At 46.2% G+C, this 115,343-nt stretch carries 98 protein-coding genes (2 of these 98 cut by a window edge); 76 read left to right on the top strand and 22 right to left on the bottom strand.

Annotation, left to right across the window (positions count from 1 at the left end):
• The 20 genes from bshA to AC3ITG_RS20445 all read left to right on the top strand — a co-directional run.
• A protein-coding gene (bshA, locus tag AC3ITG_RS20540; protein ID WP_413372314.1) for an N-acetyl-alpha-D-glucosaminyl L-malate synthase BshA crosses the window boundary here: on the top strand, positions 1–138 show its final stretch. It extends 1,023 nt beyond the left edge of the window; the window shows 138 of its 1,161 coding nt (coding positions 1,024–1,161); its start codon lies off the left edge, out of view; it ends in the stop codon at positions 136–138.
• 81 nt (positions 139–219) lie between these two features.
• Positions 220–1,518, top strand: coding sequence for a CCA tRNA nucleotidyltransferase (locus tag AC3ITG_RS20535; RefSeq protein WP_489251206.1), 1,299 nt, complete (start codon positions 220–222; stop codon positions 1,516–1,518).
• Entirely contained in the window at positions 1,505–2,482 is a 978-nt protein-coding gene (locus AC3ITG_RS20530; protein ID WP_413372312.1) for a biotin--[acetyl-CoA-carboxylase] ligase, read from the top strand. Before AC3ITG_RS20535 ends, AC3ITG_RS20530 begins: the two co-directional genes overlap by 14 nt.
• A gap of 331 nt (positions 2,483–2,813) precedes the next feature.
• Positions 2,814–3,689, top strand: coding sequence for a 3-methyl-2-oxobutanoate hydroxymethyltransferase (gene panB, locus AC3ITG_RS20525; protein WP_489251205.1), 876 nt, complete (start codon positions 2,814–2,816; stop codon positions 3,687–3,689).
• Positions 3,686–4,582 carry a pantoate--beta-alanine ligase gene (gene panC, locus AC3ITG_RS20520; protein ID WP_489251204.1) on the top strand — a complete coding sequence of 299 codons (897 nt, stop codon included), beginning with the start codon at positions 3,686–3,688 and terminating at the stop codon, positions 4,580–4,582. Before panB ends, panC begins: the two co-directional genes overlap by 4 nt.
• A complete protein-coding gene (panD, locus tag AC3ITG_RS20515) occupies positions 4,575–4,958 on the top strand; it encodes an aspartate 1-decarboxylase (protein ID WP_062327492.1) in 384 nt (127 codons plus the stop codon). The genes panC and panD overlap by 8 nt, the downstream gene beginning before the upstream one ends.
• A gap of 93 nt (positions 4,959–5,051) precedes the next feature.
• Positions 5,052–5,699: a tetratricopeptide repeat protein gene (locus tag AC3ITG_RS20510; protein ID WP_413372309.1), complete on the top strand. Its 648-nt coding sequence runs from the start codon at positions 5,052–5,054 to the stop codon at positions 5,697–5,699.
• A 142-nt stretch (positions 5,700–5,841) separates the two neighbouring features.
• On the top strand, positions 5,842–8,703 hold the full coding sequence (gene dinG / locus AC3ITG_RS20505; RefSeq protein WP_413372308.1) for an ATP-dependent DNA helicase DinG: 2,862 nt from the start codon (positions 5,842–5,844) through the stop codon (positions 8,701–8,703).
• A gap of 238 nt (positions 8,704–8,941) precedes the next feature.
• Positions 8,942–9,595, top strand: coding sequence for a redox-sensing transcriptional repressor Rex (locus tag AC3ITG_RS20500; protein ID WP_053780717.1), 654 nt, complete (start codon positions 8,942–8,944; stop codon positions 9,593–9,595).
• Positions 9,582–10,886: an amidohydrolase gene (locus tag AC3ITG_RS20495; protein WP_489251203.1), complete on the top strand. Its 1,305-nt coding sequence runs from the start codon at positions 9,582–9,584 to the stop codon at positions 10,884–10,886. The genes AC3ITG_RS20500 and AC3ITG_RS20495 overlap by 14 nt, the downstream gene beginning before the upstream one ends.
• Positions 10,887–10,927: 41 nt before the next feature.
• The gene (locus AC3ITG_RS20490) at positions 10,928–11,458 is read left to right on the top strand and encodes a cell wall elongation regulator TseB-like domain-containing protein (RefSeq protein WP_413372306.1); all 531 of its coding nucleotides are present in this window, start codon (positions 10,928–10,930) and stop codon (positions 11,456–11,458) included.
• A gap of 292 nt (positions 11,459–11,750) precedes the next feature.
• Positions 11,751–12,278, top strand: coding sequence for a hypothetical protein (locus tag AC3ITG_RS20485; protein ID WP_063566800.1), 528 nt, complete (start codon positions 11,751–11,753; stop codon positions 12,276–12,278).
• Complete coding sequence (locus AC3ITG_RS20480) at positions 12,271–13,773, top strand: AAA family ATPase (RefSeq protein ID WP_413372304.1); 1,503 nt, start codon at positions 12,271–12,273, stop codon at positions 13,771–13,773. Before AC3ITG_RS20485 ends, AC3ITG_RS20480 begins: the two co-directional genes overlap by 8 nt.
• A 132-nt stretch (positions 13,774–13,905) precedes the next feature.
• Entirely contained in the window at positions 13,906–14,778 is an 873-nt protein-coding gene (locus tag AC3ITG_RS20475; RefSeq protein WP_413372303.1) for a 3-hydroxyacyl-CoA dehydrogenase family protein, read from the top strand.
• The gene (locus tag AC3ITG_RS20470) at positions 14,775–15,980 is read left to right on the top strand and encodes an acetate/propionate family kinase (protein ID WP_413372302.1); all 1,206 of its coding nucleotides are present in this window, start codon (positions 14,775–14,777) and stop codon (positions 15,978–15,980) included. Before AC3ITG_RS20475 ends, AC3ITG_RS20470 begins: the two co-directional genes overlap by 4 nt.
• Before the next feature lie 102 nt (positions 15,981–16,082).
• Positions 16,083–17,378, top strand: a complete 1,296-nt coding sequence (gene asnS / locus AC3ITG_RS20465) for an asparagine--tRNA ligase (RefSeq protein WP_489251202.1) — start codon at positions 16,083–16,085, stop codon at positions 17,376–17,378.
• Between the two features lie 17 nt (positions 17,379–17,395).
• Entirely contained in the window at positions 17,396–18,100 is a 705-nt protein-coding gene (locus AC3ITG_RS20460; RefSeq protein WP_489251201.1) for a DnaD domain protein, read from the top strand.
• A gap of 280 nt (positions 18,101–18,380) precedes the next feature.
• Positions 18,381–18,884, top strand: coding sequence for an RNA polymerase sigma factor (locus AC3ITG_RS20455; RefSeq protein WP_489251200.1), 504 nt, complete (start codon positions 18,381–18,383; stop codon positions 18,882–18,884).
• The gene (locus AC3ITG_RS20450; RefSeq protein ID WP_489251199.1) at positions 18,874–19,326 is read left to right on the top strand and encodes a hypothetical protein; all 453 of its coding nucleotides are present in this window, start codon (positions 18,874–18,876) and stop codon (positions 19,324–19,326) included. Before AC3ITG_RS20455 ends, AC3ITG_RS20450 begins: the two co-directional genes overlap by 11 nt.
• A gap of 37 nt (positions 19,327–19,363) precedes the next feature.
• Complete coding sequence (locus AC3ITG_RS20445; RefSeq protein WP_413372298.1) at positions 19,364–20,644, top strand: multi-tm2 domain protein; 1,281 nt, start codon at positions 19,364–19,366, stop codon at positions 20,642–20,644.
• Positions 20,645–20,787: 143 nt separating this feature from the next.
• Here AC3ITG_RS20445 and AC3ITG_RS20440 read toward each other — a convergent pair whose 3' ends face one another.
• The 7 genes from AC3ITG_RS20440 to AC3ITG_RS20410 all read right to left on the bottom strand — a co-directional run bounded on the left by AC3ITG_RS20440 (position 20,788) and on the right by AC3ITG_RS20410 (position 28,253).
• Entirely contained in the window at positions 20,788–21,441 is a 654-nt protein-coding gene (locus AC3ITG_RS20440) for a methylthioribulose 1-phosphate dehydratase (RefSeq protein ID WP_413372297.1), read from the bottom strand.
• A 2-nt stretch (positions 21,442–21,443) separates the two neighbouring features.
• Entirely contained in the window at positions 21,444–22,121 is a 678-nt protein-coding gene (locus AC3ITG_RS20435) for a 2-hydroxy-3-keto-5-methylthiopentenyl-1-phosphate phosphatase (RefSeq protein WP_489251198.1), read from the bottom strand.
• On the bottom strand, positions 22,118–23,341 hold the full coding sequence (locus AC3ITG_RS20430; protein ID WP_489251197.1) for a 2,3-diketo-5-methylthiopentyl-1-phosphate enolase: 1,224 nt from the start codon (positions 23,339–23,341) through the stop codon (positions 22,118–22,120). The genes AC3ITG_RS20435 and AC3ITG_RS20430 overlap by 4 nt, the downstream gene beginning before the upstream one ends.
• Positions 23,338–24,198, bottom strand: a complete 861-nt coding sequence (gene proC / locus AC3ITG_RS20425) for a pyrroline-5-carboxylate reductase (RefSeq protein WP_076288972.1) — start codon at positions 24,196–24,198, stop codon at positions 23,338–23,340. Before proC ends, AC3ITG_RS20430 begins: the two co-directional genes overlap by 4 nt.
• A gap of 36 nt (positions 24,199–24,234) precedes the next feature.
• Entirely contained in the window at positions 24,235–25,482 is a 1,248-nt protein-coding gene (locus AC3ITG_RS20420; RefSeq protein ID WP_489254506.1) for a glutamate-5-semialdehyde dehydrogenase, read from the bottom strand.
• A 97-nt stretch (positions 25,483–25,579) separates the two neighbouring features.
• The gene (gene proB / locus AC3ITG_RS20415; protein WP_076288974.1) at positions 25,580–26,683 is read right to left on the bottom strand and encodes a glutamate 5-kinase; all 1,104 of its coding nucleotides are present in this window, start codon (positions 26,681–26,683) and stop codon (positions 25,580–25,582) included.
• A 361-nt stretch (positions 26,684–27,044) separates the two neighbouring features.
• Positions 27,045–28,253, bottom strand: a complete 1,209-nt coding sequence (locus AC3ITG_RS20410; RefSeq protein WP_489251196.1) for a pyridoxal phosphate-dependent aminotransferase — start codon at positions 28,251–28,253, stop codon at positions 27,045–27,047.
• 260 nt (positions 28,254–28,513) lie between these two features.
• On the opposite strand from AC3ITG_RS20410, the gene AC3ITG_RS20405 reads away from it, so the two are divergent.
• From AC3ITG_RS20405 to AC3ITG_RS20395, 3 genes are all read left to right on the top strand, one after another.
• Positions 28,514–29,530 (top strand): ABC transporter substrate-binding protein, encoded by a 1,017-nt coding sequence (locus tag AC3ITG_RS20405; protein WP_489251195.1) that lies wholly within the window; start codon positions 28,514–28,516, stop codon positions 29,528–29,530.
• Positions 29,531–29,730: 200 nt separating this feature from the next.
• A complete protein-coding gene (locus AC3ITG_RS20400) occupies positions 29,731–31,377 on the top strand; it encodes an AraC family transcriptional regulator (protein WP_489251194.1) in 1,647 nt (548 codons plus the stop codon).
• A 48-nt stretch (positions 31,378–31,425) separates the two neighbouring features.
• The gene (locus tag AC3ITG_RS20395; protein ID WP_489251193.1) at positions 31,426–32,247 is read left to right on the top strand and encodes a carbon-nitrogen family hydrolase; all 822 of its coding nucleotides are present in this window, start codon (positions 31,426–31,428) and stop codon (positions 32,245–32,247) included.
• A gap of 490 nt (positions 32,248–32,737) precedes the next feature.
• Here the strand turns inward: AC3ITG_RS20395 and AC3ITG_RS20390 are convergent, their stop codons facing one another.
• The gene (locus tag AC3ITG_RS20390; protein ID WP_064636917.1) at positions 32,738–33,658 is read right to left on the bottom strand and encodes a LysR family transcriptional regulator; all 921 of its coding nucleotides are present in this window, start codon (positions 33,656–33,658) and stop codon (positions 32,738–32,740) included.
• Positions 33,659–33,877: 219 nt separating this feature from the next.
• Positions 33,878–34,714: a helix-turn-helix domain-containing protein gene (locus AC3ITG_RS20385; RefSeq protein WP_489251192.1), complete on the bottom strand. Its 837-nt coding sequence runs from the start codon at positions 34,712–34,714 to the stop codon at positions 33,878–33,880.
• Between the two features lie 275 nt (positions 34,715–34,989).
• Here AC3ITG_RS20385 and AC3ITG_RS20380 point away from each other — a divergent pair, with 275 nt between their 5' ends.
• The 25 genes from AC3ITG_RS20380 (at position 34,990) to AC3ITG_RS20260 (ending at position 71,435) form a co-directional block, all read left to right on the top strand.
• Positions 34,990–35,862, top strand: a complete 873-nt coding sequence (locus tag AC3ITG_RS20380; protein WP_413379733.1) for a chitosanase — start codon at positions 34,990–34,992, stop codon at positions 35,860–35,862.
• 19 nt (positions 35,863–35,881) lie between these two features.
• Positions 35,882–38,470, top strand: coding sequence for a metallophosphoesterase (locus tag AC3ITG_RS20375; protein WP_489251191.1), 2,589 nt, complete (start codon positions 35,882–35,884; stop codon positions 38,468–38,470).
• A gap of 485 nt (positions 38,471–38,955) precedes the next feature.
• Entirely contained in the window at positions 38,956–40,377 is a 1,422-nt protein-coding gene (gene leuC, locus AC3ITG_RS20370) for a 3-isopropylmalate dehydratase large subunit (protein WP_489254505.1), read from the top strand.
• Between the two features lie 31 nt (positions 40,378–40,408).
• Positions 40,409–41,026 carry a 3-isopropylmalate dehydratase small subunit gene (gene leuD, locus AC3ITG_RS20365; RefSeq protein WP_489251190.1) on the top strand — a complete coding sequence of 206 codons (618 nt, stop codon included), beginning with the start codon at positions 40,409–40,411 and terminating at the stop codon, positions 41,024–41,026.
• Positions 41,027–41,300: 274 nt separating this feature from the next.
• Positions 41,301–42,707, top strand: coding sequence for an N-acetylmuramoyl-L-alanine amidase family protein (locus AC3ITG_RS20360; protein WP_489251189.1), 1,407 nt, complete (start codon positions 41,301–41,303; stop codon positions 42,705–42,707).
• A gap of 258 nt (positions 42,708–42,965) precedes the next feature.
• Positions 42,966–44,378: an N-acetylmuramoyl-L-alanine amidase family protein gene (locus tag AC3ITG_RS20355; protein ID WP_489251188.1), complete on the top strand. Its 1,413-nt coding sequence runs from the start codon at positions 42,966–42,968 to the stop codon at positions 44,376–44,378.
• A 34-nt stretch (positions 44,379–44,412) separates the two neighbouring features.
• Positions 44,413–45,096, top strand: a complete 684-nt coding sequence (locus AC3ITG_RS20350; protein WP_413372285.1) for a GerMN domain-containing protein — start codon at positions 44,413–44,415, stop codon at positions 45,094–45,096.
• A gap of 72 nt (positions 45,097–45,168) precedes the next feature.
• A complete protein-coding gene (locus tag AC3ITG_RS20345) occupies positions 45,169–47,907 on the top strand; it encodes an S-layer homology domain-containing protein (RefSeq protein WP_489251187.1) in 2,739 nt (912 codons plus the stop codon).
• Between the two features lie 163 nt (positions 47,908–48,070).
• A complete protein-coding gene (gene nth, locus AC3ITG_RS20340) occupies positions 48,071–48,766 on the top strand; it encodes an endonuclease III (RefSeq protein WP_489251186.1) in 696 nt (231 codons plus the stop codon).
• A gap of 23 nt (positions 48,767–48,789) precedes the next feature.
• Positions 48,790–49,062 (top strand): hypothetical protein, encoded by a 273-nt coding sequence (locus tag AC3ITG_RS20335; RefSeq protein ID WP_024630585.1) that lies wholly within the window; start codon positions 48,790–48,792, stop codon positions 49,060–49,062.
• A 295-nt stretch (positions 49,063–49,357) separates the two neighbouring features.
• Positions 49,358–53,029, top strand: coding sequence for a dynamin family protein (locus AC3ITG_RS20330; RefSeq protein ID WP_489251185.1), 3,672 nt, complete (start codon positions 49,358–49,360; stop codon positions 53,027–53,029).
• Positions 53,030–53,349: 320 nt separating this feature from the next.
• Complete coding sequence (locus AC3ITG_RS20325; protein WP_413372281.1) at positions 53,350–55,122, top strand: ABC transporter ATP-binding protein; 1,773 nt, start codon at positions 53,350–53,352, stop codon at positions 55,120–55,122.
• A complete protein-coding gene (locus AC3ITG_RS20320) occupies positions 55,119–56,969 on the top strand; it encodes an ABC transporter ATP-binding protein (RefSeq protein WP_489251184.1) in 1,851 nt (616 codons plus the stop codon). The genes AC3ITG_RS20325 and AC3ITG_RS20320 overlap by 4 nt, the downstream gene beginning before the upstream one ends.
• Before the next feature lie 136 nt (positions 56,970–57,105).
• A complete protein-coding gene (purT, locus tag AC3ITG_RS20315) occupies positions 57,106–58,293 on the top strand; it encodes a formate-dependent phosphoribosylglycinamide formyltransferase (protein WP_413372278.1) in 1,188 nt (395 codons plus the stop codon).
• Entirely contained in the window at positions 58,283–58,741 is a 459-nt protein-coding gene (locus tag AC3ITG_RS20310; RefSeq protein WP_062328403.1) for a GNAT family N-acetyltransferase, read from the top strand. Before purT ends, AC3ITG_RS20310 begins: the two co-directional genes overlap by 11 nt.
• Before the next feature lie 346 nt (positions 58,742–59,087).
• On the top strand, positions 59,088–59,897 hold the full coding sequence (locus AC3ITG_RS20305; protein WP_489251183.1) for a CAP domain-containing protein: 810 nt from the start codon (positions 59,088–59,090) through the stop codon (positions 59,895–59,897).
• A 247-nt stretch (positions 59,898–60,144) separates the two neighbouring features.
• Positions 60,145–61,011, top strand: a complete 867-nt coding sequence (locus AC3ITG_RS20300) for a GDSL-type esterase/lipase family protein (RefSeq protein ID WP_489251182.1) — start codon at positions 60,145–60,147, stop codon at positions 61,009–61,011.
• Positions 61,012–61,977 carry an ABC transporter ATP-binding protein gene (locus tag AC3ITG_RS20295; RefSeq protein ID WP_489251181.1) on the top strand — a complete coding sequence of 322 codons (966 nt, stop codon included), beginning with the start codon at positions 61,012–61,014 and terminating at the stop codon, positions 61,975–61,977.
• Positions 61,970–62,959 (top strand): ABC transporter permease, encoded by a 990-nt coding sequence (locus tag AC3ITG_RS20290; protein ID WP_063563174.1) that lies wholly within the window; start codon positions 61,970–61,972, stop codon positions 62,957–62,959. The genes AC3ITG_RS20295 and AC3ITG_RS20290 overlap by 8 nt, the downstream gene beginning before the upstream one ends.
• Before the next feature lie 76 nt (positions 62,960–63,035).
• Complete coding sequence (parE, locus tag AC3ITG_RS20285) at positions 63,036–65,015, top strand: DNA topoisomerase IV subunit B (RefSeq protein ID WP_489251180.1); 1,980 nt, start codon at positions 63,036–63,038, stop codon at positions 65,013–65,015.
• A 12-nt stretch (positions 65,016–65,027) separates the two neighbouring features.
• On the top strand, positions 65,028–67,490 hold the full coding sequence (gene gyrA, locus AC3ITG_RS20280; RefSeq protein ID WP_489251179.1) for a DNA gyrase subunit A: 2,463 nt from the start codon (positions 65,028–65,030) through the stop codon (positions 67,488–67,490).
• Positions 67,491–67,719: 229 nt separating this feature from the next.
• Positions 67,720–68,157, top strand: a complete 438-nt coding sequence (locus AC3ITG_RS20275; protein ID WP_413372270.1) for a MarR family winged helix-turn-helix transcriptional regulator — start codon at positions 67,720–67,722, stop codon at positions 68,155–68,157.
• Positions 68,158–68,408: 251 nt separating this feature from the next.
• On the top strand, positions 68,409–69,365 hold the full coding sequence (locus AC3ITG_RS20270; protein WP_413372728.1) for an IS30 family transposase: 957 nt from the start codon (positions 68,409–68,411) through the stop codon (positions 69,363–69,365).
• 115 nt (positions 69,366–69,480) lie between these two features.
• Entirely contained in the window at positions 69,481–69,927 is a 447-nt protein-coding gene (locus AC3ITG_RS20265; RefSeq protein ID WP_413372269.1) for a MarR family winged helix-turn-helix transcriptional regulator, read from the top strand.
• On the top strand, positions 69,924–71,435 hold the full coding sequence (locus AC3ITG_RS20260) for a DHA2 family efflux MFS transporter permease subunit (RefSeq protein ID WP_489251178.1): 1,512 nt from the start codon (positions 69,924–69,926) through the stop codon (positions 71,433–71,435). Before AC3ITG_RS20265 ends, AC3ITG_RS20260 begins: the two co-directional genes overlap by 4 nt.
• Before the next feature lie 113 nt (positions 71,436–71,548).
• Here the strand turns inward: AC3ITG_RS20260 and AC3ITG_RS20255 are convergent, their stop codons facing one another.
• The 3 genes from AC3ITG_RS20255 to AC3ITG_RS20245 all read right to left on the bottom strand — a co-directional run bounded on the left by AC3ITG_RS20255 (position 71,549) and on the right by AC3ITG_RS20245 (position 73,691).
• Entirely contained in the window at positions 71,549–71,893 is a 345-nt protein-coding gene (locus tag AC3ITG_RS20255) for an MGMT family protein (protein WP_489251177.1), read from the bottom strand.
• Positions 71,894–72,093: 200 nt separating this feature from the next.
• The gene (locus AC3ITG_RS20250; RefSeq protein WP_489251176.1) at positions 72,094–72,825 is read right to left on the bottom strand and encodes an RluA family pseudouridine synthase; all 732 of its coding nucleotides are present in this window, start codon (positions 72,823–72,825) and stop codon (positions 72,094–72,096) included.
• A 2-nt stretch (positions 72,826–72,827) separates the two neighbouring features.
• A complete protein-coding gene (locus tag AC3ITG_RS20245; RefSeq protein ID WP_024630567.1) occupies positions 72,828–73,691 on the bottom strand; it encodes a class I SAM-dependent methyltransferase in 864 nt (287 codons plus the stop codon).
• Between the two features lie 262 nt (positions 73,692–73,953).
• On the opposite strand from AC3ITG_RS20245, the gene AC3ITG_RS20240 reads away from it, so the two are divergent.
• From AC3ITG_RS20240 to AC3ITG_RS20230, 3 genes are read left to right on the top strand one after another with little or no spacing between them, the layout of a single operon-like run.
• Complete coding sequence (locus AC3ITG_RS20240) at positions 73,954–74,406, top strand: flavodoxin (RefSeq protein ID WP_064636952.1); 453 nt, start codon at positions 73,954–73,956, stop codon at positions 74,404–74,406.
• Positions 74,407–74,412: 6 nt separating this feature from the next.
• Positions 74,413–75,216, top strand: coding sequence for a hypothetical protein (locus AC3ITG_RS20235; protein ID WP_489251175.1), 804 nt, complete (start codon positions 74,413–74,415; stop codon positions 75,214–75,216).
• A gap of 52 nt (positions 75,217–75,268) precedes the next feature.
• Positions 75,269–75,835 carry a nitroreductase family protein gene (locus tag AC3ITG_RS20230; RefSeq protein WP_489251174.1) on the top strand — a complete coding sequence of 189 codons (567 nt, stop codon included), beginning with the start codon at positions 75,269–75,271 and terminating at the stop codon, positions 75,833–75,835.
• A 22-nt stretch (positions 75,836–75,857) separates the two neighbouring features.
• Here AC3ITG_RS20230 and AC3ITG_RS20225 read toward each other — a convergent pair whose 3' ends face one another.
• Complete coding sequence (locus AC3ITG_RS20225) at positions 75,858–77,315, bottom strand: 4-hydroxyphenylacetate 3-hydroxylase family protein (protein ID WP_489251173.1); 1,458 nt, start codon at positions 77,313–77,315, stop codon at positions 75,858–75,860.
• Positions 77,316–77,516: 201 nt separating this feature from the next.
• The gene (locus AC3ITG_RS20220) at positions 77,517–77,669 is read right to left on the bottom strand and encodes a DUF1540 domain-containing protein (RefSeq protein ID WP_072733378.1); all 153 of its coding nucleotides are present in this window, start codon (positions 77,667–77,669) and stop codon (positions 77,517–77,519) included.
• 365 nt (positions 77,670–78,034) lie between these two features.
• Here AC3ITG_RS20220 and AC3ITG_RS20215 point away from each other — a divergent pair, with 365 nt between their 5' ends.
• Positions 78,035–78,847, top strand: coding sequence for an AAA family ATPase (locus AC3ITG_RS20215; RefSeq protein ID WP_489251172.1), 813 nt, complete (start codon positions 78,035–78,037; stop codon positions 78,845–78,847).
• A 163-nt stretch (positions 78,848–79,010) separates the two neighbouring features.
• On the opposite strand, the gene AC3ITG_RS20210 is transcribed toward AC3ITG_RS20215, so the two are convergent.
• Entirely contained in the window at positions 79,011–80,474 is a 1,464-nt protein-coding gene (locus AC3ITG_RS20210) for a HAMP domain-containing sensor histidine kinase (protein ID WP_489251171.1), read from the bottom strand.
• Complete coding sequence (locus AC3ITG_RS20205) at positions 80,459–81,145, bottom strand: response regulator transcription factor (protein WP_091000319.1); 687 nt, start codon at positions 81,143–81,145, stop codon at positions 80,459–80,461. Before AC3ITG_RS20205 ends, AC3ITG_RS20210 begins: the two co-directional genes overlap by 16 nt.
• Positions 81,146–81,336: 191 nt before the next feature.
• Here AC3ITG_RS20205 and AC3ITG_RS20200 point away from each other — a divergent pair, with 191 nt between their 5' ends.
• From AC3ITG_RS20200 to AC3ITG_RS20160, 9 genes are all read left to right on the top strand, one after another.
• On the top strand, positions 81,337–82,056 hold the full coding sequence (locus AC3ITG_RS20200; protein WP_489251170.1) for a YceI family protein: 720 nt from the start codon (positions 81,337–81,339) through the stop codon (positions 82,054–82,056).
• A gap of 242 nt (positions 82,057–82,298) precedes the next feature.
• Positions 82,299–86,660, top strand: a complete 4,362-nt coding sequence (locus AC3ITG_RS20195) for a glycosyl hydrolase 53 family protein (protein ID WP_489251169.1) — start codon at positions 82,299–82,301, stop codon at positions 86,658–86,660.
• Between the two features lie 160 nt (positions 86,661–86,820).
• The gene (locus AC3ITG_RS20190) at positions 86,821–87,837 is read left to right on the top strand and encodes an iron-hydroxamate ABC transporter substrate-binding protein (RefSeq protein WP_489251168.1); all 1,017 of its coding nucleotides are present in this window, start codon (positions 86,821–86,823) and stop codon (positions 87,835–87,837) included.
• Positions 87,838–88,090: 253 nt separating this feature from the next.
• Positions 88,091–89,131 (top strand): SPFH domain-containing protein, encoded by a 1,041-nt coding sequence (locus tag AC3ITG_RS20185; RefSeq protein ID WP_489251167.1) that lies wholly within the window; start codon positions 88,091–88,093, stop codon positions 89,129–89,131.
• Complete coding sequence (locus AC3ITG_RS20180) at positions 89,128–90,231, top strand: diacylglycerol kinase catalytic domain-containing protein (protein ID WP_489251166.1); 1,104 nt, start codon at positions 89,128–89,130, stop codon at positions 90,229–90,231. The genes AC3ITG_RS20185 and AC3ITG_RS20180 overlap by 4 nt, the downstream gene beginning before the upstream one ends.
• An 81-nt stretch (positions 90,232–90,312) precedes the next feature.
• Complete coding sequence (locus AC3ITG_RS20175) at positions 90,313–91,026, top strand: response regulator transcription factor (protein ID WP_163757451.1); 714 nt, start codon at positions 90,313–90,315, stop codon at positions 91,024–91,026.
• 98 nt (positions 91,027–91,124) lie between these two features.
• A complete protein-coding gene (locus AC3ITG_RS20170; protein ID WP_489251165.1) occupies positions 91,125–92,015 on the top strand; it encodes a sensor histidine kinase in 891 nt (296 codons plus the stop codon).
• A gap of 171 nt (positions 92,016–92,186) precedes the next feature.
• The gene (locus AC3ITG_RS20165) at positions 92,187–92,957 is read left to right on the top strand and encodes an ABC transporter ATP-binding protein (protein WP_163757455.1); all 771 of its coding nucleotides are present in this window, start codon (positions 92,187–92,189) and stop codon (positions 92,955–92,957) included.
• The gene (locus AC3ITG_RS20160; RefSeq protein WP_163757457.1) at positions 92,932–94,881 is read left to right on the top strand and encodes an FtsX-like permease family protein; all 1,950 of its coding nucleotides are present in this window, start codon (positions 92,932–92,934) and stop codon (positions 94,879–94,881) included. The genes AC3ITG_RS20165 and AC3ITG_RS20160 overlap by 26 nt, the downstream gene beginning before the upstream one ends.
• A gap of 226 nt (positions 94,882–95,107) precedes the next feature.
• On the opposite strand, the gene catA is transcribed toward AC3ITG_RS20160, so the two are convergent.
• Complete coding sequence (catA, locus tag AC3ITG_RS20155; RefSeq protein WP_489251164.1) at positions 95,108–95,758, bottom strand: type A chloramphenicol O-acetyltransferase; 651 nt, start codon at positions 95,756–95,758, stop codon at positions 95,108–95,110.
• A 459-nt stretch (positions 95,759–96,217) separates the two neighbouring features.
• On the opposite strand from catA, the gene AC3ITG_RS20150 reads away from it, so the two are divergent.
• From AC3ITG_RS20150 to AC3ITG_RS20130, 5 genes are all read left to right on the top strand, one after another.
• Positions 96,218–96,871: a hypothetical protein gene (locus AC3ITG_RS20150; protein ID WP_413024957.1), complete on the top strand. Its 654-nt coding sequence runs from the start codon at positions 96,218–96,220 to the stop codon at positions 96,869–96,871.
• On the top strand, positions 96,868–97,425 hold the full coding sequence (locus AC3ITG_RS20145) for a hypothetical protein (RefSeq protein WP_489251163.1): 558 nt from the start codon (positions 96,868–96,870) through the stop codon (positions 97,423–97,425). The genes AC3ITG_RS20150 and AC3ITG_RS20145 overlap by 4 nt, the downstream gene beginning before the upstream one ends.
• 78 nt (positions 97,426–97,503) lie before the next feature.
• Complete coding sequence (locus AC3ITG_RS20140) at positions 97,504–98,256, top strand: SMI1/KNR4 family protein (protein ID WP_489251162.1); 753 nt, start codon at positions 97,504–97,506, stop codon at positions 98,254–98,256.
• Positions 98,257–98,259: 3 nt separating this feature from the next.
• Entirely contained in the window at positions 98,260–99,561 is a 1,302-nt protein-coding gene (locus tag AC3ITG_RS20135; protein ID WP_489251161.1) for a hypothetical protein, read from the top strand.
• A gap of 148 nt (positions 99,562–99,709) precedes the next feature.
• On the top strand, positions 99,710–100,321 hold the full coding sequence (locus AC3ITG_RS20130) for an SMI1/KNR4 family protein (protein ID WP_489251160.1): 612 nt from the start codon (positions 99,710–99,712) through the stop codon (positions 100,319–100,321).
• A 99-nt stretch (positions 100,322–100,420) separates the two neighbouring features.
• Here the strand turns inward: AC3ITG_RS20130 and AC3ITG_RS20125 are convergent, their stop codons facing one another.
• Complete coding sequence (locus AC3ITG_RS20125) at positions 100,421–100,738, bottom strand: hypothetical protein (protein WP_489251159.1); 318 nt, start codon at positions 100,736–100,738, stop codon at positions 100,421–100,423.
• Between the two features lie 219 nt (positions 100,739–100,957).
• On the opposite strand from AC3ITG_RS20125, the gene AC3ITG_RS20120 reads away from it, so the two are divergent.
• On the top strand, positions 100,958–101,227 hold the full coding sequence (locus AC3ITG_RS20120; protein ID WP_489251158.1) for a hypothetical protein: 270 nt from the start codon (positions 100,958–100,960) through the stop codon (positions 101,225–101,227).
• A gap of 147 nt (positions 101,228–101,374) precedes the next feature.
• Positions 101,375–102,079 (top strand): cupin domain-containing protein, encoded by a 705-nt coding sequence (locus AC3ITG_RS20115; RefSeq protein WP_489251157.1) that lies wholly within the window; start codon positions 101,375–101,377, stop codon positions 102,077–102,079.
• 125 nt (positions 102,080–102,204) lie between these two features.
• On the opposite strand, the gene AC3ITG_RS20110 is transcribed toward AC3ITG_RS20115, so the two are convergent.
• The gene (locus tag AC3ITG_RS20110; protein WP_489251156.1) at positions 102,205–103,251 is read right to left on the bottom strand and encodes a Rieske 2Fe-2S domain-containing protein; all 1,047 of its coding nucleotides are present in this window, start codon (positions 103,249–103,251) and stop codon (positions 102,205–102,207) included.
• Between the two features lie 358 nt (positions 103,252–103,609).
• Between AC3ITG_RS20110 and AC3ITG_RS20105 the strand changes: the two genes are divergently transcribed.
• Positions 103,610–104,056, top strand: coding sequence for a carboxymuconolactone decarboxylase family protein (locus AC3ITG_RS20105; RefSeq protein ID WP_489251155.1), 447 nt, complete (start codon positions 103,610–103,612; stop codon positions 104,054–104,056).
• A 37-nt stretch (positions 104,057–104,093) separates the two neighbouring features.
• Complete coding sequence (locus AC3ITG_RS20100; protein ID WP_489251154.1) at positions 104,094–105,023, top strand: sigma-70 family RNA polymerase sigma factor; 930 nt, start codon at positions 104,094–104,096, stop codon at positions 105,021–105,023.
• Between the two features lie 103 nt (positions 105,024–105,126).
• Here AC3ITG_RS20100 and AC3ITG_RS20095 read toward each other — a convergent pair whose 3' ends face one another.
• Both AC3ITG_RS20095 and AC3ITG_RS20090 read right to left on the bottom strand, forming a co-directional pair.
• Complete coding sequence (locus AC3ITG_RS20095) at positions 105,127–106,083, bottom strand: hypothetical protein (protein WP_489251153.1); 957 nt, start codon at positions 106,081–106,083, stop codon at positions 105,127–105,129.
• Between the two features lie 220 nt (positions 106,084–106,303).
• Positions 106,304–106,948: a spore coat protein gene (locus AC3ITG_RS20090; protein ID WP_489254504.1), complete on the bottom strand. Its 645-nt coding sequence runs from the start codon at positions 106,946–106,948 to the stop codon at positions 106,304–106,306.
• Positions 106,949–107,079: 131 nt separating this feature from the next.
• Here AC3ITG_RS20090 and AC3ITG_RS20085 point away from each other — a divergent pair, with 131 nt between their 5' ends.
• The 3 genes from AC3ITG_RS20085 to AC3ITG_RS20075 all read left to right on the top strand — a co-directional run bounded on the left by AC3ITG_RS20085 (position 107,080) and on the right by AC3ITG_RS20075 (position 109,490).
• Positions 107,080–107,613 carry a hypothetical protein gene (locus AC3ITG_RS20085; RefSeq protein ID WP_413372236.1) on the top strand — a complete coding sequence of 178 codons (534 nt, stop codon included), beginning with the start codon at positions 107,080–107,082 and terminating at the stop codon, positions 107,611–107,613.
• Positions 107,614–107,647: 34 nt separating this feature from the next.
• The gene (locus tag AC3ITG_RS20080) at positions 107,648–108,379 is read left to right on the top strand and encodes a DUF1361 domain-containing protein (RefSeq protein WP_489251152.1); all 732 of its coding nucleotides are present in this window, start codon (positions 107,648–107,650) and stop codon (positions 108,377–108,379) included.
• An 85-nt stretch (positions 108,380–108,464) separates the two neighbouring features.
• Positions 108,465–109,490: a serine hydrolase domain-containing protein gene (locus tag AC3ITG_RS20075; RefSeq protein ID WP_489251151.1), complete on the top strand. Its 1,026-nt coding sequence runs from the start codon at positions 108,465–108,467 to the stop codon at positions 109,488–109,490.
• A 111-nt stretch (positions 109,491–109,601) separates the two neighbouring features.
• Here the strand turns inward: AC3ITG_RS20075 and AC3ITG_RS20070 are convergent, their stop codons facing one another.
• Entirely contained in the window at positions 109,602–110,582 is a 981-nt protein-coding gene (locus AC3ITG_RS20070; protein ID WP_489251150.1) for a serine hydrolase domain-containing protein, read from the bottom strand.
• 348 nt (positions 110,583–110,930) lie between these two features.
• Here AC3ITG_RS20070 and AC3ITG_RS20065 point away from each other — a divergent pair, with 348 nt between their 5' ends.
• The 3 genes in view from AC3ITG_RS20065 to AC3ITG_RS20055 are tightly spaced (at most 28 nt apart) and all read left to right on the top strand, a layout consistent with a single transcriptional unit that may run on beyond the window.
• A complete protein-coding gene (locus AC3ITG_RS20065) occupies positions 110,931–113,237 on the top strand; it encodes an ABC transporter permease (RefSeq protein WP_489251149.1) in 2,307 nt (768 codons plus the stop codon).
• Between the two features lie 10 nt (positions 113,238–113,247).
• A complete protein-coding gene (locus tag AC3ITG_RS20060) occupies positions 113,248–114,012 on the top strand; it encodes an ABC transporter ATP-binding protein (RefSeq protein ID WP_489251148.1) in 765 nt (254 codons plus the stop codon).
• A 28-nt stretch (positions 114,013–114,040) separates the two neighbouring features.
• Positions 114,041–115,343, top strand: the 5' portion of a protein-coding gene (locus AC3ITG_RS20055) for an MFS transporter (RefSeq protein WP_489251147.1). 23 nt of this gene lie beyond the right edge of the window; the window shows 1,303 of its 1,326 coding nt (coding positions 1–1,303); it begins with the start codon at positions 114,041–114,043; the stop codon falls past the right edge of the window.

The following is a 115,343-nucleotide window of genomic DNA, read 5'->3' as shown; positions in this document are numbered from 1 at the left end:
ACAGCAGACTTCAGAGAGGCATGTTTGAGACGGGCCCATCATGATTTCTGTAATGATGCCATTCGGCATGAATATGAACAAATATACTACCGGGTGCTGGGACGTGAAGTTCCGAATCTGAAGCCGGTTTGTGGCTGATTGTCAGATAGGATTGTTCCATTACGGAAATATATCTGTGTAAGCCACACCAAGCAACACGTAGTTATGGGGTGAGAGTAAGTGGTTCAATGGACACAGGTAGATCATGAAATGGCAAGACAAAGTGAACAGGTGCTGCGAACATTAAATGAAAAAGGGTACGAAGCTTATTGGGTCGGTGGTTGTGTGCGTGATGAACTGCTGGAACGTGGCGTGGATGATATGGATATCACCACGTCCGCTTCCCCTGAGCAAGTCATGGAACTGTTCGCGGATTGCATCCCTACGGGCCTCCAACATGGAACGGTTACTGTTCGTTCAGGAGGCTTTTACTTTGAAGTTACGACTTTTCGAACTGAATCTGAATATAAGGATAATCGAAGACCCACTGCTGTTCAATTTGTGCAGGATGTCAAAGAAGATTTGCAGCGGCGTGACTTCACAATGAATGCTCTCGCTATGGATCGTGACGGAAATATCGTTGATCCTTTTGGTGGACAATCGGATATTCAGGATGGACGGGTCAGATGTGTGGGTTCGGCTGGAGAACGCTTTGGTGAAGATGCGCTGCGGATGCTTCGCTGTGTTCGCTTTGCTTCGGTATTTGATTTCAAAATTGCCTACAACACCTGGAAGGGGTTAGTTCTGCAAAAGGATCTGCTTCAACATATCGCCATGGAAAGAGTACGTACCGAAATGGTGAAAATGATGGCAGGCCCTCATCCACTGCGCGGCCTGGAATTGCTGTTTCGAAGCCAGGCACTGGAGCATGTGAAGGCACCAATCTCCATGGAGCGATTCAATAAAGCCCTCATGTCCAATATGGAACAATTGAAGGAGGAAAACGTTTTATTGCGCTGGTCCATGATGCTGATTGCAGGTCATTATACCAGGGATGAAGCAGATGCTTTACTTCGAAAATGGACGTTTTCTAATGACGATCGTTCCCGCATTAATGGAGTTCTCCAGGTCGAACAGTTGATCCAGACTGTCGTACAAGAGCAGAAGGATGAAGAGACACTTCGATCAGAGTGGATCGTAACTGTGCTGTCTTGTGGACGTCAGGCAACAGAGGACTGGCTCATCATTCAACGACTGCTTCCAACAGGTTGGAGAGATCAAGAGGTTCTGCACGAAGAACAGATGGTGGTAATAGAATCCCAAGGTGCTGGATGGAGTCAATCCATGAAGGTGCATGAACTGAAAGATTTGCATATTACGGGTGAGAACGTATTGCAGCTTCTTGGGCGCAAGGGTGGACCATGGCTGGGACAACTGATGAAATATCTTTTAAGAGAGACTGCGATCGGAAATTTAGCGAATCAGCATGACATGCTGACCAACGAAGTAAAGCGGGTGGCTGCAGATGACAAAGCATGAGGAACTGTTACATATGTTGCTGAATGCCGAAGGAGAGTTTGTGTCTGGTGAAGAGATTAGTCGCAACCTTTCCATTAGCCGAACGGCCGTGTGGAAGCACGTAAACAAACTGCGTGACATGGGTTATGAGTTTGAAGCCGTATCTCGCAAAGGGTATCGCTTGGTCACGAAACCGGACAGTATCGATGCCACAGCGCTTCAGCTGGCACTAGAAACGACGGTATTTGGTCGGAAGGCGGTCATTCTGAATTCCACATTGTCCACCCAAGGTGATGTACAGCACATGGCTGAACAGGGGCAGGGCGAAGGGGCTGTGGTTTTGGCGGAAGAACAGACGGGTGGACGAGGCCGCTTTGGACGTAAATGGTTCTCACCACCGGGAAGAGGCATCTGGATGAGTGTTCTAATGCGTCCGGAGCTTGCACTGCAAAATACACCACAGCTTACCTTATTAACGGGTGTGGCCGTGTGTCGTGCCATTCGGTCATATACAGGTGCTGATGCTGGAATCAAATGGCCTAATGATCTTTTGATTGATGGTCGCAAGGTATGCGGGATTCTGCTTGAATCAACCGTTGAAGACCACGAATTACGTTACTGTATCGCAGGCATAGGCGTAGATGTGAACTTCGATCCCAAGGATTATCCCGAGGATCTGATAACAATCGCAACTTCACTTAAGATGGAGACCGGACAAACCATAGACCGAACAAAACTTGCAGCGGCCATTCTCTCGGAATTGGAGCGTTTGTATTTTTTGTATCAAAAAGAAGGTTTCGGCGTGATCTCTTCGCTCTGGGAAGCTTTGTCCGTATCCATGAATCGCGAAATTAAGGTGGCTAATCCGCAGGGGATCATCGAAGGTACAGCCGTAGGCATTGATCCTTCTGGGGCATTGATTGTGGTGAAGAAAAACGGTGAGCGTGTATCGGTTTATTCCGGTGAAGTTTCATTGGTGAATTAAACAATTTGTCGAATTTACACCGTTAAAATGAACATAAGACGTGAACTTTGGGCAGAACTTTGGTATACTGTGTTCGTGAGGCGATATCGGCTAATGCAGACCGAATTGCACTCCGGCAATAGTATGCTTTGTTCTGCTTTTAAAATGTTGTAGTGACAAGGCAGGAATGGTAGTAAAGTGAGTTGTTGGATTCTGCTCTGAGCCGAAGAGGACCGAGACAGAAGGGACGATCGCAAGTGACTCTTTTTTGACTTTTCGGGACTTTTTAGTGGAAACTAAAAGGTTTTTTTGTTGCGTTTAAATTGAAAAGGTGAGAGGAGCCATGACAAAAATGGCAAACAAACAAGCATTGAATATTGTGAAAATGAAAAAATATAAGCAGGACGGCGTGCCGCTTAGCATGATTACAGCTTACGATTATCCGACAGCCCAATTGGCCGAGGAAGCGGGTATCGATCTAATTTTGGTTGGTGATTCACTGGGAAACGTGGTATTGGGTTATAACTCGACCTTGCCCGTTACGATCGACGATATGGTGTACCATACACGCTCTGTCGTACGTGGAGCGGGAAATACGTTTATCGTGGCTGATATGCCCTTCATGACGTACCATGGCAGCTTGGACGAGACGCTTAAAGGTGTCCGTCGCCTGATGCAGGAAGGTCATGCACAAGCGGTCAAAATGGAGGGCGGTCTTGAAATCGCGGATACGGTAAAAGCGGTTGTGCAAGCCGGTGTACCTGTACTTGGACATATCGGGCTTACACCACAATCCGTGAATCAAATTGGCGGTTATCGTATTCAGGGCAAGGATGCTGCAGATGCCAAACGGCTGATGGACGAAGCCAAGGCGCTTGAAGCAGCTGGAGCTTTCGGCATTGTACTCGAACTGGTTACGGAAGAAGTGGCAAGAGCGATCTCGGAAGAACTTTCTATTCCCACGATTGGTATTGGTGCAGGTAGAGGGTGTGATGGTCAGGTACTGGTATTCCATGATGTGGTTCAGTATGCTTCCCCATACACGCCAAAACGCTTTGTTAAATCGTATGGAGACGTAGGTACATTGATTCGCAATAGCATTGAGTCCTATGTGAAAGAAGTCAAGGATCGCTCATTCCCGGCAGAAGAGCATGTATTTACCGCCGCTGACGGCGTTCTAGATCAATTGTACGGACATCGCAAAGAAAAGGTGGAGACCAACGCATGAAAGTGATACGGACAATCGCAGAATTAAGACAAGAACTTAGCTTGAAACGTCAGTCGATTCAGTCCAGAGAGTCCGTTGTAGGACTCGTGCCTACGATGGGATTTCTTCATGAAGGCCATGCAAGTTTGATGCATGCGGCCAAACAACAAAGTGATATCGTGGTTTTGAGTATATTTGTAAATCCAATTCAATTCGGTCCGAATGAAGACTTCGACAGTTACCCTAGGGATGAAGCCAGAGATGTGGAAACAGCACGAGCAAAAGGGGTGGATATCGTATTTATTCCCTCTGTTGAAGAGATGTATCCACAGCCTACACAAACGACCGTATCGGTTTCTCGTCTAACGGATCGCTTATGCGGTGCATCACGTCCAGGGCATTTTGACGGAGTGACTACGGTCGTGTCGAAGCTGTTTAACATTGTACAACCGCAACGTGCATTTTTTGGCATGAAGGACGCACAGCAGGTAGCTGTGATCCAGCAGATGGTTAACGATTTGAACATGGCAGTTGAGGTTGTACCTTGTCCTATCGTTCGTGAAAGTGATGGCTTGGCGCTTAGTTCGCGCAACGTGTACCTCAGCGCAGAACAGCGTCAGGAAGCTCTTGTTCTGTCCAAGGCACTGCGTGAGGCTCAGGAAGCTGTAGATGCAGGTAAGGCGATGACAGCAGCGGATATTCGCTGTATATTGCGTCAGAACATTGAACGTTCACCAATGGCCGTGATTGATTATGCTGAAATTCAGGCGTTTCCAAGCCTGGAACCTCTTGCGGATCAGGAAATAGTTCATGGTCGTGACGATCTGTTGATCGCACTTGCAGTAAAATTCGGCAAAACAAGATTGATTGACAATATAAGGCTGCAAAAATCGGAGGTGCTGTCCCATGTTTAGAACACTAATGAAATCCAAAATTCACCGGGCAACCGTTACGGAAGCAAACCTGAACTATGTGGGTAGCATTACCATTGATGAAGATCTAATGGAAACTTCCGATCTGATGGAAAATGAAAAAGTGCAAATTGTGAATAACAACAATGGTGCACGTCTGGAAACCTATGTCATTCCAGGTCCACGTGGAAGTGGAGTGATCTGCTTGAACGGAGCAGCAGCTCGTCTGGTACAGCCTGGGGATACCGTCATTATCATTTCATATGCGATGATGTCTCAAGAAGAGGCAAATAATCACAAGCCTACCGTTGTATTTGTGGATGGACAGAATAAACCTGTGCAAACGATGAAGCAAGAAGTTCATGCGACGATTATGTAATCGACTGGTAAGGGGAATGAAATCGACCCATTCTACAAAAAATGAGTACAGGTCACTGCACTAATCCATTTTTTCAAGGGTGGGGATGCATCGATGTTCCAGCATGTTTTCGCAGAAATGAACGACATGTTAGATGAAATTATCAAGCGCTACCCTTCTGCTGAAGGCCTAAGCAAACAGGAATTGCTGCAAAAGTGGAATTTGCTGAAGCGGATGAGTGACGGGATGATTGACGAGTGGCTGATGTTTGAAGAAAAAATGAGCCAGGTGAGGGAAAGGGATATGGATAAGCCTGCTTCCCTCGAACCTGAACAGGAAGCTGTTACCGCATTGCCAGAACTGCATCTGGAGTGTTTCAGTCGCGGTCAGGGATATTTCAAACTGCAAATGTACCCGCAGGCGATTATGCAATTTTCTAGGGTTGTGACCGACTATCCGGAAAGTGCATTGACTCGTTTTTACCTGGCTCTTGCTCATCTTAACCTGGAACAAACCGAGGAAGCAGGAATACACTTGCAGCGGATTATGCATTTGAATGGTTCGCCGAGATTGAAAGGACTGGTATGTAACGTCCTGGGCTGTATCGAGGCCAAGCTTGCGAACCCTGATGGAGCATGTTCACTATTTGCACAGGCGCTTCAGTATGACCCAACGTTGACCGAACCGCTGTATAACATGGAAGCCTGTCGTTTAAACAGCGGAAAATTGCAATATGCAAATCAGCTGACTGCCTTAAATTAAGGGCTATTCGGCGGCATAAAGACGGTGTTCCCTCCTCTGGCATAGCGGCGGGGACACCGCCTTTTTTGTCAGTTAATTTTCAAATGCCCTTTTTTTTGCTATGCTGTAACATAGACTGGAATGGAAGGGACCGTACATTGCAATGAAATTTGCCGTATTGGATTTCGAAACAACCGGCACGCAGTCCGACGGTGAGATAATACAGGCCGGACTTGCCATCATAGATCATGACTACAGCATAACTCAAATATATAGTTCTTATGTGAACCCAGGTGTACCGATTCCTCCGTTTATTACGGGGTTAACCGGTATTACTGATGAAGATGTGGCGGATGCTCCCTCATTGGAAGAGATGATGATGGAGATGGTTCCGCTGCTTGACGATGTGGTTCTTGTTGGACACAACGTTGCTTTTGATTTCCATTTTCTTCAAAATGCACTCGATCGCTGCGGCTATCTACCGTTTACCGGACGGATTCTGGATACGATTGATTTCCTGAAGATCACGTTCCCGTCACTGGGTTCTTATCAACTCGGTTATGTGTCTTCAGAATTCGGATTTCAGCATGACCGCCCTCATCAGGCAGACAGTGATGCCCTTGCAACAGCTTTTGTATTACTGAAGTGTCTCGATGAGCTGCGTGCATTGCCTCTGATCACGATTCAGCGCCTCAGTGACCTGTTTGCACCCGAAGACAGTGACTTGGGTTGGTTCTTTGATGGAATGCGTACTGAGAAGGAAGCAGAGCCGATTCAGGATCTGGATGGTCATACGTATTACCGCCAGCTTGCCCTGAACGTGAGTGACTGGACCGATATAGGCTCACCACGTGAGGAGCGAGAGGGTAATCCGCTGGAAGGCGTAAGTTTTGAGCAGTTTATGGATCAGGTTAGAGATAACCTGAAGGAGACGCTGGACCATTATGAGGAGCGTGAGGCGCAAACTCAGATGTTCAGCAGTGTACGACAAGCTTTGGATGAAGAGAAACATCTATTGATTGAAGCTGGAACAGGTACAGGTAAATCACTTGGTTATTTGTTGCCTGCCATCTATGAAAGTGTAAAACAGGAACAGAAAGTCATGGTCAGCACACATACCATCAACTTGCAGGAGCAATTGAGAGAGCGGGATATTCCTATGCTGACCCAAGTGGTTCCGTTCCCGTTCAAGGCAGCGGTGTTCAAAGGACGTGGGCACTATCTGTGTCTGCGTAAGTTTGAGCATAAAATCAATAAACGTGAATTTGCTACACCGAAAGAGGATTATTTTACAGCGGCTCAGATGATTGTCTGGCTTACTCAGACGGAGACTGGAGACGACGAGGAGCTTAATCTAAGCGGGCGCGGAGGAGACTTCTGGGAGACGGTACAGAGTGAGTCTGAATCCTGTCTTGGACGTTCCTGTCCTTGGTTCCGCAAATGTTTCTATCACCGGGCCAAACATGAAGCGGGGCTGTCCGATATCGTTATTACGAATCATTCGAAATTGTTTACGGATGTCAAAGCAGCGCATCAGTTGCTGCCAGCCTACGAAAGTCTCGTCATCGATGAAGCACATCATCTGGAGGATGTAGCGGGTAAACACCTTGGTCTTCATATGAAATATTTCACGTTGGTTCATACACTGACCCGACTGTTTAAAGATAGCCGTAATGGCCAACTGCCTATGCTTCGTTCTCAATTGTCGGGTCATGAAAATTCGGTACAGTGGGGCTCCATGATTGATCAGATGTTCCCGCTTGCCGTCGAAGTCAAGGAGACATGGGATCGACTAAGTGATACACTATTCAGCCTGTTGCCTGAACGTAGCGATGCTTCTCCAGGCGAGACAGGACAATTCTCTCTTAGACTGAAACCTTCACAAAAACCAGCTAAATGGCAGGAATTGCAGGATGTTGAAAACCAAATCTATGTAACTCTAGGCGATTTGATTCGTAAAGGAGACAAGCTGCTGCTTGAAGTGAAAGAAGATCAGGACGATTACCAGTCCGATAGTCTGATTACGGATATCTCAGGTCTGCTCAAGGACTTGGCAACGATCAAGGATAATCTGCGTTTCTTCATGCGGATGGATGATGCCAATACCGTGTACTGGATGGAGGCCAGCGGCCAGTTCCGCAGTAAATCACTGCAACTCTATGCTGTTCCTGTCGATGTCAGTGCACAATTGAAGGATATGTTCTTTGATAAAAAGAAAAGCGTTGTGCTTACATCGGCTACGCTCTCCGTTGACAAGTCATTCCAATTCATGATCGAACAGCTGGGCTTGCAGGAAGCTGCCGAGAATAACCGCTTGTTAACGTCCATGCTGCCGTCACCGTTCAACTATCGCGAACAGGCTCTGCTTGTCATTCCACGTGATTTCCCAAGCGTGAAGGGCAGTGTAGGCGATGCCCACTTTGTGGATATGCTCGTGCACTCGCTCGCGGAAACGGCTATCGCGACTCGTGGACGCATGATGGTGTTGTTCACCTCCTACCGCATGCTGCGTCAGGTTTATGACCCGCTTAAGGAGGCCTTGTCAGGCAATGATATCTCTTTACTTGGGCAAGGGGTGGACAGCGGCAGTCGTTCTAAGCTTACACGCCGCTTCCAAGATGCGAAAGCAACGGTGCTTCTTGGCACAAGCAGTTTCTGGGAAGGAGTGGACATTCCGGGAGAGGCTCTGACCTGTCTTGCGATTGTCAGACTGCCGTTCCAGCCACCGAATCATCCATTAGTCGAAGCGAAGAGCGAGCTTTTGCAACAGCAGAAGAAAAACCCGTTTATGAAGCTGTCAGTGCCACAAGCAGTCATTCGTTTCAAGCAGGGATTTGGCAGACTGGTTCGTACAGGTAAAGACAGAGGCATAGTGATTGTATACGATACACGCGTCATTGAAGCGTATTATGGCAAGTACTTTTTATATTCATTACCTGGTCCCAAAATGGAGCACATGCTCACCGAGCAGATGGTTCCACGCATTTCGGAATGGCTCGAGAGACCAACCGATGAACAACAATAACAGATATGCTCTGTACCTTGCATTATTGCATGACGCCACTGATTGGCGGTAAAATTGAGTAATATCATTTATTCGTTCATGGATATGCGAGTAAAATGATTAAAGGAATAATTTAAGCAATTATCCATTATATAACAAGGAGCATCCTGTTTAATTCAGTAATCATTTTTGCATCGTTTTAGACAGGGTGCTCATCTTTTGATCTATCTATCGTGGCCTTGGTAAGGGGGAGCAATGAATGAAATCAGATAAAATTTCGGAAGCCGTGGTGCGTAGATTGCCTGTTTACTTGCGTTATTTGAATGAACTGCATCAGCGCGAAGTCAATACGGTTTCTTCACAAGAACTTGGACTGAGGCTGGATTTGAATCCTGCCCAGATTCGTAAAGACCTGGCTTACTTCGGTGACTTTGGTCGTAAAGGGATCGGGTATGACGTTTCATATCTCATCGAGAAAATCCGCCATATTTTAAAAATAGACCAGCAGATCAATGTGGCTCTTGTTGGAGCAGGTAATTTGGGACATGCTTTGTCCAATTACAATGCCTACCTCAAAGACAACATGAAGATCGTCGCTGTATTTGATGCCTACGGTCCGAAGATTGGGAGTCAAATCAACAGTCTGACGGTGCAGCCGATGAATGAATTAACGGATTCGGTCAAAAAAGATAACATTCGTATAGGTATTATCACGGTTCCGGATACGGAAGCTCAAAATGTTGCAGATCAGCTGATTGAGTCAGGAATTGAAGCGATCCTGAATTTTGCGCCAACGATCCTAAAGACCCCGCCGCATATTCGCATTCATCATGCCGATTTTACGACGGATCTGCTAAGCCTTGCTTATTACTTGGAGAATGGAAAGGACGACGAGGAAGATGACGACAAATAGATGGGTAATTCACAACGGCAAATTTGCCGTGAGTGAGGGTACGAATTGGAAAGTGGTTCAAGGTTTTATGGTTGTCGAGAATGACAAGATTGTGCATATTGGTGAGACATTGCCGGAAGGAGACGAAAGTCTGACAAAGGTGGACGGAAAAGGACTGTTCTTCTTGCCGGGTCTGATCAATACGCATGGTCACGCGGCCATGTCGCTTCTGAGAGGTCATGGAGACGATCTGGCGTTACAAGTATGGTTGCAGGAGAAAATGTGGCCAATGGAAGCCAAAATGACGTCTGAAGACGTATATTGGGGCACATCACTTTCCGTGCTTGAAATGTTGAAGGGCGGAACAACAGCGTTCCTGGATATGTATGATCATATGGATCAGGTGGCGAAAGTGGTGGAACAATCTGGCGTTCGGGCTGCTCTGGCACGTGGGGTAATCGGACTTTGCTCAGAAGAAGAACAACTACGCAAGCTGGAAGAATCCGCAGCATTTGCCCGTCAATGGAATGGACAAGCAGACGGAAGAATTACAACCGTAATCTCTCCACACGCCCCTTACACTTGCCCTTCGGATTACATAGAGAAGCTGGTACAGGTTGCTCATGACCTGAATCTGCCTTTGCATACGCATATGTCTGAAACGCTTCGCGAAGTGGAGCAGAACGTGGCTGATTACGGACTGCGTCCGGTCGCACATCTGGAGAAGCTAGGATTTTTCTCCCGTCCATCTCTGGTTGCGCATGCGGTACATCTGAATGATGAGGAGATCGAGATTCTCGCACGGCATGATGTAGCAGTTTCCCACAATCCAGGCAGTAACCTGAAATTGGCTTCGGGTGTTGCACGTGTACCTGATCTGCTGAAAGCAGGCGTGACCGTGTCCCTGGGAACAGACGGACCAGCAAGTAACAATAATCTGGATATGTTTGAAGAAATGAGACTGGCTGCGTTGATTCACAAAGGGGTATCCGGTGATCCTACTGCAGTGCCGGCAGGGGAAGCGCTTATGCTTGGAACTTCGTATGGTGCCAAATCCATATTCCTGAACAATACAGGAGCTCTGCAAGTTGGCATGAAGGCCGACTTCATCGCGTTGAACATCGAACAAGCCCATTTCTATCCTCATACCGATCTGATTTCCCATACGGTCTACTCGGCATCGGCCAAAGATGTGGAGCATGTGTGGGTGGATGGTAAACAAGTGGTTAAACATGGCGAATGTCTTTCGATGGATGAAGAGCGCATTCTGCGTGAGTCTCAACTGGCATTTGACAGTCTTCTGGCCCGTTAATTACAAGGACAGGAGCGTCATAGGGAAAGGAAGTTCGGCTTTTGAAGAAAAAAAAGAAGTGGATATGGATATCGCTGCTGCTCCTGGTTCTGATTCTGTTTGGACTTCAGCGTTATTATGTCTATGTTACCCAGGATCAGCGCAAGGAAGAGGCGTTGGCCATACAGGCGGCCCAGGAACAGCTGGGGATTACGTCCCACGAAGAGCTGCGTAAGTATGTCTGGGGGCAGAAAGACGGCGGAGACAACATATACTGGACCCTGATCGGCAAAAATAAGGATAACCAGGATGTCATGGTGTGGATCAAGTTTGATGAGAATAACAAACCTGTGACGGGAACCAATGCGGTGCACGGTGAACTGTTGAAGAACGGCATGTCTGAAGCTCAGATACGAAATCGGTTCAGCTCTGAAGTTCCCGGTGGAGAGATCAAGCGAATCATGCCAGGCGTTGTGAATGGAATCTATGTATGGCAAGTGTATTATAACGATGATACTCATAACTATTATCGGTTTTACCGCTTCAGTAACGGGGAACAGGTGGACTTGGTCTATACGATTCCAAACAGCTAGAATTAGCAGAGGTACTACCGTTTGAAAAGAATACATTAAAGAACCGGCAGACGGAAACCCGACTGGACCGGTTCTTTGACGTACTTTCCTGATCATTTTGGATTTGAATAGTTAAAATTCATATTTTCGCCTTAGATATTGTATATACGATGTGATATACTCAGATATGTATTCAAGGATACATCATACACAAATAAATCCTGTTAGGCACATCACGGGATATTACGTACACATATTCATATTCTTGCCTACAAGCTATAGGATGGGCCAAAATTTAGGAGGGGTAACTCACTTGAAGATAAAAGTATTGCCTATTGCTCTGACTGCCGTCATTTCAGCCGTTGTGTTGTTTGGAGGTTGGTTTGTGTATCGTCATGTGGCTGTGCAAAGCCCAATTGAAAAGATGGTTACCCAGTACGATGGAGTCAATGATGTTCAATTAACTATTAACCGCAATGATGTACAGTTGAAACTTGATCTGCAGCCGGATGTTGATCTGGGCAGGTTGGTACAATATATTCACAAAGAAGGACAGACCTTGATTGGCACTCGTTCGTTGAAGCTGGATGTCGTGGATCATTCCAACGAAGCGCTAGAGAGCTGGTGGGGAAGCGCGATGTTTACCGTAGCTCAAGCGATGGAGAACAAGCAATACACCGAGATTACACCGACTTTGTCTAAAATGGCTACGAATGGGATCAAGGTAAACACAGCCATGGATGACAATAATGTATATGTCAGTCTCAGAGATGGAGATGCCAGCAAGTTTATTATTCTGCCGCGTGTGCCCGGTCAGATAGGAGTGTGGCCTAATGCCTAAATGGACGAAAGAAATTGCCATTGGATTTGTACCCGTATTGATTATCTTTCTCGCTTTTATCGGTGTAAACATGATTCCCATTCTGATCGCTGCAATGCTTGTGGGTGCTCTGCTGCTCATGATGCAAATGCGTGGTGGGATTACGGTGGGGGCAGGTCAGGAACGTAAACGCAAGAAAAAAGGACCTTCCAAGCTGACTTTTGAAGAAATCGGTGGTCAGGAGAGTGCCAAGCAGGAACTGCGGGAAGCACTTGATTTTCTCATTCGACATGAAGAAATTCAGAAGTTTGGTATTCGTCCTTTGAAAGGTATCCTGCTTACTGGCCCTCCAGGAACAGGTAAAACCTTGATGGCCAAAGCTGCTGCTCATTATACCGACTCTGTTTTTGTAGCTGCTTCAGGCAGTGAGTTTGTTGAGATGTATGTTGGTGTAGGCGCAGGCAGAATACGGGATTTGTTCCGTGATGCAAGAACACGTGCCGCTAAAGAAAATAAGGAAAATGCTATTATATTTATCGATGAAATTGATGTGATCGGTGGAAAACGCGAAGGTGGACAACAGCGTGAATATGATCAGACGCTGAATCAGCTGTTGACGGAAATGGATGGCATTTACTCTTCCGAAACACCACGTATACTCGTGATCGCCGCTACGAACCGAAAAGAAATGCTGGATAGCGCGCTGACACGTCCAGGTCGTTTTGACCGTCATATTCAGGTGGATTTGCCGGATAAGAAAGGCAGAAAACACATACTGGAGCTGCATGCAGTCAATAAACCTCTTTTGGAAGGGGTGAGCCTTGAGAAGACAGCAGAAGAATCCTATGGTTTCTCTGGAGCACAGCTGGAAAGCGTGATGAACGAAGCTGCAATTTACGCGATGAGAGACGCGCTGCCCAACATTGAACAGCGCCATCTGTCCCTTGCGATTGATAAAGTAATGATGGGTGAGAAGACAGACCGCGAATCCAGCGTGGAAGAGAAGAAAAGAGTGGCTATTCATGAATTGGGACATGCCATCATGGCTGAACTGGTTCGTCCTGGCAGTGTGAGTCAGGTTGCACTCAGCCCTCGTGGACAGGCCTTGGGTTATGTACGTCATAACCCGCAACAAGAGCAATTTCTGTACACGAAGCGTTTCCTTGAAGAGCAAATCATGATTGCTCTCGGAGGTGCAGCAGCGGAGGAAATGTATTACGGTGGACGCAGTACAGGATCACGCAATGACTTTGAACAAGCAACGAATGTGGTACAAACGATGATGGCTTCCGGGCTCACGACGTTGGGTATTGTTAACATGGATATGGTAACTACGGAAGAATTAATGCGGGAGAACAAATTGATCCTGCAAGACCTGATGGAACAGACCAAACGATTGCTTGAAGAACAGCGGACAATTTTCGACAATTCCCTCGACACGTTGCTCAGGGAAGAAGTATTGTCTGGCGATCAATTTCGTTGTCAATTTCGTGACAGCGCCCTTCTACCGGCATAATTTATTTATGTCGGTTATTTTTTTTTACATTTCACTCGTGCTAAGATATTATTATATGTTGGGTCGAAATTTGTAATTTTCGGCGAACAGGGTACAATAGAGAATAGAGAACCGAAAGGATGGAGCAGAACCATGTTTTTCAAAAAGATAGGAGTTGTCGGCGGCGGCACGATGGGGCAAGGTATTTCCCAGATGCTTGCAGCCAAAGGACTTGATGTGCTTCTGGTGGAACACACAACGGAGAAGCTTGATCATGCATATAACATGATTGAGACTAACCTCGATAAACAACTGGAGAAATGGGCTATAACGAAGGCTGAGAAGAAATTGATTCTCTCCCGTATTACCAAAGTTGCTCATTTGGCTGAACTCGGAACTTGCGATATGGTTATAGAGACTATTTCTGAAGATCTGGACGCGAAAAAAGCGGTATTTAGTCAACTTGACCAAGTTTGCCCAAGCAACGTAATTCTTGCAAGTAATACATCCACGCTGAGTTTGACTGAGCTTGCAAGCTCAACCAAATACCCAGAGCGTGTTATTGGTATGCACTTTATTCACCCGGTTTCCCGGGTTGATCTTGTAGAGATTATTCGTGGTCTTAAAACATCCGATAGCACTTTTGCAGAAACTAGACGTTTTGTGGAAGAAGTAGCGGACAAAAAAGGCGTTATGATCTATGAATCGCCTGGATTTGTTACGTCCAGACTGATCTGTCTTCTGATCAACGAAGCGCTACATGTACTGCAGGAAGGTGTCGCTTCCGCTGAAGATATTGATGACGCTATGCGTATCGGATACAATTTCCAGCACGGACCGCTTGAGATGGCAGACCGTTTCGGATTGGATTCAGTAGAAGCTGCACTCGAAAGAATGTTCCGTGAATTCGGTGAATTGAAATATCGTCCTTCCACAGTCCTGAAGAAAATGGTGCGTGCAGGACACCTGGGTGTTAAAACAGGCGAAGGATTCTTCAAGTACGACAAGGATGGTGACCGGCTGTGAAAGTACTCGTAATTAATGCGGGGAGTTCCTCGCTCAAATATCAATTGTATAACATGACGGATGAATCCGTATTGGCAAAAGGTCTGGTAGAGCGGATCGGCATGGACTCTTCCATTCTGACTCATAAACCAACGGGCCGCGAGGATGTTACGGAAGTTAGCGAAATTCTCGAACATACTACAGCGATTCGTAAAGTTATTGACATCCTGACAGACAAAGAAAACGGTGTGCTTGGTTCCGTTGATGAAATTCAGGCTGTTGGACATCGTGTAGTTCACGGTGGTGAAGCATTTAAGGAATCGACATTGGTTGATGATGCTGCCAAAGCAGAAATCCGCCGTCTGTTCGATCTGGCTCCACTGCATAACCCTGCAGCAATGATGGGTATTCGTGCGGCTGAATCTAATATGCCAGGGGTACCACAGGTAATGGTCTTTGATACGGCTTTCCATCAAACGATGCCGGAAAAAGCATATCTGTATGCCATTCCACGTGTGCTTTACAAAAAGTATAAAGTGCGTCGTTATGGAGCACATGGTACTTCCCATGATTACGTAAGCAAGGCAGCAGCTGAATATCTGGATCGTCCATTGGAAGATCTGAAGGTCATCACATGTCATGTTGGTAATGGTGGTAGCGTAACGGCTGTACAAGGCGGCGTATCCGTGGACACGTCCATGGGCATGACTCCACTCGAAGGATTGATGATGGGAACACGTAGTGGTGACCTGGATCCGGCAATTGTACCTTATGTTATGAACAAGGAAGAACTGAGCGTGAGCGAAGTAAACTCCATGTTGAATAAACATAGTGGACTTCTTGCAATCTCCGGCATCAGCAGCGACATGCGTGAAATCACGGAAGGTATGGAGGCTGGCGATGCTAACTCCACGCTTGCATTCGAGATGTACGAATATCGTTTGCGTAAATACATCGGTTCTTATGCAGCAGCAATGAACGGTGTAGACGTGATTGTATTTACGGCTGGTGTAGGTGAGAACTCCGTTGTTCTTCGCCAAAAAGTATGTGAGCAACTCACGTACCTGGGTGTTGAACTGGATGAAGCGCTGAATGCAATTCGCTCTGGAGAACCACGCCGCATCACAACAGCGAATTCCAAAGTGGACGTTCTCGTAGTTCCTACGAACGAAGAATTGGTGATTGCAAGAGATACACACCGAATCGTATTGAATTCTCTGTAATCTAATTGTAAAGTGAATATAGCATGACAAGGAAGTGCAGGGGACAGGCATATGCCTGCCCGCTGCATTTTCAAATTCAGGATTCCAAGGAGAGATATGGGCATGAGTACGGATTGTGTAATTCGTAATGTGAGTGAGCATGTGGGCGAGACTGTTAAAATCGGCGCCTGGATTAACAACAAACGTTCCAGCGGCAAAATTCAATTTTTGCAACTGCGTGATGGAACCGGATATATTCAAGGGGTAGTGGTTAAGAGTGAAGTCAGCGAAGATATCTGGAATGCTGCGAAGAGCTTGACTCAAGAAAGTTCATTGTATGTAACAGGTATTATCCGCGAAGAACCACGTAGTGCATCCGGTTATGAGATGACGGTTACTGGCGTGGAAATTATCCATCTGACTGAAAACTATCCAATTACTCCGAAAGAGCATGGGGTAGACTTCCTGATGGATCATCGCCATCTGTGGCTGCGTTCGACAAAACAACGTGCGATTATGGTCATTCGTGCTGAGATCATCCGCGCTGTTCAGCAGTTCTTTGATGGTAACGGATTCACACAGGTTGATCCTCCGATTCTTACACCTTCATCTGCTGAAGGAACGACGAACTTGTTCCACATCAAATACTTTGATGAAGATGCCTATCTGACACAAAGTGGACAGTTGTATATGGAAGCTGCAGCAATGGCGCTGGGCAAAGTGTACTCCTTCGGTCCTACGTTCCGTGCCGAGAAATCCAAAACACGTCGTCACCTGATCGAGTTCTGGATGATTGAGCCGGAAATGGCGTTTGTGGATCACGAGGAAAGCCTTCGAGTGCAAGAGAAGTTTATTGCTCACGTGGTTCAAACAGTTCTGAAAAATTGCCGTGCTGAACTGGAGTCCATCGGACGTGATGTATCGAAGCTTGAAAACATTATAGCTCCATTCCCTCGCATTACGTATGATGAAGCGATTGAATTCCTGAATGGACAAGGCTTCGATATTCCTTGGGGAGAAGACTTTGGTGCTCCACACGAAACGGCAATTGCCGAGAAATACGAAACACCGGTGTTTATTACCCATTATCCGGCTGGAATCAAGGCATTCTACATGAAACCTGATCCAAATCGTCCTGAAGTTGTCCTCTGTGCAGATATGATCGCACCAGAAGGATACGGAGAGATCATTGGCGGTTCCCAGCGTATTGATGATCCGGAACTGATGCAGCAGCGCTTTGATGAGCATCATTTGTCGGAAGAGGCATATCAGTGGTATCTGGACTTGCGTAAATACGGATCGGTTCCTCACTCCGGCTTCGGTCTGGGATTGGAGCGGACGGTAGCATGGATCTGTGGATTGGATCACGTACGTGAGACGATTGCATTCCCACGTATGCTCTATCGTCTGTACCCTTAATGCTTAACCGCGAGTCCATGGAAGAAACCGGCTCCAAAGCCTGGTTGAATGGAGCAGCTTACGGTATGGCATCAGGGACAGCGCAGCTCCCATATGCTTTATTGCGCTATTATCATCAGCTGGGGTTAAGTGACGCAGAGGTGCTTCTGCTGATTCAATTGTTTGGTTTCCGGCAAGTCGAATTCAATGAGTTCCCAACGCTTGAAGAGCTTGCTACCCGTATGGGTCTTGCTCCTGAAGGCATCGCCAGAATGCTGCAACGTCTTATGAGAGACGGGTACATTCAGATTGACGAGCATCGGGATGAAGAGCGTGACATTCAGTATGAACGTTATGATTTGCATGGATTATATGCGAAGCTGGCAGGATGTACAGCAGAGGAATTGGCCGTTGCTCGTAAGCAGCAGCAGGACAGTAATGCATTGCGCCCGGATTCGAACAGTGTTCAAAAAGAAGAGGAAGAACGAAATATGTTCTCTATTTTTGAAAAAGAATTTGGCCGCCCGCTTTCCCCGATGGAATGCGAGACTATATCCAGCTGGTTGGATCAGGATCGCTATCAGGAGGAACTGATTCTCATGGCATTGAAGGAAGCGGTGTTTGCTGGTAAAGTGCACTTCCGGTATATCGACCGGATTCTGCTTGAATGGAGCCGTAACCGCGTGAAGAATGTGCAGGACGCCAAGGCATATACGCAGCGGTTTCGTAACGGAGGACGTTAACACCAATGTTAGATTAGGCAACAACTTCATTCAGAATAAACCAAAAACAGGCCAGAAGATATTCTGAGCCTGTTTTTTTAGATTATAAAGACCGTTAAGTTAGACACGTTAAGTTCCCGGTGGAACTGACTTTTCAGGCAATGTGTAACCTTTTTATAAAAAAACGAACGAATACGCAGGGTTCAACAAACAAGTTGTCGTCTATTGTAGTGGAGAGGAGGGGAGAGTCATTGATGAAGCGCGCTTAATCGAACAAATCCGTCAAGGCGATACATCCCAGATGCGCTTGTTGATCGAAAAGTACAGCCAGCATGTATATCATGTGGCCTACTCCGTATTGCGGAACGATCAGGATGCACAGGATGCAGCTCAGGAGGCGTTCATTCAGATGGTTAAATCTCTCCCCGATTACCGATCCGAAGGTTTCAAAACGTGGTTAACCCGAATTGCCTTTCACAAAGCAATTGATGCCAAACGCAAGCTGGGCAGACGAAGCGCTGAGGATCTGGGCGGAGAAGAAAAAATAATGAACATGCCCGGTCGTGAAGAAGATGTTCTTGCCCGCCTCGTGCGTGAAGAGCGTCAGGAGAAGTTGCGCGAGCGAATCAATCAGCTGCCTGCCCAGCATAGGGACATTATTACTGCGTATTACTTAAGTGAAAAAAATTATGAGCAGATTGCCCGTGATGCACAGGTGGCAGTGAAAACCGTGGAGTCCCGTCTGTATCGTGCCCGGCAGTGGATTCGAAATCATTGGAAGGAGGATGAGTGGCGTGAGGATTAAAAGGATGTATACCGTCCAGGAATGGACTGATTATATTGAAGGCCGAATGACTGCAAACCAGGCAAGTATGATGGAACAGATGCTTATGGACATTCCGGAAGCGATGGACAACTATCTCGAAGCACTCGGCATTCATCGGGAGTTGCCACAACTGAAGGACCCGGTAGGCTTCGCCGATTCGGTCATGAACCAAATTACGGAAATGCAATCCTCCAAGCCAAAGCGCAAATCGCGTTCCGGACGAAGACGTCTCTGGCTGGATCACAAAGTGTTTCATTATGCAGTAGCGGCTTGTCTGACGTTAATCTTCCTCTCCTCAGGACTGTTTGACAAGGTAGCGCCTTATCATAAGTTCCAGGAAGGTGATCACAGGGGGTCATTTACGGAAAAATGGACGGAGGCAGCCACTTCATGGCTGGATCACTTCAAGCCTGGACCATAAATTTATTCGCATTGCCTGAAAAGAAAGGATGAAGACTGTGCAATCAGATCGTAACAAATTACTTGCATTCTTATTAAACCTGATTCCGGGTCTGGGTTTTCTCTATTGGGGTCGGCCTGCCAGAGCTGTAATCTATCCATTACTCTTTTTTGGGACAGTTGTTGGTTCGTTTATGCTGGCAATTCTGGTGAGTGAGAGGGAATTAATGATTCTTGGAGCCTTGGGGGCCATATTCTTCTGGTGTGTCAGCATGCTGGATATGATTATCGTTCTGCTGCGTGCCCCATCTCCTAATGATGCCCGATACCATGGATATGGCGCACATTACAGTGGACAGCATCAGGGAGCATACGCTGGTCAGGAAGGTCATCTGGGACAGATGGAGATGGACCAGGAGGGAATACATCAGCATCAGGGTGGTGAGTATGGTAACCCCGAAGGGGCTTACGGTCAACCGATCTATCGGAAAGGTAGTGAAAGCGAACGATTTTTTACAATTTTGCTTTCCTTTGTTCCAGGTCTGGGACATCTTCATCTCGGACTGTTACATCGCGGTTTATCATTCCTGATCGCGTTCTTCGGTTCATTTGCCATGATGGTTTTTGTAGCTTCCATTACGAATGAATCCGTATTTCTGATGTTCTTGCTCATTCTGCCTGTCATTTGGGTATACTGCATGTTTGATGCCGTCCAGCACGTGCATCGCAAGCAGGCCGGTGAGGTATTGCAGGATCGGACCTTGTTCGAGGAACTGGAGATGGGCAGGGCTTCTGGACGGCGAAGCAAAGTGCTGGCAACCTTGTTATCAGCCTTTCCGGGGGCGGGACATCTGTATCTGGGACTGCAAAAAAGAGGCATGCAACTCATGTTCCTGTTCCTAGGCAGCATCTACATTCTGGACCTGCTTCATTTATCGGTGTTCCTGTTCATGATTCCGTTGATCTGGTTCTACAGCTTCTTTGACGGACTTCAGTGTTCAAGCCGGTATGGCCGAGAACCGTTAACAGATCAACCCATTTTCAAGGATTGGGCTCGTCACCAGCGCCTGATTGGATTCGGAATTGCTGCATTGGGATTGTACTATCTGTTTATCCGCTTGGTCATTCCGCAGCTGAATGAGATGTTCCCGGATGCATTTATGACGTACGAGATTCGTTCGTATGTGAACACCGTCATTGTGTCCTTGCTGCTCATTTTTGGCGGTCTAAAGCTGCTGTTTGGCAAGCAGAGGGGGACGGGGGTCCATAGTGCGGTTCATCGAAATGATGAGGGAGCAGACAGTCTCTTTTTATTCAAGGATCGGGATGATCGACTGTAGAACTTTACAGATTTTTTCCGAATGGGAACAAAGAAATCATAGAAAACAAGAAATTCCCCAAACATAAAAAACACGCCGAGGACTATGTATATTAGCCTTGGCGTGTTTTTGGTTTTGCAGCTTTGATTTCGAATAAATGATTGCTATTTCGTAGCACCCTTCAGCAGAAGTTGACGGTACATCACTTCGAACAGGAACTCGAACGCTTCCAGGTGACGTTTCGCTTCAAAAGCATCCTTGCCCCATGCATAAATACCGTGATTACGCAGCAAAATTCCCGGTACTTTGGCGTCAAGTACACCTGGTACCAATTCAGCAATGGATGGAATATCCGCGAAGTTAGGCAGAACCGGTACACGAATCTCCGCATTTTCTTCCCAGATGTTGAAAGCCTTGATCAACTCGATGCCTTGAATCGGTACGTGTCCATCTGCTCCAAAAAACTCGCTGATCAGGTTGTTAAATACGGTATGCACATGGAACACGGCGCCACAGCCGGTTAAACGATAGATCTCGCAGTGAATCAACGTTTCAGCGCTCGGTTTCAAGGTCGTAGTCTCAATGGCCGTACCATGCTTGTCCACAAACAGAAAGTCTTCCGGTGTACGGAGAGATTTGTCTTTGCCTGATGCAGTAACTGCAAAGTAGAATTGCTCCGGATCGAAGTCGCCCACACGCATCGACAGGTTGCCACTTGTACCAGGGAACCAGTTACGGCTGGCAAACAGCGCTTTGATATCAGCCAGTTCTTCAAGCACCTGGCGTTTATGTTCTAATGTAATCTTTTCAAAACCCATCTTTACAGCACTCCTTGTGTTTGCTTCTGTTTCATATCTTCCATAATATCGTAGAAGGTTGTGAATGGGACATGATCCACACCCAGCTCTATACACTTATCCGTCAGGATGGAACGGGAGTAGACAAGATCAGCGATTTTGGCACCTTCAAAATCCGTTAGACTGTCTCCAATGAGGATACGATTATATTGTTCTTCCGGGAATGTACGAATAACCGTCGTTTTACACATGCCGCAGCCGTTCTCACAAGGAGGCTGACATGGATTAGGCCATTCAATACGTATGAATTCATCTGTGAAATCTGCCCCGTTGCAATAAACATGATCCTGTGGAATATCGAATGGAGCGAGCAAAGGCTCGATAAAAAAGTCCATTCCGCCACTGGTGACATTGAATTCAATGCCCTCGTCCCGAACGTATGCAAGAAATTCGCTGAACCCTTCTCGGATGCCAGCCTGTCCAAGTACAAATTCCACAATTTCATCTTTCTGCGAAGAAGGCAACAGAGCGAACATCGCTCCAACACCTTCGCGGAGCGAGATTCGCCGTTCAATCGTGTCTTTCATAATCACTTCAATACCTTCGGGTTTAAAATGTTTCATAATCGCTACGATATTGTCCGAAAGGGTGATCGTGCCATCAAAATCACAGAAAATGACCGTTTTTTTATTACTTCTCATCGTTCGCCACCCCATAGATCCAGTGCACTTTTCAGCTCAGGATGTTCAACTGCATATTCTGCCAGTGGAATGGAACGCTGGGCTGCCTCAATTGCCTGCAAGAATGCCCGTCCGCCTGCCTCAGTGCCCATGGGATGTCCATGGATACCTCCGCCGGCATTAACGATGACATCGGTGCCGAAGTCACGCAGAATAAGTGGTACAAGCCCAGGGTGTATACCTGCTGAAGGCACAGGCATGCTGGTTCTGACCGGAAGTTCAGGTGACAGCAATTGTTCTGTAATGGCCATATTTTCCTCCTTCGGCATCGTTACCGATCCGTAAGGGGAAGGGAAGAGCACCAGATCCGCTCCGGCAAGTCGCATTAGCTGACCCAGCAGAACGGATGCCGAGATACCATAATGTGGTGAAGGATACACTGCACCTGCAAGCGCAGGGTGAGCCATGATTGGCACGTTGATGTCCGGATCACTGCTAAGTTCGTGCAGCACGTCATATCCGTAGGACAAGACATTGAACAACAGCGCATTTGCTCCTGCATCTATCGCGCGTTCAGCCTGTTGTTTCAGGCGTGAAGTAGGTCCAGTCAAATTCGCGGCATAAAGAAGTTTCTTACCCGTCTCCTTGCGTGCCTGTTCTGCAGCTTTCATGCAGACCTCGACTCTTTTCTCAATCGGAGTCAGTTTGTTCTCAAACAGAATTTCATCGTCCTTAATTAAGTCCACTCCACCAAGAGCCTGGCGAATAAACTGTTCCCTCAATTCGTCTGCATCCAGTCCAATGACTGATTTAAAGATACTCATTAACAATGGACGATCATGTACACCTAGCAGATCACGAACACCGTTCAGTCCAAACTTGGGACCGGGGAATGCGCTGAGGAAGCCGTCCGAGAATCCAAGCCGTGTTAGTTTGATGCGTCCATCCATTGAGATCTTGCCAAAGACCGTCACGAGCAGTGCAGGAATATCACGGCTGAAATTTACATCCGGATAACCGATGGTAATATCGGCGTAACGCTCACCTGGGGCCATGCCCTCAGCTTCATGCACCTCAACGCTGATGACCTCACCCAGATGTTTCTGCATAGCCTCACGCTTGGCCTGAGGTAATTCAGTCCAACTGCCAACAGTCATGCCGACAGCAATGGACTCAGCCTTCTTGCGGAAGTCTGCACGATCATCATGCAGACGATATGTGGCTGTGCACATATTATTCATTTTAAATCTCCTTCCAAAGCAGCTCCCATCTCCCGTGAGCGCTCTGCACAGCGGTTGACGGCTGCGATTACATTTTCAAAGAAATCTCCCTCATCCAGCGTTTTTAGTGCTGCCTGAGTTGCGCCTCCCGGGGAGGTCACATCACTACGGAGCTTCATTGGCTCTAAGCCAGTCTGTTGTACCATGCGTGAAGCACCCAGCACGGTCTGAACAGTCAGATCGCGGGATTGTTGGCTGGACAAGCCGCCACGAATACCTGCGGCAATCATGGCCTCCATCAAATAGTATACATAAGCCGGACCACTTCCGGAAATACCTGTGAGCACTTCGAGTTTATCTTCAGGTACGATGGTCACGATTCCAACAGCTTCGAACATCGTCATGACTGTACTGCGCTGTTCATCGGTAATTTCTTCAGAGAAGGCAAGTCCGGTTGCGCCGAGCCCGATTGTACTGGACGTATTCGGCATGGTGCGGGCGATCGGTTGCTTGCGTCCCAGTAGGGATTGCATCGTACGGATCGATAATCCGGCGATAACGGAGACGATTAATTGATCGGGGGACAGGAGCGGCCCAAGTTCACGCAGCGCTGCGGCAGCATCCTTCGGTTTCATGCAGAGTACAATAACCGGAGAAGCGGCGAGATGATCCAGCGATTGTGCAGCAGTTCCGGTATGTACGGCATAACGGGTACTGAGCTCCTCCTGACGTTTCTGGTTGCTGCGGTTCAGCATCGTAATATCCTGAGGACGAACGACAAGGCGGGAAATTAATCCGCGCACGATGGCTTCAGCCATCGCACCTGCTCCGTGAAAAGTAATCTTTTGTTGTAATAACGTCTGTTGTTCTTGACTCATATTTATCGTTCCTCCTATATAACTGTAGCTGCGATATTATTGCCGGATTTGTCCATTTCCAGTGATACGGTATTTGGTTGATGTCAATGCAGGCAGACCCATAGGTCCACGAGCATGCAGCTTCTGGGTACTGATCCCAATTTCGGCTCCATAACCGAATTCAAACCCGTCTGTGAAACGAGTAGAAGCATTATGGTATACAGCGGCTGCATCTACATCATGTAAAAAACGTTCTGCATTGCTGGTATCCTTGGTGACGATACACTCTGAATGCTTCGTGCCATAACATGCGATATGCTCCATCGCTTCATCCAGGTTCTGAACTACACGGATGTTTAAAATATAATCATTGTACTCTGTAGCATAATCTTCTTCCGTCACAGGAAGGGCAGAGGGAACCAGACGGCGAACCGTGTCACACCCCTTCAACAGGACATTCGCCTCACGGAGTTGTTCGGCCAGAGTCTGCAGATTCTCCTCCGCGTAAACGGCGTGCAGCAACAAGGTTTCCATGGAGTTGCAAACGGATGGACGTTGTGCCTTGGCATTAACAGCAATCTCCGCTGCCATGACCGGATCGGCAGATGCATCCACATAGGTATGACAGATACCTGCGCCAGTTTCGATCACAGGCACTGTTGCATTGGCAACCACATTGCGAATCAGTGAGGCTCCGCCGCGTGGGATGATGACATCGAGCAGTCCATTTAACTTGAGCATTTCGTCCACGGAGGAACGGTCTGCATCCTCAACAAGCTGCAAGGCATCAGCTGGCATGTCTGTTGTTGCCAGTGCCTGATGGAGTACCTCCACAATTTTGCGATTGGAGGAGAGGGCAGAGGAGCCGCCTCGCAGCAGTACAGCGTTGCCTGTTTTGAGGCATAGTCCGGCTGCGTCTACTGTAACATTAGGACGGGCCTCATAGATAATGCCGATCAGACCGATGGGCACTCTCAATTTTTCAACATGCAATCCGTTCGGACGAGTGAATGTCTCCAGCACTTCGCCCACAGGGTCCTGTAACTCCACGATCTGACGCAGTCCTTCAGCGATGCCGGCGATACGCTCCTTATTCAAAGCGAGGCGATCCAGCATCGATTCCGGAGTGCCTTGCTGTCTGCCACGTTCCAGATCCTCAGCGTTTGCTGCTATAATGGAATCCGCTTGGGCAATCAATGCGTCCGCCAGGACCAGCAAGGCGTTATTTTTTTGTTCTGTGCTCAGTCGATTCAGTTGTGGAACCACGGCTTGGGCCTTGCTCGCTTTTTCCCTGACTTCACTCATCATAAATTCCTCCCATATATAAAAGTGGAAACGTAAGATTATTTAATGGCTATATCATATGATCCTGAGCAGTACACTCGGTAGGATTATAGGTTTTCTATTTTAAAGTAATCCACTCGTCCCGATGAATAACCTCAAGTCGATGGATGCTGTTCAACTGCTTCATCACTTCGCCACTTGGCAGTCCTGCGATGAGCCGTAGCTGGTCATCATCATAATTGACGATACCACGACCGAGCAAGGTATCATCCATACCCAGTACCTCTACAACATCTCCGGCGTGGAAAGTACCCAACACGCGTTTGACGCCTACAGGCAAGAGACTATGACCACCATGGACCAGTGCTTCTTCGGCACCATTATCCACAACGACGGTACCGAGCGGGGTAGACATGAAGCCAAGCCATTGCTTTTTACGAGAGAGAGCGGCAAGGCGAGTCTCGAAATACGTTCCTTTTCCGGTGCCATCAACCGCTCTTTGCATATCTCCAGGTTCCTTCACACTTCCCACAAAAACAGGCACGCCTCCACGCGTTGCCACTTTGGCTGCATCCACCTTGGAGCGCATGCCACCCGTACCTACGGATGATCCAGAACCGCCAGCATAGGCGTAAATTTCTGCTGTAATTTCGGGGATGCGGTCATAACGAAACGCAGACGGATCTTTTCGTGGATCGGCCGTGTACAGACCGTTGGTATCTGTAAGAATGACCAAATGCTGTGCCTTGACCAGATTCGCTACCAGAGCAGACAGGAGATCGTTATCTCCGAACTTCAATTCATCGACAGATACGGTATCATTCTCGTTAAAAATCGGAATGACGCGCTGTTTGAGCAGTTCTTCCACGGTCATGCCCGCATTGCCCATACGTTTCCGGCTGTGAAAGTCGGTACGGGTGAGCAGAATTTGTGCTGTAGTAACGCGGTGCGCTGCAAAAGCCTGTTGATATGCCTGCATCAGCAAAGCTTGCCCAACAGCCGCTGCGGCTTGTTTTTCATGCAACTGCTTGGGACGCTGGGGGTAACCGATCTCTCGGAATCCGGCAGCTACTGCTCCCGAAGTGACCAGAAGAACCTCATGGCCTTGTTCGGCCAAGGCAGCAATTTCTCCAGCAAAAAAAGTAATGGCACTTCGATCAAGCCCGCCTTCTTCCGTAGTAAGCGAACTGCTTCCGATCTTAACTACAATACGTGAGGTCATGTTTTCACTTCCTTAAACAATATTAATGATTGACCCTGGAGCAGACCGTTGGGTACAAAAAAAACTCCCGCCCTTTTGGTTAAAAAGGACGAAAGTTCGTTACTTCCGCGGTACCACCTTTATTGATGATTGGATCATCCGGCTTCATGCCCTGTAACAGAAGGCACTGTCCTGTGCATCACAGGCCGCTCAGGGGTAGGTTTCGGAGAGAAGCCGCGGTAAATTCTTGCAGCCCGATGGAATTTACTCTCTGGGCGCGGCTGATCCTCTCGTACTGGTCCCGTCATCACGTTTCGTTCAATATTTCCTTATAACATACCATGGAAACTTGGCAGATGCAAAGGGGTTATGCACCTGTAAATTACTTGAATAAATTCAACTTGCCAATCCGCTCCGCAGCTTCCCTTAATCGTTCTTCATCACTTAGCAGTCCTGCGCGCACGTAACCCTCACCATGTGAACCGAAACCAATACCTGGTGCTACCGCGACCTTTGCTTCACGCAGTAACACGTCAGCAAAGGAAGCAGAAGTAAATCCTGCAGGTACAGGCAGCCAGCTAAAGAAGGAACCTCCCGGTTTAGATGCCTGCCAGCCGATGGATGAAAGTGCGTCATAGAAAGCGTCGCGACGTGATTCATAGCGTGCAACTAGTGAAGTGACACATTCTTGGGAAGATGTCAGTGCGGCCGCAGCAGCGGCCTGAATGCCTCCGAAGAGGCTCACGTAGATATGATCCTGCAGCAGATTGATTTTGGAGATGATGTCTACATTGCCCAGGGCAAATCCGACACGCCAACCCGCCATATTGTAGGTTTTGGATAATGTGTAGAACTCAATGCCCACTTCTTTGGCACCTGGTGCCTGCAAAAAGCTCACTGGACGATGTCCATCGAATCCGATTGCACCATAGGCGAAGTCACTGGCTACGACGATTTTATTTTGAATGGCGAACTCTACCGTATCTTCATAGAAGGAAAGCGGGGCGATTGCCGATGTTGGATTGTTAGGATAGTTCAGGAACATCAGCTTGGCCTTTTCCCGATCCTCGGTAGAGATTGCTTCATAGTCAGGCAGGAATGCATTGGACTCCAGCAGTGGCATAAAAGACATGCGCGCTTTCGCCAGTGCCACTCCGGACCAATAATCGGGATAACCTGGATCAGGGACGAGACATACGTCGCCAGGATTGAGCAATACCTGAGGTAACTGGACCAAGCCCGTTTTTCCGCCAAACAAAATCGCAACTTCCGTTTCGGGGTCCAGGTCCACGTTGTAATCTTCCTTGTAACGTTTTGCAACGGCTTCCTTCAGGAAAGCATGCCCGCTAAAAGGCGAATATTTGTGATAGAGCGGGTTCTCTGCCGACTCTTGCAATGTTTTAACAATGTGGGGCGGTGTAGGTGTATCCGGGTTACCCTGCCCTAGGTTAATCACGTCGTGACCACTTGCGATTTCCCGGTTTACATTTTGAACTAGGGTAGCAAAAAATTGCGTTGGAAGCTGTGTCATTACATCGGATGTAGGTATGGTAAAGGCTGAACGACCCGATGCTTTAGGCTGATTAGTCATGCTATACATCACTCCGGTTATTAAAGATGGCAATATAGTACTCATTAATTTATCATGTCAATCCCGAGCTGTATAGGGGGAAAACACTTCATGAATACTTGAATGGAACCATTATTTGAGTTTTTGTACAAAACTGAAATGAGGTATTTCGTTTTGTCCATTGAGATTAGGGGAAAGCATGTTTTATGATAATATCCGATAATGATAATCAATATCATTGATAAATAGGAACGAAGCACTTATTAGGGGGAGAAATAGAAATGAAAAAGGGTATACGAAATACGGCAGTATTATTGACGGTTACATGGTTGTCCATTCTTCTGCTGGCTTGCGGAAATCAGGCTTCAACTCCATCTGCCGGAACGGATGATTCCAAAACGGTCAATGAAACACAGACAGATGGGGATCAGTCCAATCAGGAACAGACGGCATCCGCGGATAACAGTGAGGGTGAAACCCGGATGTTCAAGGACTGGACAGGCCATGAAGTTGAGGTTCCGGTTACGCCAAAGCGTGTGATTTATCATGGTGAAGTTACAGGAGATCTGCTAGCGCTGGACGTTGTACCTGTAGGTATTCTTCGCCAGGATGGAACAGTATATGATGATCAGGTGGCCCAAGCGGAAGATGTGGGTTTCCCGATGAGTGTTGAAAAGGCGCTTACCTTGAATCCTGATTTGATCATTTTCTCGAATAGCGATGAGGCACAATATGATCAAATCTCAAAGGTGGCGCCAACGGTTACCTTTGACTCGTTTGCCTCACTGGAAGACCGCATGCGTACTCTTGGCGATCTGTTGAACAAAAAGCCAGAAGCGGAAGCTTGGATCACAGCCCATCAAAAAGCAACGGAAGAGATGTGGAAGCAGCTTCATGAGAATGGACTGAAAGAAGGGGAAACGGCTTCGGTATTCACCATGTATCCTGGTAATCGACTGTTTGTAATGGCCGGAGCAGGATTGCCACAGTTGTTATATGGAGCCAATGGGATGAAGCCAACCGCGGAAATTCAGAAAGTATTAGATGAAGGAATGGGCTTTGCAGAGATTTCTACTGAAAAGCTTCCTGAAATTGCAGGTGACCGCGTATTTATACTTGATCCAGTAACGGATGATGCGAAGCAGTCTACCAAAGAATTGCTGGATAGCCCGATTTGGAAGAACTTGCCCGCTGTAAAAGAAGGAAAAGTATATCGTTTTGATCTGGTCAAGGCTTCAAGTGATGCAACTTCAAGAGAATGGCTTTTGAAAGAGTTGCCGAAACAGATGATTCAATAGTCGTTGATGGATTATAAGTCATAATATTTTACTGGAATAGAACGAAAATGCCGACTAAAAAAGAGCCTTCAACATTTCGTTGAAAGCTCTTTTTTTGTGCTGAGTACAGCCAGATCTGGATTAATGACAAAAGCTCGCTTATAATCAGTTCATAGGATTAATTGATAATAATTCTCATTTAAAAAACGAGGTGAACCATCATGCAGGCTTTGAATGCCGGTGCGGGAGGGTTATATTTTTCAACATTCATGTTTCGGCTGGATCATCTGGAACAACGAGTTGAACAACCTGAACAGGTGATGCTGGAAGTAACATGCGACAAACATACATTCTTGATCTGCGAAGAAGGGGAAGGTCGCTTATATATAGGGTATGAACAGTTTCCCTTTACCACCGGATGTGTGTACCCGCTTTCTCCGGGTGAGGGGTACCAGATTGAACATGGGAACCGATTGGAATTGAAATATATGGTGATATCTTTTGATGTTATTCATGTGTTGACGGGAGATCCGGAACAGTATACGCGCCCTGTATTTGAACCTAAAAATCAATTGAACGGCTATCCTTATGCCCCATTAAGTGGGCTGCTGGAGCAATTGTATGCCATTCGGGATTATCAAACAGATGCCGAATATAGCCATTTGAATGCACAGTTTCAGAGATGGATGGAGATGATCATCACCCGGTACTCTTCACCAAAAACGGAGCAGAGCATAGAATCCAGACTACACAGTACGATTCAATATGTAGAAGACCATTACACTGAAGAAATCACGGTACAGAAACTGGCACGTCTTGCAGATATCCGCCCCGTGCAATATACAACCTTGTTCAGACAATTAACAGGCCACAGGCCGCTTGATTATGTGAACCATGTACGAATTAAACATGCCAAGGATTGGCTGCGCAAATCCGATGAGCCGCTTCGGGATATAGCAACCCGGGTGGGCTTTAAGGATGAGTATTATTTTAGCAGGCGTTTTCGTCAAATGACCGGATTATCACCTCGTCAATATGACCGATCTGTTCAGCAACAAACACTGGTTCAGGATTGGTTAGGTCATGATGTGAATATTCCGGCACAGCCTGAGCGAATTATGTATTATGGTGATTCCGGTGGAGATCTGCAAGTGTTAGGCATTGGTTTATTAGGAGATCAGGCATATGATGCGGTTGCCCCGGTTAATGTGGAAGAGGCAGTCCGGATGAGACCAGACCTGATCATTTTCGATAGCACTAACGAACAACAATATGAACAATTTTCCCGAATAGCACCCACACTGGCATATAACTCTCATGCAACGCTGGAAGATCGGATTTGCAGGGTGGGAAGCTGGTTTGGCAAGCAATCAGAGGCTGGACAATGGCTCTCCTCCTATCAGCAACGTATGGAAAAGATGTGGATGAAGATTCATGCTTCAATTGAACCGGGGGAAACGGCATCCGTATTCACATACCATCGGGGTGCCCGATTATTTGTCATGGGCAATATTGGTCTGGCCGCGCTCTTGTATCATCCGATGGGATTCAGACCCGTTACGAAAGTGAAGGAGGCGCTTGTCGCGGGCAGAGCGTATAAGGAAATTTCGTCAGAAGCGATTCGTCAGTATGCGGGTGACCATATATTTGTCTTGCTTACTGAAGAGGTTATTGCAAGACAGGCCACAGAGAAGTTGATGCAGAGTCCAAGCTGGCGAGCACTTCCAGCCGTGCAGAAGGGACAGGTGTACGGAGTGGAGGAAACAACATGGAATTTGGGCGATGCACTGACTAGCAACCGTTTGTTAACTTTGCTGCCCGAGTTATTATGTAGGAGTTCAGAACGAAAACAGGTTGCAGATGTTTGAATGATCAAGCTATGATTACAGGTATTACGGTTCAGAGGAGTGCTTGTCATGACAGAAAAACAACAAGGGGAAATGCGTGTGGCCCTGATTCAGGGCAATATTCAGCTCGGAGACCCTGAGGCCAACCATAAACATATGCAGTCTTTGCTCGAACAAGCGGTAGAACAGTATCCCGATCTGGGATTGGCTGTGCTGCCCGAGATGTGGAATACGGGCTATGCGTTGGAACAAATTCATGAGCTTGCTGACCCGGAGGGCCAGAAATCAAGAGAGTGGCTCGCGGCTTTTGCCCAAAAACATCGAATTTCCATCGTTGGCGGTTCCATTGCGGAGAAACGTGACGGCCAAATCTACAATACAATGTACGCCTATAATAGTGAAGGAACTCAGGTGACACGTTACGATAAATTACATTTGTTCCGCCTGATGGATGAAGAAAAGTATTTGCAACCTGGTGCAGTACCAGAAATATTCGAACTGGAGAACGGCCTTACCGCTGGAGCTTCGATCTGTTATGATATCCGTTTTCCTGAGCTTGCTCGCACGCTTGCTTTGAACGGGGCCAAAGCATTAATCGTCCCCGCTGAATGGCCGAACCCGCGCTTGCACCATTGGCGCACACTGCTTACAGCAAGGGCCATCGAGAATCAGATGTACGTTATTGCCTGCAACCGCGTAGGGAAAGGCGGAGATACCGAATTTTTCGGACATTCCCTCATTATTGATCCTTGGGGTGAAATAGTGGCTGAAGGCGGAGAAGCAGAAGAGATCGTGACCGGAGTTATCCGTCCTTCGCTTGTGGATGAGGTTCGTGGCCGTATTCCAGTATTCGAAGACCGCAGACCTGGCATTTATTTTGGCAGCAAATAAAAATATGTAATTTCCCAGTAAAGTGTTTATTCTTCCGGGAGGCGGGTAATGATAACTATCCCGTCACCAAGGAGGATGATCAATCAATGGACAACCATGTGAAAGATACGCTCAGGAGACTGGAACAGGAAAACACTAGGGTAGATCACTTGAGGCCATTCTTAGAGAATGGGGCAGGAGGGCTATCACCCCCTGAACAATCTGTTCAGGACGAAGGCCGCCTTGTGAATCAGCAGAACAGGCTGACAAGTGAACGTAATTTGCGAAAATAAACCGCCAAACTTGAAATTCTCATATGTACGTTTCTACGTTAACAATTCAATGATGATATCAGCAACATTGTACTGTAACGATGTACTGCTAATACCATGTAAGAACTTTATCCTGCGGATGCGGGAGACGAGTATAGAACAAAGGCTTGGCCCTTATGGGTCAAGCCTTTGTTTATTTTATTACCATGTATGGCGGGGCTAATACGCTGATCGTCCGATTATTCTCCTTGAGAGAGCTCTGCAACGGTTTGTTGAAACGTATGGATGAATGCCTCCGCGGCTTTGGAGAGAACCCGTCCTTGGCGGTATGCAACTACAAGGGTACGACTGGGGGTTGGCTCGGCCAGCGGTACATAAACAGGAACAAATTCACTGCGGGGCGCGCGGGCAATAAAGCGCGGAACCAGCGTAATCCCCATACCTGTAGCTACCAGTGACTGCACCGTCTCGATGTTCGTACTCTCAAACACCACATTGGGGTCAAATCCGGCTTCCTCACACAGATCAAATGTAAGTTTGCGGAAGCCCTGTCCTTTCTTCAGTACAACAAAGGGTTCATCGCGAAGCTCTTCCATCCGTACTGGAACCGGATGTTCCGGATCTCCTCTGCGTGCCAGAGGGTGATTTGGGGGAACAGCCAGATCAATTCGCTCTTCACCAATCGTTACATAAGATAGGCTTGGCTCCTGCAATGGGAGGGAGAGCAGGCTTAAGTCAGCCTTTCCACTGGCCGTCAACTTTTCAAGCGTCAGCCCGGAGTCTTCCAGCAAGGTTACTTCAATCTCGGGATAAGCCTGCTGAAATGCGGGAAGCACATGCGGAAGCAGGTGCGAGCCAGTAATCGGCATGCTGCCTACAACGACTTTACCTTTACGAAGCTGGGAAATGTCCGACATTTCTTGTCTGAGCAGCTCGACCGCATCAATAATTTTCTGAGCTTGCTCTACAAAAGTCACCCCTGCATGAGTCAACTCCACGGTGCTGGTATTACGCTGGAATAACAGTACACCCAGTTCCTTTTCGAGTTTGGATAGCTGCTGACTTAAAGAAGGCTGGGCAATGTGCAGCTTCTCGGCTGCCCGGGAGAAGTTCCGCTCTGCCGCGATTTGCAGCGTATATTGAAGTTGTCTGAATTCCATATCCACACGTCATTCCTTTCGTTATGCCATCATTATATCACTACAAATAAGAAATGATTAGTTTAACTGAAACGCTTAAACTGCTTAAAAGAGTTGATACACTGTTTGTGATAACGTTTAATGATTGACGAATGAGTATATGAGGTGATCTCACTAACCGGAATGTTAATATTCTATCGTTATCTGACTCTAATGATGAGTATTTCAGTGATTTTGCTATTAAGACTTAAATTGTTTGCGGAAGCAGAGCGGCGAGATGCCCATCATTATTTTGAAGGTTCTTCCAAAATGGGAGGTGTTATCAAACCCAACCATTCCCGCAATTTCAGTAACATTAAAAGAAGAGCCAACCAGCAAATCACGCGCTTCTTTAATACGGATGTTATTGATATATTCAACGAAGCTGAACCCGGTGGATTCTTTAAAAGTTCGGCAAAGGTAGGAAGAGCTTATGTCGAATTGCCGCGAAATCTCACAGAGCTTAAGCGGTTCCATATAATGTTGATTTACATAATTAACGATGTCCAGGACTTTCTTGTGTGTACGATTGGATTCCAATGGAGCTACAAGGCTGTCAAATAGTTTACGATTAAGATAGAGGAGCAACTCTACCAATAATATTTGTTGGTACTGTTCATATCCGCGGGCTTGCTTTTTCCCTTCCTGGATCATCTTCTGAAAAAGCTGTTCGATGAAATGCTGATCCTTTCCGGTCATCTTCAAAGCACGGTAATCACTTTTGAACAATTCGAGCAGTTCCTCACATTGACCGCGAGTGCAGAAATGCTGCAGGAATTCTTTCTTAAATAGCAGTGTAACTCGTTCATACATATTGCAGCCGGAATTAACCAGTTTGTGCCTTTCGTGAATATCCATAAATAGCAGTGTTCCGCCCGCAACCTGGTAGGTTCTGTCCCCTATATAATAATAAAAATCCCCGGATATTAAATACAGAATCTCATATGCATCATGATAGTGTCTTGAAGGCATGCTGGTGTATACCTGTTTCTTGCGGCTAATGTCAAAAAGAGTAGACTCATAAAATACCGGCTTCATTCAGCACCTCCTAAGAGGATTGTAGACTTGATCTAAGGTTGATAGCAATATATGTATTAAAATTTAATAATTACAAGAAAATACGTGCTGTATAGATAAATTTTTTGAGATAAGCTTGAATGGAATTTACCAATCGTTGAAAAAAAAGGAGGGGTGTCATGCTTGGATAGGTTTGGGTATAGAGTTTCTGCTGCTAAAAGTTAAAGCGCTTATACTATTTAACTAAGGGAGAGATTGCGGTGCTTAATTCAACGAACAGTAAGGTTTTCAAGAAGATGAAATTTTCATTGATGATCCTGCTCAGTTTTTCAATGATTTTTTCTTATGGCTCTCTGTCCAATGCGTCTCAACAGAAAAGTTATGCGGCAGGGAACCCTAATTCTAATTTCTCACCGGCAACACTTCAATTCTTGCGTGTCAACACAGGTCTGGATGGTGAGCAGTGGAACAATATTATGATGCTTGTCAACAAACCGGAGCAGGACGATCTGAACTGGACCAAGTTTTACGGATATTGTGAAGATATTGATGATAACCGCGGGTACACGATTGGAATATTCGGTGCGACTACAGGCGGCTCCAATGATACTGGTCCCGACGGTCCGGATCTGTTCAAGGAATATGACGCTGCCAAAGGCGCGAGTAATCCTTCGGTTAAGGGAGCATTGGCCCGGATCGGTGTCAAGGGTTCGATGAAAGGGAAGATCCTCGAAATCAATGAAAGCGAAAAGAGTTTCTGCAAAAAGATCGGCAATTTGCAAAATGATCCCGAGTGGAGAGAGGCTATGTGGAAAACGTTCTACAATGTCTATATTAAGTACAGTGTGGATCAGGCCCGCAAACGCGGCTTTAACTCGGCATTAACGATTGGTTCCTTCGTGGACGCAGCGCTGAACCATGGAGCTACCGGCGGCTCTGAGACCCTTCAAGGGCTTTTGGGTAAATCAGGAAGCAGCACGGATGAGAAGACTTTCATGACCAAATTCTATAAAGAACGGACCAAGATTGTGGATACTAATGACTACAACTCTCCGCCTAACGGGAAGAATCGTGTGAAGCAGTGGAGCAATTTGCTGAACATGGGAGAGACAGACCTGAAAAGCGCAGATTCGGCAGTACTTCAAGTCACCAACTGGGAACTTAAATAACAGGAGGGAGATGGGCCGAATGGACAACAACCAATCTTATCTCAAGAGCAGATTTTCCAAGGTAATCAGTCTAATGGCTATAGGTTTGCTGCTTGCCATGGAGTTGACCGGTTTTGTCTCAGCAGGAAGGGAAGGAAATGAGGAAGATCTTGCAAGTGAAGCAACTGCAGTTCAGGAAACGATTGCCCAGTGGATTTTTAAAGACAAAGGTGAGAACGGAGTATTCCCGGCTACCGGCGGGGTATATCAAACGGCTTCATCCATTCGTGATGTAGGAACAAATACGGATGCATACACCTATGAGTCAGGTGAGAACAGCGTACGCAACCAGGGCTGGCATGAAGGAACGGGCATTAAATACTGGTTTGCCACGCTTTCGACCAAAGGCTTCCAAGGTATCGTCCTCTCTTCGCAGCAAACTTCTTCAAGCACAGGACCTAGGGATTTTAAGGTGCAATACAGTACAAATCAGCAGGAATGGACAGATATTTCGGGCGGCAAAATTGTTCTCGCCCAGAACAGTTTTAATTGTTCCAATAATTCCTGCAAATTAACGAACCTCGCATTGCCTGCGGAAACAAAAAATCAAGATGTACTCTATATCCGCTGGGTGGTAAACTCTGCGAAAAGCGTAAGCGGGGGAACGGTGTCCAGCTCAGGCTCAAGCAGAATCAAAGATGTGGTAATTAAAGGAACACGCATCAGCGGCGAACCAGGGAACACTCCCACACTTGAGGTAAATAAAACTCCCGCTTCAGGGGCGGCAGATGTTTCCCTTAACGCAGAGATTACAGTGAAGTTTAATAAAGCCATTAGTCTCGTTAGTGGTCATCAAGTTGTAATCACGGAAAACAATGTCCCTCTTACCAACATCTCTGCCTCGCTCCTCGGTCAAGACACGGTTAAAGTCAGCCATCCTAATTTTACTGCCGGCAAAACTTACAAGGTGACCATCCCTAAAGAACTTGTTAAGGGGACTGGGGACGGCCGGACACCGGACAACGATATTACTTGGAGCTTTAAGACGAAGTCTCCAGATACCGGCAACAAAACACCAACGCTGCTGAATATGACTTTTAATGGGGATCCAAAGACAAGTATCGCCTTTGACTGGTATACGGCCGAAACCGTAAGAAGTACAGTAGTGCAAGTAGTGGAGGCCTCGAATGCTGGAGGAATCGAGTTCCCGGAACAACTGGCAACTTCGTATGAGGGTAGTTCAACAGTTATTGAAACCTTAATGACGTCAGGAGACAGAAGTTCCAAGAAGTATAAGAAGTTCGCCAGCCACAAGGTTATTGCAACCGGTCTTATGCCTGGAACCAAGTATATGTATCGCGCCGGTAACGGTGATGCGGACGGCTGGAGCGAGACGGGTTCTTTTACCACAGACAAGGCGGATAATCAGGATTTCCATTTCCTCTATGTAACAGATACCCAAGGCTCAAGTAAATCCAATTTCGATCTGTGGCAGGATACTTTTAAGAGAGCTATTGAGAAAACGGTAGATCCCAAGTTTGTTCTTCTTACAGGGGATCTAACGGATGACGGTGATCTGGAGCAGCTGTGGCAGTGGTTCTTGGGTGTGCCGAAAAAAGAATTTGCCAATGTGCCATTTGCCCCGATAATCGGCAACCATGAGATCGAGGATTATCCGAATAATAATTTTTATAACCATTTTAATCTTCCAAAAGATGTGGGGACTGGTGCTCATGACGGGTCGGTGTATGCTTTCGAATACGGCGATGCCCTGTTTATGCAAATCAATTCCCAGTACGAAGGAGAGGTCAAGCCGTACAAAGCAGATATTCAGTTCACGAAGCAATTGGAATGGATGCGGAATCAGGTGGCAAAGACCGACAAGAAGTGGAAATTCGTCTCTATGCATAAGGGAGCTTATTCTTCAGGGGATAATGCTTCGGCAGAAAGCGAACGGGTAGAATTTTACCGGAAATATCTGATTCCTGTATTTGATGAGCTGGGTGTGGATATGGTGTTTGAGGGACATGACCATATGTATATGAGATCTTTTCAAATGCTGAATAACGTTCCGATTAAGAATGTCATTACCGATGAGCAAGGAAATGTACTGAATCCCAAAGGGACCGTATATCTAATGGGCAACTCGGCCGCTTCGAAATTCTATGCTCTTAATCCAGACGCAGACATGTTTTTTGCAGCAAAAAACGATCAGCCCAACAAGAAAATGTTCTTGGATGTTTCCATTACAAGCGATGTGCTAAAAGTTACATCCTACACAGCAGTTAAAGATAAACCCCTTGCCGTCTATGATGCTTACAGTATTAAACGGACTGATGTCAAACCCGGCACAGTCGAAAATCCAAGCGCAGTCAGACAGTCAGCGAACCGTGCAGTTCTTTCGTGGAAAGCGCCAGCAACTAGCTCTGAGCCGGTGCGAGGTTACCGAATTTACGAGAAGAATGATAAAGTCAGCACGAATTGGAGCGTGTATGTGCCGGCGGTAAGCGGTCAGACGAGTTACAGCTATACATTAAACGGCATAGATTCTTCAAAAGTCTACAATTTCGTTATTAAAGCAGTGGGGATAAGAAGTAATTCACTTCCAGCAGAGGCAGGAATGCAATGAATGGATAGATGTGGGGAATACCGGAGGTAGCTAGTTATTGATTCACACATACCTTTCATTAATGGGATGTTAGGGCAGGGATCAATCCGCTGATTTGGTTGTCTCATTTGTTTCATTAAGTTATTTATATGTCGTTTGTACTGAGTGTGGACGGGGATTGTTTTGAGCAGATGAGATTTAGTCATAGCAGTTCTGAATTCAGGACTGCTTTTTTCTATTTTATATAAAAAGCATTGACAGCGAAGAAGCTGGAACGTAGTATAAGACTTATATGATAATGATAATTGTTATCAATTTAAACCTCTGCATATAGCAGTGGTTTATTTTGCTTTTCTCTCATTATAGGTTAAACCTATTACATCTATAGATATTATATCTTGGAACAATGAAGGACAGGGTGATATATTTATGTCATTCAAGAGCTTCACTTTTAGAGGAACGTATGAGGCTCTTCCAAGGACCGAACTTATGATGAGGTGAAAATGATGAGTAAAAAAACGATGTTTGAGAAAATTTGGGAAAACCACGTGATTCATCAGGAAGAAGGCAAACCAAGCATTTTGTATATCGATCTGCATCTGGTGCATGAAGTAACATCCCCACAGGCGTTTGAAGGTCTGCGTCTGAGCGGCCGTAAAGTCCGTCGCCCTGAGCTGACGTTCGCAACAATGGATCACAACGTTCCAACGAAGGATCGTTTCAACATTACGGATCCAATCTCCAAACAACAAATCGACACACTTTCACAAAACTGCCGTGAATTCGGCGTAAAACTGTATGACCTGGATACAATCGATCAAGGTGTCGTACACGTTATGGGCCCTGAGCTCGGTTTGACTCATCCAGGTAAAACGATTGTATGTGGTGACAGCCACACGTCCACACACGGTGCATTTGGCGCACTCGCATTCGGGATCGGAACGAGTGAAGTAGAGCATGTTATGGCAACCCAATGTTTGCAGCAGGCCAAAGCCAAAACAATGGAAGTTCGTTTTGTCGGCAAACGTAACCCGGGTGTAACGGCGAAGGATATGATTCTCGCAGTTATCGCCAAATACGGTACAGACTTTGCTACTGGATATGTTATTGAATATACAGGTGAATCGATCCGTGAACTGAGCATGGAAGAGCGTATGACTGTGTGCAACATGTCCATCGAGGGTGGAGCAAGAGCGGGCATGATTGCTCCGGATGAAACGACATTTGAATATCTGCGTGGACGTGAATACGTACCTGCCGATGGCAAATTCGATGAAGCGGTTGCTGCCTGGAAAGAGCTTGTAACCGACGAAGGTGCTGAATTCGACCATGTGGTTGAAATCGATGTGGAAACATTGATTCCGCAAGTGACTTGGGGTACTAGCCCAGGTATGGGAACCGACATTTCTTCGAAAGTTCCTGTTCCGGCTGAACTGCCAACTGAAAACGAACGTAAAGCAGCTGAAAAAGCGCTTGAATATATGGGCTTGGAACCTGGAACACCGATCTCCGAAATTCCGGTTGATTATGTATTTATCGGTTCATGCACCAATGGACGGATTGAAGATTTGCGTGCTGCTGCACAGGTAGCCAAAGGTCACACCGTATCCAGTAATGTTACAGCGATCGTTGTTCCAGGCTCGGGACGTGTTAAAATTCAGGCGGAAAAAGAAGGTCTGGATAAAGTCTTTACTGAGGCTGGATTTGAATGGCGTGATGCAGGATGCAGTATGTGTCTGGCAATGAACCCGGATGTATTGCAACCAGGACAACGTTGTGCTTCGACATCCAACCGTAATTTCGAAGGACGTCAGGGACGCGGAGGACGTACTCACCTCGTATCTCCTGCAATGGCGGCTGCAGCAGCAGTTAAGGGACACTTCGTTGACGTACGTGACTGGAATTTCAAAACGGGAGCAGCTATCTAACAACGAACGGATTGAAGGGAGAACGAATGATATGGAAGAATTCAAAACACTGCAAGGCATCGTTGCACCGGTAGACCGGGTCAATGTAGATACAGATGCAATCATTCCGAAACAATTTTTGAAACGGATTGAACGGACCGGATTTGGACAATTTTTGTTCTACGAATGGCGTTTTGACGAAGAGGGTAACAACAATCCTACTTTTGAAATGAATAAACCTCGCTACGAAGGGGCATCCATTCTGATCTCACGCGCAAACTTTGGTTGTGGATCTTCTCGTGAGCACGCACCATGGGCGATAATGGACTACGGATTCCGTTGTGTAATTGCACCATCGTATGCAGATATCTTCTATAATAACTGTTTCAAGAACGGGATCTTGCCGATCAAACTGTCGGAAGAGCAGGTTGAAGATCTGTTCCAGCGTACAGCGACACATGAAGGTTATGAGATGAATGTGAATCTGGAAAACAAAACGATTACAGATGCATACGGACTGCATATCGATTTTGATCTGGATGAACACCGTCGTCAGTTCCTGTTGCAGGGACTGGATGATATCGGCCTGACACTCCAGCATGATGATGAAATTACAGCTTATGAAGAGCGCCACTCGGCTAAATTGTTTGGACAAACGGCCTCAGTCTAATCTTTCATCTGTAGTTCGTATATCAAACCTCCAATCGTGCAGGGAACTTCACCGTTCCTTGTTCGAATTGGAGGTTTTTTTGCATTTGGCAATGATGCAATTATGTCTTCGAATTGCAGGGTATTCCGACTAAATATGACAACGTTGTAACCGGATGAAGTGACAATATCTGATAAACTGATTAGTAGATTATGGAAGAGTAGATAGAGTCGAGTGTTGCATCACAGCGAATCAGGTCGAAGGTTCAAAAGACAAACAGAATGGTGGTTGATGTATGAAGAAATGGTCGGCAGCAGTCTTTGTTTTTCTGTTCCTGTGTTTATTTCCTGTCATGGCAAATGCCGATTCGTCTCCCTCGATTGTGCTGGACGGTGTGACCATTAATCAGCAGTCGGGGGCTCCGGCCGAAAATACTGGCAAAACCGTGATGGTGCCCATTCGGATTGTCTCTGAAAACCTCGGTTATCAGGTGAAATGGGAGAAAGCCACTCAGACTGTTCGTATTCTCAAAGGTAACAGCAGTATCCAGATGACGGCAGGCGAAGATGCGGCCACCGTGAATGGAAATCGGGTGAGTCTCGATTCTCCGCCTCTAATTAAACAGGGGACTACCCTGGTTCCGTTACGTTTTGTCGGTGAAGGCATGGGTCTTCGTGTGGGATGGGACAATGGAACCAAGACAGTAAGCCTATTTAGCATTCCTCCTGTAGCAGGTACCGAAAATGAAAATGACCCGGTGGAAGCTCCTGAACCGGAAGGTTTGTCTGAGCTTCAAAGTATCAGCTTCGGTGGGGATCGTCTGATCTTGGCGACGAACGGGAAAATCACACCGAAGGTTTCCAGTCTCAGCGGACCTGATCGTATCATCGTAGATCTGCCCGGCACCACATTTGCCAAGGAGTTCATCCAGGGACAGGCCTCCAATCCGGATGGCAGCGGAACTATTCTGGTTACGGATTCATCGCTGGTTTCCAAGGTGCGATATGCAATGTTCAGCCAAACGCCTTCAACAGTGCGTGTGGTCCTTGATCTGAGTCAGTTGGCGACTGCCAAATGGTCACTGGGCGAGAACAACGTGTTGCTTGTTGACCTTGCGGCGAGTAATGGAGAACCAACAAGTCAGCCTGCTGTGCCAACCAATGATGGCAAAAAGGTTGTCATTATTGATCCAGGACATGGTGGACGACAGTCGGGGGCCGTCAGTGTGACAGGCGCCTATGAGAAGGACTTTAATTTGGCTGTGGGGCTCAAAGTTCAGGCACTTCTGCAACAACATACGGAGATTCAGACGGTGATTACAAGACAGGATGATACGGAATTATCCCTGCAACAGCGTGTAGATATTGCACAACTGAATCAGGCGGATATTTTTGTGTCGATCCATGGAAACAAGTTTACAACTCCTGTTCCTAATGGAATTGAAACGTTGTACAGTCGTAAAGATAGCAAGGATTTAGCCGACATTTTGCACAAGCATGTGTTGCAGATTACGGGATTTAAGGATCGGGGAGTCAAAACGGCAAGTCTGCATGTAACCCGTGAAACAACGATGCCCGCAGTTCTGCTTGAACTCGGATTTCTAAGTAATCCAGCTGATGAAGCAATGATGCTGACTGAAGATTATCAGAACAAATGTGCACAGGCCATCGTAGACGGAATTGTAGAATATTTGGGTCTTTAATGTGGGTTGTGCGCAAATATGAAGGTCAGGGTAGTGCGTTGTTTCGAGATGCATAATTGATAATTAAGGAAAAATACAGACAATAAAATGTAGAAAAAGCTTGATTTGACAACGTTTTTTTTCTGTTATGTTGGAATATATTCGCAACTTTTGAGAGTACGAGGCGTCTAATAGGTGTCTGGTAATGCCTCAGTGGTCAGTCGAAGCTGAAGGTTCACAACATGCGGCAAAAAAATATGAGAATGGTAGGGGTGAAGGATGAAGAAGTTCGGTTTTTTGGTACTGTTATTTGTCTTTGGGCTCGTTTTCCCGGGCTATAGTCATGCAGCAGCAGATACGCACATTATCCTAGATGGGAAAGAAATTGTGCAGCCTTCGGATGCCAAAGCGGAAATCATCAATAGCAAAGTGATGGTTCCGATTCGGGTTATTTCGGAGAGCCTGGGATATGGTGTGGATTGGAAACAGGCAACAAGCACCGTGACTATTAGCAAAGACAACACTGCCATGCAGATGATTGTTGGACAGAAGACGGCAACGGTGAACGGCAGTAACGTGAACCTGGATGCCCCGCCACTCGTGAAAAATGGAACCACACTTGTGCCTTTAAGGTTTATTAGTGAGCAAATGGGTCTTAAGGTGGGTTGGAACAATACAACGAAGACGGTAACATTAGTTACCCAGAATTCAGGTTCCGGAAACGGGACAACCACTCCTCCGAACTCTGGTAATGAAGGTGGAGGATCGGATCAGGATGGTCTTGTACTGGTGAACGGCATCAGCTTCAGTGACAACCGCTTTTTGATTGCAACAAGCGGAAATACGAAGCCGAACGTCTTCACGATGACAGGACCGGATCGAATCGTTATAGACTTGCCAAATACCGCATTTGCTGACTCTTTTAGTGAAGGACAAGCTTTGGACAGCAACCAGAATGGACAGCTTGTAGTGAGTGGATATCCGGATGTGTCGAAGATTCGTTATTCCTTGTACAGCAATAATCCTTCTACTCTTCGTTTTGTCATTGATCTGAGCAATGCCAAAGGTTATGACGTGCAAAGTGACTCCGGTCTGGTTATGATTGATCTGAACAAAGAAGGCACTACAACACCGCAGCCTCCTGTTGGAAACAACGGCAAAAAAGTTGTTGTTGTAGACGCTGGTCATGGTAATCAGGACCCGGGAGCCATCGGTGTAACCGGCAAGAAGGAAAAAGACTTCAATCTGGCAATGGCTCTGAAAGTGGAAGCATTGCTGAAAAAAGAATCTAACATTGACGTTGTGCTGACGCGCAGCGATGATACATTTTTGGCTTTGAGTGAACGAGTAAAGATCGCTGAAAAATTGAAGGCGGATATCTTTATTTCCATTCATGCGAACAGCGGGTCTGCAGCGGCAAACGGTGTGGAGACGTATTACACCCGTTCGAATAGCAAGGCATTGGCTACGGTGATGCACAAGTATCTCTTGCAATCATCTGGCCTGAAGGACCGCGGAGTAAAAACGGCAAGTCTCCACGTAACCCGTGAAACAACGATGCCGGCTGTTTTGCTGGAAGCCGGTTTCCTGAGCAACAAGAGCGATGAAGCCGCATTGTTCACTGAAAGTTTCCAGAACAGTGTAGCCAAAGGGATTGTTGCGGGGATCAAGGAGTATCTGGGAATTAAATAAGGGTTAACCCTTATGATCAGGAGGCGGAGTTAGAATGAACAAAAAATTATGGATTGCAGCGCTGCTGGTAACGGTTATGACAGTTGCTGCTGGATGTGGAAGCAAGCCAACAGCTGCTCCAGCTCCAAATCAGACTCAAGGTGCGGGAACGGAGAATAATGCGTCTGAGGATCAGAATGAGACGGATATTACTGAACCTGTAACCGTGGATCCGGAGGATACAACGACAACGACACCGGGTACCACAGAAGGCAGTACGGAGGGTACAACGACTCCATCGGGTGGAACTACTTCGGAGAAGCCTGGAACTTCCGAAAGCAATGAGAAGAAGACCATTGATGTGTACTACACAGATCTGGAAGAGTTGGAATTGCACAAAGCATCGGCAGATATTTCTTACGCTACAGATGATGCCAAATACAAGGCAGCATTTGCAGCGCTGCAACAAAGCAAGGACGACAAACTCGTTCCGCTTTGGGCGAAAGAAATTGAATTAAAATCTGTTCAGTTCAAAGACGGTGCGCTTACCCTGGATATCCACATGCCGGATACAGCACGTCTTGGTGCAGGTGGCGAAGTGTTTGCCATTGATGCTTTGAAGCAAACATTTTTCCAGTTTGATGAAGTCAAATCACTTGATCTGCTGGTAGATGGCCAGCAATCCGAGAGTTTGATGGGCCATGTGGATCTGGAGCATCCAATGACACGATCCGAATAGGTTGTACAGCATGTTGTTTTACCGTGAATCTGCGGAATATCGGCCGTTTTACATGAGAGAGGGGAATCACAGGTGACTTTTAAATATAACAATCCATCACACTCTAAAAAAGTAGTTTCAGCCGTGCTTGCAGGCATGATGGCCCTTAGCACCGGCGGAGCTGCCATGGCAGCAGAATCAACAGATACGGGGCAAGGCCAGACTGCAACTGTAAGCAATACAGCTGCACCAACCGGTTTGTTCAGTGATATCAAGGTCGGATATTGGGCTGAGAAACATGTGTACAAACTGGCCTATCAAGGCATTCTTCTCGGTAACAACGGCTTGTTCCGTCCGGGAGACGCGGTAACGCAGCAGGAAGCTGTGACGATGGCGATCCGTTTTATGAACAAGGAGAACCAGTTGAACGACAGCACGGCTACGGCATTACCGACAAATATGGAAGTGGGAAACTATTTCAAGCCATATGTCGCTTTGGCGCTTCAACTGGGACTGATTGATAAAACGGAAGAATCTACAGTGGATGTGTCCAAAACATCCTGGGGGCAGAAACAGGCATCACGTGAATGGATTACAAAATTGTTGATCCGTTCGTTGAACAAAGATGCTGAAGCGAAGGCACAAAATAATCAATCTACCGGATTTGCTGATAATGATAGCATTTCCGAAAGTGGCAAAGGGTACATCAATCTGGCTGTAAGTTTGGATCTGGCCAAAGGTGTAGAAGGCAACAAGTTTAATCCAACGGGCTCTGTAACTCGTGCCCAACTTGCTACATTCTTTAGCCGTGGCGAAACGTTAACGGATACGAAGTATGCGAACACATCCACAGGTTATGTAACAGGATTAAAAGATGGGCAGATTACACTTGTTGTGGACGGAAAAGCTGTTAACTTCGCAGTGAATAGCAGTACGCCTTACTTTACAAAAGACAGTGAATCCCGTGCATCGTCTGCGGATGTGAAGCTGTATACAAAAGTTCAGGTTGTAGGTACTACCGGTACGGCTTCCTATGTAGAAGTGGTTGATGCTACACCGCAGGTAGAAAGCGTTGAAGGTACTTTTGCTCGTTCATTATCAGGTAATAAAATTGGCTTGTTTGTAGGCGAGAATTATGAAACGTACGGCTATGATGAGGCAACAGCATTTATCGATCAAAACGGAAATGCAATCAAACTGTCTGATATTACAGCAGACAGCACCATTGAAGTACAACGTGAGACGTTCTCGGCTGACAAAAAGACTGTTGTTATTCGTGTGAAGTCCGGTATTGTCAATAAAAGTGATAGTGGTGTCGTTGCTGAAGTAACGAATTCTGCCAAAACGATTAAGCTTACCAATGCAGCCGGAACTACAGAGCAATACACCTATAATGATAATCTAATCATTCGTTACCAGGACCGAATCCTTTCCCTGGCTGAGCTCAAAGCGGGAAGTGCAGTGAAGTATACGGTGAAAGACAGCATCCTGCAAACGATTGAATTATCGCAAGGTGTAGAGCAGTCTTTACGCGGTACACTAGTGGAGATCGGTGGTAACCAATCCACACTGACGTTTAAACGTGAAGGTGGATCGCTGGAAGCGAAGCTGCTTGCAGAAAAGCCGGAAGTTGTCATTAACGGAATCCAGGATGCAACGCTGAATGATCTGATTACGGACGCAACCAATGGAGATCAGGTTGAGCTTACGCTAAACTCTGAAGATCGCGTGACACGCATTCAAGTGGTAGGACGTCAAATGGAGCCGATGAACGGCGTATCTGTTGTATCTTACAACAGTAAAACAAAAGTATTGACGGTTCTGGACAGCAATAAAAAACCGTTTGTGTTCACGCTGGATGACAAAACGAAGCTGGACTACAACACAACGAAGCCTACACTTGCTGGATTGGAGTCTTTGTTAAATGATGGTCGCAAATTGGATCTGACGTATGTGGGAACTCGTGCGTTATCCGTTAAAGTGATCTACAAATACGAAGGCACAATCAGCAGCATTGATACTTCGGGCAGAAAAATCAGTTTGTTGTCTGGAAACCAAACGATTACGGTGCCGTACTCTACGGTTCCAACAATCGAGATCTACAACAAATCTGGGGCAAGTCTGAGTGATCTGAAGATCGGTGATAGTGTCACAGTTACACTGGGTTCGAATCAGGACTATGTGCAGAAAGTGGCTTTGAACACCGTGGCTCAATTTGAAGTAGTCTCTGTAGAGACCAATGGACGTGTTCGTGTGAAATCGGATTCGCTGACAAGTCAGTTTTATGTCGATCAAGCGGTTTTGACAGGAGAAAGTGGTCAGACTATTACGGCGTCACAATTGACAGCGGGCAACCTGATTAATGTTACATTTGAGGGAACTACGCCTAAAGCGGTTCAAGTCGTTAAACGTACGCTTGCGGAGGTTACATCTGTTGACGCTTCGTCAGTTACACTGAAACTGTTCAATGGTCAAAGTGAGACGGTTCCTGTTAGTGGTTCTGTAAAAGTGGTCAAATCGGGATCTACGTTAACCACTCTTGGCAGTCTTACTGTAGGTGATCGTGTTGAAATGACGAAGGATACGGATAATTCCACCCGTTTCAGAGTGTTGACGGTCATGAGCAAACAGTTCTGGTCTTATGATGGAGTAGGTAACCAAATTTTGGTTAAACGTGAGTCCACATCTGACACGAATTATCGTTTTGCACTGGGTACAGGCGCATTTGTTCACCAGGGTGACAACACTTTAAGCGTGCAATCTCTCAAAGATAATGATAATATTGTATTGTATCTCCTGAACAACGTTGTACTGGAGATCCAAAAACAGTAATCGTTTCTTTTCGAGGATCAAAAGAATGACCGTCTTGATGCGGGATCTTTCCCGTATCAGGACGTTTTTTTTGCAAGATTTTTGGGGTCCCCGCAAAGTACTCGAAAGAAGCTTCGAAGTAAGGCTCCACGGCGTGGAGTCATTTTGTGGGAGGTAGCTCTTCATGAATGCAGCCACTGATAGGCATATACTCGATACAATGGAAGCGATGTTTCCTGATGCACATTGCGAATTAAATCACAGCAATGCGTTTGAATTGACTGTAGCCGTCCTATTGTCTGCCCAGTGCACCGACGAAACGGTAAACAAGGTAACCGCAGACTTGTTCAAAAAGTACACCAGTCCTGCCGATTATCTGTCTGTTCCGCTCGAAGAACTGGAACAGGATATCCGGCGTATCGGTTTGTACCGAAACAAGGCCAAGCATATTCAGAACATGTGCCGAATTTTAATAGAGCAGTATGGCGGTGATGTACCGCAGGAACATGATCAGCTTGTGACGCTCCCTGGTGTCGGGCGGAAAACTGCAAATGTCGTTGTATCCAATGCATTTGGAGTCCCGGCAATTGCGGTGGATACGCATGTTGAACGTGTATCCAAAAGGCTGGCACTAGCAGGTTGGGATGACTCCGTACTTGAAGTCGAGAAAAAACTGATGAAGCGCGTACCCCGGGATGAGTGGACTTTAACTCATCATCGGTTCATATTTTTTGGACGCTACCATTGCAAGGCACAAAACCCTCAATGTCATGTCTGTCCATTGCTGGACATATGCAGAGAAGGTAAAAAGCGTATGAAAACGTCCCAAATCAGGAAAGATAAGGAACGTGCCACAACCCCAAAACGAAAAATAAATTAATGAGTAGAAGAGGATGAGTAATCATGAAATGCATTTCCGTGTACACTGACAATTTTGAGGCCTTCTCCGATATTTTCGAACAAATCGTTGAACAGGAAATGGCTGAAAACGAAGAAAAAGAAGTAGAAGGCATCACTGTAAGCCATTCTGGCGATGTGCCTGAACATTATTTGGAGCGTATGTCCACGAAACCAGAAGTGGTTGTCATGAGAGACAAAGGTCGTGACATTACGATTCTGCAGCATGGACAAGTATTTGAAATTTTGCTGCCTTCGATGGAGAACGCCGTTTCTTAAGAGATTTGGAATAATAAGATATGCTGCTTCTATGTCACTGGGTTATCCTTTTGAAGGTGATCCCATTGGGCATGGACGCAGCATGCTTCTTATGGAATACAATCGTTTCACAGATAAAACCGACAGGATCGGTTTTATTTTTTTATGTGGAGAATTGCGATGTGAAAATTTCTTTGTCAGTCATCTTGCATTCAAACCGTTCAATTTCAAACTTGATAATGGTAAAATAAATGAATTATAAGATAAAGACATCGGACCAGATGTCAAATTAGAGGAGCCAGGGGGAAGGCCAGTCATGTCCAGAACAGATTACCCAGTAGAGATGGCCAAACCTCTGCTTCCACTGCGAGAAGCGATGGAGCAGACAGGGGACCATACAGCTGTACAGGCTTTAACGGATTTGATCAGTAAGGCGGAAATGAAACAGTTAACGATTGCGTTTTGTGGACACTTCTCGGCAGGCAAATCGAGTCTAATCAATAGTTTATGTGGCAAGCGGGTTTTGCCTTCGAGTCCTGTACCTACAAGTGCGAATGTTGTATCCATCCGTAACGGTGAGCCGAGAGCACTTATTTATACGTCGTCGAACGTAAGCGCTGACAATTCAGCGGGAGTTCTTGAGGTTTCTCCAGAACAATTGGAAGAGTATTGCAAGAATGGTGGGGCATACACCTCCATTGAAGTATGGGATGACATTCTCCTACTGAAAGATGATGCCGTATTACTTGATACGCCAGGCGTGGATTCGACCGATCAGGGGCACAGCCTAGCAACACATTCAGCACTTCATCTTGCCGATGTGGTGTTCTATGTGATGGATTATAACCATGTGCAATCGGAAAGCAATCTTTCTTTTGCCAAAAGTCTATCCGATTGGGGCAAACCGTTGTTTCTTATCGTAAACCAGATTGATAAACATCGGGAACAGGAGCTTTCGTTTGACCAATATGTTGAAGGTGTAGAAGCTATTTTTGCAGCTTGGGAAGTCCGGTATGATGGTCTGCTGTTTACTTCGCTTCGGGACAAGGAGCATCGTTACAGCCAGTGGAAGCAGCTTCCTCAACTGATTGAACATATGATGAATGAGAAGGAAGGGTTAATCAAGCACAGCCTTGCAAGCTCAGCGAGCCATGTGACTGAACAGCACCTGACTAGACGTGCCGAAGAACGCGAAGAGGAAGAGACAGCGCTCCTGGAGGAAGTTGGGGGCAAGGAAGGTATTGAACGTCTGGAACGGGAGTTGGGTCTCCTGGATCAAAAGGAAGCTGAACTTCGTTCCAAACCATCACGTGAACGGGAGAAGTTTCGGGCGGAGTTGGAACCCCTTCTGGCAAATGCGAACCTGACCCCTGCGGATATTCGTACCTCTGCCGCGGCCTATTTGGAGAGCCGTAAACCCGGTTTCCGGGTAGGCTTATTGTTCTCTGGTGGTAAGACCGAGCAGGAGAAACTGCGTCGTGCCGCTGAGCTTGTAAGACTTTTGCAAGATCAGGCCTCGGGGCAAGTAGAGGTGCATATCCGTACCATGCTTAGACAGTTGGGTGAAGTTCATCAGCTGTGGGGCGCTGAGTGGGAGCAGGCGCTGAACGCGGAGCTGCCTGCGGTAGATGAAGCACTGCTGGAGATGAAACGGAGCGCCAGTGCAGAGGTATCTCCCGAGTATGTGCTTCAATTCAGCAAAGATATACGGGGCGAGATTGAGGCCCGTTACCGCAGGTCGGCCATGATGCTGGCCGACCGCTTGCTTGAAGCGCTGGGCGCGCAGGGCGAAGCCGCGCTCCAGGCGTTGGACGCCAGCCGCACAGCGCTGCTGGCGCAATCCGCGTCGGCGGCGCGCTACACGGCGCTACAGCGCGCCGCCGACGCCGAGGCAGCAGGGCTGCGCAGCCTGCTGCCGCCTGCGGGCCCCCTCACCTCCGGGCTGTTGCCGGAGGTGCAGGGCCCGCCCGTGGCCGCGCACGAGCCGGGTGAAGCACCCGGCCCGCACACGGGCACGGCAGAGTCTGTGGCTGCGCAGCCACAGACTCCAGGGACACCGCCGCCACGCAAAGCGGCGGTGCACGGGCAGCCGGCGGCTGGCGCACAGCGTCGCCGGCGCCTGGACGCAGCGGCGGCACGGCTGGAAGCCGCCGCTGCGCTGGTAGAGCCGTACCCCGCCATGGGGTCGGCGGTACGGGATCTGCGTGCACGCGCGGCTTCGCTTGCGGGCGGCACGTTTACGCTGGCGCTGTTCGGAGCGTTCAGCGCCGGCAAGTCCTCCTTCGCCAACGCGTTGCTGGGCGAAGCCGTGTTACCGGTCTCGCCGCATCCAACGACAGCGGCAATTAACCGGATCATGGCTCCGTCCGGTGGCGCGGAGCATGGAACAGCCCGGGTCCGGATGAAGACCCCGGACGCCTTCCAGGAGGATCTCGCGTATTCCTTCCGTTTGCTTGGACTGGGCGAGCCTGGGGCAGACTGGCAAAAACGGGTCAAAGCCCTTTCGCCACAGGATGTGCATCCGGCGGGACGTCCGCATTACAGCTTTCTGCAGGCAGCCGCAGCAGGCTGGGAGGATACCGCAGATCAACTCGGCCAGGATGTGCTGGTGGATCTGAACGGATATCGTAACTTTGTCGCTAATGAGAAGAAGTCTTGCTTTGTCGACAGTATTGACTTGTACTACAGTTGTGATGTGACAGAACAAGGGATTGTCCTTGTAGATACGCCAGGGGCTGACTCCGTGAATGCCCGTCATACGGGCGTCACATTCAATTATATGAAGAATGCGGATGCACTCATTTTCGTAACGTACTACAATCATGCCTTCTCTCAAGGAGACCGACAGTTCCTGAATCAATTGGGACGAGTCAAAGACAGCTCGGCGATGGATCAAATGTTCTTTGTGGTTAATGCGAGTGATTTGTCTTCCTCAGAAGAGGAGTTGGAGCAGGTTCTTGACCATGTGAGCACACAGCTGCGCAGTAATGGCATTCGGGCACCACGTCTCTTTCCTGTATCCAGCATGTTAGCAATGGAAGGCAAGACAGCCAACGATGCGAAGTTACTGGAGCAATCCGGCTTCATTCAGTTCGAGGAAGAATTTAACCGGTTTGCAGGAAGAGAACTTGCGGATCTTGCGGTCGGTGGGGCTTCTGAAGAGATCGCACGGGTTATAAAACGACTGAAGACACGTGCCGAGGATGCGACCCAGGGGGAAGAGGTTCTACAGCGACGTCGGGATGAGCTTGGCTCAATCCAGGAACAGTCACTTCAGAGTGTACATTTGCTCGCGGAACGGTCCATGAAGGCAGAACTGGCTCAGGAAACGGCTGAACTTCTGTTCCATGTGCGGCAGCGCCTGGGTTACCGTTTTGGTCTGTTCATGGCAGAAGCGTTCCATCCTTCAGTCCTTCGCGAGGATCGCGGGAATCTGAAAGCAGCCTTCGCAGCCTGCGGTCGCGAACTGCTGCGCATGATTGCCATCGAACTGGAACAGGAACTGCTCGCAACCACACTCAGACTCGAACAGGCGGGTCAGACTTGGCTGCACAAGCAAGTGACCGAATGTGTAGATGAACTGAAACGATTGTCCGGGGGCATGGATCTGTCGTTGCCACTGAACGAACGCTGGAGCACGCCTGTTCTGGAAGAGGTGCGTTTGGAAGAACCTTCGGGTTGGAAAGCATATCTGAGTTATTTCCGTAATCCGAAACAGTTCTTCGAAGGAGATGGACGACAACGGCTGCAGGAGGCACTTGATCCTGTTATTAAACAAATGGTGATTGATGTTCTGCCTGCTGCGGAGAATAAGCTGGTTCAATTCTATGACAACCAGCTTGAGCAGTCTTTGCAGCATCAATCCCGTCAATTGGAAGAGAGACTTGAGGAGGCCGTTGGTGCCCTTCATGAGACACTGACCAGTGGAATTCCTGCCGAAGAATGGGAGAGTCTGTCTGTACAACTGGGGCAGATTGAACGTGAATAAAAGGTATTCAAATCCATGTCTGTATGGAAACGGTTTTAAAACAAAATGAGTTATACAGCGATATGTTGAAATTTGTCGTTGTACCAAAAAAGGCCCCTGCCTCTAAAGGTATACAGGGAGCCTTTTTTGGTACGAACAACCTGAAAGGAAGAGAATATTCAAACATTTGATTGATAGGAGGGTATCTACCTCCCTTAATGCCGCATTAAGGTGAAAGTAGCCTGAATATGGTCGCTTATTCGCTTTGCCGCGAAGGGGGGACGGTGATAAACTTCATAAATGTTCATACTGTTTTTGAACGATATAAGAGGAGGAGAGACATGGATGTTCTCAGGCAATTGCAGATCTTTTTCTGGGAGAAGCGCACGTATTTATTTTTATCGATCTTATGCCTCGCCATAGCGACCGCGCTTGGACTGGTGTATCCGAACCTGCTAAGGATACTGATTGATGACGTCATCACTCCGCGCAATTTTGAAGACGTTCCCAAACTTGCTTTAACGGTATTAGGTGTCGTTATTTTGAAAGCGGGAATGCAATTTTTACACGGTCTTTTTGGAGGGCGTCTCGGAAACTTCTTGGCGTACCGACTTCGTAACGCTTGTTACGAAAAGCTTCAATTTTTATCCTTCCGGTATTACGATACGGCCAAAACGGGAGACTTGATGTCCCGCCTCACGGGAGATCTCGAAGCGATCCGCAACTTTATCGGATTTGGCTTCGCTCAAATTCTCAACATGGTTCTGATGGTCATATTCGGCGCAATCATGATGATGACCATGAGTTGGAAGCTTACCTTGCTAACGCTCATATGTATTCCTCTGCTTGCCTTCGTGGCGCTGAGATTCGAATCCCGAATTCACCCTGCGTTCCAAGAAATGCGGCTGGCACTCAGCTCTTTGACTACAGCAGTACAGGAGAATATTACAGGTGTGCGTACTGTAAAGTCATTTGCACGTGAGCCTCACGAAGTGGAGAAGTTTTCCGTTCGCAACGAGCGTTACAAAACAAATCAGATTCATGCAGCAACATTGTGGAGCCACTATTTTCCGATCATGGAGATTCTCGCTTCTGTCAGCGTAGTCCTGCTGCTCCTGGTTGGTGGAAACATGGTTATTCAAAAATCGTTAACACTCGGTCAACTCGTTGCCTTTTTCAGTTTGATCTGGTACATAATTGGTCCAATGTGGAACCTTGGTTTCCATATCAACAACTATACGCAATCCAAAGCATCGGGTGAACGGGTGTTAGAACTGTTGAATACGCCGGTAGATGTGCAAGAGACAGAAGATCCAGTCATTGTGGAGGCTGATCAAGTTAATGGGCATGTGACCTTTGAATCGGTTACCTTTGCCTACGGCAATAAAATGCCGGCAGTAACCGATATTAATTTTGATGCGCCACCTGGTTCCGTGATTGGCTTCCTGGGAGGAACAGGTTCGGGTAAATCAACCATTATTCAGCTTCTGATGCGGGCGTACAATGTGAACTCGGGTACCATTAAGCTGGATGGAAAAAATATTAAGGATATTGGAATTCGCAGCCTTCGGAGCCAGATAGCTTCTGTGTTCCAGGAAACGTTCCTGTTCTCTTCCAGCATTCGCAACAACATTTCTTATGGACTTAAGAATGTCACGATGGATGAAATTATCCGCGCAGCCAAACTGGCCAAAGCCCATGAGTTCATCATGGAATTCCCTGAAGGATACGATACGGTCGTAGGGGAGCGGGGAATGGGGTTGTCGGGAGGACAAAAACAGCGGATTGCAATTGCTAGAGCTCTGCTGAAAAACCCGAAAATTCTCGTTTTGGATGATGCAACCAGTGCAGTCGACATGGAGACCGAACATGAAATTCAATCCGGATTCCAGGAAGTCATGCGTGGAAGAACGACGTTTATCATTGCGCATCGGATCTCTTCCTTGCGTCACGCAGATGAGATTTTGGTACTGGATGAAGGACGTGTCGTTCAACGTGGCACACACAAACGTCTCATTGAAGAGCCTGGGCCTTACCGGGACGTATATGAGATTCAATACGCAGATTATATTGCCCGCGGTAAGCGGGAGGCTGGGGAGCAGGTGAATTCATGAGTGCCGAAACGGTAGCCGATAGGCGCGAGGTCAAAGAGACCTCTGACAAGAAAATGAATGAACGTTTTGTATATCAGGACGACGAAATAATTGAAAAACCGTTTAACTGGCGTGAGTTCGGACGTTTGTTCTCTTACATGAAACCTTATGCAAGACAACTCTTGCCACTCATTATTCTAATGATGATTTTGGGTACCATTACGAAATTGTCCGTTCCATTTTTGATCAGTTTGGCGATTGATAAAGCAATTGCACCTGCAACGGGTTTGCCAAGCTTGACGATGCTTTATATTATTGCTGGTTCTGTGCTTGTGTTGTATCTGATTCAATGGGCGGCTAATACGTACCGAATCAAATTGACGAACATTATCGGACAACGGGTCATTTATGATCTTCGCGCGGATCTGTTCAAACATATCCAGAAGCTGTCCTTTAACTTTTTTGACAAAAGACCTGCGGGTTCGGTACTGGTGCGTGTCACCAATGATATCAACTCCCTGCAGGATCTGTTCACTAACGGTGCGGTCAACGTCATGATTGACTGTGTGCAGCTGTTGGGAATTATCGTCATATTGCTGCTGATCAATTGGAAACTCGGTCTTGCGGTCATTATTACGGTTCCACTCATGTTTATCATTTCGACCAAACTGCGCGTGTTGATCCGCCGTGCCTGGCAGGATGTACGTATGAAGAACTCACGTATCAACTCCCATTTGAATGAATCCATTCAGGGGATTCGTGTGACTCAGGCCTATACGCAGGAAAAAGAAAACATGAAGTATTTTGACAACATGAATCTGTCGAGCAAAAAATCATGGGATAGAGCATCGGCCATGAACCAAGGATTTGGTCCTCTGATTGAAATTACAGGCGGCTTCGGAACGTTAATCCTGTTCTGGTTTGGTGCTTATTTGATTCAAGAGGGGCAGCTGACAATCGGATTACTCGTAGCTTTTGCCAACTATGTCGGCAACTTCTGGGATCCGATTAACCGTCTGGGACAGATGTACAATCAGTTGCTCGTTGCCATGGCTTCCTCCGAACGGATCTTCGAGTTTATGGATGAGGAGCCGAGTATTGCAGATAAACCTGGAGCCAAGCCGCTTGCTTCTATTAAAGGAGATATTGTATTCGACAATGTGGTGTTTGAATATGAGAAGGGCAGACAGGCGCTGAAGGGAATCAGTTTCTCTGCAGATGCCGGACAATCGATTGCACTTGTAGGTCATACGGGTTCAGGTAAAAGTACCATTATCAATCTCATCAGCCGATTCTATGACATATCAGGCGGACGTCTCACTATTGATGGTCAGGATGTAAGGGATGTAACGGTTGAAAGTCTGCGCAGCCAGATCAGTATTGTGTTGCAGGACACGTTTATCTTCTCTGGCACCATTCGCGATAATATTCGTTTTGGACGGCTTGATGCAACCAATGAAGAAGTGGAAGAAGCTGCGAAGGCAGTTAATGCCCATGAATTTATTATGAAGCTGCCGGGTGGATACGATACGGAAGTCGAAGAACGCGGGAATGTATTATCCATGGGACAACGGCAATTGTTATCCTTTGCCCGTGCCCTGCTGGCTGACCCTCGAATCTTGATTTTGGATGAAGCGACTGCCAGCATCGACACCGAAACGGAGCTCAAAATTCAGGAGGCTTTGAAAGTGCTGCTGAAAGGAAGAACTTCCTTTATGGTGGCCCACCGTCTCTCGACGATCCGAAATGCGGATAACATTATCGTGCTGGATCATGGTGAAATCAAGGAAGAAGGAAACCATGAGCAACTTATCCAGAAACAAGGAGTTTATAATGGATTAATAGAAGCTCAATACAGATTTTTGTAAAAATTGATCGAAAAAACACAAAAAATCTTGTAAAATTCACAAGAAAAATAGGGAGCACTCTTGCATTCTTTAACCAAAACCCCGAAAATAGAGAGATAGATATAGAAGATTTCTCTTTGGGAGGATTGGAAAGAACATGTGGGGTGCTCCATTTTCGGCTCAAGCCAAAAAAATGCTGCTATTGGGCAGCGGAGAATTGGGAAAAGAGGTCGTTATTGAGGCTCAACGACTGGGAGTAGAGACGATCGCTGTTGATCGTTACGAAAACGCACCTGCTATGCAGGTTGCGCATCGGTCTTACTGCATCGACATGTTAAATGCCGAAGCTCTGAAACAATTGATCCGAAAGGAACAACCTCATTACATCGTACCTGAGATTGAAGCAATCGCAACAGAAGCTTTACTCGAGCTTGAGGAAGAAGGATTTTGTGTCGTTCCTACGGCCCGTGCTGCCCGTTTAACGATGGATCGCGAAGGCATCCGCCGTCTGGCAGCCGAACAATTGAACCTTCCGACAGCGGCCTATCTTTTTGCGGACAACCTGGAACAACTGCAGGAAGCTGTTCGTGAATTGGGTACACCATGCGTCATCAAACCACTAATGAGTTCTTCCGGTAAAGGGCAGAGTGTATGCCGTACATCGGATGACGTAGAGGATTGCTGGAACATTGCTCTTTCGGGAGCACGTGGCAAATCCGTACGAGTCATTGTGGAAAGCTTTGTGAAGTTTGACAGCGAAATTACGCTGCTCACTGTTAGATCTGTCTCAGGGACTGTATTTTGTCCTCCGATCGGCCATATTCAGAAAGATGGGGATTATGTCGAATCGTGGCAGCCTCATGCGATGACACCGGAGCAATGGGAACAAGCTTGTCATATTGCCAAGTCTGTTACGGATGAACTCGGTGGTTATGGACTGTTCGGGGTCGAATTATTCCTGACATCAGATGGAGTTGTGTTCAGCGAGGTATCGCCTCGTCCGCATGATACAGGCATGGTTACTATGGTAACGCAAGATAGTTCCGAGTTTGCGCTGCATGTGCGTGCAATTCTTGGTTTTCCGGTCACAGGTGTACATTTACTGACACCGGGAGCTTCAGCAACGCTGAAGGCTAATGATGAATCATCTGACTTTACTGTAGGCGGGATTGAAGAAGCACTGGCGCTTCCTCGTACTCAGGTTCGTGTATTTGGCAAACCTGAGACCAAAGTGGGACGCCGAATGGCCGTAGCATTAAGTGCCGGCCAAGATGTGGAAGAAGCTCGTAAAACAGCGGTACAAGCCGCTAATATGCTGAAAGTGGAGGTAAATCATGTCCAATAATGTTGAGGCCCCTGTACTGATGATCCGAGAGTGTGAACTGCGAGATGCTGAAGCGGTAACGGGACTGATGCGAGAGGTCAGCTATCCCACAACAGCCAATGTCATGAAAGAGCGCATTGAATGTTTGGAAAGTAATCCAAACGCGTGCATGCTTGTTGCCGAAGTGGATGAACAGATTATTGGTGTGATTGGCTTGCAATGTGTGCAAAGTCATGCCTATCCGGAACCTGCCGCACAAATTACGTCCTTGATAGTAGGGCAAGAACATCGTGGGGGCGGAATTGGCCGTCGTCTGATGGCTCGTGCCGAGGATTGGGGCAGACAGCAAGGTGGGAAACAATTGTTTGTCACCGGAGCGAACCGTGAAGTGACTTCAACAACCTATTCTTTCTACGAGCATATTGGTTTCCAGAAGAGAGGCTACCGTTTCAGTAAAGTCCTTCTATAGAAAAAGAGTTTTATTATATCGCGATCTTCACGTTTTTCGTGTGGTGAATGATAAATAAAAGATAAGTGGCATTCGGCGATTTTTTGTCCGGATGCCATTTTTTTATGCCGTATTTTAAGGTTGATGGTTGGAGTTTTAGTTGATATACCAGGGTTTTAAGAGCAGATTGTAGGATAGGGGCAATGTACTATAAACCGTCTACACGCACTTGAAACAGGTTATAAAAATGACAAAAAAGTTACTTTTCCATAATTTATGGGTTCACAATCTACTATCCAATTGATATACTCCTAGAGTATTAATTACAAAGTTGTCATAACTAATATTCCTAAGGAGATGAATGAATTTGAAGAAGAAATGGATGAAAACCGTGGTAACCAGCAGTCTGACAGCCGTACTCGCCGTAGGGGTTATGCTCCCTGCTTCCGCTGCAGATGCATCATATAAAACAACTACTAAAACTACAACGTTTAAAATTACGAGTGCGGATAGCTTAAAAGCGTACATTGAACAGTGGCTAAAAGATAATGGTTACACTGTATCCACTGGCGAAGGGCAAACAACGGTAGAGAAGCCTGCAACACAGCCTGATCAAACAACTAAACCTGATCAAACTACCAAACCTGCTCAACCGACAACACCTGCAAAACCGGTAACACCTGCAAAACCAACTCAAGAAGAGAAACCGGCAACTACACCAGCCAAAGATCCTTCAAATAGCGGAACTGGAACTGGAACTGGAACGACTACAGGTAATACAGGCAACAGTGGTAGCGAGAGTACACAATCGGATTTTGCAGCTCAAGTAGTAAAACTTGTGAACGCTGAACGTGCCAAAGCTGGTCTGGGCGCATTGGCTTCCGATGCTCTTTTGGACAAAGTGGCTGTAGCCAAAGTTAAAGATATGAGCAACAACAATTATTTTGATCACCAATCACCGACCTATGGTTCTCCGTTTGACATGATGAAACAATTCGGAGTAACTTACAGCTATGCTGGCGAGAATATCGCGAAAGGGCAAAAAACACCTCAAGAGGTTGTTACAGCCTGGATGAATAGCGAAGGCCACCGTGCGAATATCCTAAGCAAAAACTTTACGAAAATTGGTGTTGGATTCTACAACGGATATTGGGCTCAAGAATTTATCGGTAACTAATTCATTTTATTGAAGAATATTTTGATTTTAGTTCAAAAAAAGGTTATGTCATCACAGCTCGAAGCTGTGCGTGACATAGCTTTTTTTTGTAAAAGCATATTTGAAACTGAATTCTGCTTAATACAGCGGCAAAATTTGCAAATTAACGACAGAACATTTATGTTATTTAGAAAAAGCGTCATCTTAATGTAAAATCATTTTAAATTTTAAGCACCCGGCCAGGTGTACATGAGCGGAGATGTGATGAATGAAAAAAAGAAATCTTGATTCAGCGCCATGGATCTGGAGAACCATAAGCACAGTATCCATATTGACAACTTTGCTGCTGCTATTTGGATTTGGATATGCCATTAAAGACGTCATTTTTCCTGAGGGAGATGCCCAATTAGGTACAGGACAACAGACAACGACACCTGCCAAGGATAGCGGGCAATCAACACCTGTGGTGAAAGATGGCAAAATTCGAATGGCTGTAATCGGTGATTCCCTGGCAAGAGGCACGGGGGATGATGAGGGGCTTGGTTTTGTAAGACGGGCAGGTAATTTGCTCAAAGGTCAGGGATATGATGTGCAAGTGCTTAACAATATGGGTGTGAATGGTTTGAGAACAGACGCATTGTTGAGCAAGCTAGATGAACAAGGCGTACGTTATGTCTTACAACAGTCCAACTTTATTCTGTTGTCGATCGGAGCCAATGATCTATTCCAGGGTGGACAGGTTCTACAGGGAGAAGACGCGCCAACGGCAGAGACACTTGCTGCGGCATTACCGGAGACGTCGAAGCGTTTGCAGGAGATATTGAAGAAAGTGAAAGAAATTAACCCTGATGCACAGATTGCCTACATAGGGCTATACAATCCGTTTGGGGATGTGAAAGAACTTAAAGAGCCAGGAAATGCGGTTGTAGCTGCATGGAACGATGCTGCAATGAAGGTTCTGAACAATGAGGACAAGATGACACTTGTGCCTACATTTGATCTGTTTGAAAATCATCTGGGACAGTACCTGTCGTCAGATCATTTTCATCCCAATGGAGAAGGCTACGAGCAAATTGCGGTTCGGATTGCACAGGAATATCAGACAGAGACTCCAGCAGAAGGGAGCGGAAAATAAATGGCACTAGAACAGACTGATTCCGTATTGTCCGTGCAACATCTGAAGAAAAAGATTGGACGCAAATGGATCATTAAGGATGTTACTTTTGACGTTAAACCAGGCGAAATTTTTGGTTTTCTGGGACCCAATGGTGCCGGGAAGACAACAACCATCCGGATGTTAGTTGATTTGATTAAACCAACAGAAGGTAAAATTCAAGTCTGTGGGTATGATGTCAACCGTGATCCTGAACGGGCCCTGAGATATGTGGGTTCCATTGTTGAAAACCCGGAAGTGTACACGTATTTGACCGGATGGGAAAATCTTGAGCATTTTGCCCGTATGCAGCCAGGCGTGGATAATGACCGTATTCAGGAAGTTGTGGATATTGTACGCCTCGATCAGCGGATTCATGATAAAGTAAGAACCTACTCTCTAGGGATGCGTCAACGGCTTGGCATTGCACAAGCATTGCTTGGACGCCCACGGCTGCTGATTCTGGATGAGCCAACGAATGGACTTGATCCCAAAGGGATTAAGGAACTTCGCGTCTTTATCAAACAACTTGCAAGTGAAGGCATGGCTGTATTCGTCAGCAGTCATTTGCTTAGTGAGATTCAGCTTCTCTGTGACAGGGTGGCGATTATCAGTGCAGGGCGCGTGCTGGCAGTTGGCGGCGTCAATGAACTGATTGAAGACCATTCCAAATTGGCGATATGGCATGTTACTCCGCTGGAGGAAGGTAAAAAAATGCTGCTGAAAGCAGGTGTTTCCCTGGTGGATCGGCCTGCAGATGTTATGGACGATACCATTGTTGCAGGGCTTGGTCCGAATGCTGTCGTTGCTGAAATGCATGAAGATCGAATTCCGGCTCTAGTCCAGCAAATGGTGCAAGCCGGAATTCAGGTTGAAGGAGTGCAGCGGATTCAGCCTACGCTGGAACAGCTATTCTTAAAAATGACAGAAGGTGAATCCATTGAGTAACATCATGCCGCTGATCCGAAACGAAACGATCAAAATGGTAAAGAAAAAACGTCTTTATATTATTTTTATCGTACTCGCGGTCCTGGTTCCGATGTTTACGTATGCCCAGATGAAATCTGCGGAAAATAATCGTGACAAGTTTGGCGGCGACTGGCGGCTTGAGCTTCAACAAGCCATTACGGATAATCAGAACTCACTTGGCAGTGACCGGGTACCTGAAGAATACAAAAAGTACAGGACTGTGTACATCCAGCAAATGCAATACTATCTGGAGAATGACATCAATCCAAAGGAGCCTGGCGGTGTAACTTTTACGCGGGAATTCATGAATAACGCCGTTGGATTGTTTATACCACTGCTCATTATGGCGATTGCCTCGGATCTGGTATCCGGTGAGCGTACCACAGGTACGATTAAAATGCTTCTGACCCGTCCGGTCAAACGTTGGAAAGTGTTGCTGAGTAAGCTCATCACGTTGATTATGTTCGTGTCGATTATTGTGGTGTCGGCGTACGTTATCTGTTATGTCATTTCGGGAGCGGTATTCGGATATAAAGGTTTTGGGATGCCGATCTTTACCGGATTCAAAGTTGTGGGTACAGATGTCGATATGTCAGCAGTCCATGCTGTGGACCAATGGTTGTATATGCTAATGCAGGCAGGGCTGATCTGGTTCGTCAGTATAATTGTGGCGATGCTTGCCTTCATGGTCTCTGTGTTAGTGCGAAGTACAGCAGCAAGTATTGTCATCATGATGGCAGCACTCATAGCAGGAACTATTCTCACCAGTATGGCCGCATCCTGGCAGTCAGCCAAATATTTGTTCATGGTTAACCTCGAACTTCCGAATTATTTGTCTGGCGGATTGCCACCAATCGAAGGGATGAATTTAGGTTTTTCCCTTATTGTGCTTAGTGTTTGGGGCATTGCTTCACTCTTTGTGTCATTCATTGTCTTTACGAAACGGGATATCTTGAATTAAAATGGACAAGGATAAGAAAACATCTGTTTGCATTTTAGGCATTTTTTTAGTTGCAAGTTAAGAAGGGGGAGCATGAATGGTCGAGCAAATCGATATGTCGGCAGGTTCGACAGGCGGAGGACAAGGGTCTTCAGGCTACGACGCGGACGACATTCAAGTACTTGAAGGACTGGTAGCGGTACGGAAACGGCCGGGGATGTACATCGGCAGCACCAGCTCTTCGGGTCTACATCATTTGGTATGGGAAATCGTGGATAACGCTGTCGACGAACATCTCGCCAAATTCTGCTCCAAAATCGATATCACGCTGCATAAGGACGGTTCTATTACGGTTCAGGATAACGGAAGGGGAATTCCGACAGGTATACATAAAACAGGGATTCCTACTCCCCAGGTCGTGTTTACGATTTTGCACGCAGGCGGAAAGTTCGGTGGATCAGGATACAAAAAATCAGGCGGTTTGCACGGTGTAGGTGCGTCAGTTACGAACGCATTGTCCGAATGGCTTGAAGTCGAGATTTTCCGTGATGGCAAGATTCATCGTCAACGATTCGAGTATTGGCAGGACAAAAAAGGCGTTGAGCATGTCGGAGAACCGGTGTCTGGTCTCGAAGTATTGGGCAATACCAATCGAACGGGAACCAAAGTTACGTTTAAACCGGATATTCGCGTGTTCCAGAGCGGCATTCAATTTAATTATGATACACTGGCAGAACGTCTTCAGGAGATTGCTTTCCTGAACTCGGGTCTGAGAATTATGCTCAAGGACGAACGTTCAGGCAATCAGGATGAGTACATGTACGAAGGCGGAGCAAGCCAGTTTGTTGCTTTTCTTAACGAAAATAAAGATGTGCTGCATGATGTCATTCACTTCTATGCGGAGAAGGATGACATTGAGGTCGAAGTGGCGATCCAGTATAACGCGGGTTATACGGAAACTCTGGCGTCGTTCGTCAACTCGATTTCTACTAGGGGCGGCGGTACACATGAGACCGGATTCAGAGCAGCTTATACACGTGTGATGAATGATTACGCACGGCGTACCAGCATGATTAAGGAAAAAGATAAAAACCTTGAAGGTAATGATTTGCGTGAAGGCATGATGGCTGTTATCAGTGTCAAAATGTCGGAGGTTGAATTCGTAGGACAAACGAAGGATCAACTCGGTAGCGCTTCCGCGCGAAGCGCAGTGGATTCTGTCGTGTCCGAGAATATCCAGCGGTTTTTGGAAGAAAACCCTCAGGTTGCGCAAACGTTGATTCGCAAAGCGGTTCAGGCCTCCAGAGCCAGAGAAGCTGCACGCAAAGCACGTGATGAGATGCGGACGGGCAAAAAACGCAGCGAAAGCTCCAACCTCAATGGCAAGTTGACTCCGGCACAATCGAAGGATTTTACCCGGAATGAACTATTTATCGTCGAAGGGGATTCCGCAGGCGGTTCAGCCAAACAGGGACGTGACTCCAAGATCCAGGCGATACTCCCGCTTAAGGGAAAACCGCTCAATCCGGAAAAAGCAAAGTTGGCTGATATCCTCAAAAACGAAGAATACCGGGCCATTACATCGGCGATCGGGGCGGGTATTGGAACCGAATTCGCAGTTGAAGACAGCAATTATTCCAAAATCATAATTATGACGGATGCCGATACGGATGGTGCACATATTCAGGTACTATTGCTGACTTTCTTTTACCGCTACATGAAACCGTTAATTGATGCAGGGAAAATATATATCGCTCAGCCGCCGCTTTACAAACTCACGCGCAAATCCGGCAAAATGGCAAGTGTACGTTATGCCTGGACCGATGAAGAGTTGGCGAATTACATGAAAGAATTTGGAACCAATGTGGAGCTCCAACGTTATAAAGGACTTGGCGAGATGAATCCGGATCAACTGTGGGAGACTACAATGAACCCGGAAACACGTGCATTGCTCAAGGTACAGATCGTTGATGCAGCGAAAGCGGAGCGTCGAGTATCTACGCTTATGGGTGATAAAGTTGATCCGCGTAAACGCTGGATTGTAGAGAACGTCGACTTTACAGAGTACGAAGAATAGAAGGTGCTTGGAATGAGCCTATCAGAACAATTTATGCCGGCCTTTCTCGAAGAGGTCGTAGGTGACCGTTTCGGTCGCTACTCCAAATACATTATTCAGGATCGGGCCATTCCCGATGTACGGGATGGTTTGAAGCCTGTGCAGCGGCGTATTCTGTACGCCATGTACGATTCAGGAAATACGCCGGAGAAACCATATCGGAAGTCAGCCAAAACCGTTGGGGACGTCATGGGTAACTACCATCCTCACGGGGACTCCTCCATCTATGAAGGTATGGTGCGGATGGCACAGCCATGGAAAATGGGCCATATGCTCGTGGACGGTCATGGTAACTGGGGATCACAGGATGATGATCCGGCTGCAGCGATGCGTTATACGGAGGCCCGTTTGTCGTCCATCGCTATGGAGATGCTTCGCGACATCGAGAAACGGACTGTTCTGTTTAAGGATAATTTTGATAATACGGCCAAAGAACCGGTTGTATTGCCATCTCGTTATCCGAACTTGCTGGTCAACGGTGTAAGTGGTATTTCCTCCGGGTTTGCAACGGAGATTCCTCCGCACAACTTGCGTGAAACTATTGATGCCTGCATTGCCATTATGGAGAAGCCATCGATTGAACTGGACGAGATCATGATGTTCATGAAGGGTCCCGATTTTCCGACTGGCGGATTGATTATGGGCGGGGACGGTATTCTGGATGCTTACCGAACTGGTAAAGGGCGGATTTATATCCGGTCCAAAACCGATATCGAGAATATGCGCGGTGGCAAACAGCAGATCGTTATTACCGAGATTCCTTATCAGGTCGTAAAATCCCGTCTTGTTACAGCAATGGAGAACATTCGACTGGAGAAAAAGGTTGAAGGAATTGCCGAAGTGCGGGATGAGAGTGGGCGTGAAGGCCTGCGAATCGTGGTTGAGCTGAAAAAAGAAGCGGATGCACAAGGTATTTTGGCTTATTTGCTGAAGAAAACCGACTTGCAGGTCACTTATAACTTCAACATGGTTGCGATTGTAAACAAAGCTCCTCAGCAATTGGGATTGAAATCAATCCTCGAGGCTTATATTGCCCATCAGCGTGAAGTTGTGACGTTCCGTACCCGCTTTGAGCTGGAGAAGGCGGAAGACCGTGCACATGTCTTGGAAGGTCTGGTAAAAGCTCTTAACATCCTTGATGAGGTAATTGCGGCTATTAAAGCCTCGAAGAACCGTCAGGATGCTCAAAATAACCTGATGTGGATGTTTGGTTTCTCGGAACGGCAAGCGGATTCCATTCTGACTTTACAATTGTACCGTTTGACTAATCTGGAGATTTCTTCTCTGGAAAAGGAACTCGGCGAACTGATGAAAAAGATTGCGCAGTTACGTTCTATTCTTGATAGTGATCGCAAGCTGATCGGTGTCATTCGCAAAGAATTGATGGAGATTCGTGAGAAATACGGAATTGACCGTCGCTCTGCCATCCAGGGGGAAGTGGAAGAACTGAAGGTTAATCTGGAAGTGCTGGTGAACGCCGAAGATGTATTTGTCACATTGTCCAAAGAGGGATACATCAAGCGTACAGGCATGCAGTCATTCACACGATCCGGCGGGGAACGTAACGCAAGTGGTGTGAAGGAAGGCGATTATATCGCTCAGGTTCTTGAAGTGAACACGCTTGAGAACCTGCTGGTATTTACGAAGAAAGGCCAGTATTTCCTATTACCTGTGCATCAGGTGCCGGAATTCAAGTGGAAAGATCCGGGGACGGCGATCGTCAACGTTATTCCTCTGGCAAAAGATGATCGGATCTCAAGTGTGCTTGCCGTTAAATCCTTCGAAGAACCGGATCACAGTTTGGTCTTTGTTACCCGCAAAGGACAGGTGAAACGTACCGAGCTGAAGGAATACGTCACCAAGCGATCGGGTGCAGTGGCAGCCTGCAAAGTCGGCAAGGATGATGAGGTATTATCGGTTCATCTAAGTACAGGTGGTAAGGATATCATGCTCGTTACCAAAGAAGCCATGGCGATCCGTTTCCGTGAGGAGGAAGTGAATCCGATGGGACGTGTGTCTGGAGGCGTACGAGGTATTCAGTTAAGAGAAACGGATGAAGTCGTTTCTGTTCTGTGGGTGGAAGGCGATGAAGGCGAGGTTGCCGTATTGTCTGACTTAGGTTATGGCAAACGCTCCTTGTTACTGGATTACGCTCTGCAGAGCCGCGGCGGCAAGGGACTGGCAACATTTGAGTTCAAGGAAGGCAAACGGGTGAAACCGAATGGAAGCCGAATTGCCGGAGCATTCTATTGTCGGAAACAACGGAATGTAACGGTGATGACCAAAGAAGGCCAGTCACATCACATTTCTTCCGAAGCGGTATCTATTACCGAACGGAAGCATATCGGTAAATTGCTTGTGCATGTAGACAAACAGGATGAAATTGTGGAGCTTATTATGGATCTCACGGAGAATCAGGCAGCTTCTTCATCATAATAAGGATTTAAATAAGGCTTTTTGCAGAGCAGGGGAACCTGTCATGCAAAGAGTCTTATTTTGTTGTTCAGGCGCGGATTAAAAGAGGACCTCCATGCGAAGTTTAACAACCTTCGTCGATTACGGTCGATCGCTGGGAAATTGAAAAAAGGCAGCAGGAATGCGGCTTTGAAGGGCGAAAACTTAAGCAGGTGAAGTGATAACCGGTTGCAGAGAGGAGCGATGCAAGATGTATAATTCCGATTTTGCCAAGTGCTGGTCGAGGCTGACCAAGGACTACAAGCTGCATATGGATCATGAGCTGGCACCGTCGTTAACAGAGGCGCAGTTGGCCGTACTGGAGGTTCTTGAGGATCACGAGAAGATGAAACCATCCGATCTGATTCCTTTTCTGGCCACAACACCCGCAGCAGTAACGATGTTGTTGGATCGTATGGAGAAAAACGGTCTGATTCGCCGGGATCGGGATGATCAGGATCGACGAATTGTATGGGTATCCCTATCTGATAAGGGACGCATGGAGACTGAACGGGGAATCACGATTCGCAATGAATTTATGAATTCGGTTCTCAGCAACATTTCAATGCACAACCAGCAGTTGCTGATTTATCTGCTAGGCAAAATGACGACACCAAAAACAAAAGAGCATGCCTTGTCCACATCTTAATGACGATGGACGCACGAATAATAGTAACCATGGAACTCTTGCTGAAAATGCAGGAGGGCTGTGGTTATTTTTTATTTATGAAATAGTTAAGAGTTTTGCCTTCATTGGATGACTAAGAATAATTTCTAAAATTTTATATGACGGATTGTAATATGAAGTGCGACACCTACTGGAAATAAAAAATGGCTCATAGCCTGATTCGTGTAGAATGAAAGTTACCACACCAGCATTCACACAAGGAGAATCAGTCCATGAGTTATTCACATCTTAGCATAATCGAACGCAGCAAGCTAGAAATCCTACATCGACAAGGGAAAAGTGCAAGAGCCATCGCCGAGGAACTTGGTCGGCATCATACGACCATTTGCCGGGAGATCAGCCGGAATGTTCAACTACAATCTTATCAGGCAGAAAGATCACAACAAGCTTATGTGCAGCGCCGCAAAGCTTCCGTATCCAAGGGTAGATGGACGAAAGCACATGCTGAAGAGCTGGAAGAGAAGTTGCACGCCACATGGTCCCCTGAACAGATCGTGGAGCGCTTTAAAACTGAAAATCGACCCACCGTATGTTTTAAAACGATCTACCGCTGGATCTATGCAGGTCGTCTAACCAAAGGTGCTTTGCATGTACTCCGGCACAAAGGTAAACGTCAGAAACCTGCGGAAACACGCGGTAAGTTTGCTGTAGGCAGACCCATTTCCGAGCGTCCGAAGGACGTTCGCTCTCGGGAAACATTTGGGCATTGGGAACTGGACACGGTGGTTTCGGGACGTGGAAAGAGCAAGGGTTGTGTAGCAACCTTCATTGAACGGAAAACACGTCTGTACACCGCGATTCAAATGCCCGATCGGACGGCTTTGTCGATGGAGATCGCCTTTGGCGTAGCCGCTGCTCAGTATCCTACTAAGGCTTTTCGAACCGCTACGGCAGACCGTGGCAAGGAGTTCGCCTGCTACGCGAACCTGGAACAAACACACGACGTACAGATTTATTTTGCTGACCCTTACTCTTCCTGGCAACGCGGTTCGAATGAGAATGCGAACGGCTTACTTCGAGAGTTCTTTCCCAAGGGCACGGACTTTAAGCAAATATCAGATGCAACATTGGAGCGTTCGCTTCACTTAATCAACCATCGCCCCCGAAAATGTCTGGGCTGGAAAACCGCTCACGAATCTTTCATAAAGGAACTGTCGCACTTGGTTTGACAATCCGTTATATGTAAAGAGTTGACTATGTAAATATTTTTGTTATAATAAGTAATTGTTCCCCTGATATTTCGTGTACGAAATATTATATTCCATAAGTAAAAAGGGTGAATTAATGTCTGACACATACGAAGTATTCTACATTATTAATTCGTTTCGGCAGGTCAATCAACTGCTCTTCCGGGCATTCTGGAATGAAAACAAGGAAATTGAGCTCACTTCGATTCAATTTATGGTGTTATCCATTTTGAAGGAGCGTCCTTCTATCGGTATCAATGAAGTGGCTGAACTCTGTCATATGGGCAGCAGTTCCATGAGTGCTGTAGTGGAGCGTCTGGTCAAGGGTGAGTACATTGTTCGAACGCGTTCCGACTCGGACCGCCGATCAGTAAAGCTTCAGATTACGGACAAAGGGGAACTGGCTCAGCAGGAAACACACCATTTGTGGATGGAGCGAGTGTCACCTATCCTAGATATCCCGAAGGAAGACCTTGAGCATCTGCTAAGAATTCATAATCAAATGATTGAAAAGTTAGAAGGAAGAGAGATGAACAACCAATGAGTACTACTGCAGCAGCAGCGCCATCCTCAGCGATGGACAACATTAAGAAAGGCCCGATTGTGGCCGCATTGTTAATCGGTGCATTCGTCGCCTTCCTGAACCAAACTTTGATGAACGTAGCTCTTCCTAAAATTATGGAGGACCTCGGCATCGGAGCGAATAAAGCCCAATGGCTGACTACGGGTTACATGCTCGTCAATGGTGTGTTGATTCCGGTTACGGCGTATCTGATCGCCAAATTCTCGACACGTCAAATTTTTATTACAGCCATGACGCTATTTACATTAGGAACCTTGGTCTGTGGTTTAAGTCCGAACTTTGGTATCCTGATGGTAGGTCGTGTTATTCAAGCGGCAGGCGCAGGTATCCTGATGCCTCTGATGACGGTTGTATTCTTGACGATCTTCCCGATTGAGAAGCGTGGTCAAGCTATGGGTACGATGGGGATCGCGATGATTCTCGCTCCGGCCATTGGACCGACGTTGTCGGGTTATGTGGTTGAGCATTATTCTTGGAGACTGTTGTTCTATATCATTTTGCCATTCTCCGTTATTGCAACTGCAATCGGTATTGCTTTTGTCAAAAATGTAACACGTCAATCCAAACCTAAATTGGACTATCCAGGTGTTATTTTATCCACACTCGGTTTTGGTAGCTTGTTGTACGGCTTCAGTGATGCGGGTACAGACGGATGGGGCAGTGCAATTGTTATTGCTTGTCTGGTCGTAGGGGCCATATCCCTGATTCTGTTCGTTATTAGACAGATGACAACAGATCATCCGCTTTTGGAGTTCCGTATTTTCAAATACAACATGTATACTTTAACAACGATCATTAACATGCTCGTTACGATGGCGATGTTTGCCGGTATGATTCTGCTTCCGATTTTCCTGCAAAATATTCGTGGATTCTCACCGATTGAATCTGGTTTGCTGATGATGCCAGGCGCTATCCTGATGGGGATTATGTCTCCTATCACAGGTCGCATCTTCGATAAAGTGGGAGCACGCTGGTTGTCCGTTGCCGGTCTTGCAATTACCGCCATCACAACTTGGGGGCTCAGCCGCCTGTCGATCGACACAACTTATGGTTACATGATGTTTATCTACACAGCTCGTATGTTTGGTATGTCGATGTTGATGATGCCAATTCAAACGGCAGGTCTCAATCAGCTTCCACAGCGCCTGAACGCGCATGGTACAGCGATGTCCAATACACTGCGTACAGTTGCAGGTGCGATTGGTACAGCGATTCTCGTTACAATTATGAGCAGTAAGCTGAAATCCCATCTGGCAGATACCCTGGCTACAGGCCAAATCGCTACAGATGATAAGGCTGCAATGCTCCGTGCTACCGCAGATGCAACCATCTACGGGGTAAACTATGCTTTTATTATAGCGACCGCAATGACAGTTGTTGCTTTGTTCCTGGCGTTCTTTATCCGTAAAACAAAACCGGCTACTGAATCTGTAACGGTTGAGCAGCAAAAAGTGAATGCAACAGCTTAAACCGTACTTAGGTTAATGTTCTTATTCATTCAATAAAGGCTTTAAATATACAAAAGAGAGTTCAGGCAGATCACACTGCTTGAACTCTCTTTTTGCTATGCCTTGTTTTGGCTTTATTTTTCATCGGTCGATGGATCAAGAAGGAATGTAGGACCAGGATCATGACCGAAGAGTCTGAGGTTAATGCTCCCATCCATTTGAAATTCAACGCCCTCGCTAATAAGCTCCGTCTCCTGCATCAGACGTGAATGCTCGTCGGGAATGGAGATCAGACCTTTGGCGTTGACGACGCGGTGCCAGGGAAGGCGTTCCTTCTGGCTCATGGAGTGCAGAATACGTACAACCTGTCTGGCAGCTCTTGGGCTGCCTGCATGAGCGGCAATCTGTCCATAGGTCATGACTTTTCCCTCAGGGATTGCTGCGATGATGGCGACGACCTGTTTCGTAAAAGGTGTCATAGTAGTGGGTCTTCCTTTCCATTTGAGTAAACCAATATGGGTCTAAGTATTGTGGTAATTCCTTAAAAACAGTTTATCATATCGCTGGAATGGAAAGAGATCAAAAAACCGTGCCATTCAGATACGGAATCTGCATGACACGGTTTATGGTCAGATTTGACCTGATGTATGAATATGATTGATTTTATTAAACGTAATGACTAGTAATCCGCTTTAAATGCATTATCATACACAGCAGCCGGCCATTCTGTCCATGGGAATTCACGAGGAGGCAGGGACTGCAGGACAATTTCCTCCTTCGTTACCGGGTGGGGAAAAGCAGCGATGGCAGACCAGAGAGCAATTTGTTGTCCGGGCTTATTCACACCTGCACCGTACTTTTGATCTCCGAACAGTGGGCAGCCAATTTCTTTCATTTGGACCCGAATCTGATGAGATCTGCCTGTGTGCAGCTCGATGTGAACCAGACTATAACGGTCGGTTTCGCCGATAACCTGGTAATCCAAAACAGCATCTTTACCACCAGCTGCACCCTTAGGCACAACAGTGACGGTATTCGTACGCGCATCTTTCAGCAGCGTGTGTTTTAACGTACCTTGCTGTGCAGGCAGCTTGCCATGTACAACAGCCGCATATATTTTGCGGAAATGACGTCCCCGAACTGTCTCGGATAATCTTGAAGCAGCCTTCGATGTTTTGGCAAAAATCATCGCACCACCAACGGGGCGGTCAAGACGATGCACTAATCCGAGATAAACGTTACCAGGTTTGTTATACCGCTCTTTCAAATCCTGTTTCAGCAGTGTAAGCAAATCCGGATCACCTGATGCATCTTCCTGTGTAGGTACATTAACCGGTTTCGTAATGCCTAGGAGGTGGTTGTCCTCAAACAGAATCGGAATATTACCGGTTGTTTGCGAATGTTCGGACATAATCAGGACTCCCAGCGGCCCAAGATGCCGCATGGCAGATCCAGACCACTACGGGTAATTGGAAGACCAATTTCACCTGCCGTAATTTGACCGCCGTATTGGGCAGACATCGTCATTGTCAGCATGTTGCGCAGAACGGTAGAGGAAATACCGGTTGTATAGGAATTGACCAGCATGAATAATGGGTTATCCGACAAAATTTCCATACACGATTTCAGGAAAGGATAGAGGTTCTCTTCCAGCTTCCATGTCTCTCCGTTAGGGCCGCGGCCATAGGAAGGCGGGTCCATAATAATCGCGTCATACCGATTGCCGCGACGTTGTTCGCGCTGTACGAATTTGAATACATCATCTGTAATGAAACGAACAGGACGATCCGCGAGGCCAGATAATTGAACATTTTCTTTGGCCCACTGTACCATGCCTTTAGCTGCATCCACGTGGACAACTGAAGCTCCGGCATAAGCAGCAGCAACTGTTGCACCGCCTGTATACGCAAACAGGTTTAGTACAGAGATGGGACGGCCTGCCCCAGCAATTTTATCCATCATCCAGCTCCAGTTGGCCGCTTGTTCAGGGAACAGGCCGGTATGCTTGAAGCTGGTTGGTTTAATATGAAATTTCAGGTTCTCGTATCCGATGGTCCAGCGTTCCGGGATCGGTTTTTTCATGTCCCAGCTGCCGCCGCCCGAAGAACTGCGGTGATAATGGCCGTGAACCTGGCGCCATTCATTGGTTTCTTTTTCAAGGGGCCAAATGATCTGTGGATCGGGTCTGCGCAAAATCACATCACCCCAACGCTCGAGCTTTTCGCCGCCTCCTGTATCGATTACTTCATAGTCCTTCCAGTTCTTTGCTACGTACATAATGATTTATCCATCCTTCAAAAGTCATTTGGATACTATTGTACAACAAAAAAGGGCCTGGACGCCAGTTGTGGGGGGCGCCTGAAAGGGTGCATTGCTTAATACGGTGTTGAATTTGGTCCATCACCATATACTGAAATGGAAACCGAGTGAAAATTTAATTTGACAATGATAATCATTATCACATATGATTTTGATAAATTCAAATGTTACTTCTTCAGGAACAGTATGACATGATCAATAAAAAGTGAGGGGAAAATAGATGGCTAAATTGTTAGTGGCTTATGCAAGCATGACAGGAAATACGGAAGAGATTGCGGAACTGATCGTCGAAGGGATTAAACAAGGTGGGCATGAAGTGGATCTCAAGTCCGTAACAGATTGCAATGCAGCTGATGTGCTTGATTATGACGGGTTTCTCATTGGAGTATACACGTGGGGAGACGGTGAACTGCCGGATGAATTCCTCGATTTTTACGAAGAGCTGGATGAGCTAGATCTGAGTGGCAAACGGGCAGCGGTGTTCGGAAGCGGGGATACTTCTTACGAGCAGTACTGCGGAGCCGTTGATCTCGCGGCAGCGAAGCTGGTGGAGCGTGGGGCGGAGGTATCTCCAGAGATGCTGAAGATTGAATACAGTCCGATGGAGCAGGAGAAGGATACGTGCCGTGACTTTGGCAAACGTTTTGCTGCTGCCGGATTACAGGTGTCCTAAGAACTCATGTTAAGACATAATGTTCAGGCAGCTCTGCAGCCGGGAATGTCAGACACCCCGGTACGGCTGCTTGAAGATTACAGATTGGAAGAGATACTGCGCAGCCCGCATCGGTTCATCCGCCCGGAACCAGAGGCTGAACAGCGCTCACCGCTGCAATGGAGACACCGTGTACAATATGCAGTCAGCCATGCAGTTAATGCTTTTTACAGTATGGACCCGGAAGTGCGAAAAGAGGTGCCTGTACAATATTTACTCGAAAAGTGGTGGCCTAGAAAGGCAACTGGATTTGAATCGGTACTTCATTACTGGGATGTAAAAAACAAAATTACAGATGAATTATCCCTTGCAATTGCCATGAACGATGATTTGAAGCATCCGACCATTCTTTTTGAACAATGGCGAACGGAGCTTCCTACCTTGTCGATGCATCTGTCCATGATCTTCCAGGCTGTCTGGCAGCCTGAGGGCTGGGATTCACTGCTCATCCAAAAATATATGGTTGTCCATGATCCACACGTGGTTGAGGCGTTCCAGCATATGGTGAGCGTGTTCTGCTGGGAAGCATTTGGCAAGCTGCCAGGCATGATCGAAATCTATTGTTTGCTTGAAGGTCGCAAGATTCGATATATTCCGGGACGTCAATCGCTTGTCCGCTCGATGGATTATATTCAACTGATTCGTGACAGCATTCCGAGCACAGAGAAGGTGGAGTCTGACCAATTTACGGTTCGGGACAAAGCCAGAGTGCATGAAGAGGTCGATCGGTGGAGAAGTGAGACTGAACTGAAAAAAAATTGGTTGATGTAAAGCAAGACAAGGGATGTTGTGATATATCGTGCAGATTAAGGAGGGATGAGCCATGTCTACCGGTTTGAGACAAGATGCAGTAAACGGCAAGAAACGTACAGGAACTTGTGAATTCAGCCCGTTGCCTGTACCACAGTCGGTTATAAGACGGTTACTGGATGAAGCAGATCCATCTTTATATGTAATGAGCTCAGAGCCTTGGCGGTTTATGCTGTTCGCCAGTGAAGGGCGTCAACTGTATCTGGAGGCGGTCAGACAGAGTTACCCACCACATTTGGCAGATCGCTACGGGGACTGGGCTACATATCAATATACAGAAGCAATCCCAGCACATCTGGTTGTTGTCGCCCCTTCAAGTGCCAGGGAAGACCATTTATTGCCTGCAAAAGCCTGGAGCAAACGTTTTTGCATCCTGGCTGCCGAACAAGGTTTGAATGCCGTCTGGAAGATCAATGATTATCAACAGCATCCCGTGTTTATGAACTTGATGGGTTTAACGAGTGAAGAAAAGGTATTGGGTGTATTCCACATCGGTTACGGAGACCAGTCTGCACTTCGGGGCACCGACGCAGGCAGACCAGCCTCTGAACTGATGACGGTCTACGACCATCTGGTTTAAACGAGGGGGTCATTCCTCATTCTTATTTCCCGTTTTTGGCAATAAAATTACGAACGAGCTGACGATATGATTGATCTGCGAAGCATGCTGAGTACAGCCGGTTCGACACGGTGATCGTGTTGCCAAAAAAGAACCGTTCAAACTGGGTCTGTCTACCTCCAAAAGATCCTGCTCCCAGCTCCCAGATCAGGCGGAACAGCGCTGTGCGTTCTTGGGATACCATGTCGGTTCCTCTCAGGTACGTATCCAGGTGTGGCGCGATATCGGAGCGGAAGTCTTCTTCCTGTGGCACCATAATTACGCCGCTGGAACCCAAGAGCTGCAAGATTTCAATCATCTCAGGATACAGCTTGGGGAAAATAAGATTTGCTGCCATTAATGGTTTGGGAGCAGGTAATACAAATCCCCGTCCATCTGTTATAGCACCGGCTTCTGATGCCAGAGCCAGTGCTTTTAACGTTTCAAGGCTGGACAGTACCCTGGCTGTTTTCTCCACCACATGAGTTTCGGCAGCTTGGTCGAGTGTGTCCGCGAGTAGCTGAATGATGCCCAAGACAAATTCTGTTTTTGCAATATACCGACATATGACCTGATGTCCTGCGTGAATATGAAAATGGCTTCCACTAAAAAGGCGGCCGGACATTTCCTCATTACCGGCAAAGAATATCCGTTCATGAGGAACAAGCACATGGTCAAATATGACGATGTTGTCCATCTCTTCATACCTGGAACTGAGTGGATAGTTGAAATTGGATTCGGCTGCGTAGGTATCCCGGCAGATCAGACTGATGCCTGGCAGGTCATTCGGTACAGCAAAGGCAAAAGCGAACGGATTTTCATCGTCGAACGGTGCCGGTGACGGAGAAGGATACACCAGGATTTCGTCTGACGTTGCAGCCTGAGTGGCCATCATAAATGCACCATTGATGATCAGACCTTCTTCAGTGCGCTCAACCACTTTGGCGGCAATTGCATCTTCGGTCGTGTCCAATTGTCCCGAAATTTTACTGGCATGAGGCTGGATGAAGGCATGGGAGAGAGTAATGTCATTATCCCGGCAGTAGGCATAGTAGTTTTTTAAATTTTCGGCGTATTGTGGTGATACTTCTTCAAGAATATCTGCTCCAGTATAAAAGGCCATAATTGCTGTGTTCATATAATCGGGTGAACGTCCCAGAAATCCATGGTGAGCCCCTGACCAGATGCTCATTGCTTCTCGACGTCTGCGCAGATCATCAACACTGGTTGGAGGCAAAAAGGACATACCTACTGGTTTTCCATCAGCTGGGGATGCATAAGTCATCGTATCGATCAAATGTGGATCGGACTGTAGATCGTACAGCTTCGCTTGTGTATCCATTAAACCTGCAAACGCAAAATGTTCAGAACGTTTTCCAGTTACAAGCTCTCCTTTGTACCAGCAGGGGACCGTCTGGGCATCGATACGTTCGATATACTGTTTGCCACTTTTTACGGGCATCGTTACTCACCTCTATGATATATTCGTTCATGGGCAGTTTGACTGCTCTCGTAGTGTACGTCAATAGGCAGTCCAATGTGCATGAAGAGAAGGGAGTTCAGATTTTGCAGAAAAGAGCTTGATAATAATTATCATTCTTGTTACAATAGAAAAAGAAAAAGGAACCGCGAGGGCTCCTTTAACTTGTACAATTTGATTTTTTTATTTTACTTCAAATGTTTTGCAATCTGTTTCAGCGGATTCACTTACTTTTTTGGAACTGTGACTCACGATGTAGATTGAAGATGCGTTGCATTTATTCTCTTGAGCCCAGTGACGACAGGAATTAACCTCACATAATACGTCTTTTGCCATGATTGATAACCTCGCTTTGATTGGATTACATTCGTTGGTATAAAAGGACATCCGGAATTGGCAAGTTGCCGCTTGCAAATCTGGAAAAATTTTGTGCTCTCTCGAGTAAAAAGAGGGCTTTTTTTGCGTTATACTCAACGATGCATATTTAGAATAGCAAAATTTGCTGCCGCTTGCAACAAATTGGACGAGACCTTAAGCAAAATGATGGACAAGTCACGGAAACTTTGCAAAGAGGCCGTATTATGTTATGATTTAATAGTAATAATTACGATTAAAAGATCATTAACTTATGAATGAGATTGAATCGATAGTATTTAACTTGGATGATCCCTTGAGACATAGAAGAAGGAGAACGATTAACGATGAGCAAAACCAACCATATAAATCGGATACCCCGAGCTAAAGGCATTGATATGGCCGCTTTTTATTCACCGAAAGAGTGTGGACGCAAGGCAAAGCATATTGTATTCTCCGCAGACAATGAACGGGTTGTGGAGGAGTTTATTACCATTCTCGGTATGAAAGATCAGTTTACAGAACATGATGTGCCAATGCCGAACAAAATGGTGATGTTTGGTCCTCCGGGCACAGGCAAAACATTAACAGCTTTCCATCTAGCACACCGACTTCAGCTTCCGCTGGTCCTTGTGAGACTCGATGCCATTATTCATAGCCATCTTGGGGAGACGGGAAGTAATGTCCGTAAACTATTCGAATATGCACGGGCTAACCCCTGTGTGCTATTTCTAGATGAATTTGATGCCGTAGGTCGTACACGTGAAAGTAATGATGAGGTTAAAGAAATGGCTCGTGTCGTCAATACCTTGTTGCAGTGTCTTGATGAATTCGATGGTGACAGCATTCTGGTTGCCGCTACGAATCTGGAGACACAGCTGGATCATGCGATATGGCGGCGATTTGATACCAAAATGACTTATGGGATGCCGGATAAATCAAGCCGTAGATTATATATTAGCAAGCTGATGGGGCAGTTTGAGCAGGAGAGCCGACTGGAAGAATTCACGTGTGAACGCCTCACAGGATGCAGTTATGCGGATGTAGAGCAGATTGTTTTAAAAGCTAAGCGGAAAGCCATTATTGCTAACAGCCCATTACATGAGCAATTAATTAATGACGCGTATGCAGAATATATGCCGCGGGTACTGGCCACATAGCTTGCATATGAATATCAGCAACCACTGTCACATAATAAATAGCCCGGTTCCTATAAAGGAATGTCGGGCTATTCGATATTTCAGCAAGTTGTATGGGCCGTTTTTTCTGGGTTCTTTGGCAGATGAAGAAAGCCCGTTTATGAGATGCAGACATCGTGTCCTGCTACGCGTTAGCCGTTGCGCGGTAAGATGGTTCTATCTCTGTTTTTTCTGGACCAGACCATCGTGGCAAAGTTAAGGTGAAAAGGCTGCCTTCAGGACTGCTGGAGGTCAGGGATAAATCCCCTCCCTGGGCTCGAGCAAGCAAGCGGCTATAGGTCAGTCCCAGACCTAGCCCGCGGGTACGGCGTTTTTTGATCTCGCCACGGTAAAAACGTTCGAAGATCTTGGGTTGATCTTCTTTAGTGATACCCGTACCGTTATCCTGCACATCAACAAACAAGTTTTCCGCCTCAGCGCGCAAACGGATATGAAAGACGGCAGCTTGGTCGGAAGCGGCTGCTTGCAGTCCGTTATTGAGCAGGTTGACAATAATCTGCTGAATGCGAAGGGCATCACCGATGGTATAGAGCGTACCCGAAGGTGTATGCAATTCAATCTCGGGAGACTTGTCCTCATAAGCGATTTTCCACTGATAGATAATCTCACCCACCAGCAAATTCAAATCTATGCGTTCCCGACGAACAGCGACACTTCCAGCGCTCATCGCATTGTAATCCAGCAGGTCAGCGACCATGCGTTCCATACGTTCGGATTCTTTGAGTGCGATGTCCAGAAATTCCTTCGCTTCCTCCGGACTAACGATATCATCCCGGACAGCCATCAAAAGTCCTTTAATGGACGTTACCGGCGTTTTCAATTCATGGGTTACCCCAGCAAGTGACAGGGCACGCCATTCCTCCAATTGCTGCAAACGAATGGACATCTCGCGAAAAGATTCAACGAGTTCATTCATCTCCCTTTCCCGTGTGTTCAGATCCAAATTGACTTCATAGTTTCCGTTTCGAATCTGCTCCGCGGCGTGGGCGACCTGGCGAATAGGCCTGGAGAGCTTGCGGGACAGGAGGTAGATTGTAAACCAACCACACAGAATTAAAGCAACGAACAGGATGCACACCACCAGCATCGTTTCCGGATTGTATGCAATGGACTTTTTGGATTGCATGACCCACACTTTACCGAGCGTCTGATCGTCATCTGTGACGTTGACCGTCACCCCGGCGAATTTTTTGTTTCTTGGTTCGCGTAGGTCGTCAGACAGCCTATTATACACATCTTGCTGTGTCATTTTCGGTTTCGAATAGATCAATTGATTATTGTTGTCGAGCACCATAATACAAAAGTAATTATCTGTATTGAAAAGCTTGGTACGTTTGTCCATGAGCCTGTCGAGATCCGGGGGAATATGCAGTTTGTTTTCCGCTCCCGTTACCTTTTCGGCGATTTCCAACCCTAGCAGCTGGGCCGTTTTGAGACCTTTCTCAATGGAAGTGGTTCTGATCCAGTAGAGTGCCCCTGCAACAATAATGGTGAAACCGATGCAGAGGATTAGAAAATATCGAAGCGTCCAGTAGGACAGAATGGATGTTTTACGTTTGGTTGTATTTCGTTTTAGTTGGCGATCCAAAATTGATACCCCATTCCCCGTAAAGTCCGAATTTCTCCCGTTTCCGGCAGCCAGTGGGATAACGCCTGACGCAGCCGTTTGATCGACAGGTCCACAGCCCGGTCACTTCCGTCATAATCCATGCCCCATACCTGTTCAATGAGATGGTCCCGGGTAAATGTGCGGTTGGGGTATTCCGATAGAAACAGAAGAAGTGACAAATCACGTGGTGTGAGTGCAACCTCGGCACCGTTCAAAAGTACCTGTTTGGCAGCCAGATCAATGACCAGATTGCCAAAATAACGTTTGCCTTCACCTTCAGCTGTCCAGTGTGGATTGCGGCGAAGCACAGCATTGACCCTGGCGACCACTTCCTCGGGCACAAAAGGTTTGCTCATATAATCGTCAGCGCCGGCATTCAGCCCATTCAGGCGGTCCTGAATATCATCCAGTGCGGTTAACATAATGACGGGACAAGCACTTTTTTCGCGGATGATTCGCAGCAGATCCCAACCGTCCATTCCGGGCAGCATGACATCCAGCAAAACCAAGGAAGGCACATCCGAATCAAATAGAGTTAGGGCAGTGGGTCCATCCGCTGCATGACGAACGTCGAATCCCGCTTTTCGAAGATAGGCAGCCAGCACACGGGCAATGGCTTGTTCATCTTCGACGATGAGTATGGATTTCAAGAAGGTGTCTCCTTTCACGTCAGAAGCTTGTGTACTGATTTTACATGAGTGGCAGCACAATGCCAATGAGGCAATTATTTTCAGAAAAAAATGCGTTGCACATCATTTCTTGACGTCATCCTGACACATTGGGCTGGTAAGATGCTGATAAATAACCAACTTATACAGTTACCCATTGGAGGAAAATAGAGATGAATAAAAAGACAAAAACATGGATGATCTCAGGTGCGGCAGCAATCGTTATTCTTGGGGGCGGAGGGTACTATTTCGCGAACAATTACCTGGGGAACAACGTTGAGATTGAACAGGTGCTTCCTGCCAGCACTGCAGCGTCCACAACGGAAGCCGGATCGGACAGTGGCACAAGCGTGTCCAACGTTGCAGCGGGAGCAGAGCAATTGAATGGAGACTGGAGCATCAGCGAAGGTTCAAAAGTATATTTCTCGGTAACGACATCACAGGAGACCGTCAATTTTGCGGACGAGCAGGTTAGTGGTAACCTGACCCTTAATGTAGACGATGCTTCCCAGGTGAAAGCGGATGGACAGATCGAGATAAGTGCAATAGACTCGGGCAACAGTCAGCGGGATAATCATGTGAAGGGGGCTGATTTCTTCGATGCAAGCACTTATCCACAAGCTACATTTAAGGCTACCTCATTTGAAGGTGTACCCACGGAATGGCCAGCAGGGCAAACTGTAGATTTTAAAATGAACGGAACCCTAACGGTAAAAGGGATTGAAAAAGAGGTAATGTTTGACGTAAAAGCTGCTTACGAAAATGACCAGGTGTTGTTGTCCGCCACAACGATGGTTACCTTTGAAGATTTTGGTATGGAGAATCCACATTCGGTGGTCCTTTCTACTGAAAATGACATTCAGGTTCAACTGGAACTGAAGCTCAGCAAGTAAGCATATAGTAAGGCTAAAATCTGTTCCAATCTGCCTAATGAGGCAGAGGGACAGTTTTTTTTTGTTAGGAATGGGAATCGATCCACAGTGAGCAGGAATTACCATTCGATGTGTTAAAATAACTGCTGTTTCCTTGGCATAATACCGTGTCCTCGTTTGGTGTAAAGCGCTTACAATGATAATGATTTACAACATTCATTGTTCAAAGTTGAACCAGACAAATGATAAGGGGGAGATCAAGCGTGCACAAAAGATACATAAGCGGCTGTCTCGTATTACTGATGTTGTTCTGTGATCTGGGTCTAGTAGTTCGGCCCGCAGCGGCAGCGGCGAAAGTAAACGTTTCGCTGAATAAGGCGGTTACGGTTAGCTCAGAGGATCTACAATGGGAGGGCTATAAAGAAAAAGCGGTGGATGGCAATGGAGATACAAAATGGAGTGCGGACAGTCCTACTTCAGTAGATCAACCGCATTGGCTGACGGTAAACTTGGGGGCTTCATACAACCTTTCCGGTGCAGAACTAACGTGGAAGGATGAAAACGAGGTTGTGAAGTTTTTGGTTGAAGTGTCTGAGGACGGAAATACATGGACACCTGTTGAAGACCACTCTGCCAACGATAAAGCGGAATCACAGGTCAATCTGGATTTTCAGGCAGATGCGGTTCAGTATGTGAAGGTCACGATTCCTTATTATGCGGGTACCGACTGGTGGCCTGGCATTTCCGAGTTTCAAATCTGGGGAGAGGAAGAGGTACGGAACCAGGCAGATATCGTGAAATATGATCCAGTCAACGTGTCTACCGTAAGTCGTACTGCTCCTGTTCTGCCAGCAAAAGTCACGGCACATTACCAGAACGGGAAATCGGGCCTTGTCCCGGTGGCATGGGAGGAAGTTGCCCCTGCACAATATGCATCAGCAGGCAGCTTTACTGTTACGGGTGATGTATATGGTGCTCCCATTCAACCTGAAGCTACCGTTACGGTAGAAGGATATCGCAGTGATTTTGTCAGAGGGGTGGATATTTCCACGTTAACTGCTATTGAGGATAATGGAGGTTATTATCTGGACAGCAATGGAGCAAAACGCGATTTGCTCGATATTCTCAAAGACCGTGGCGTGAACTATGTGCGGCTTCGTCTGTGGAATGATCCACAGAAATCCAATGGATATAACGACAAGGAAGATGTGATTCGTCTGGCCCAGCGGGTAAAGGCCAAGGGCATGAAGGTCCTGCTCGACTTCCATTATTCCGATGAATGGGCACACCCGGGCCAACAGCTTCGTCCGAAGGCCTGGGAAAACCTTTCATTTGATGAACTGAAGACAGCTGTATATGATTACACGCGTGAAGTGGTAGGCGAGATGAAGAATGCGGGCGCGATGCCCGACATGGTACAGATCGGTAACGAAATCAACAGCGGCGTGTTAAACGGATTGAAGAGTAATGTCGACTTTGATGAGAACGTTGCCTTACTTCAGCGAGGAGTGGATGGCGTTCGAAGTATCCAAGGCGGAGATGAGGTTCAAATCATGATCCATCTGGCTGAAGGGGGTAAAGCCGATACATTTGACTGGTACTTTGGCGAATTGCAGAAACGTCATTTGGAGTACGATATTATCGGCCTTTCCTATTATCCATTCTGGCATGGGACATTCGCAGATGTGCGCAGAACGATGAATGAAGTATCTGCGAAATATGGAAAAGAAGTCATTATTGCTGAAACGTCATATCCATTCTCGTATAAAAACGGGGACGCTCATGGCAATATTATTGGCAACCCGGAAACGCTGAATGTGGGAGGGGCTACCTTCCCGGCAACTGTACAGGGACAATACGATGCCATTGCAGGCATCATGGACATGATCTCACAAGTTCCGGATCAGAAGGGAGCAGGGTTCTTCTATTGGGAGCCTGCATGGATTGCAGCCGATGTAGGCTGGATTGCTTCCGAGGGAGACGCATGGGAGAATCACGCCATGTTCGATTATGACGAATATCCGGCGAATGGCGGTTACTCGTATGAAGGACGTGCTCTGCCATCGCTGGATGTGTACAAACGTGGCCTGGAGATTCTGCCTGCAGATCGGAAAGAGTTGTCGGCAGCCATTACACATGCACAGGCGCTTGAATCCAGTGATTTCACATCTGAAAGCTGGACCACACTCGCTCCAGCCATTGCAGCAGCCGAGAATACGTACAAATTGGCTTATACATCTGGTGGTGTAACCCAACAGGATACGGACGCTGCGACTGCCGCTCTTAATGAGGTTATGGAGCAGCTTGATGTTATAGCGGCGAATCGGAACGGTCTCGAGGCAATCATTGCCGAAGCCAAAACATATAAACAAGCGGATTGGTCTGCTGCAACATGGGCTGTTCTGACCAAGGCTCTTACTCGTGCAGAACAGGTTATGACAGATCCAAGAGCCACCCAGACCGAGGTGAATACAGCAGCAAAACAAGTGGAAGCAGCCATTCACGGGTTGTCCAATGTAGACAAAACGGAGCTGACACAGTTTATCGGTGAAACCCAGCAGCTGACCGAATCTTCTTATACTCAGCGAAGCTGGGCAAACCTGAAAGCGGCATTGTTATCGGCAATCACGGTCAGAGACAAGCATGATGCTATTCAAGCCGAAGTGCAGGAGGCTCTGACAACACTTCAAAAAGCGAACAACAGCCTTGTTTTGCTGGAGGCATTAACAACAGGTAAAACAGCTACCGCATCAAGCAGTGCCGGTACAGGTGGTGGAAAAGACAACTCGCCTGGGGGAGCGATTGACAGTGACCCCACTACTTCATGGGGAACAGACCAAAGTGTGGATAGTTGGTGGCAAGTGGATCTGGGGGCGACCGCTGTGATCCGTAAGCTGGAAATGTCCATGTGGAGTGGAGGCATTAAATACAAGATCGAAGTATCCAACGATAACAAGAACTTTGTCAAAGTCGTGGATACAACAAGTGATGTGGTTGTATCCACCAGTCCAAGACATATCCTGCCCGCAGGCACGGAGGCGCGTTATATTAAACTGACCATTACCGCTGGTTCTCAGTGGGTAGGCTTTATGGATTTTGAAGCGTACGGGGTGTTCCCGGCGGACAAATCTGCCCTGGAGACTACAGTGAATTCCGCTGTGAAGCTGCATCAAAGTAATTACACGGCCGCAAGCTGGAATGGGTTTGCACAGGCATTGTCGTTTGCTCATGTGCTTATGGATGATGCAGAAGCCAGCGCACAGGAAATCAGTGCTGCGGATAACGCATTGAAAGAGGCGGTTAGTCAGCTTGTAAGGCAAGAGTCGACCCCGGGTCAGCCATCACAGCCGGGTCAACCTGCACAGCCTTCCACGCCTGGATCATCCCAGAATCCCGGCAATTCTCCTATAACGCCACCTGTTGAATCCAGTAATCCAGGAGAAAGTGGTTCCATTACATTCAAAGGGACAAGTACCGGAGCGGGCACCTATGTGATTCAACCTGAGATGAAACAGTTGTCTCAAATGATTGACGGAATGGGAGCAGGGAGCAAAAAGCTAACCTTGATTGCAGATGTTCCCAAGGATACAAAGGCTGTGACCTTCCAGCTCAATGCAAATCAACTTCAGGAATGGGCAAGTACTCAGGCATTACAGTCGCTGGAGCTCATCATGAAGCAGACATCTGTCCGCATCCCGTTAAGTGTATTGAAGGATGCTCGTAATGAAGATGGGGGTACAATGGATGTAATTCTAGCCGAAGACTCCACAGCCAATCTGTCTGAAGCGCATAAGAAAGCCATCGGTAACCGCAACGTGGTCAGTGTGGATCTCTTGTTAAACGGACAGCCGTTACAGTGGACAGACAGATCCATTGAAATAGCGATGTCGAATGTTCAAAATTCAAATGCAGAAGACGTTGTGCTGGTTATTCAATCCCTTTTGCCAAATGGTGGAATGAAACCGGTAACCTTTACTCAATATGATGAAATGACCCAAAGTCTGGCTTACAAGCCGCTTCAGTCAGGCCGTTTCGTGATTACTGAAGTGCAGGTGCCGTTGAATGATTTGCAATCCTACTCCTGGGCCATTAAAGAGGTTCAGAATCTGTATGGAAAAGGAATCATTTCAGGCATGACAGATACCCGGTTCAGTCCGCAAGCAGAACTGACACGTGCACAATTTCTGCAAATGATCATGAAGGGGATTGGCGAATCACGTTTGCCGGATACATCCACTTCAGCTCCAATGGATGTGAAGAGTGATCAGTGGTATTCAGATTTCGTACGCCTTGGTTTGGAGATGGGGATCGTGCAAGGCCGAGCAGACGGTTCGTTTGCAGCAAATGAACGTATTACCCGTGAGGACATGGCGGTAATGTTAAACCGTGCGGTACAGGTCATGAAGCAGAACACCAGTGCAACCGTTGATACAACACCCAACAGCACCGCATTTAATGACAACGCAGATATCGCTGAATATGCAAAACAAGCTGTTGCAGCGATGCAGGAGCAAGGCCTGCTTAAAGGAATGGCAGATGGCTCGTTTGCGCCTAAACTGCATGCTAATCGTGCACAGGGTGCAGTCGCTGTAGCCAGAATGATGGAGCAGATTTATAAATTCTAAGTGTATATATGATATAGGGATCGGGTCTCTCTGACTCGTTCCCTATGTTTATGGATTTCAATTAAAATGGTAGACAGTTAGTAATCAATTCTGCTATGATTCCAATGATAATGATTACCATTATCACAAAAAGCGTTGAATTATAGGGGGCATCATGTTTATGTTTAAATCCAAATCGATTCTTTCCATTTGCACGTTATTTATTGTGTTTACGCTAGTTCTTGCGGGCTGCGGAAATGCAGGAAAGACAACGGATGAAACGGGAAGCGGCTCAGGACAGACGACTGAGAATCGGGAATCCACTGGAACCGATACAGCTCAGAATGAATCATCGGAAAGTGAAACACGTGAATATGAGACGGATAAAGGGACGGTTACCATTCCTGCACATCCGAAACGCATCGTGACCGATTACTACGGGGGCGAGATTCTGTCTGTAGGCGGTAACTTAATTGGTGTAGAGCCAAGTGCCTTTGATAACCCGTTCATTAAGGACAAGCTAAAAGACACCACAGATGTGGGTTATCCAGTGAACGTGGAGAAGACGCTGGAATTACAACCTGACCTAATCGTTGTGATGTATGATGATAACTACGAGGAACTTTCCAAAATTGCACCAACTGTGCATATCCCATATGGTACAGCGACAGATATCTACAAGACAGTTGAACTGTTTGGTGATTTGATTGGTCAACCAGATCAGGCGAAGGCGTTCATTGCCGATTATGAGAAAAAGGCAGCAGCAGGACGCGAGAAGCTGAAAGGCATCGTGGACGAAAATACGACCGTTGGATTATACGAGTTGACGGACAAAGGAGATCTGTGGATCTTTGGCGACAACGCAGGCCGGGGCGGACAAGTTGTATACAATGCTTTGAAGCTGAAAATGCCGAGCAAAGTGAGCAAAGACAATCAGACCGTGCAGCTATCGCTCGAAGTATTGCCTGAATATGCTACTGATTACATGTTCATGACGGTGTACGATCCTGAGAAAAAAGGCGAAGCGCTGAAGGAATTCAAACAGTCCAAAGTATGGAATGGCCTGGATGCGGTGAAGAATCACCGATTCTTCGAGAATGATTTTGACACATTCTATCGATATGATCCAATCGCCATTACTGCCCAGATTGATTTGTTTGTTGATCTGATCTTGAAGAGCGCTGAACAAAACAAATAAATGATGAACGTTGTTTAACAACGTGGTGACTTCTAATGTTAGGCTAGCGCCTCGCATAACTTAACACATAATGAGTTGTCATTACTGACTATAATTATAGAAAATCGACCTGCCTTATGGTTTCTGCCTAAGGTAGGTCTTTTTTTATGTCATAAGCAAAAAAAGTCGTTAATGTCATATTGACAATATCAAATTCATTTGTTATCATTTCGACAATATCAAAATGACAATATTAAGAAATGGGGAATGAGCGATGTTTGGATTCCGATTCGTGAAGTTTCAACCCAGTGAGTACGTAATGAAAGTGAAGAATGGGCAGGTGCAACGTCAAGGTGTGGGTTTGTCCTTCTACTATTATGAGCCGACGACATCGGTGGTGGTTCTGCCTGTATCTTCGGTGGATGTGCCCTTTATGTTCGAAGAAATAACAGCCGATTATCAAACAGTTACGGTTCAGGGTCAACTGAGCTATCGTATCGTTGATTATATGAAAATCACCCAAAGTTTGAACTACACGTACAATTTGCGCAAAAACAGATATATCTCCGACGATCCTGGCAAGTTGGATCAACGTGTGATTACGACCGCCAAAGTGCTGACCAAAAAACATCTGGAGCAAATGCCCCTGAAGGAAGCCATTCAATCGAGTGAACGGCTGGCCAGCAGCGTGAAACGGGAAGTGGTGCAGAGTGAGGAACTGGAGAAATTGGGCGTAGAGCTGATGAGTCTGTCCATTCTGGCCATTTTGCCCAATAAAGAGACGATGCGTGCACTGGAAGCACAAGCGCGGGAAGAGATTTTACGCCAAGCCGACGAAGCGCTGTATGTACGTCGCAATGCATCCATTGAACAGGAGCGGAAAGTGAAGGAGAACGAACTGAACACAGAAATTGCCGTTGAGACGAAGAAACAGCAGATTCGAGAAACGCAATTACATGCTGAGCGTTCGGTGAAACAGAAACAGAATGAGATGGAACAGGAACAGCTCCAATTCAATACGGCGATGGAGGAACGGAAACAACAGCTTATTGAATTAACGATTGCCAATCAGAATGCTGAAGCTGATGCCAAAGCCTATGAAATTGCAGCCGTGATGAACTCGTTACAACAGGTGGAACCTAGCGTGCTACAGGCGATGGCTAACATGGGTATGAACTCGGATAAACTGATTGCCCTTGCATTCCAGGAGCTGGCTGAGAATGCCGGGAAAATCGGACAGCTTAACATTTCGCCGGATCTGCTGCAAGGATTGATGAACCCACCGACAAGAGAGCAGGGAGGTCGCGCACGATGAGACTTGGGAAGGCAAGTCAGACTGTAGCCGCACACATTACTGAAGGAGAACCAATGACCGAATACAAGTTGATTCTGGTCAAACGCAGAACGAGGCTGGAAGAATTGGTGGTCCGCTATAACACGGTCCAACAAGCCCAGTTCTATATTGAACGCTTGGGAGCAGACTTCAGTGATTACCTGGAGGAGGACAGACGTTATCATCATTCCGTGCAGCAGGCCCAGCAGCAGCTCAGCCAACTGGGCCGGGTTCAGACTATTGATCGGGAACATGTGCCCAACTTTATTTTTGGAGCACAGGACATTGTGGTAGTGATTGGACAGGACGGTCTTGTTGCCAATACGCTCAAGTATGTAACCGAGCAACCGCTTATTGGTGTAAATCCTGATCCAATGCGTTGGGATGGGGTACTGCTGCCATTTACGGTGGAGGATCTGAGCTTCATTATTCCTGATGTTATTCGTAAACGTCGCTCCCTGAAAGAAGTGACTTTGGCCAAAGTGGAGCTGAATGATGGACAGTATCTCTATGGCGTCAACGATCTGTTCATTGGCCGAAAGACGCATGTATCTGCTCGTTATGAAGTTCGCATGGGTTCATCGGTAGAACAACAATCCTCCAGCGGAGTGATTGTATCCACGGGAATGGGATCGACGGGCTGGTTCAAAAGTGTGCTGGCAGGTGCTGCTGGAGTCGTGGGTTCGGAAGCGTGGCAGCACATCCAATCGGGTGAAGCGTTCCTTCCCGATAGAGACAGCGGAAGCCCTCATTCAAACTCGAACCCTAGAGGGAAAGGTTATTCAGAAGCACATATCGCTGCGACAGCATCTGCACAGGGAAGTATGAGCGACATGAATCACTTTGGCTGGGATGCGCCTTATCTGTATTTTACAGTACGTGAACCTTTCCCCAGCCGGACGACTGCAGCCGATCTCGTGTTTGGACAGATTCATCCGAAACAGCCTTTGCAGATTGTCTCCCAGATGCCGGAGGACGGTGTTATTTTCAGTGATGGGGTAGAACAGGACTTTCTCGAATTTAATTCCGGAGTGGAAGCGACCATTGGCTTGGCAGAGAAACGTGGACGTTTAGTGGTCTGATCCTTTATTTCCAATCCGTTTTTGACTAGAATGGTAAACTAGATGTAGAAGATATGTCAGGGAACGGAAAGAAGGTTGACGATGCAATCGATATTGCTGGTTGAAGATGATGCCAAGCTCGCAGGATTGCTGGGTGAATATCTGATCCGAAATGGTTTTCAAGTGCAGATTGTGGCAGATTTCCGTCATGTTCTGGATGAATTCGTGCAGATCGGCCCGGATTTGGTATTGATGGATGTAAATCTGCCTCAATTTGATGGCTACTACTGGTGTAGACAGATCCGTTCGCATTCCATATGTCCCATTCTATTTATTTCGGCTCGTGACAGTGGCATGGATCAGGTTATGGCGCTGGAACATGGGGCGGATGATTATATTACGAAGCCTTTTCAATATGAGGTCGTACTTGCTAAAGTTCGTAGTCACCTGCGTAGAGCATATGGGATGTATGCAGCTGTTCAACCAGAAATGAAAGTGAAAAATGGCTCTATGCTGCTGTACCCCGAAAGATATGTACTGGAGTTCAATGGTCTTTACGTGGAGCTGACTCAGAAGGAATCCATATTGGTCGAAGCGCTGATGGCCAAGGCAGGTCGGGTCGTGGGCCGGGAACGTTTGCTTGAACTGATGTGGGAGGATCAGCATTTTATTGATGATAATACGTTGAATGTGTACATTACACGTGTTCGCCGCAAGCTGAAGGATCTGGGGGCTGAAGAAGTTTTGGAAACCGTTCGCGGAGCGGGCTATCGATTGCTTGATTTGGAGTCACCTGTCCAAGAGGACCGACAATGAAACTGTTCTTAAGAGATCAGCTACCCCTCATCGGATTTTATTTGCTGCAAATGCTACTTGTCCCATGTGTATATTGGCTTTCAGGTGAGGATCGCCCCATGAGGATTGTTCTTTATGGCATGTTTCTGAGTACAGTGGTATTGCTCGTGTATCTGACCGTGCGTTATTTCCAGCTCCATCCATATTACCGTGTGCTCCAGCAACCACAACGGCTGGTACAAGAGCCTTTCCAATCACTTGGTAATGCCCCTGTGGCTAATTCTTTACAGGAATTGATGCATGAACTGGAGCGTAACCGTCAGAATGAGATGGGTCAATTGCGCATTCATAGTGAGCAGCAGGTTGTATTCATGAATCGTTGGGTCCATCAGATGAAGACACCCTTGTCCATTATTCAGTTGACCCTGGAAGATGTGGATGATGATAAAACTGCTGGCAGCATACAGGATGAGCTGGATAAAATTCGCAAAGGGTTGGAAATGGTACTTCATTCTTCACGCCTGGAACAGTTCGAAGGGGATTTTCGCGTAGAGCTTCTGTCTCTACCCGAGGTGGTTAGAAGCAGCGTAGCTGAGAATCGACGTTTGTTTATTCGCAGAGGAATTACGCCGGATATCCGAATGGACAACGACCTTCGAGTCTATAGTGACTCCAAATGGCTGCGGTTCATGTTTACCCAGATTTTGACCAATGCCGTCAATTACTCAGATAGCAAAGTAGGAAAAAAAGTCATGATTACTGCCTATATGAAGGAAGAACGAATCGTATTAGATATTCAGGATCAGGGTATCGGCATATCGGCTGAAGATATTCAACGTGTATTTAATCCTTACTTCACCGGAGAGCGGGGAAGACAGTATCATGAATCTACGGGTATGGGATTATATCTGGTCCGTGAGATCAGTACACGTTTGGGTAACCAGATAGAATTGTTCTCCAAACCGGATGAAGGAACATTGGTCCGATTCAGCTGGATGAATCGAAAATAGAGGTGCTTTGCCTATGGGCGAGGTGCTTTTTTTATGGAATAGGAAGGAGGGGGAACATAACCTTAAACGCTGTGTAAGGAAAGTTTAAGGTAAATCGATAGCAGGGTTGTAGGAGGTCGTTTAGGATAAGGATATGAAAAGAAAGCATAGTTTAGTTGGAGGGGAAACACCATGGAAATGTTACAAGTTTCGGCACTAAACAAAGTGTATCAGGGCAAAGTGCAGACTCAAGCCCTTAGTGATATTCATCTGACCATCAAGCAGGGTGAATTTGTAGGGATTATGGGGCCATCGGGCAGTGGGAAAACGACGTTGCTCAATATGGTCTCGACCATTGATGAGCCAAGTTCAGGCAAGGTGCTGATTAATGGCATGAATCCGTTTGATATGAAAAAGAAAGAACTCGCCATGTTCCGACGCCGTGAACTCGGGTTTGTATTTCAGGATTTTAATCTGCTCGATACCTTGACCGTTGCTGAAAATATAGTACTCCCCTTGACGCTGGACAAGGTCAAGCTGAAGGAGATGGAGAACAGACTCAATCGGATTACCACTCACCTTGGAATTGATCACATTCTGGATAAACGCGTCTATGAAATCTCGGGCGGACAGCGGCAGCGTACAGCCATTGCCAGGGCCATGATTAATATGCCATCTATTGTACTGGCCGATGAACCGACAGGTGCGCTGGATTCCACGTCATCTCAAGCGGTAATGGAGTCGCTTGAACAGATCAACCAGCAAGAGAAAACAACGATTATGCTGGTCACGCATGATCCACTTGCCGCAAGTTATTGCCATCGGATTGTGTTTATCAAGGATGGCAAGCTCGCAGCCGAAGTGCATCGTGGCGATAACCGCCAAACGTTCTTTCAACGGATTATTGATACATTATCCTTCTGGGGAGGGAATTCGCATGAGCTTTCCTCAGTTCGCCTTTAACAACATTCGTCGAAACGGGCGAGCGTACATCGCCTTTTTCCTAAGTAGTGCATTCATGGTCATGATTTTCTTTGCATATGCGATGTTTATCTATCATCCGTTTGTTGAGAAAATGCCGATAGGCAAGACTACGGCAGCGGGAATGCAGGTTGCCTCCGTCATCGTATACGTTTTCGCGATCTTCTTTGTTATGTATTCCATTAGTGCATTTCTGAAATCACGGAACAAGGAATTCGGTATTCTTACCATCTTGGGCGCAGAACCAGGACAGATTCGAAGACTGGTCATTCTGGAAAATATGTTTATCGGATGTCTGTCCATTGTGGCTGGAATAGGTGGAGGCATGTTATTATCCAAGCTGTTCCTGATGTTAACCACCCGATTTATCGGTATGGAAGATCTTCCTTTTTATTTCCCTGTGAAGGCCATGTTGATTACGGTAATTGCTTTTATAGTACTGTTCTTTTGCATTTCCCTGTTTACATTGGTCTTTATCGGAAATAAGCGAGCATTGGAGCTGCTAACGGGTTCGAGCAAACCCAAAAAGGAACCTAAAGCATCATGGATATTCTCTATTCTCGGGCTTGCGTTTCTGGCTACGGGATTCATTGCGCTTTCCGGCAGTTTGTCGAGTGAGAGTATTCTGATCGCTGCTGTGACAGGCATTGCAGGTACGTATTTTTTCTACTCGCAGCTATCCGTGCTGGGCATTCGTCTGTTGAAACGTAATCGCAAACGGGTGTGGCATGGTACACGCTTGCTATGGATTTCCGAGATGAGTTACAAAATAAAAGATAACGCACGCATGCTGTTTATGGTGACAGTGGTTATTGCGATTGCTTCCATGAGTGCAGTGGTCATTTTGTCGCTGGATCAACAAAATCGACAAGTATTTAGAGACAATCATTTTCCTATTCGTTATAACGTGTACAGTGCATCGGAAGAACCTAACATGGCACCCGTCAATGAGGTTCTTGACGCTGCGGGTCTTCAATATCAGAATGCTTATCTGGAATATTTTTGGACAAGTACGGATGATAGCGGCATCAGTGTAATGTCTCTAAGTGATTTCAACCAGTTCAACACAATCCAGAACAAACCGACCTATACGCTCTCAGCTCATGCCAGTATATTCATTGATTCACGCAATGTGGAGAAGCCTCGACATGAAGAAAGATTTCGTTCCTATGCCAAGGGCGATCAGTTAACGCTGGATATGAATTCAGGGCCAGTTACATTCGATATTAAATATACTGAAAATGAACCGGAATTCAACGGGCTTCTGTATACCTCAGCCCTAGTTATTGTAAGTGATGAAGAGTTTAAGGCTCTTTCCGGACAATTGGACAAAGATTCTGTGTCCGGTAAATATCTTTATCATATCCCTTCATGGGGGGGATCGGTCCCTGATCGGCAATCATCCGAAGCAATGGTTAGCGATCGGCTGGCGGGCATGGATGAGATCATTAGGAATAACTCTAATGATAAAGACTTTTCTGGCTTTTTCACGACGCGATATGCTGACTTCGAAGAATTCAGACAGACAACGGCACTCTTTACCTTTTTGGGGATATTCATTGGACTGATCTTCTCGATCTCCTCAGCCAGCTTTCTCTATTTCAGGCTGCACACGGATCTGGAGGCAGATGGGAAAATGGTGCATTCCTTGTCTAAAATGGGTCTCAGTTTTCAGGAGATGAAACGATCATCCACAATTCAGATCGCGGTTCTCTTTTTCTTCCCAATCCTGATCTCAATTGTTGAAACGCTCGTTGTTGTTAAGCCGTTTCTGACTGAATTCGGTATTACGAATTATACTGTTCCGGTATTAACCGTATTTGGTGCATTTCTGCTGGCACAGACCTTCTATTTCTTCGTCATTCGTTCAAGATATATATCTTCACTACGCAAAATGATGGTTTAGAGTTAGCGGTTTTGTGGACGCAATATGAGCATACGATCGCAATCACGGCGGACGAATCGCTGATTTTAACGGCCCAGTAAGGATAACATAGTTTATTGTTTTATCAGTCTGATGATATAGCTTCTCTATGAAAATTGGAGAATTAAAACAGCGTCAGCCAGGGACGAGAAAATGATGTCCTGGGCTGACGCTGTTTGTTTGAACTTTTATTAACTAATGAATCGATTCACAGCCATTTCGTATACTGATCTGCGAGTGATTGTAACTCATTGTACAGCATACTGGCATGGTAGCCGTCGCAAACGGCATGATGGAATTGGACCGATAGTGGCAGCAGTATCTTTCTGTCAGACTGAAAATATTTTCCCATTGTAAAAATGGGTAGTAAATAGGTTCCTTCGTTATAGACGTTCAGATTGAAGCTGGAGAAACTGACCCACGGAATACTAGAAATGGGGAAGGTATTTGGTGGTTCTTTTGGTTTCGCAACAAATTGTTTAATATTTCCGTACTTCTCTAGATCATCAAGATATCGTTTGTAGAAATCATTAAAATCTTCACTGTACAAAGTCCACATACTTGAAAAACTCTTATCTTCATCATGGAAAATGGTAAAGCTAGGCGACATTCTGTCCCAATAACCCAATCTGCCATCGGAATCGAGACTGGTGCGATACTCCCTGTGGCGGTTTACCGTCGTTGTTATCATGTGGATTAGGGTTGGATAAAGCTTAATTCCCTTATTCTTAAGTTTGGCTAGCAACCGGGTTATGTCAATATTAGCCGTCATACTATAGGTGCATCTAACATGGTTTATATAATGTTCGAAATAGGGCTTTCTGCTCCAGTTCTCTACGTCAATCCGATTAAAAATCATTAATTATTACCTCCTAAAAATAATATTGAATTCTTCATTTTAGGAGGTATGTTCGACTGATTTAACCATATCCTATCACAATCCCAAGAAATTATTTTTACTGCTATATAGTACCACATCGAATCGCGTTCTTGTATGTTTCCAATTTCAATACAAATGGCAAATTAATCTTTGACTTAGAGTATACACCATCATGAGAGCCCAAACATTAAGAGTCTCCTCTTATTTAAGAACATAGAGGCCACAACCTTGTGATGCGAAACATACTTTGTGACGTCGTTTTTGTAAAAACGATGAGCTTATCTGATTAGGTTTCTTGTGATCAGCAACATAGTTTCATATAATTTTAGATAGTACAACTGGTAAATGTTGATTGTTTGGATTCGGTCATACTCCATGTGGGTAATGAAATGCGGCATTCTATGATTTTTCCTGAAGGAGTTATAAAGGAGGATGATCATGAAATTTCGTTTAAAGATTACTATATTTGCAGTGATTATAGGCACGTTACTCATTCCAGCCTATTTCATTTTACAGACGTATGGTGTGTTTCAAAAAGAGAAGGTGCTCTCTGATTATGCTCTTGCTGTCGACGTGAATGGCAAATCCTATGAAGCCTGGCCGCTCATCAACAGTTTCGCTGCCATGGACAAGGAGGAAGACAACAGGCAGTTATATTACCGTGTAGATATGAATCATATCCAATACCTTTTTCACATCGCTTATCAGGAGTTTGATGTTCGACCCAGTGAAGATAATCCCTATCTGGCGGGTACAGTGAGCTATCAATCCACAGAAAATGAATATGTAAAATCTGAAAAGCAATATACCAATGCCAAAGATTTTACAACGGTGTTGAATTTTTATAATAAGGACAAAGAAGTGATTTATACTTATCAAAATACTGGAAAAGGGGATGGACAGCTGGTTCAATCTATCATTCATCAGGGGATGAGTCGTTCTAGCAATGGAGGCAGCGAAGCTGCTCGTGATCCTTATATCAACGTTACGGCTTTGTTCCATGATAAGTTAGACATCGATGTGAAGCTGGATGTGGATGAAGAACATAAAGTCGTAACTATTCGAATGAATAAAGCGGAGGCGAGATCATGAATTTATTTGGTGTACATAAAGGACCTACATATTTGGAAGGTTTGGTTCGGGAGATTTCGGATGTTCAGACTCATGAAGTCGAATGGAAAGGCAAGTTGCAAACGAGCGATGGACATGACAAGTTCCATATTTTTTATTATGGTGACTTAACCGAAGATGATCTGATAACCTGGCATGATTCGACACCACTCATTGTATATGCAGAGCATACCGTAACAGGGGAACGTTACTTGCTCATCGATTCAGCCAAACATGGTTATGATGCCATGTTGTGTGAGACATATCCAGAGGAAGACCATAATAACAGGCCGCTAAGGCCCTACCTGGACGTCGAAGGGGAAGACATATTTGAAGTAAAGCTATCTGCCTTTTACAACGTACCGTGGGATGATGAGTTCGGGGAAGATGTAGATGAAGACGGAACCTACGAATTAATTACGGGAGAGCGCATGGATTTTGAACAGGTGAAACGTGACGGCTATGATGCATTTGCCATTAGCATTGTAAACCGCAAGGGTGTACTAACCGAGATTGTGCAGGAAGAATTGGCTTAGCCTTAACCTGGTTGAATTGCTGATCGATTGAATGAACTGTCGTGAATTGAACGAAACGATCTTAGGGAGATGTCGTGAATGTATATAGTAACTCGTGCGTTGAAGCCCGTACCGGCTAAGGAACTGGATCATTTTGAAGAACAGCATTCCATCTCGTTACCTGCGTCATATCGCCAATGGCTGGAACAATACGGGGAAGGCACGTATACGGGCTGGATGAATGTGCAGCGGCCGGATCAGGAGGTACTGAAACCTTTTGCTGAATATGATTTTTGGATGCACACGGAGGATACACCAGTTACTCAGGATCAGCTTCAGGAGTGCATCAGTATCGGCAGTTCGGTGGATGGTGATTTCCTGGCGATTCATCCAGATGTGAAGGGATTGTTGTGGCTCCCGCGTCATGATGAGCATATTATTCTATGGACATGCTCTGAAGCAGACTTTGGAGAGACACTGGACCAGATCTATTGCGAATATTACCATCAGGATAAACCGCTGACCCCGGCGTATTTTGAACCGTGGAACGAGCTGCGAAACCATACGTTCTACCACTTGGTTAACGTTGAGCGTGAAGGCTCCATGAAAGAAATGGCCGATTTGTGTAAAAGTAAATTCAAGTGGGATGCAGTGATGGAAAATGAGTATACATGTAAGCTTTTTAGGGTCTCCATGGGTGGCTATTTACGCTTTAATTATACGAACGGCAGGGAAATTGCGCTTTTCTATGAAGAAATGCCTGGGATGGAAGGTGCAACGGATCATGATCTGGATCAATTTTTGCTGGCACATCACTGTACAGTTATGGACATAGGCGGAGTGGAGGAATAATCATTGAGTTGGATAAACGAAGAAATTGCGGAAACATGGCGTAATGAAGGCAAACGATACGCAAAAGATGTCAATGCACTTGTACGCAGAGGCATGGCAGGAGAACAACTGGATGAATCGGAGCTCGCGGAGGATGCCAGAACGCAGATCAGCACTGAAGTGTGGGAGATGGTGAAGCAAGCTAATCTTCAAGGGGATTTGGAACGGCTTCGGCTTGAACTGCCTGCTGCAACATGGCCAATGAACGAAAATTTTCAATCTTCCATGCAGGCCGTTCGGGTAGTAGGTTATCTGAACACAGAAACAATAGTATTCACAACCGGCACCTTCACGGAGAATGGCTGTGTATATACGGCTGATCAAGATGGATGGTTGCCATTCTCTCAGTATACCTTCGCAGGTTGTTCGTCAGACGGCGTAGACTATGCGCTGGCCGGATCGGAAGGTATTCGCATCACCAGACAACCAGATCGTCAACTGGAAGGAAAAGAGCTTGCGGTGCATAGCTGGGAAGATATTCAATCCAGTATTCAGAAGGCTTTGCCACGCATTGAATCCCTTGCTGACTGTGAGCATCCAGAACGCACACTTGAAGGACTTATTCCATTTAATGATGGGAAATCCGTTCTTATCTTCTCCAATTATGGAATCTACCTGGTAGACCAAGAGCAGGTATCCCTGCTGCACCCGGATCCTGCAGAGATCGAAGAATATGAGTTGGAAGATACACAGATTGATATGGGTCATGCAGCAGTCTCACGTGACGGTCGCTGGATTGCCTACGGCAGCCAGGTTAGTAACCATATGGTTCTGGATCGCGAACAGAATAAGACATATTCGCTTTATCCTGCATCCAGCTATCCACATTATGCGGTATTCACTGCAGACAGCTTAGAGGTATGGTTTAATGCCTGTCACTTTTATAACGGTGTTACAATACAAGTTCAGCTGGAAACGATCGATGGTAATGAGAGTAATGAAAATTGGCCTGTAATGGATGAGAATGCCCGTGTTTATGCTGCAGTAGAATTGGATGCAGGTATGGTGCTTGGTGACGCATACGGATATTTATATTGTGTGAATGGTGATGGGCAGGAAGTGTGGAGACATTTTGTAGGCAGCACCATCTATTCCTTGGCGAGCTCTCCTGACCAGTCCAAGCTTGCAGTGGGTACGTTCGGGGGCATGCTGCATATTCTTGATCTACACTCTTATCTGATGGATGAGTATGGCATAGGCACAGGCAACCTCCGTGAAATTGAGCGCTATGTGTTATGGCGTGGAGAAGAACCTTTACGCTGGTAAACCCCAATAAATGAAGATCAAGACTGAAGAAAATTTTTGTGTAATTATGGGAATCTTGTATGTCTTGGCTCCTGTACTGAATCGACCTACGCTAGATTGTGAAGTTATGGTCCTGATCGAAGACGGTGGGGAAGAGGAGGGATGCATCATGACACCTGAGACTAATGCAAAATGGAATGAATTGTTCGATGCGCTGAATGAGCTCCTGAACGAAAAAATCCAAGATGACGAAATTCGACAGTTATACGAGGAATACCAGCATCGGGAGGGTGCTTCTGAGCACAGCCTAACCGCATTTGAGACGGAGTATGGCGTCCAGCTGCCAGAGGATTTCCGTGCCTTCTATAAGCGTAAGGACGGTAGTGGTTATGCATTTCATATCTTGTATCCGGGTGATGCGGAGGCAGAGGAATGTAACCCGTTTTATCTGATGTCATTGAAGGAAATTCGAGAAACCAAACAATACTTCTGTGAAGTGGATGAGAAGCTAGACGAGTACTATTCCGCGGAAGAGATCAGCAAACTGGACCCCGAGATTAAGCCCTATTTATTCCATAAAGCGTGGATACCTTTTGCAACGATGGCGGGAGGCTCCCTTTATTTGATGCTTGATTTTGATCCGGCAGAGAAGGGGACTTACGGACAGATTATTATGTATGTGCATGATCCGGATTTTGTTTATTATGTGTCTGAGACGTTTAGAGACTTGCTGGAAGTGTCCAACCGTAATCTGAAGATTATGGATGAGATTGAGTATTGAGCAGGCAGTAAGCCGTTCAAAAGAAGGGAATCATGAGATGTTTTAAAAGAAAGTTGAACAAGGACAGGAGCTGCCGGTAGCAGCTCCTGCATTGCTATTTTACCCTTGAAAGAAACGATGGCCGTGGAAACCTCCGCCAGGCCCCCCTGGTCCTCCATGCCCTCCTCCATGAGGTCCTCCGCCATGAGGACCTCCAGGATAGCCGCCTCCAGGGAATGTACCGTGTGGTCCGCCTGGGTAGCCACCACCCGGATAGCCACCGTGCCACCAAGGACCACCGATCGGAAATGGCAGTGGAAACGGGACGAAGGGTGGGTATGGATATGGATAAGGGTAGGGATAAGGTGGTGGTGGATAATAAGGGTAAGGATAACCCGCTGATTGCGGGGACGAAACAGAACTAGGGCCGTACGCCATGTTGCATGCCTCCAATGACTCAATTGATGATATTAGCCTATGCCACGATGTAAACAGATGACACAACGGATTTAACATAACGAAACAAGCGCAGAGGGGGGAGATGAGTGTTGACCGTTTCTTTTCATACTGATCCAAGAGGCACTGCCTATGAACAGTTGATTGACGAATTGATCGAGAAGACTGATCGTTTTTTACTAGTTGACAGACGACGGTACAATGAAGACGAACCACCAGGGGTTTCAAAAGTATTGCGAAGACTCCAGCCTTACCTTCAAATATCTGGAAATTGTTTATTCCGGTATACGAGAGTTTCCTCCCGAACTGGTGAAACTTAAAAACCTCAGGGCATTGCTGGTTACGAATTCATTAATTGATGGGACACCAGATATCGTTACACGAATGAACTGGTTGGAGTATGTGGACTTGATGAACATTCCGCTCGGTACCAGTTGGCAAGAGGTTTGGAACATGAAAAAAGACAAATAACGAACAAACCCTAATCATGCTTTCAGCGTCAGGGTTTGTTTAGATAAACGAGCCTTGGGCATAAATGGGCTCACGCATAAAAGCCCAGAGCATAAGCTGGCGTATAGGTTATCACCTAAACCGAGAGCGAAGGGCAGGCGTTTTATTTTGGCAACTTCCTATATGGACTACACCTTACCAACCACCCAATTTACATTTGACGTGAACCAGAATCCTTTCTTCAAAAAAGACGGAAATAACTATATTAACTTTCTCTCCATTCATCAACTAAACACATTGGGAAACGTGTCCTTGCTGGACATTTTTCTTAGCACGGGCAATGTGGTTGAACCTCATATTCATCAGAATGCATCCGAGCTGGTGTATTGTATCAGTGGTTCAGCCGTCGTTTCCCTCATCAATCCATTTACCAATGAGTTGTTAAACTTTACGATTACCCCGGGTCAAGTAGCGAATGTTCCGCAAGGCTGGTGGCACTATGAAATTGCAACGGTAGATCAGACCCATCTGCTGGCTATCTTCGATGCCCCGGTTCCTGAAGCTATATTTGGCTCGGACATTTTACGACTGACACCTGCGAGTGTTCTGGCCCACACGTATTGTCTGGATGAGAACAAGGTGAAGGAAACGCTTGCTCCAATTCAAAAAACGGTAATCGTTGGACCGCCTGTGGACTGTGTTACTCAAGTTTCCCCAGCCACAAACATGCCACACCCGAATAGCCAGCCTAACGCACAGCCGTATGTGAATCGCCTTCCATATTGGGGAACATGGGTTGATCCCCGTATTATTCACGAACCAGGCTGTCTGTATTATACAGAACTTCCTGTAAGCACGAGTAATCAAGGGTAAGTCACACAGATAGGCATATCATAAGTGGGATCAACCCCAGTACATTGTCACGAGCGAAAGTGTAGCAATTATAGAAAAAGAAGCGTTCGTATGAACACTTCTTTTTTTGTTCATTTTTGTTCAATTTATGATGTGTAATTTCGTCCCAAACCAAGTTCTGTCAATAACTGACGATAAGCGATAGAGGTACGGTCTGCGGGAATGTGCGCTTCTGCATGCAGATCCAGCGGCAAATCCTCTGGCTTTTGTGATTCCACCATTTCACGATCTTCCTCAAACACCTGCAAGTTAAACTTGATTGTATCTTCTATCGGAGCATCCTTGTCAAAGTTACGGGTAATCGGACAGAACAACCGCGTAAAACGTGCTGAGATGGGAGAGGCACAGTTCAGAATGTTCAGCTTGTCGTTCTCCGGGAAGTGAACGGTAAGTGATGCGGCGAATGGTGGAAATACGCGGAATTCACGCAGCCACTGAAAACCTTCGGGTGCCACATTATCCTGACCTTTGCCATAGTTGCTAACGGAACTCCAGTATTCGGCAAGCAGTTCATTGCCTTCGCGTTTTACTTTGTATTGGGGCACTTCCGTGTTGTTTCGGTCCCCGAACGTCTCGGTATGCACGTAGGCAAAATGGGATACATCCAGAAATCCTTCCATTTGACGCCCAGCAGAACCTGCGATATCAAAGTTCGGGGGCAGGATGTTGATATAATCCGGATCATCCCATCCCGGGAATGCAGGAATCTGCTCGTCGGTACCGGCGAGTGAAGTCCAGATCAGGCCATAACGTTCGACCGCAGGATATACGATAAGTTTCAGTTTGGGAGATATTTTGGAGCTTGGGTGTGCAGGAACTACGGTACATTTACCCTCACAGTCGTAACGGAAACCATGATAAGGGCAGACAATTTCTCCATTTTCCACCCAACCTTTACTGAGCGGAGCACCACGGTGAAAACAAAGATCCTTGGCAACTACAACTTTGTCGTTGCTGCGATACAGGACCAAGCGGACATCAAGCAATTGAGCGGCCAGTGGTTTATCTGTCACTTCGCTTGCCTGGGCAATCGGATACCAATATTGAGATAATACATGCCAGTCTTCAGCGGAGAACGTGCAGCCGCGAGGCAGTTCGGATGTAAGTTGAGGATTGGAATTGGAAGTTATCATGGAAGTCACTCCTTGCTAGGATAATGAATCGTTCATTTTTTTATGTTAGGAAAGTTTACTTTGTAGCCGTATGTTACTACTCTTTTGTTTCGTGTATCAATATGTATAATCATTATTTGTTCAAAATCACAAACAAAACATCAAACAGCTAACATAAATACGGAATTATCAGTTTATACATAACGCTTTATGTAAAATATATTCATGCCGGGCAAGCTCCACGCAGATTAATCATCTTAACTTTTTTAAGCTAAATCTGTGCCCGAATATGCTGAAGAAATTTTTTATAGAAAAAATGTCACAGATGTGAGCCTTGATTTGTCTTAAGGTTGTAGACCAAAATACGGAGGCGAATGCAATGAGTTTAAGAGTAAACTATAGAGTGGCTAATCCAGGGGCTTTCAAAGCAATGATGGCTATGGAGCAGCATGTTTCGGGTCAGTTTGAAGATAAAGTGTTATATGAGCTGTTGAAAATCCGTGTATCGCAAATCAATGGCTGTGCGTTTTGTCTCGATATGCATGCCAAAGATCTGTTGAAGCTTGGAGATTACGCCGATCACATTTTGCTGTTGAGTGTGTGGCGTGAGGTACCTTTGTTTACGGAAAAAGAACGTGTTATGCTGGAACTGGCTGAAGCCGTAACCCTTATTTCGGATCAAGGCGTGCCACTTGAATTGTATGAAAAAGTTAAAAAACATTTCAGTGATGCCGAACTGTTGGATCTGATCATGGCGATCAACACGATTAATAGCTGGAACCGGATTGCCATTACAACAGGGATGTATCCAGGCTGCTTTAATTAAGTAAACATTCGACCATCTGCCAGAGGAGGCCATTCTCATGAAATTCAATCCCCTCACCAATGAGCCAGAAGTGTCTTCTCTGGAAGTTGGTGAATTGTATATTCGTTATAAAGCCTATGCCTTTTCCATTGCTTACCGCATGCTTGGCAGTGTTGTGGAGGCTGAAGATATTGTGCAGGATTGTTTTGCAGAGCTTCAGAGCAAGTCTCTTGATGATATCCGTAATGCCAAGTCCTATATTGCTAAACTAATCGTAAACCGGAGTCTGAATCTGCTAAACTCTGCCCGTAATCAAAGGGAAAGTTATGTTGGAGAATGGCTTCCCGAGCCGATGAGTTACGGTGAAATGGGAAACATTCCGGAAGAAACCGTGCAGCAGAAGGAGATGATCTCCTATGCTTATCTGGTTATACTGGAGCAGCTTTCCCCGATAGAGCGTGCCGTTTTTGTACTTCGTGAGGCTTTCCAGTATGAATATACGGAAATAGCGGATTGGTTGGGCAAATCAGAGAGCAACTGCCGTCAGATCTTTAGTCGGGCCAGACGCAAGCTTCCCGATAGGCTTCCGCCGATGGAACAGAGTTCTGCAAATTATGCTGCAAAAAAGCAATTGCTGGCTCGTTTTACAACCGCTTTTCTAAATTATGATGTCTCCGAGATGCTTGAGCTGCTTGCCGAACAACCCGTTTTTACGGCAGATGGCGGTGGACGTGTGCATACGGTCATGAGAACGATGAGAGTTCATAAAGGTGTACTCGCTTTGTTGACCTCTCGCAGGGTACTTACCAGATTGCGAGAACGAGAGTGGGTGCCCACAGTTATCAACGGAGAGTCTCACTTTGCGTTATTGGAGAACGGGCGGTTGTCCGAAGTGCTGTGTCTGGAGCTGGACTCTCTCGGAGAACGGATTGAGGGATTCTATCTCGTTGTGAATCCAGACAAACTTACATCAGTATCGACGACATAGTACAATATTGGAACGGAATGGAATAAGAAGTCATAAAGGCAAGCAAAAGCGGCACACCTGTAAAGAGGGTGCCGCTTTTTTTACTTTGGACCGGTTACACTCATTAATCATTGGCAAACAGGCTTTCAACATGGTCAGTGATTTCTTTAATTTCCGGGGTAAGTTCGTCATTGTTCTCATCGAGAAGATGTAAAATCTTCTCCACTGTATCCAGAAGGACACTCTTCGTATTGGGCTCCCTATTTGCCACAGCCTTCTGGTATGCTTTTTTCACTTCTGGATCGATAGTACGAATTTCTTCTTCCGTGTACCAATCATAGGCGGGAGAGTTATCACTTCCATAAAACAGGTAACCAACGTACAGTGAATTCTTGACTACTGACGCACGATTAGAGCTTGGAAAGTTATTCAGGAAAGCTTCCTTCTCTAGAGTACGCCGGATGAGTTCATTCCAGGTTATGATAAAGGCCGCATCGGAAGTTGTGGGCTGGTTGGATTCCGCAGCCATAATATCAATGTAAGCAACAATGTCAGGTTTCACGTAGGGCTGAAACTTTTTGTACACCTCATAATTGATGATGGGATAGTATAGACCTTCACTGGTTTCCAGTTTGAATCCCAGATCGGTAGCTTCCTGCAAGAGCTTGCGAACCGTTGGATCTTTAATCACTTTGAGCAGACTGCTATATGTAAGCTTTTGTTCATAACCTATGTTGGTATGGGCTTCATAGAGAACGCTTTGAAACAGTTCCGTATACATTTTATGATCCAAGTCAGCCAGTCTGATCTTTTGCAAATTCTCCAGTTGAAGGGTCATCAAGGTGGCCTGCCAAGGTCCGACTTCATCGATATGATTCAATAGATATTTACGTGCCTGAACCAGGCTGGGCGTGGATTTCACTGCATTTTTTGAATACATTTGAAATTGATGATATACCGCTTTGGAAGCTGGGACAGGTGCAGCCAATGTAGTTTGGGATGTTATCAGAGTTGCACAGATGGCCGTAAAGCTTAATGTAATGGCTAGAAAACCAAGTTTAATTGATGGATTCAACCGCATTCAAAAACCTCCCATGTTACATAATGAGTAGTTGTGACCACATTCTGATTAAACCAGTTTCTGGCAATCAATTCAAGGTAGTATTCTTTAAAAATAAAATGTGTTATTCAAGATATGCTGCAAACATGAGATGATTCTGGAAATAACAAAGAACAGCATCTTTCAACCTTGAGTGGGTTGAAGATACTGTTCTTTGTTGATTAAGCTTATTTTAAATTAATTAATGTAGAGGTGGTTTATTGTTGATTGGCATCTGAGGTGTGCCGTTTGCTGGAACGTAGGCCTGAAGCATCTGTGTGGTATCATTTGCACTGAGTTGAGGCACTTGATAGTAGGCATGTTGATTTTGATACGTGAAAATTTCGTAAGCCATCTCGATAAACTGTTGAACCTGCGAAGCGATAACCCGGCGTACAGCTCCATTCGTAATTTCAGGTGCAGACATGGCCAGCAAAGAGGCGTGAGACTTAATTAATCCCAGCATATGACCGCTGATGCCTGCATCTTTGACATCCGAAAGGGATTGATTTGGCTTTTTTGGAGCGGATGGTTTGAGGCCATATACAGGTGGCACGATGTTCGGAATCATGTAGGTTGCCGTCTCCTGATGCGGTTTTTGTCCAGTTGAGAAACATTCTGCAGTCAGATTATATTGGGACAACATGAAGTTGTATTGACGATCAAGAATACTAAGAAGTTCAGTGTCTTGTACAAATGTCCTGAAGATCATGTATTGATCCAACACGTTGATGGCTCCTGACAGAATTTCATGCATATCGAACATTTCATGTCCGCCATGGTTCATCTGAGGGGTGAGACCTGGATTTGCATTAGTTGTAGGTTGCATTTGGTTTTGGGGTTGCATTGAATTTGGATTCATTGTGAATTTGATTCTCCTTTGGGAAGTGGTATGATCCTAGTATGGTCTTCAACAGTAAATTTATGTAATGTGTGTAGGTTATAAACGAAAATAGAGACAGGTATGGTGGTGGTTGGATGGAAACCGATTGGAGTGTTCCCAAAGGGTTATTCGTTAAACATTATGGGAGCGCTATTCAAATGCATCATGGTGGTGTTTATGCGGAATATAAACAATGGGATGTGCCGCAAGAGCTGGAGCAGTCATGGATGGAAGAAAGGATACATCAGTTAACTTCTGAATTATCCATCATGAACTGGGGCGCAGTTGATGAGCTTACGTCGATTGCCAGATATCATGCGAATCCGCTGATTATCGCTGCAATTACAGCCTTCGCATCAAGACAACTGACGAGTGCGGACAGTATGGTGCGTCTGGTGTATGCGGAACGTCTGATTGAGTTGATTAAGCGGTATGAATCCATTATTCCGGTGGATAAGCTTCGTGAAGCCTATCAACTGACAATGAACTTGTTGGAGGATGTAGCAACCAAACCGTTGGTGCTTGATCCGGAACATGAACTAAAGCAATATGGGTTAAAGGATAAACGTGGACTGAATCTACGTGTGGAAAAGAACAAGGAAGAGATTATCCGCTATTTTCGGAACTGAATGTATTTCATTGGATCAAGTGAGGTAAATATCATTGAGAAAACTGAATTATATCAAAATATTTATTTTCCTTAGTGTGGTCACGATGGTGACCCTTGGTTTGTATTACGCGGCTGCAGATTGGCTGGATCAGCGCTATTTTCGCTTCCTCATCTGGAACCTGTTCTTGGGCTGGATACCTTTTGTATTCTCATATGTGGCCTATGGCTTTAGCCATGTAAAATGGAAAGGGGCAGCATGGCTTGGCGTTGCGAGCGGACTGCTATGGCTATTGTTCTTTCCCAACTCTTCCTACATTGTAACGGATCTTGTTCACCTGACGGCACGCAGTTCCCGTTATTATGGCGGAGGCAATGGATTGGACTACAAGTACTGGTATGACTTAATCGTGGTCTTAATGTTCGTTTGGACGGGCTTGTTGCTCGGATTCCTGTCGATGTATCAGCTTCAGGAAGTGATCCATTACAAAATGGGACGTTGGGTTTCATGGATCTTTGTGCTTGGGGGTTGTGCTCTGGGTAGTTACGGTGTTCTGCTGGGACGTGTATATCGCCTGAACAGCTGGGATGCGTTAACCAATCGCGAGACGCTAGTTGAACTTATGCATGAGAGTGTAAGTCGTCCATCGCTGGCTTTCTGTATGTTCTTTGGCATGTTTATTCTTACGGTCTACGCAACGTTATACTACCTAATTAATACGAGATCTTCCCGTGATAGGAAGACGGAGGTCGGAAGTTCAGAGGCTGATCTGCAAGGCTTGCGGTAATGGACTGTTTAACATTGGAACAATAACGTGATTGAACAGCATCTGAGCATGGAAATTGAATTAGAAGAAGTTAGGTGAACGATGAATGAAGCGTATAACGGATCTAACTCGCAGAATAACAGAAGTGATGGAGAACGTTGATTTTTCGGGCGTAGTTTTGATAAAACAAAACGGGCATACACTATTAAGTACGACTCGTGCATATGCCAATCGAAGTGATGAACGTTTGAATCAGCCAGATACACGGTTTGCCATTGCATCTGGATGCAAGATTTTTACGGCAGTGAGTATATGCCAATTGATTGAAAAAGGGAAATTATCGTATGATTCCAGATTGGCAGATGTCTTGAGCATTAAGTTTCCTCTATGGGATCAAGGAGTTACAATTCAGCAGCTGTTAACACATACTTCAGGCATCCCGGACTATTTTGATGAAGAAGTGATGGAGGATTTCGCTGAGTTGTGGAAGGAACGGCCCGTCTATTCGATGCGGCAATTGAATGATTTTCTGCCGATGTTTCAGCATCAGCACATGAAATCAGCTCCGGGTGAACGGTTCCATTATAATAATGCGGCATTTATCGTATTGGGCCTCATTGTTGAAGAACACACGGGGCAGTCGTTTACGGACTATGTAGAGCAATATATTTTTAACAAGTGCGGCATGTTGGATTCGGGTTACTTCGAGACAGATCGTCTTCCCCGTAATACTGCGATCGGATATATGGATCAGGAGGACGGCTCGTGGACAAGTAACATTTTTTCCATTCCTGTTAAGGGTGGGGCTGATGGTGGAGCTTATACAACAGCGCCGGATATGATTCGTTTCTGGAATGCGTTATTCAGTAATGAACTGTTGGGCGAAGAAACAACGGGAAAGTTAATCATGCCATATGTTCATGAGGATGATGAAACCTATTATGGGCAGGGGATCTGGATTGATCGGAGAGGGGAACAGTTATTTAAATATCATGTGATGGGTTTCGATCCTGGCGTGTCGTTCATGTCTTCCGTATATCCAGATCACAACGTGCAAGTTGTTGTCCTCTCAAACAAAGAATCGGGTCCTTATCCCATAACCTTTGCTGTGGAAGAGGTTCTGGTGAGATGACCTTGGTCTGAGGATTGATGTTAAGAAGTAATTGAATAACCCTATAGTTACCGGTGAATGCCGGGTAAACTATGGGGTTATTTTGTATGATCCACAACTTAAAGAAAAGGTCTATAAGAGTTTCGCCAATTGGGGTGCAATCCGTTTGGGGAACACATCCAGCGGCGGTTTTTCCTTCTTTCGTTTGTCATTGGTGAGCACGGCAACGAGTTCCAGATCCGGGACGATATATACAAATTGACCGCCAAATCCACGGGCGTAGTAATAATGGAGTATGGGAGTGGGCTGTTCCTGTTCCGCAACCTTAGCTTCTGAAGTTTCGTTGGTATAGGCATCCACCCACCAATGCCAAGCGTAACTACCATGATTGGGTGGAGTAACTGTAATGGCAGGTTTTGTAGAGCGACTAACCAGATCAATTGAAATTAGCGACTGCCCGTTCCACATGCCTTGTTGCAAAAACAGTTGCCCGAATTTCAGCAAATCCTGAGGCAACATCTTTAAGCCGAACCCCCCAGTATGCACACCCTGTGGGTCACTTTCCCATTCATAGTTTTGGATCCCCAAAGGACCAAATAGATAACGTTCCGCGAACTCGGCTACGGACATACCTGTACTTTGCATGAGGATGGCAGACAATATTTGTGATACCCCCGAATTGTATTCCATATATGTACCTGGCACATGACTTAATTGTTGTTCCAACGCAAATTTTACCCAGTGATCCGTACGTGTCATGCGCGGAAATGAATTCTGTCCTCCGAATTCGTCCCAGTTGAATCCGGCCGTCATCGTTAATAACTGCTCTAACGTAATCTCCGGTTTACGGGAGTCAGGGTCTGACACCAACTGCGGGAAAAAGGTGGAGATTGGAGTAGGAGCTTTGGACAGCCACCCGTGATCCATCGCAATACATATGAGTGCGGACAGCACACTTTTGGTACAGGAATTGATTTTTGCAATATGAGTTGCTGCTTGTTGATTGCGGTAGTGCTCGTATATAAGCTCACCACGTACGCTGACTAAGCAACTACGCAGATCCAGCGGCGGAATCATTGATTGCAACAGGGATGGTATGGATGAAGGATTCATAGTGTCCTTTCTTATTTGGGTCTTATCCCATAAATTGATTGTTCTAGAAAAAGGTTTGAACCATTATCTTAGCATACGAATAAATAAGTTCTCAATCCATACACCTCAGACTCGGGAATTAGAAAGGACTGGACCGCAGACTGATTCAGAAGTTCATATTTATTGATACACTCAGGTCAGTAACATATGGGTATATTTTACAGGTGGAAAGGGCGTGTATATTGGTTCAGAGGGTTCGACATACATGGAAATAAATTACATAAAGTGTACCTGATTATTCCAAAGTAGTGTTCCATACAAAGGAGATAGTGGTTATTCATGCTATTACGTATGTTGAGAAATGATCTTATGAGGAAAAAAGGAATCAACATCGCTCTATTTGTTTTTATTTTACTAGCGGCTTTACTTGTTTCTTCAGGTACACGAATGATTATGGAGCTAACAAGTTCAATTCACTATTTATTCACAGAATCCAAGACGCCACATGTGGTGCAAATGCACGCAGGTGAGTTGGATGAACCAAAGGTGAATGAGTGGGCACAGGCCAATGAGATGGTAGATAAACACCAGATCGTAGAAATGATTAACATTGACGGTTCTCATTTGTTGTTTGGAGCGGAGGCCGAGAAAAACAGTATTATGGATATTGATTTTGTTGTACAAAATCAGGATTTTGATCTTCTGCTGAATCTGGATAGTGAGATTGTGCGGGTGAATGATGGAGAAATTGCGGTTCCCGTTTATTACTTGCAGCAGAAGGAATTGAGCATTGGTGACAGTATTCATATTAAAGACGGTTCTTTCAGCAGAACATACAAGATCGTGGAATTTGTACGTGATGCTCAAATGAATCCATCAATTATTCACTCCAAACGTTTTGTCATCAGTCAGGGTGAATTCCAAACCTTGAAACAAAATACGGGAGAGTCGGAGTATCTGATTGAATTTCGACTTAGAGATTCCAAGATGATCAGCGACTTTACCCAAGCCTATCAAAATACGAGTTTGCCGAACGCTGGTCCTGTTGTGAACTACAATCTGTTTCAGTTGTTGAATGCGTTGACCGATGGGGTAGTCGCAGCTGTAGTCATTCTGGTTAGTTTGATCTTGATTGTGATCGCTGTACTCTGCATTCGTTTCACCATGCTCGCTACCATTGAAGAAGATTATCGAGAGATTAGCGTCATGAAAGCTATTGGCATATCCGAGCGTGATATTAAGAAACTCTACTTGAGCAAATATGTTGTTATGGCAGGACTGGGCTCCATCGCAGGCTTTCTTGCATCACTATGGGTTAACCGTTTCTTCATGTCCAATATGATGCTCTACATGGGGGCAGCTCCCAAAACATGGTTGCACTACGGCATAACATTGTTTGCGGCTGTCTTCATTTTTGCCATCGTTGTATTTTTCTGCAACCGTGTGCTTCGGCGTTTTGATCACATTTCAGCTGTTGAAGCATTACATTCAGGCGGTCTGGGTGAAACGAGAATGAGTCAAAACAGACTAAGCCTGTCCCAAAATCGATGGTTATCGGTTCCGGTTTTTCTGGGCTTAAAAGAAGTCATCCAACGACTGAAAGTGTTCCGTTTGCTGTTGTTAGTGTTTATTATTAGTTCATTTATTATGATCGTACCTATAAATTTCCTCCATACGTTACAAGCTCCTAGCTTCATTTCTTACATGGGTGTAGGTCAAAGCGATATGCGTATTGATATGAGGCACTCTGAAGATATCGAGCAGCGTTACGCAGAATTAATTGATTATGTTCAAAAGGATAAGAACGTACTTCGATACTCACCCCTTGTCACAAGCCAATTCAAAGTGTTGAACAGTGAAGGTAGCTATGATCATTTAAGCGTAGAGACAGGTGATTTTGACGTTTTTCCTTTGTCTTACGTGAACGGCACGGCACCGAAAAATGAAAATGAAATTGCTTTGTCTGATGCGAACAGTAGTGACATGGAGAAGAAGACGGGAGATACCTTGGTACTGATCGTAAATGGACAGGAAAAAACAATGACCGTCAGTGGTGTATATCAGGATGTGACCAATGGTGGAAAGACTGCAAAATCACGGCTGCCCTATAACAAAGATCGTGTGCTCTGGTATGTCTTGAGTCTGGATTTGAAAGATGACGGTAGTAAGATCTCAGATAAAATTTCGGAATATGAGCAGGCATTCTCACCTGCAAAGGTGACCGGTTTAAAAGGGTACTTATATCAAACGCTTGGAGGAACAATTCATCAGCTTAAGCTGGTTACGGTGTTGGCGCTTGTTGTGGCAGTATTGGTTACTATCCTGATCACATCATTATTCCTGAAAATGCTTGTCGCAAAGGACAGCAGTGATATCGCGATTTTCAGAAGTTTGGGATTTGCCATCTCCACAATTAAATTCAAATATGTATCGATGTCCCTTATTGTTTTGGGTGTTGGGGTCCTTGTAGGAACCTTGTTATCGAATACGGCAGGCGAGTGGTTGATCAGTGCAATAATGGCTTCTTTCGGAGCGTCCCATATTGTTTTTGTCATTGACCCGCTACAAGCATACGTACTTTGTCCGCTGCTGCTGGCAGCAACTATTATCTGTACCGCTCTAATCAGTATTCAATCCATCAAAGAAACCAGCATTTCCAAAATGATTGTCGAATAGGGGGACGACCATGACTATGATCCTGGAAGCCAAAAACGTGAACAAATCGTACAGTACTGGTGAGCGTGAGAAGCATCCTATTTTGAAGGATATTAGTTTTCAATTGAAGAAGGGCGAATTTGTCTCCATTATGGGTCCGTCGGGCTCAGGAAAATCAACCTTGCTATACAATGTCAGTGGCATGGATCAAGTAAGTAGCGGGAGTGTTTATTTTTCTGGCAAGAAAATTTCGGATTTCTCAGAGAAAGAATTGGCACAGCTTCGCTTGAACAAGATGGGATTTATATTTCAGAACATGCATCTGTTGAAAAATTTGAATCTACTCGACAATATCATTCTGTCTGCCTATCTGGCAAAAAAAAGTAGTAGAGATTCCATTAATACCCGCGCGCTCAAACTGATGAAAAAAATGGGGATTAATGAACTGGCCAACCATAATATCACTCAGGCATCGGGTGGGCAATTGCAACGGATTGCCATCTGCAGGGCGCTGATCAATCAGCCTGATATTCTGTTTGGCGACGAACCCACAGGGGCACTGAATTCACGTTCAACCAATGAAATCATGGATATTCTTGGAGACATTAATGCTTCTGGAACAACGATATTAATCGTTACCCATGACGTCAAAGTCGCAGCTCGATCTGAACGGGTATTATTCATGATGGACGGCAAACTGGTGGCAGATCATAACATGGGCAAGTTTAACAAGCAGCATGACCTTAAGGCGAGAGAGAGCAGCTTAGGTAAGTGGCTAACGAATCACGGGTTCTAACACGGTTAATTGGAGAGGGGCTTATCCAATGAAACAGATGGAACACGGGTCATTTGGAAAATTTTTAATGGTATGGTTCGGACAGCTCATATCTACAATGGGGATCGGAATGACGGCATTCTCCCTTGGAGTGTACGCATTTGAGAAAACCCATATGGCGACAGCTGTGGCGCTGATTACACTGTTTACCTTTTTGCCTAATATCTTGTTGCGTCCTATAGGTGGAGTCCTTGCAGATCGTTTTGACCGGCGCACGATGATGGTCATAGGTGATCTTGGTTCTGCAGCTGGACTAATTTTTATTTTGACCATGATCTTGACGGGAAAAATTGGACTATGGCATCTCTATGCTGGTGTCGCTTTCAGTTCCGTGTTCTCGGCCATTCAAAGTCCGGCGTACAAGGCTTCAGCTACCGATTTGCTCGATAAAGATCAATATTCAAAGGGCAGCGGCTTGATGCAGCTTGCCGAATCATCCAAGTTTCTATTTTCGCCCATTATAGCGGGCATTCTGCTCGGTATAACAACCATTGAAGTCATTCTGGTCATTAATATGTTGACGTATCTGGTTGCGATCGTGGCGGTGCTTGTTATCCGTAAAAGCATTAAAGCAGCGCGAAGAGATGCTGAGAGGAACCACTGGCTTGCTGAGCTTAACGAAGGCTGGATTGAAGTCACGACGAATAAAGGCGTGCTTCTGCTTGTTATCATTATTTCGATCATCACGTTCTATCTGGGATTCCTTGAGACGCTCATTGGTCCTATGATCTTATCATTTTCGGATTCAAGGATGCTTGGCACGTTTCTATCTGTGAGCGCGATCGGTATGCTGATCAGCAGTCTGTGTATTGGCATGTTCACCCTAAGTAAAAAATATTCAAAAACACTTGTTTTGGGTCTGATCATGTCCGGATTGTCATTTTCCCTTTTGGGATTTTCAATAAATATTTATTTCATTATCTTTGCGGGTTTCCTTTTTCTGGCCTCCCTGCCCTTTGTCAACATGAGTGCAGATGTATTGGTGCGCAATAACATATCCAACGAGAAGCAAGGCAGGGTGTGGGGCATCATCGGCATTTTATCGCAATTGGGTTTTATTGTATCCTATAGTCTCGCAGGATTTTTGGCAGACCGTGTCTTTAACCCGCTTTTGTTGGAAGGTGGAGCACTCGCTTCGACCGTAGGATCATATATCGGCGTTGGCCCGGGAAGAGGCATTGCGCTGTTGTTTATTATTGCAGGAGTATTTGTTATCGCTATTGCAGCCATCACTTCTCAACTTAAATCCATTAAGGGGTTAGAGAAGGGGGGTGATATTGTGCCAACAGACC

It is taken from the genome of Paenibacillus sp. GL_099_B (assembly GCF_057835695.1).
This window is presented reverse-complemented; position numbering and strand designations above follow the sequence as displayed.

Coding starts and splice junctions, on each gene's coding strand:
- AC3ITG_RS20530 (WP_413372312.1), top strand. CDS start 1,505: ATGACAAAGCATGAGGAACTGTTACATATGTTGCTGAATGCCGAAGGA.
- panB (WP_489251205.1), top strand. CDS start 2,814: ATGGCAAACAAACAAGCATTGAATATTGTGAAAATGAAAAAATATAAG.
- panC (WP_489251204.1), top strand. CDS start 3,686: ATGAAAGTGATACGGACAATCGCAGAATTAAGACAAGAACTTAGCTTG.
- panD (WP_062327492.1), top strand. CDS start 4,575: ATGTTTAGAACACTAATGAAATCCAAAATTCACCGGGCAACCGTTACG.
- AC3ITG_RS20510 (WP_413372309.1), top strand. CDS start 5,052: ATGTTCCAGCATGTTTTCGCAGAAATGAACGACATGTTAGATGAAATT.
- dinG (WP_413372308.1), top strand. CDS start 5,842: ATGAAATTTGCCGTATTGGATTTCGAAACAACCGGCACGCAGTCCGAC.
- AC3ITG_RS20500 (WP_053780717.1), top strand. CDS start 8,942: ATGAAATCAGATAAAATTTCGGAAGCCGTGGTGCGTAGATTGCCTGTT.
- AC3ITG_RS20495 (WP_489251203.1), top strand. CDS start 9,582: ATGACGACAAATAGATGGGTAATTCACAACGGCAAATTTGCCGTGAGT.
- AC3ITG_RS20480 (WP_413372304.1), top strand. CDS start 12,271: ATGCCTAAATGGACGAAAGAAATTGCCATTGGATTTGTACCCGTATTG.
- AC3ITG_RS20475 (WP_413372303.1), top strand. CDS start 13,906: ATGTTTTTCAAAAAGATAGGAGTTGTCGGCGGCGGCACGATGGGGCAA.
- asnS (WP_489251202.1), top strand. CDS start 16,083: ATGAGTACGGATTGTGTAATTCGTAATGTGAGTGAGCATGTGGGCGAG.
- AC3ITG_RS20460 (WP_489251201.1), top strand. CDS start 17,396: ATGGAAGAAACCGGCTCCAAAGCCTGGTTGAATGGAGCAGCTTACGGT.
- AC3ITG_RS20455 (WP_489251200.1), top strand. CDS start 18,381: ATGCGCTTGTTGATCGAAAAGTACAGCCAGCATGTATATCATGTGGCC.
- AC3ITG_RS20440 (WP_413372297.1), bottom strand. CDS start 21,441: ATGGGTTTTGAAAAGATTACATTAGAACATAAACGCCAGGTGCTTGAA.
- AC3ITG_RS20435 (WP_489251198.1), bottom strand. CDS start 22,121: ATGAGAAGTAATAAAAAAACGGTCATTTTCTGTGATTTTGATGGCACG.
- AC3ITG_RS20430 (WP_489251197.1), bottom strand. CDS start 23,341: ATGAATAATATGTGCACAGCCACATATCGTCTGCATGATGATCGTGCA.
- proC (WP_076288972.1), bottom strand. CDS start 24,198: ATGAGTCAAGAACAACAGACGTTATTACAACAAAAGATTACTTTTCAC.
- AC3ITG_RS20420 (WP_489254506.1), bottom strand. CDS start 25,482: ATGAGTGAAGTCAGGGAAAAAGCGAGCAAGGCCCAAGCCGTGGTTCCA.
- proB (WP_076288974.1), bottom strand. CDS start 26,683: ATGACCTCACGTATTGTAGTTAAGATCGGAAGCAGTTCGCTTACTACG.
- AC3ITG_RS20410 (WP_489251196.1), bottom strand. CDS start 28,253: ATGACTAATCAGCCTAAAGCATCGGGTCGTTCAGCCTTTACCATACCT.
- AC3ITG_RS20405 (WP_489251195.1), top strand. CDS start 28,514: ATGAAAAAGGGTATACGAAATACGGCAGTATTATTGACGGTTACATGG.
- AC3ITG_RS20400 (WP_489251194.1), top strand. CDS start 29,731: ATGCAGGCTTTGAATGCCGGTGCGGGAGGGTTATATTTTTCAACATTC.
- AC3ITG_RS20395 (WP_489251193.1), top strand. CDS start 31,426: ATGACAGAAAAACAACAAGGGGAAATGCGTGTGGCCCTGATTCAGGGC.
- AC3ITG_RS20390 (WP_064636917.1), bottom strand. CDS start 33,658: ATGGAATTCAGACAACTTCAATATACGCTGCAAATCGCGGCAGAGCGG.
- AC3ITG_RS20385 (WP_489251192.1), bottom strand. CDS start 34,714: ATGAAGCCGGTATTTTATGAGTCTACTCTTTTTGACATTAGCCGCAAG.
- AC3ITG_RS20380 (WP_413379733.1), top strand. CDS start 34,990: ATGAAATTTTCATTGATGATCCTGCTCAGTTTTTCAATGATTTTTTCT.
- AC3ITG_RS20375 (WP_489251191.1), top strand. CDS start 35,882: ATGGACAACAACCAATCTTATCTCAAGAGCAGATTTTCCAAGGTAATC.
- leuC (WP_489254505.1), top strand. CDS start 38,956: ATGAGTAAAAAAACGATGTTTGAGAAAATTTGGGAAAACCACGTGATT.
- leuD (WP_489251190.1), top strand. CDS start 40,409: ATGGAAGAATTCAAAACACTGCAAGGCATCGTTGCACCGGTAGACCGG.
- AC3ITG_RS20360 (WP_489251189.1), top strand. CDS start 41,301: ATGAAGAAATGGTCGGCAGCAGTCTTTGTTTTTCTGTTCCTGTGTTTA.
- AC3ITG_RS20355 (WP_489251188.1), top strand. CDS start 42,966: ATGAAGAAGTTCGGTTTTTTGGTACTGTTATTTGTCTTTGGGCTCGTT.
- AC3ITG_RS20350 (WP_413372285.1), top strand. CDS start 44,413: ATGAACAAAAAATTATGGATTGCAGCGCTGCTGGTAACGGTTATGACA.
- nth (WP_489251186.1), top strand. CDS start 48,071: ATGAATGCAGCCACTGATAGGCATATACTCGATACAATGGAAGCGATG.
- AC3ITG_RS20335 (WP_024630585.1), top strand. CDS start 48,790: ATGAAATGCATTTCCGTGTACACTGACAATTTTGAGGCCTTCTCCGAT.
- AC3ITG_RS20330 (WP_489251185.1), top strand. CDS start 49,358: ATGTCCAGAACAGATTACCCAGTAGAGATGGCCAAACCTCTGCTTCCA.
- AC3ITG_RS20325 (WP_413372281.1), top strand. CDS start 53,350: ATGGATGTTCTCAGGCAATTGCAGATCTTTTTCTGGGAGAAGCGCACG.
- AC3ITG_RS20320 (WP_489251184.1), top strand. CDS start 55,119: ATGAGTGCCGAAACGGTAGCCGATAGGCGCGAGGTCAAAGAGACCTCT.
- purT (WP_413372278.1), top strand. CDS start 57,106: ATGTGGGGTGCTCCATTTTCGGCTCAAGCCAAAAAAATGCTGCTATTG.
- AC3ITG_RS20310 (WP_062328403.1), top strand. CDS start 58,283: ATGTCCAATAATGTTGAGGCCCCTGTACTGATGATCCGAGAGTGTGAA.
- AC3ITG_RS20300 (WP_489251182.1), top strand. CDS start 60,145: ATGAAAAAAAGAAATCTTGATTCAGCGCCATGGATCTGGAGAACCATA.
- AC3ITG_RS20295 (WP_489251181.1), top strand. CDS start 61,012: ATGGCACTAGAACAGACTGATTCCGTATTGTCCGTGCAACATCTGAAG.
- parE (WP_489251180.1), top strand. CDS start 63,036: ATGGTCGAGCAAATCGATATGTCGGCAGGTTCGACAGGCGGAGGACAA.
- gyrA (WP_489251179.1), top strand. CDS start 65,028: ATGAGCCTATCAGAACAATTTATGCCGGCCTTTCTCGAAGAGGTCGTA.
- AC3ITG_RS20275 (WP_413372270.1), top strand. CDS start 67,720: ATGTATAATTCCGATTTTGCCAAGTGCTGGTCGAGGCTGACCAAGGAC.
- AC3ITG_RS20270 (WP_413372728.1), top strand. CDS start 68,409: ATGAGTTATTCACATCTTAGCATAATCGAACGCAGCAAGCTAGAAATC.
- AC3ITG_RS20265 (WP_413372269.1), top strand. CDS start 69,481: ATGTCTGACACATACGAAGTATTCTACATTATTAATTCGTTTCGGCAG.
- AC3ITG_RS20260 (WP_489251178.1), top strand. CDS start 69,924: ATGAGTACTACTGCAGCAGCAGCGCCATCCTCAGCGATGGACAACATT.
- AC3ITG_RS20255 (WP_489251177.1), bottom strand. CDS start 71,893: ATGACACCTTTTACGAAACAGGTCGTCGCCATCATCGCAGCAATCCCT.
- AC3ITG_RS20250 (WP_489251176.1), bottom strand. CDS start 72,825: ATGTCCGAACATTCGCAAACAACCGGTAATATTCCGATTCTGTTTGAG.
- AC3ITG_RS20245 (WP_024630567.1), bottom strand. CDS start 73,691: ATGTACGTAGCAAAGAACTGGAAGGACTATGAAGTAATCGATACAGGA.
- AC3ITG_RS20240 (WP_064636952.1), top strand. CDS start 73,954: ATGGCTAAATTGTTAGTGGCTTATGCAAGCATGACAGGAAATACGGAA.
- AC3ITG_RS20235 (WP_489251175.1), top strand. CDS start 74,413: ATGTTAAGACATAATGTTCAGGCAGCTCTGCAGCCGGGAATGTCAGAC.
- AC3ITG_RS20230 (WP_489251174.1), top strand. CDS start 75,269: ATGTCTACCGGTTTGAGACAAGATGCAGTAAACGGCAAGAAACGTACA.
- AC3ITG_RS20225 (WP_489251173.1), bottom strand. CDS start 77,315: ATGCCCGTAAAAAGTGGCAAACAGTATATCGAACGTATCGATGCCCAG.
- AC3ITG_RS20220 (WP_072733378.1), bottom strand. CDS start 77,669: ATGGCAAAAGACGTATTATGTGAGGTTAATTCCTGTCGTCACTGGGCT.
- AC3ITG_RS20215 (WP_489251172.1), top strand. CDS start 78,035: ATGAGCAAAACCAACCATATAAATCGGATACCCCGAGCTAAAGGCATT.
- AC3ITG_RS20200 (WP_489251170.1), top strand. CDS start 81,337: ATGAATAAAAAGACAAAAACATGGATGATCTCAGGTGCGGCAGCAATC.
- AC3ITG_RS20190 (WP_489251168.1), top strand. CDS start 86,821: ATGTTTAAATCCAAATCGATTCTTTCCATTTGCACGTTATTTATTGTG.
- AC3ITG_RS20185 (WP_489251167.1), top strand. CDS start 88,091: ATGTTTGGATTCCGATTCGTGAAGTTTCAACCCAGTGAGTACGTAATG.
- AC3ITG_RS20180 (WP_489251166.1), top strand. CDS start 89,128: ATGAGACTTGGGAAGGCAAGTCAGACTGTAGCCGCACACATTACTGAA.
- AC3ITG_RS20175 (WP_163757451.1), top strand. CDS start 90,313: ATGCAATCGATATTGCTGGTTGAAGATGATGCCAAGCTCGCAGGATTG.
- AC3ITG_RS20170 (WP_489251165.1), top strand. CDS start 91,125: ATGAGGATTGTTCTTTATGGCATGTTTCTGAGTACAGTGGTATTGCTC.
- AC3ITG_RS20165 (WP_163757455.1), top strand. CDS start 92,187: ATGGAAATGTTACAAGTTTCGGCACTAAACAAAGTGTATCAGGGCAAA.
- AC3ITG_RS20160 (WP_163757457.1), top strand. CDS start 92,932: ATGAGCTTTCCTCAGTTCGCCTTTAACAACATTCGTCGAAACGGGCGA.
- catA (WP_489251164.1), bottom strand. CDS start 95,758: ATGATTTTTAATCGGATTGACGTAGAGAACTGGAGCAGAAAGCCCTAT.
- AC3ITG_RS20150 (WP_413024957.1), top strand. CDS start 96,218: ATGAAATTTCGTTTAAAGATTACTATATTTGCAGTGATTATAGGCACG.
- AC3ITG_RS20145 (WP_489251163.1), top strand. CDS start 96,868: ATGAATTTATTTGGTGTACATAAAGGACCTACATATTTGGAAGGTTTG.
- AC3ITG_RS20140 (WP_489251162.1), top strand. CDS start 97,504: ATGTATATAGTAACTCGTGCGTTGAAGCCCGTACCGGCTAAGGAACTG.
- AC3ITG_RS20130 (WP_489251160.1), top strand. CDS start 99,710: ATGACACCTGAGACTAATGCAAAATGGAATGAATTGTTCGATGCGCTG.
- AC3ITG_RS20125 (WP_489251159.1), bottom strand. CDS start 100,738: ATGGCGTACGGCCCTAGTTCTGTTTCGTCCCCGCAATCAGCGGGTTAT.
- AC3ITG_RS20120 (WP_489251158.1), top strand. CDS start 100,958: ATGAAGACGAACCACCAGGGGTTTCAAAAGTATTGCGAAGACTCCAGC.
- AC3ITG_RS20110 (WP_489251156.1), bottom strand. CDS start 103,251: ATGATAACTTCCAATTCCAATCCTCAACTTACATCCGAACTGCCTCGC.
- AC3ITG_RS20105 (WP_489251155.1), top strand. CDS start 103,610: ATGAGTTTAAGAGTAAACTATAGAGTGGCTAATCCAGGGGCTTTCAAA.
- AC3ITG_RS20100 (WP_489251154.1), top strand. CDS start 104,094: ATGAAATTCAATCCCCTCACCAATGAGCCAGAAGTGTCTTCTCTGGAA.
- AC3ITG_RS20095 (WP_489251153.1), bottom strand. CDS start 106,083: ATGCGGTTGAATCCATCAATTAAACTTGGTTTTCTAGCCATTACATTA.
- AC3ITG_RS20090 (WP_489254504.1), bottom strand. CDS start 106,948: ATGCAACCCCAAAACCAAATGCAACCTACAACTAATGCAAATCCAGGT.
- AC3ITG_RS20085 (WP_413372236.1), top strand. CDS start 107,080: ATGGAAACCGATTGGAGTGTTCCCAAAGGGTTATTCGTTAAACATTAT.
- AC3ITG_RS20075 (WP_489251151.1), top strand. CDS start 108,465: ATGAAGCGTATAACGGATCTAACTCGCAGAATAACAGAAGTGATGGAG.
- AC3ITG_RS20070 (WP_489251150.1), bottom strand. CDS start 110,582: ATGAATCCTTCATCCATACCATCCCTGTTGCAATCAATGATTCCGCCG.
- AC3ITG_RS20065 (WP_489251149.1), top strand. CDS start 110,931: ATGAGGAAAAAAGGAATCAACATCGCTCTATTTGTTTTTATTTTACTA.
- AC3ITG_RS20060 (WP_489251148.1), top strand. CDS start 113,248: ATGACTATGATCCTGGAAGCCAAAAACGTGAACAAATCGTACAGTACT.